The 83,546-nt window shown below is 64.3% G+C and carries 65 protein-coding genes, 2 tRNA genes and 1 pseudogene; 46 read left to right on the top strand and 22 right to left on the bottom strand.

Going from position 1 to position 83,546, the window contains the following annotated elements:
• The first annotated feature begins 432 nt into the window (after positions 1–432).
• The 4 genes and pseudogenes from GGR62_RS16935 (at position 433) to galD (ending at position 9,286) form a co-directional block, all read left to right on the top strand.
• Positions 433–3,147 carry a TonB-dependent receptor gene (locus tag GGR62_RS16935; protein ID WP_184409014.1) on the top strand — a complete coding sequence of 905 codons (2,715 nt, stop codon included), beginning with the start codon at positions 433–435 and terminating at the stop codon, positions 3,145–3,147.
• A 110-nt stretch (positions 3,148–3,257) separates the two neighbouring features.
• Positions 3,258–5,515 (top strand): annotated as a pseudogene (locus GGR62_RS16930) (cellulase).
• A 106-nt stretch (positions 5,516–5,621) separates the two neighbouring features.
• Positions 5,622–7,538 (top strand): sialate O-acetylesterase, encoded by a 1,917-nt coding sequence (locus GGR62_RS16925; RefSeq protein WP_184409013.1) that lies wholly within the window; start codon positions 5,622–5,624, stop codon positions 7,536–7,538.
• Between the two features lie 83 nt (positions 7,539–7,621).
• On the top strand, positions 7,622–9,286 hold the full coding sequence (galD, locus tag GGR62_RS16920; protein ID WP_276568305.1) for a GH35 family beta-galactosidase GalD: 1,665 nt from the start codon (positions 7,622–7,624) through the stop codon (positions 9,284–9,286).
• Here the strand turns inward: galD and GGR62_RS21320 are convergent.
• Positions 9,277–9,411, bottom strand: coding sequence for a hypothetical protein (locus GGR62_RS21320; RefSeq protein WP_260306242.1), 135 nt, complete (start codon positions 9,409–9,411; stop codon positions 9,277–9,279). The genes galD and GGR62_RS21320 overlap by 10 nt on opposite strands.
• Here GGR62_RS21320 and GGR62_RS16915 point away from each other — a divergent pair.
• The 6 genes from GGR62_RS16915 to GGR62_RS16890 all read left to right on the top strand — a co-directional run bounded on the left by GGR62_RS16915 (position 9,410) and on the right by GGR62_RS16890 (position 21,083).
• Positions 9,410–12,313, top strand: a complete 2,904-nt coding sequence (locus GGR62_RS16915; RefSeq protein ID WP_184409011.1) for a TIM-barrel domain-containing protein — start codon at positions 9,410–9,412, stop codon at positions 12,311–12,313. The two genes, GGR62_RS21320 and GGR62_RS16915, sit on opposite strands and share 2 nt — an antisense overlap.
• A 91-nt stretch (positions 12,314–12,404) precedes the next feature.
• Positions 12,405–14,777, top strand: coding sequence for a glycoside hydrolase family 95 protein (locus tag GGR62_RS16910; RefSeq protein WP_184409010.1), 2,373 nt, complete (start codon positions 12,405–12,407; stop codon positions 14,775–14,777).
• Positions 14,774–16,267, top strand: a complete 1,494-nt coding sequence (xylB, locus tag GGR62_RS16905) for a xylulokinase (protein WP_184409009.1) — start codon at positions 14,774–14,776, stop codon at positions 16,265–16,267. The genes GGR62_RS16910 and xylB overlap by 4 nt, the downstream gene beginning before the upstream one ends.
• 36 nt (positions 16,268–16,303) lie before the next feature.
• Positions 16,304–17,641: a xylose isomerase gene (gene xylA, locus GGR62_RS16900; protein ID WP_184406563.1), complete on the top strand. Its 1,338-nt coding sequence runs from the start codon at positions 16,304–16,306 to the stop codon at positions 17,639–17,641.
• A gap of 86 nt (positions 17,642–17,727) precedes the next feature.
• Positions 17,728–19,155 carry a sugar porter family MFS transporter gene (locus GGR62_RS16895; protein ID WP_184409008.1) on the top strand — a complete coding sequence of 476 codons (1,428 nt, stop codon included), beginning with the start codon at positions 17,728–17,730 and terminating at the stop codon, positions 19,153–19,155.
• Positions 19,156–19,532: 377 nt separating this feature from the next.
• Positions 19,533–21,083, top strand: a complete 1,551-nt coding sequence (locus GGR62_RS16890) for an MASE1 domain-containing protein (RefSeq protein ID WP_184409007.1) — start codon at positions 19,533–19,535, stop codon at positions 21,081–21,083.
• On the opposite strand, the gene GGR62_RS21315 is transcribed toward GGR62_RS16890, so the two are convergent.
• Positions 21,022–21,492, bottom strand: a complete 471-nt coding sequence (locus GGR62_RS21315) for a hypothetical protein (protein WP_260288192.1) — start codon at positions 21,490–21,492, stop codon at positions 21,022–21,024. The two genes, GGR62_RS16890 and GGR62_RS21315, sit on opposite strands and share 62 nt — an antisense overlap.
• 391 nt (positions 21,493–21,883) lie before the next feature.
• Complete coding sequence (locus tag GGR62_RS16885; RefSeq protein ID WP_184409018.1) at positions 21,884–22,114, bottom strand: hypothetical protein; 231 nt, start codon at positions 22,112–22,114, stop codon at positions 21,884–21,886.
• 213 nt (positions 22,115–22,327) lie between these two features.
• Between GGR62_RS16885 and GGR62_RS16880 the strand changes: the two genes are divergently transcribed.
• Positions 22,328–23,488 (top strand): N-acetylmuramoyl-L-alanine amidase, encoded by a 1,161-nt coding sequence (locus tag GGR62_RS16880; RefSeq protein ID WP_184409006.1) that lies wholly within the window; start codon positions 22,328–22,330, stop codon positions 23,486–23,488.
• A gap of 37 nt (positions 23,489–23,525) precedes the next feature.
• Entirely contained in the window at positions 23,526–24,449 is a 924-nt protein-coding gene (folE2, locus tag GGR62_RS16875) for a GTP cyclohydrolase FolE2 (RefSeq protein WP_184409005.1), read from the top strand.
• A gap of 120 nt (positions 24,450–24,569) precedes the next feature.
• Here folE2 and GGR62_RS16870 read toward each other — a convergent pair whose 3' ends face one another.
• Complete coding sequence (locus GGR62_RS16870) at positions 24,570–24,950, bottom strand: hypothetical protein (protein WP_184409017.1); 381 nt, start codon at positions 24,948–24,950, stop codon at positions 24,570–24,572.
• A 667-nt stretch (positions 24,951–25,617) separates the two neighbouring features.
• Positions 25,618–25,692 (bottom strand) — tRNA-Glu (locus GGR62_RS16865).
• A 47-nt stretch (positions 25,693–25,739) separates the two neighbouring features.
• Here GGR62_RS16865 and pcnB point away from each other — a divergent pair.
• The 8 genes from pcnB (at position 25,740) to GGR62_RS16825 (ending at position 32,439) form a co-directional block, all read left to right on the top strand.
• Entirely contained in the window at positions 25,740–27,107 is a 1,368-nt protein-coding gene (pcnB, locus tag GGR62_RS16860; protein ID WP_184409016.1) for a polynucleotide adenylyltransferase PcnB, read from the top strand.
• Between the two features lie 3 nt (positions 27,108–27,110).
• On the top strand, positions 27,111–27,596 hold the full coding sequence (gene folK, locus GGR62_RS16855) for a 2-amino-4-hydroxy-6-hydroxymethyldihydropteridine diphosphokinase (RefSeq protein ID WP_184409004.1): 486 nt from the start codon (positions 27,111–27,113) through the stop codon (positions 27,594–27,596).
• 35 nt (positions 27,597–27,631) lie between these two features.
• On the top strand, positions 27,632–28,447 hold the full coding sequence (gene panB / locus GGR62_RS16850; protein ID WP_184409003.1) for a 3-methyl-2-oxobutanoate hydroxymethyltransferase: 816 nt from the start codon (positions 27,632–27,634) through the stop codon (positions 28,445–28,447).
• Positions 28,444–29,286, top strand: a complete 843-nt coding sequence (panC, locus tag GGR62_RS16845) for a pantoate--beta-alanine ligase (RefSeq protein ID WP_184409002.1) — start codon at positions 28,444–28,446, stop codon at positions 29,284–29,286. The genes panB and panC overlap by 4 nt, the downstream gene beginning before the upstream one ends.
• Before the next feature lie 123 nt (positions 29,287–29,409).
• Positions 29,410–29,790, top strand: a complete 381-nt coding sequence (gene panD / locus GGR62_RS16840) for an aspartate 1-decarboxylase (protein WP_184409001.1) — start codon at positions 29,410–29,412, stop codon at positions 29,788–29,790.
• On the top strand, positions 29,787–31,301 hold the full coding sequence (gene pgi, locus GGR62_RS16835) for a glucose-6-phosphate isomerase (protein WP_184409000.1): 1,515 nt from the start codon (positions 29,787–29,789) through the stop codon (positions 31,299–31,301). The genes panD and pgi overlap by 4 nt, the downstream gene beginning before the upstream one ends.
• Positions 31,302–31,464: 163 nt before the next feature.
• The gene (locus GGR62_RS16830; RefSeq protein WP_184408999.1) at positions 31,465–31,809 is read left to right on the top strand and encodes a type II toxin-antitoxin system prevent-host-death family antitoxin; all 345 of its coding nucleotides are present in this window, start codon (positions 31,465–31,467) and stop codon (positions 31,807–31,809) included.
• Between the two features lie 3 nt (positions 31,810–31,812).
• Positions 31,813–32,439, top strand: coding sequence for an AAA family ATPase (locus GGR62_RS16825; RefSeq protein WP_184408998.1), 627 nt, complete (start codon positions 31,813–31,815; stop codon positions 32,437–32,439).
• A gap of 791 nt (positions 32,440–33,230) precedes the next feature.
• Here GGR62_RS16825 and GGR62_RS16820 read toward each other — a convergent pair.
• Positions 33,231–35,186, bottom strand: a complete 1,956-nt coding sequence (locus tag GGR62_RS16820; protein WP_184408997.1) for an alkaline phosphatase PhoX — start codon at positions 35,184–35,186, stop codon at positions 33,231–33,233.
• 436 nt (positions 35,187–35,622) lie between these two features.
• On the opposite strand from GGR62_RS16820, the gene GGR62_RS16815 reads away from it, so the two are divergent.
• Positions 35,623–38,235, top strand: a complete 2,613-nt coding sequence (locus tag GGR62_RS16815; RefSeq protein WP_184408996.1) for an exo 1,3/1,4-beta-D-glucan glucohydrolase — start codon at positions 35,623–35,625, stop codon at positions 38,233–38,235.
• Between the two features lie 257 nt (positions 38,236–38,492).
• Positions 38,493–40,055, top strand: a complete 1,563-nt coding sequence (locus tag GGR62_RS16810; protein ID WP_184408995.1) for a sodium/sugar symporter — start codon at positions 38,493–38,495, stop codon at positions 40,053–40,055.
• A gap of 107 nt (positions 40,056–40,162) precedes the next feature.
• Here GGR62_RS16810 and GGR62_RS16805 read toward each other — a convergent pair whose 3' ends face one another.
• Complete coding sequence (locus tag GGR62_RS16805; RefSeq protein WP_184408994.1) at positions 40,163–42,019, bottom strand: EAL domain-containing protein; 1,857 nt, start codon at positions 42,017–42,019, stop codon at positions 40,163–40,165.
• A 341-nt stretch (positions 42,020–42,360) separates the two neighbouring features.
• Here GGR62_RS16805 and GGR62_RS16800 point away from each other — a divergent pair, with 341 nt between their 5' ends.
• Together GGR62_RS16800 and GGR62_RS16795 are read left to right on the top strand one after the other, a co-directional pair.
• Positions 42,361–43,347, top strand: a complete 987-nt coding sequence (locus GGR62_RS16800; protein ID WP_184408993.1) for a cellulase family glycosylhydrolase — start codon at positions 42,361–42,363, stop codon at positions 43,345–43,347.
• A gap of 223 nt (positions 43,348–43,570) precedes the next feature.
• Positions 43,571–43,750, top strand: coding sequence for a hypothetical protein (locus GGR62_RS16795; RefSeq protein ID WP_184408992.1), 180 nt, complete (start codon positions 43,571–43,573; stop codon positions 43,748–43,750).
• A gap of 244 nt (positions 43,751–43,994) precedes the next feature.
• Here GGR62_RS16795 and GGR62_RS16790 read toward each other — a convergent pair whose 3' ends face one another.
• Positions 43,995–44,573: a response regulator transcription factor gene (locus GGR62_RS16790; protein ID WP_184408991.1), complete on the bottom strand. Its 579-nt coding sequence runs from the start codon at positions 44,571–44,573 to the stop codon at positions 43,995–43,997.
• Positions 44,570–45,796, bottom strand: coding sequence for an ATP-binding protein (locus GGR62_RS16785; RefSeq protein ID WP_184408990.1), 1,227 nt, complete (start codon positions 45,794–45,796; stop codon positions 44,570–44,572). The genes GGR62_RS16790 and GGR62_RS16785 overlap by 4 nt, the downstream gene beginning before the upstream one ends.
• Positions 45,797–45,916: 120 nt before the next feature.
• Here GGR62_RS16785 and ispG point away from each other — a divergent pair, with 120 nt between their 5' ends.
• Complete coding sequence (ispG, locus tag GGR62_RS16780) at positions 45,917–47,182, top strand: flavodoxin-dependent (E)-4-hydroxy-3-methylbut-2-enyl-diphosphate synthase (protein ID WP_184408989.1); 1,266 nt, start codon at positions 45,917–45,919, stop codon at positions 47,180–47,182.
• Positions 47,163–47,894 (top strand): phosphatase PAP2 family protein, encoded by a 732-nt coding sequence (locus GGR62_RS16775; protein WP_184408988.1) that lies wholly within the window; start codon positions 47,163–47,165, stop codon positions 47,892–47,894. The genes ispG and GGR62_RS16775 overlap by 20 nt, the downstream gene beginning before the upstream one ends.
• Before the next feature lie 164 nt (positions 47,895–48,058).
• Here GGR62_RS16775 and GGR62_RS16770 read toward each other — a convergent pair whose 3' ends face one another.
• The 6 genes from GGR62_RS16770 to GGR62_RS16745 form a co-directional block, all read right to left on the bottom strand.
• Complete coding sequence (locus GGR62_RS16770; protein WP_184408987.1) at positions 48,059–48,970, bottom strand: DMT family transporter; 912 nt, start codon at positions 48,968–48,970, stop codon at positions 48,059–48,061.
• The gene (murB, locus tag GGR62_RS16765; protein WP_184408986.1) at positions 48,964–50,016 is read right to left on the bottom strand and encodes a UDP-N-acetylmuramate dehydrogenase; all 1,053 of its coding nucleotides are present in this window, start codon (positions 50,014–50,016) and stop codon (positions 48,964–48,966) included. The genes GGR62_RS16770 and murB overlap by 7 nt, the downstream gene beginning before the upstream one ends.
• Entirely contained in the window at positions 50,013–51,068 is a 1,056-nt protein-coding gene (locus GGR62_RS16760; RefSeq protein ID WP_184408985.1) for a quinone-dependent dihydroorotate dehydrogenase, read from the bottom strand. The genes murB and GGR62_RS16760 overlap by 4 nt, the downstream gene beginning before the upstream one ends.
• A gap of 5 nt (positions 51,069–51,073) precedes the next feature.
• A complete protein-coding gene (locus GGR62_RS16755) occupies positions 51,074–51,841 on the bottom strand; it encodes a class I SAM-dependent methyltransferase (protein WP_184408984.1) in 768 nt (255 codons plus the stop codon).
• Positions 51,842–51,843: 2 nt separating this feature from the next.
• Complete coding sequence (locus GGR62_RS16750) at positions 51,844–52,128, bottom strand: DUF4190 domain-containing protein (RefSeq protein WP_184408983.1); 285 nt, start codon at positions 52,126–52,128, stop codon at positions 51,844–51,846.
• A gap of 340 nt (positions 52,129–52,468) precedes the next feature.
• On the bottom strand, positions 52,469–54,001 hold the full coding sequence (locus GGR62_RS16745) for an aldehyde dehydrogenase family protein (protein ID WP_184408982.1): 1,533 nt from the start codon (positions 53,999–54,001) through the stop codon (positions 52,469–52,471).
• A gap of 137 nt (positions 54,002–54,138) precedes the next feature.
• On the opposite strand from GGR62_RS16745, the gene GGR62_RS16740 reads away from it, so the two are divergent.
• From GGR62_RS16740 to GGR62_RS16730, 3 genes are all read left to right on the top strand, one after another.
• Positions 54,139–54,212: transfer RNA gene (locus GGR62_RS16740), tRNA-Arg, on the top strand.
• A 106-nt stretch (positions 54,213–54,318) separates the two neighbouring features.
• Complete coding sequence (locus GGR62_RS16735; protein WP_326520269.1) at positions 54,319–57,495, top strand: hemagglutinin repeat-containing protein; 3,177 nt, start codon at positions 54,319–54,321, stop codon at positions 57,493–57,495.
• Positions 57,495–57,905 carry a hypothetical protein gene (locus tag GGR62_RS16730; RefSeq protein ID WP_184408981.1) on the top strand — a complete coding sequence of 137 codons (411 nt, stop codon included), beginning with the start codon at positions 57,495–57,497 and terminating at the stop codon, positions 57,903–57,905. Before GGR62_RS16735 ends, GGR62_RS16730 begins: the two co-directional genes overlap by 1 nt.
• Positions 57,906–58,375: 470 nt before the next feature.
• On the opposite strand, the gene GGR62_RS16725 is transcribed toward GGR62_RS16730, so the two are convergent.
• Positions 58,376–59,138, bottom strand: a protein-coding gene (locus GGR62_RS16725) for an IS5 family transposase (protein WP_260306245.1) whose coding sequence is annotated in 2 segments (ribosomal slippage) — positions 58,376–58,820 and positions 58,819–59,138 — 765 coding nt in all. Because the reading frame shifts where the segments join, the coding sequence is not laid out codon by codon here.
• Positions 59,139–59,272: 134 nt separating this feature from the next.
• On the opposite strand from GGR62_RS16725, the gene GGR62_RS16720 reads away from it, so the two are divergent.
• The 3 genes from GGR62_RS16720 to GGR62_RS16710 all read left to right on the top strand — a co-directional run bounded on the left by GGR62_RS16720 (position 59,273) and on the right by GGR62_RS16710 (position 63,942).
• Positions 59,273–59,773, top strand: coding sequence for a TspO/MBR family protein (locus GGR62_RS16720; RefSeq protein ID WP_184408980.1), 501 nt, complete (start codon positions 59,273–59,275; stop codon positions 59,771–59,773).
• Between the two features lie 651 nt (positions 59,774–60,424).
• Positions 60,425–62,932, top strand: coding sequence for a bifunctional aspartate kinase/homoserine dehydrogenase I (gene thrA / locus GGR62_RS16715; protein WP_184408979.1), 2,508 nt, complete (start codon positions 60,425–60,427; stop codon positions 62,930–62,932).
• A gap of 80 nt (positions 62,933–63,012) precedes the next feature.
• Positions 63,013–63,942, top strand: a complete 930-nt coding sequence (locus tag GGR62_RS16710) for a homoserine kinase (RefSeq protein ID WP_184408978.1) — start codon at positions 63,013–63,015, stop codon at positions 63,940–63,942.
• Positions 63,943–64,016: 74 nt separating this feature from the next.
• On the opposite strand, the gene GGR62_RS16705 is transcribed toward GGR62_RS16710, so the two are convergent.
• The gene (locus GGR62_RS16705; protein ID WP_184408977.1) at positions 64,017–64,331 is read right to left on the bottom strand and encodes an EthD family reductase; all 315 of its coding nucleotides are present in this window, start codon (positions 64,329–64,331) and stop codon (positions 64,017–64,019) included.
• 158 nt (positions 64,332–64,489) lie between these two features.
• Between GGR62_RS16705 and thrC the strand changes: the two genes are divergently transcribed.
• Positions 64,490–65,794: a threonine synthase gene (gene thrC / locus GGR62_RS16700; RefSeq protein WP_184408976.1), complete on the top strand. Its 1,305-nt coding sequence runs from the start codon at positions 64,490–64,492 to the stop codon at positions 65,792–65,794.
• Positions 65,795–65,897: 103 nt separating this feature from the next.
• On the top strand, positions 65,898–66,644 hold the full coding sequence (locus GGR62_RS16695) for a murein L,D-transpeptidase catalytic domain family protein (RefSeq protein ID WP_184408975.1): 747 nt from the start codon (positions 65,898–65,900) through the stop codon (positions 66,642–66,644).
• A gap of 311 nt (positions 66,645–66,955) precedes the next feature.
• Here GGR62_RS16695 and GGR62_RS16690 read toward each other — a convergent pair whose 3' ends face one another.
• On the bottom strand, positions 66,956–67,579 hold the full coding sequence (locus tag GGR62_RS16690) for a helix-turn-helix domain-containing protein (protein ID WP_184408974.1): 624 nt from the start codon (positions 67,577–67,579) through the stop codon (positions 66,956–66,958).
• A 245-nt stretch (positions 67,580–67,824) separates the two neighbouring features.
• On the opposite strand from GGR62_RS16690, the gene hisS reads away from it, so the two are divergent.
• The 12 genes from hisS to GGR62_RS16630 all read left to right on the top strand — a co-directional run bounded on the left by hisS (position 67,825) and on the right by GGR62_RS16630 (position 79,131).
• A complete protein-coding gene (gene hisS, locus GGR62_RS16685; protein ID WP_184408973.1) occupies positions 67,825–69,267 on the top strand; it encodes a histidine--tRNA ligase in 1,443 nt (480 codons plus the stop codon).
• The gene (locus GGR62_RS16680) at positions 69,267–69,563 is read left to right on the top strand and encodes a hypothetical protein (protein ID WP_184408972.1); all 297 of its coding nucleotides are present in this window, start codon (positions 69,267–69,269) and stop codon (positions 69,561–69,563) included. Before hisS ends, GGR62_RS16680 begins: the two co-directional genes overlap by 1 nt.
• 195 nt (positions 69,564–69,758) lie before the next feature.
• Positions 69,759–70,085: a YerC/YecD family TrpR-related protein gene (locus GGR62_RS16675; RefSeq protein ID WP_184409015.1), complete on the top strand. Its 327-nt coding sequence runs from the start codon at positions 69,759–69,761 to the stop codon at positions 70,083–70,085.
• Between the two features lie 9 nt (positions 70,086–70,094).
• On the top strand, positions 70,095–71,009 hold the full coding sequence (gene hisG / locus GGR62_RS16670) for an ATP phosphoribosyltransferase (protein ID WP_184408971.1): 915 nt from the start codon (positions 70,095–70,097) through the stop codon (positions 71,007–71,009).
• The gene (gene hisD, locus GGR62_RS16665; protein ID WP_184408970.1) at positions 71,006–72,301 is read left to right on the top strand and encodes a histidinol dehydrogenase; all 1,296 of its coding nucleotides are present in this window, start codon (positions 71,006–71,008) and stop codon (positions 72,299–72,301) included. The genes hisG and hisD overlap by 4 nt, the downstream gene beginning before the upstream one ends.
• Positions 72,298–73,386 carry a histidinol-phosphate transaminase gene (gene hisC / locus GGR62_RS16660; protein ID WP_184408969.1) on the top strand — a complete coding sequence of 363 codons (1,089 nt, stop codon included), beginning with the start codon at positions 72,298–72,300 and terminating at the stop codon, positions 73,384–73,386. The genes hisD and hisC overlap by 4 nt, the downstream gene beginning before the upstream one ends.
• Positions 73,383–74,510: a bifunctional histidinol-phosphatase/imidazoleglycerol-phosphate dehydratase HisB gene (gene hisB / locus GGR62_RS16655; protein WP_184408968.1), complete on the top strand. Its 1,128-nt coding sequence runs from the start codon at positions 73,383–73,385 to the stop codon at positions 74,508–74,510. The genes hisC and hisB overlap by 4 nt, the downstream gene beginning before the upstream one ends.
• Positions 74,507–75,109, top strand: coding sequence for an imidazole glycerol phosphate synthase subunit HisH (gene hisH, locus GGR62_RS16650; RefSeq protein ID WP_184408967.1), 603 nt, complete (start codon positions 74,507–74,509; stop codon positions 75,107–75,109). The genes hisB and hisH overlap by 4 nt, the downstream gene beginning before the upstream one ends.
• A complete protein-coding gene (gene hisA, locus GGR62_RS16645) occupies positions 75,106–75,840 on the top strand; it encodes a 1-(5-phosphoribosyl)-5-[(5-phosphoribosylamino)methylideneamino]imidazole-4-carboxamide isomerase (protein WP_184408966.1) in 735 nt (244 codons plus the stop codon). Before hisH ends, hisA begins: the two co-directional genes overlap by 4 nt.
• Positions 75,834–76,610 (top strand): imidazole glycerol phosphate synthase subunit HisF, encoded by a 777-nt coding sequence (hisF, locus tag GGR62_RS16640; RefSeq protein WP_184408965.1) that lies wholly within the window; start codon positions 75,834–75,836, stop codon positions 76,608–76,610. Before hisA ends, hisF begins: the two co-directional genes overlap by 7 nt.
• Positions 76,600–77,220, top strand: a complete 621-nt coding sequence (hisIE, locus tag GGR62_RS16635; protein WP_184408964.1) for a bifunctional phosphoribosyl-AMP cyclohydrolase/phosphoribosyl-ATP diphosphatase HisIE — start codon at positions 76,600–76,602, stop codon at positions 77,218–77,220. The genes hisF and hisIE overlap by 11 nt, the downstream gene beginning before the upstream one ends.
• Positions 77,221–77,544: 324 nt before the next feature.
• On the top strand, positions 77,545–79,131 hold the full coding sequence (locus GGR62_RS16630) for a calcineurin-like phosphoesterase family protein (RefSeq protein WP_184408963.1): 1,587 nt from the start codon (positions 77,545–77,547) through the stop codon (positions 79,129–79,131).
• Positions 79,132–79,448: 317 nt separating this feature from the next.
• Here the strand turns inward: GGR62_RS16630 and GGR62_RS16625 are convergent, their stop codons facing one another.
• The 4 genes from GGR62_RS16625 to GGR62_RS16610 all read right to left on the bottom strand — a co-directional run bounded on the left by GGR62_RS16625 (position 79,449) and on the right by GGR62_RS16610 (position 82,953).
• The gene (locus GGR62_RS16625; protein ID WP_184408962.1) at positions 79,449–80,480 is read right to left on the bottom strand and encodes a C13 family peptidase; all 1,032 of its coding nucleotides are present in this window, start codon (positions 80,478–80,480) and stop codon (positions 79,449–79,451) included.
• A 516-nt stretch (positions 80,481–80,996) separates the two neighbouring features.
• Complete coding sequence (gene mtnC, locus GGR62_RS16620) at positions 80,997–81,695, bottom strand: acireductone synthase (RefSeq protein WP_184408961.1); 699 nt, start codon at positions 81,693–81,695, stop codon at positions 80,997–80,999.
• A gap of 2 nt (positions 81,696–81,697) precedes the next feature.
• Positions 81,698–82,264 carry an acireductone dioxygenase gene (locus tag GGR62_RS16615; protein ID WP_184408960.1) on the bottom strand — a complete coding sequence of 189 codons (567 nt, stop codon included), beginning with the start codon at positions 82,262–82,264 and terminating at the stop codon, positions 81,698–81,700.
• 35 nt (positions 82,265–82,299) lie between these two features.
• Positions 82,300–82,953 carry a methylthioribulose 1-phosphate dehydratase gene (locus GGR62_RS16610; RefSeq protein WP_184408959.1) on the bottom strand — a complete coding sequence of 218 codons (654 nt, stop codon included), beginning with the start codon at positions 82,951–82,953 and terminating at the stop codon, positions 82,300–82,302.
• Positions 82,954–83,546 lie beyond the last annotated feature (593 nt).

Below are 83,546 nucleotides of genomic sequence, written 5' to 3'. Positions count from 1 at the left end.
TCCAGAAATTGCGAAAAATCCGAAGATCCAAACGCGACTCTCCGGAACGATGCGACATCCCGCACTCTCAGGCCTCATTGTTCAGACCTTCCCTAAGTGCATGCGTGCATCGCTCCGGCGTACGTCACGTCGCAGAGTTGAGCCTGCTTTGCCTCTAACGGCAGTCCGGACGCGCACTGCCAGAGCTGCCGGGTTTTTTGGTGTTGCTATAGGTTTAACGCATAGCATTCCAGGAATATTTCATTGGTCCGGTATCAAGACCGCGCCCTATGCTCCGGCCGCAGCACAACGGTGAGCCGTTCGGGCTTACCGCGCATCCAACCAGTCCCGACCCTTGTCGCGGTCGGATGCAGGCCGCCAGCAGTGTCGGGCAGGGCGTCAGCGCACCGGCCCGCGAAAACTTGAAGTGCATGCGTCCTGGGAGGGAGCAACATGTCAGTGCAACATTGCCACGTTCCGGCAGGCCGGACTGTGGGTCAGCGTTCGATCCGTGATTTTCGCCGCTCCGTGATGGCCATCAGTGTGGCCGCGTTGTTGAGTGCTCAGGCCTATGCGCAGGATGCGACGCCCCCTGCAGCGGCGGCGCAGGACGCCACCACCCGACAGCTCGACACCGTGCAGGTGACCGGCACACGCAGCAGCGTCACCAAGGCGCAGTTGGTCAAGCAGAACGCCGAGCAGATCGTCGATTCCATCGTTGCCGAAGATATCGGCAAGTTGCCCGACAACAACGTTGCCGAGGCGCTGCAGCGCATCTCCGGTATCCAGATCACCCGCAACTATGGCGAAGGCAGCTCGATCGCGATTCGTGGCCTGACCCAGGTGCGCACCGAGCTCAATGGCCGCGACATCTTCACTGCCAACGACGGCCGTGGCTTGAGCTTCGAGGACGTGTCGGCCGAACTGCTGGCCGGCGTCAACGTCTACAAGAATCCGTCCGCCGACATGATCGAAGGCGGCCTGGGTGGTACCGTGGACCTGCGCACGCGCCTGCCGTTCGACTACGACGCTCGCAAGATCGCCGGCAGCGTGCAGTACAGCCACTATGACCTGGCAGACGACAGCAAGCCGGCGTTCTCCGGCATGTACAGCGACCGCTGGCAGACCGGCATCGGCGAGATCGGCCTGCTGGTGAACTATTCGCAGCAGACCAGCCCGTTCCGCCAGGACACCATCTCGATCGAGCCGTGGTACACGCAGACCGATCTGCCCGGCTACGAGGGCCAGGAGATTTCGGTGCCGCATGGCGCAGGCACCAATACCACGGTCGGCGAGCGCAAACGCAAGACCGGCGCGTTCGCGCTGCAGTGGCGCCCGAACGATGCGCTGGAAATCACCGGCCAGGTGCTGCGCTCGGATTACGATTTCCGCTGGCACGACTATTCGTTCTTTGCCTATACCGGGCAGAACGCGATGCAGGGCCTGCGCGGCATCACCGTCAACGACCGCAACGAATTCGTCAGCGGTTCGTTCCAGAACACCCCGGTCGATTCCAACACCAGCCTGACCGAGCGCCAGTCGGTGACCACCGATTATTCGCTGGGTGCCAAGTGGACGGTGTCGTCGAACCTGACCTTGAGCACCGATCTGCAATACATCGATGCCACCACCAAGGGCACGCGCTACATCGTCGGCACGGGCATGACCAGCACGCCGCGTTTTGACATTGATTTCAACGGCGATCTGCCGCGCTTGTCGGTGACCGATGCGGCCGGCAACCAGGGCTATCTGGCCGACCAGGCCAACTACAGCGGCTGGAAGTTCCACCTCGACAACAAGGACGACAACAAGGCCACCGAGTTTGCCTGGCGCAACGACATGGAGCTGGCCTTCGACGATGGTTTCGCGCGCAGCTTCAAGGCCGGCGTGCGCTATACCGACCGCGACTCGCAGAACAAGGGCAATGTCTACCGCTACATGGATCTGAGCACGCCGTTCTCGCAGTACCCGAACGCGCAGCTGATGCAAAATCCGATCACCGACTTCTTCCGCGGCGATTCGCACACTTTCGCCCCGCGCCTGACCCCGTCCGATGCACTGGTCGGCAACTACGAGCAGACGCTGGCGCTGTTCGGCGCCTCGCCGCTGGTGTTCGGGCCGAACAACATCAACAGCCAGGGCGAAAAGACCTATGCCGCCTACGGCGTGCTGCGCTTCGGCGTGGACAGCGGCGCGATCCCGTTCGACGGCAACATCGGCATGCGCATCGTGCGCACCCAGGTCAATTCGCAGGGCGTGCGCACCGGCACCGACAGCGAAGGTGGCGGCCTGCTGCCGGTGGACGTGCGACAGACCTACACCGACGTGCTGCCCAGCCTCAATCTGCGCTGGCTGCTCAGCGACAGCCTGCAGTGGCGCTTTGCCGCCTCGCGCGGAATTTCGCGTCCGGACTTCAACCAGCTTAACCCCAATCTCAGCCTGGGCACCGCCGCCGGCAGCGACGGAACCACCCGTCGCACCGGTTCGGCCGGCAATCCCGGGCTGAATCCGGTCAAGGCCGACCAGTTCGACACGGCGCTGGAGTGGTACTTCGGCAAGGGCTCGATGATGTACGGCACGCTGTTCTACAAGAAGGTCGAGGGCTTCATCGCCGATGCGGTGTTCGACGAGGTCTACGGCGGCCAGAACTGGGAAATCACCCGGCCGGTCAATGGCAAGGACGGCAGGATCAAGGGCGCGGAGTTGGGCTACACCCAGTTCTTCGACTTCCTGCCCAGCTGGTTGAGCGGCTTCGGCCTGCAGACCAACTACACTTACGTCGACAGCCAGGCGCCGAGCCCGACCGCCACCGACACCAACGGCCAGGCCTTGACCGTGCCGTTGGAGGGCTTGTCCAAGAACAGCTACAACGCGATCCTCAGCTATGAAACCACGCGCTTCCAGGGCCGTGTGGCCTACAACTGGCGCAGCGACTGGCTGGTGACCACCGCCGGCAACGGCACCGGTAATCTGCCGGTCTACAACAAGGGCTTCGGCCAGCTGGATGCCTCGCTGCGGTTCAACATCAACGACGTGTGGTCGATCTCGCTCGATGGCGTGAACCTGCTCGATACCCGTCGCGAAAGTTATCTGGGTACCGAGTCGCGCTACCGCGACTTTGTGATCAACGATCGTCGGTATGGCCTGACGTTGCGGGCCAGCCTGTAGAACGCGCCGTAGGAAGTGCGTCTCCGGTCCGGCGACCTGTGCATTCAGGGCGTCGGGCCGGTGTTTTTTCGATCGATGGCGTGCCGTTAATGGCAATGGGAGCCGGAGGAATGATCGCTGTGATCGATCCGCTGACGATGCGCCGCGTGGGCGCAGCGCTGTGGCCGGTCCGCTGGCCGCTGGCACTGCTGTTGCTGTTGTCAGGGCTGATCTTGCCGCTGCATGCCGCCGATTCGGCCGCGCAGCCACCGTACCGCTGGCGCAGCGTCGCCATCGGCGGCGGTGGCTTCGTTACCGGCGTGCTGTTCCATCCGGCCGAGCGCGATCTTGCCTATGCCCGCACCGATGTCGGTGGTGCGTATCGCTGGGATGGGCATGCGCAGCACTGGGTGGCGCTGACCGATTGGTTGGGCGCCGACGACTGGAATCTGATGGGGATCGATGCGTTTGCGGTCGATCCTGCCGACCCGAGGACGCTGTATCTGGCCGCCGGCACATATATGCACGCCGGTGCCGGCAACGCTGCGGTGTTGCGTTCGTTCGATCGCGGGCGTCACTTCGAGCGTGCCGATTTGCCGTTCAAACTCGGCGGAAATCAATTGGGCCGCGCCAATGGCGAACGGTTGGCGGTGGACCCGCACGATGGCCGGGTACTGCTGCTCGGTTCGCGTGATGCAGGTCTGTGGCGCAGTGCCGATCGCGGCGCGCACTGGACGCGCGTAGACAGTTTTCCCGCCGAGGCATTGGCAGGTGCGACGGCGCGCAATCATGTCGGCCGCGAACAGGCAGTGGGGATTGCCTTTGTCGTCTTCGACGCTGCCAGCGGCAACGCTGGCAGCGCCACGCCGCGCATCTATGTCGGCGTCTCCACTGCGCAGAGCAGTCTGTACGTCTCCGACGATGCGGGCCACACATGGTCGGCTGTGGCGGGCCAGCCCGTCGGTATGCGTCCCAGCCATATGGCCGGCGGCAGTGATGGGCAGTGGTATCTGAGTTACGGCGATCAGCCTGGCCCGGACCTGATGGCCGGCGGTGCGTTGTGGAAATACACCCCGGCACAGGCGCGCTGGAGCGAGATCAGCCCGATCGCGCAGCCAGCCGATGGCGATGGCTTCGGTTGGGGCGCGGTGGCGGTGGATCCGCAGCACCCGCAGGTGCTGCTGGCCAGCACCTTCCGTCGGTACACACCGCGCGATGAAGTGTTTCGCAGTCCCGATGGTGGCCGCAGCTGGACACCGTTGCTGGCATCCGCGCAGTTCGATCACAGCACCGCGCCGTGGACCGCGCAGGCAACGCCGCACTGGATAGGCGCACTGGCGATCGATCCGTTCGACGGCAACCACGCGCTGTTCGTCACCGGCTATGGCATCTGGGCCTCGCGCAATCTCCAGGCGTTCTCAGCGCAGCGGCCGTTGCAGTGGTGGTTCCAGGATCGCGGGCTGGAGGAAACCGTGCCGCTGGATCTGCTCAGCCCGATGCAAGGCGCGCATCTGCTCAGCGCGCTCGGCGATATCGATGGCTTCCGGCATGACGATCTGGAACATGCGCAGTTGCAATACGCCGGCCCGCGGCTGACCAATGGCGAAAGCATCGATGCGGCCGGGCAGGCGGCGCAGTGGGTGGTGCGTAGCGGCACGCTGCGTGATCGCCGCAACAACGAGATCCGTGCGCTCTATTCGCGCGATGGCGGCGCGCAGTGGACGGCGTTTGCGAGCGAGCCGCCGGCCGGGCGGGGTGCCGGCCACATCGCCATCGCTGCCGATGCGTCGCACGTGGTCTGGGCACCGGAACAAGGCAGCAACTGGCGCACGGCCGATCTCGGCACGCATTGGCAGCGCGTGCAAGGACTGCCCGACGCCGCCGTGGCCGTGGCCGACCGCGTCGATGCGCAGCGCTGGTATGCAGTGGATACCGCGAGCGGGCGCTTGTTCGAGAGCCGCGATGGCGCAGCGAACTTTCGCGACACCGGTGCGCAGGTGGGCAGCCCGGCGCGCGATGAACGTGCGCGTCCGCAGCTGCGCCCCGATCCGTGGCGGGCGGGGGTGGTGTATCTGGCCAGTCCCACCCAGGGCATGATGCGCTGGCAGGACGAGCGTTTGCAGAGTTTGTCCAAACCGGACCAGGCGCGTTCGTTGGGCATCGGCAAGGCGCTGCACGAGGGCGCCCCGCCGGCGCTGTATCTGGCCGGCCGCGTGGATGGTGTGGATGGCGTGTTCCGCTCCGACGACGAAGGCGCGCAGTGGTGCGCATCGATGACGACGCGCACCGTTTTGGCAAGCCGTACAGCGTCACCGGCGATCCGCGCATTCCGGGGCGTGTGTACTTCGCCACCGGTGGGCGTGGCATCTTCTACGGCGATCCACGATGAGCGCTACGTCGCTGTGTGCGTCATCGCGCGGTCTTACCTTTTACGGCGGCGTGCGCCGCCGCATCGCTGCGCGCCGACTGGCCGCGCCGACCCTGGAGATCATTGCATGACCGCTTCTCTCATCCGTCGTGGCTGCCTGTTGGGCCTGGTCCTGGCCAGCCCCGCTGCATTGGCGCAGCCGAGCTTGCCGTTGTTGTTTGCCGATGGCGCGGTGCTGCAGCGTGACCAGCCGATGCCGGTGTGGGGGTGGGCATCGCCGAATGCCGCGATCACAGTCGGCTTCGATGGCAAGCGCGCCACCGCCAGGGCCGATGCAAGGGGGCGGTGGAAGGTCAGTCTGCCCGCACACAAGGCCGGTGGCCCGTATGTGCTGAATGTGCAGGGCGACGGCGGGCAGTTGCAGGTACGTGATGTGCTGGTCGGCGATGTGTGGCTGGCCAGCGGTCAATCGAATATGGAGTGGCCGTTGGCGCAGGCCAGCGATGGTCCCCAGGCGGTGGCTGCCGCCAACGACGCGCTGTTACGGCACTTCAAGGTGCCCAAGTCGTGGGCGCTGCAGCCGCAGGCGCGCCTGACCGGTGGCAACTGGAAAGCGGCCACGCCGGACAACGCCGGCGAGTTCACGGCAGTGGGTTATTTCTTCGCCAAGGAATTGCGCGCCAGCACCGGCGTGCCGATCGGCATCGTCAACAGTACCTGGGGCGGCAGTGCGATCGAAGCGTGGATGGATGCGGCCTCGCAGGGTTTGACTGCCGAACAGAGTCAGGGCGCGATCGCGGCGATCAAGCAACGTGATGCCACTGTGCTGGCCGCTACCGGCAAGCGCATCGCGCGCTGGCCCAAAGTGGGTGGCGACACGCCGCAGTGGCGCGAGGCGACGTTCGATGACAGCGACTGGGACAGCATCCCGACGACCCAGCAATGGGAGCTCAGCGGCTATGACGGCATGGACGGGATCGCCTGGTATCGCACCACGGTCACCTTGAGCGCTGCCGAGGCCAAGGCCGGTATCGAACTGGGCGTAGGCCAGATCGACGATTCCGATAGCACTTACGTCAACGGCACCGAGGTCGGTCAGACCGTCGAGCAGTGGAACCTGCCGCGCGTCTACCAAGTGCCTGCCTCCGCATTGCATGCAGGCGTCAACCACATCGCAGTGCGGGTGGAAGACCTCAGCGGTGGCGGCGGCATGCACGGCCCGGACGAGCAACGCTTCGTGCAGACCAAGGCCGGTGCCAAACGTGCGCTGGGCGGCTGGAAGTTCCGCCCGGCCGCCGTGCGCGTGGCGCTGGCCGACAACAAGAATCAGCTGCCCACGCTGCTGTACAACCAGATGATCCATCCGCTGCAGCCGTTCCCGGTCAAGGGCGTGATCTGGTACCAGGGCGAAACCAATGCCAGCGACACCGGCGCGGTGAAGTATCGCGAACAGTTCGCTGCAATGATCCAGCAATGGCGCGCCGAACGTGGTGCGAAACAGCTGCCGTTTCTGTGGGTGCAGCTGGCCAATTTCAAAGCCGGTGGTGACAAGGGCGATATGAGCCCCTGGGCGCTGTTGCGCGAGTCGCAATCCAAGACGCTGGCGCTGCCGGCGACCGGGCAGGCGGTGATCATCGATATCGGCAATCCAACCGATATCCATCCCACCAACAAGCGCGATGTCGGCCATCGTCTGGCGCTTGCGGCGCGGCATGTGGCTTATGGCGAAACGCTGGTGTACAGCGCGCCGGTGTTCAAGCAGGCGCGCTTTGCCGAGGGTCAGGCAGTGCTGAGTTTCGATCTGCAGGGCAGTGCCTTGCAGGTGCGCGGTGGGGGCGAAGTGCAAGGCTTCCGTATCGCCGGTGCCGACCGGGACTTTCATCCGGCAACCGCGCGTATCGAGGGCGACCGCGTGGTCGTGCGCAGTACTGCGGTGTCTGCACCGGTCGCGGTGCGCTACGGCTGGAGCGAAAACCCGGACGACGCCAACCTGGTCAATCGCGAACGCCTTCCTGTTTCCCCCTTCCGCACCGATACCTGGTGACACGGAGTCCTATGTCCATGCATTCCCCCGTTGCAGGTGTGATCGCTCCTTCCATCGGGCGCGGTTGTCTGCGTCCGCTGCTGCTGTCCGCGCTGGCGCTGGCCTTGGCTGCGTGCCAATCCGGCGAGCAGGACGCCGCCGCCAAACCGGCTGCCGTCGCATCGGCCTCCCGCAACGCAGCGACAGCACCCGCCACTGCGCCGGCTGCGCAGACACCGATGCCGCAGTTCGTCAGCAAGGACGGCAAGCATGCGTTGCTGGTCGATGGCGCGCCGTTCCTGATCCTGGGCGCGCAAGTCAACAATTCCAGCAACTATCCGGCCGCGCTCGACAAGGTGTGGCCGGCGATGCGGGTGCTGGGCCCCAACACCGTGCAGGTGCCGATCGCCTGGGAACAGGTCGAGCCGGAAGAAGGCACGTTCGATTTCTCCTTCGTCGACACGCTGCTCAACCAGGCGCGCGAACACAAGGTGCGGTTGGTGCTGCTGTGGTTTGCGACCTGGAAGAACAACGGCCCGGCGTACGCGCCGCATTGGGTCAAGACCGACAACCAGCGCTTTCCGCGCGTGGTGACGCGCGAGGGCAAGGCGATCGGCTCGTTGTCGCCGCATGCACAGGCCACGCTGGATGCCGACCGCAAGGCCTTCGTCGCCTTCATGCAGCATCTCAAGCAGGTCGATCCGCAGCACACGGTCATCATGGTTCAGCCCGAGAACGAGCCGGGCACCTACGGCAGCGTGCGCGATTTCTCGCCGATGGCGCAGCAGCTGTTCGACGGCCCGGTGCCGGATCAACTGCTCAAGCGCTTGAACAAACCGCCGGGCAGCTGGGCGCAGGTGTTTGGTGCCGATGCCGACGAGATTTTCCATGCCTGGTCGATCGGTCGCTACATCGATCAGGTGGCCGAAGCCGGCAAGGCGGTCTATCCGTTGCCGATGTACGTCAATGCCGCACTGCGTGGCCCGTTCAATCCGGGTCAACCCGGCCAGTACGCCAGCGGTGGCCCCACCGACAACGTGCTCGACGTGTGGAAGGCGGCCGGCCAACATATCGATCTGCTGGCGCCGGACATCTACATGCCCGAGTACCGCATGTACACCACGGTGCTGGAGCGTTACGCACGCCCGGATAATGCCTTGTTCGTCGCCGAAACCGGCAACCGCCCCGAGTACGCGCGTTACTTGTTCCCCACCCTCGGCCACGACGGCATCGGCTGGTCGGCGTTCGGCATGGATTACACGCCTTATTCCAACTATCCGCTGGGCGCCAAGCACGTCAACGCAGAAACGCTCGCGCCGTTTGCGCTGGGTTTCGACCTGGTCAAGCGCGGCATGCGTCCGTTCGCCAAGGCCGCTTCCGAAGGCAAACTGCACGGCACCGCAGAGGAGCCCGGCCAGGCCGTGCAGGAGCTCAAGCTCAATGACCGCTGGAGCGCCACCATCACCTATGGCGTGCCGCAGTTCTGGTTCAAGGGCGAGCCGCCGGGCAACCCCGAGCCGATCGGCGCGGCGTTGATCGCCGAGCTTGGCCCGGACGAATTCCTGGTCACCGGTTACCACGTGCGCGTGACCCTGCATCCGGCCAGCGAGGCGACTGCCAACATGCTCTACGACCGCGTCGAGGAAGGCGTCTACGAAGGCAGCGACTGGAAGTTCGCGCGCAACTGGAACGGCGACCAGACCGATTACGGCGTCAACTTTTCCAGCGCGCCGCAGCTGCTGAAGATCAAGCTGGCCACCTATAAATAAGCCTGCTCGGCCGCCTGCTGCGCAGCCCGATCGCTGCGCAGCAGGCTGTCTTCCACGTCAAATGCAATGAACCCACGCGTTGCCGCCCCCGCGGTACCGTTTCGCAATTCCAAGGGAGTGAACATGCAAACCACCAACCGTTCCGCCGGCCATGCGCCTGCCACTCGACGTACACCGCTTGCCCAATGTCTGGCGTTGTCGCTGGCCTTGCTGGCCAATGCCGCGCACGCGCAGGAGGTGCGCAAGGCGGCTGATGGCGTCACCGTGGTGCCGAGCGCCAAGGGCGCCGCACCGGTGCGCCTGCAGGTGGTCGATGCCGGCATCATCCGCGTCAGTGCCGATCCGGACGGCGACTTCGCCCGTAGCCCCAGCCTGATGCGCGTGCCGGTGCAGGGCGATAGCGCATTCCAGTTCACCGATCAGGGCGACAGCGTGCAGCTGAAGACCGGCAAGGTCACCGCCACGGTGTCCACTGTCGATGGCCATGTCAGCTTCGCCGATGCCAGCGGCAAGCCGGTGTTGTCGGAAGTGGCCGGCGGGCGCAGCTTTGCGCCGTTGAAAGTGGAAGGCAGGCAGTACCTGAGCGTGGGGCAGCGCTTCCAGTCGCCTGATGACGAAGCCTTGTACGGCTTCGGCCAGCACCAGCAGGGCTGGATGAATCAGAAGGGCCGCAATGTCGAGTTGCAGCAGAACAACATCGACATGGCGGTACCGTACCTGGTGTCCAGCCGCAACTACGGTCTGCTGTGGGACAACAACTCGATCAGCCGCCTGGGCGATCCGCGCGGCCTGCAGCCGCTGCCCAAGACGCTCACGTTGTACGACGCCAAGGGCAAGGCCGGCGCGCTGACCGCACGCTATGCCATCAACGGCAAGCAGGTGCTGGAGCGCCGCGAGAGCGAGGTGAACTACCAGTACCTCAGCGACCTGAGCAAGTTCCCGAAAAAGGCCATCACCAAGGACAAGGACAGTCGCTTGCAGGTCACCTGGGAGGGCGAGATCGAAGCGCTCACCGGCGGCGAGCACACCTTCTCGCTGTATTCGAGCGAATACGCCAAGTTGTACGTAGACGGCAAGCTGGTGATCGATCGCTGGCGCCAGAACTGGAATCCGTGGAATCACGAGTTCAAGCTGGACCTGGCGCCGGGCACGCGCCACACCGTCAAGCTCGAGTGGGATCTCATCGACCCCAGCTACATCGCGCTGCTGCACCGCGACCCGCTGCCCGCCGCTGAAGCGAAGGATCTGTCGCTGTGGTCCGAAGCCGGCCAGATGATCGATTACTACTTCGTCTCGGCCGACTCCTACGATCAGGCCGTGGCCGGCTACCGCGAACTCACCGGCAAGTCGGTGATGCTGCCCAAGTGGGCGTATGGCTTTTGGCAGAGCCGCGAGCGCTACAAGAGCCAGGACGAACTGGTGGGCGCGGTGGCCGAATACCGCAAGCGCAAGCTGTCGCTGGACAACATCGTGCTCGATTGGTCGTACTGGCCCGAGAATGCGTGGGGTTCGCATGATTTCGATCCCAAGCACTTCCCGGATCCGGATGGCATGGTCAAGGCCGTGCACGACATGCACGCGCAGATCATGATTTCGATCTGGCCCAAGTTCTATCCCACCACCGCCAACTACAAGGAACTGGATGCCGCCGGTTTCATGTATAAGCGCAACGTGGAAGTGGGCGAGCTCGACTGGATCGGCAAGGGCTACAAGAACGCGTTCTACGACCCGTATTCGGAGAAGGCGCAGGCGATCTACTGGCGCCAGGTCAACGAAAAGCTCAACAGCAAGGGCTTCGATGCCTGGTGGATGGACGCCGACGAGCCGGACGTGCACTCCAACCTGGACATCGGCGAGCGCAAGGCACGCACCACGCCGACCGCACTGGGCTCGTCCACCGAGTACTTCAATTCCTACCCGCTGCCGCACACCCATGGCGTATACGTGGGCGACCGTGCGGCCGACGACAAGCGCGTGTTCATCCTCTCGCGCAAGGGTTATGCCGGCACCCAGCGCAACGCGGTGGCGGTGTGGAGCGGCGACATCGTCTCGCGTTGGGATGACATGCGAGACCAGATCTCCGCGGGCGTCAACATGGCGCTATCGGGCCTGCCCAACTGGACGTTCGACATCGGCGGCTTTGCGGTGGAGAAGCGCTACAAGACCCAGGACCCGGCGCATCTGCCGGAATGGCGCGAGCTCAATACGCGCTGGTTCCAGTTCGGCGCGTTCGTGCCGATCTTCCGCTCGCATGGGCAGTTCCCGTACCGCGAGATCTGGAACATCGCCCCGGAAGGCACGCCGTTCTACGACAGCATGGCCTACTACAACCGCCTGCGATACGCGCTGCTGCCGTACATCTACAGCCTGGCCGGTGATACCTATCAGCGCGATGGCGTCATCATGCGCGGCATGATGATGGACTTCCCGAACGACCCCAAGGTCCGCGACATCAACGACCAGTACCTGTTCGGCCCGGCTTTCCTGGTCGCACCGGTGACCCGCTTCGGCGCCACCTCGCGTCAGGTCTATCTGCCGGCCGGCAGCACATGGCTGGACTTCGCCACCGGCAAGCGCTACGACGGTGGCCAGAGCATCGAAGCGGCTGCGCCGATCGAGCGCATGCCGTTGTTCGTCCGCGCCGGTTCCATCGTGCCCACCGGCCCGGTGCAGGAATACGTGGACCAGACGCCGGACGCACCGCTCACCGTGGTGGTCTACACCGGCGCCGATGGTCAGTTCTCGCTGTATGAGGACGACGGCAAGGGCTATGGCTACGAGAAGGGCGAGTTCAGCCGCATTCCGCTGAGCTGGAACCAGGCCAAGGGCGAGTTGCGCATCGGCACGCGCGAAGGTAGCTGGACCGGCATGCAGGCCAAGCGCACCGTCAACGTCCGCTTCGTCGATGGCCCGCGCGACGACGCCGGTGCGCTCGAGCCCAGGACCGATGCCAGCATCCAGTACGACGGCAAGCCGGTCAGCGTGTTGCAGCGCAAGATTGCATCCGGCAAAGCGCGTCGTCGATGATTGCAGGCTGTCTTCAGTCGATGAGCGAGCAGATGCCGGAACGCCGCAAGGCAGGCGCGGGCGGTTCCGGTGATGCCGTGCGGCGGCCGCCGTGCTGACCCGCAGAGAGCTGTGCAAGGCCACCGGGGCTGCCGTCGCGGTCCTGGGCACCGCGCCGGTGGCCGCGCAGGCGGCGAAGGCGACCAGGTCGTCATCGCTCCCTGCGGTGGCGCCTGCCGGCGCATTGACGTTGTGGTATCGCCAACCGGCCAACGAATGGGTGCAGGCGCTACCGGTCGGCAATGGCCGGCTGGGCGCGATGGTGTGGGGTGGCATCGCCCACGAGCGCCTGCAACTGAACGAAGACACCCTCTACGCAGGTGGCCCCTACGACGCCACCAGCCCGGAGGCACTGGCGGCGCTGCCGCAGGTGCGCGCGCTGATTTTTGCCGGGCGGTATGCCGAGGCCGAAACACTGGCCAACGCCAAGCTGCTCTCGCGTCCGCGCAAGCAGATGCCGTATCAGCCATTGGGCGATCTGCTGCTGGATTTCGATCGTGCCGACGGCATCAGCGACTATCGCCGCCAGCTCGATCTGGACACCGGCGTGGCCACCACCACCTTCCGGTCCGGCGGTGCGTTGCATCGGCGCGAGGTATTCGTGTCGGCGCAGTCGCAGTGCATCGTGGTACGCCTGTCCTGCGATCGGCCACGCGCGATTTCCTTGCGCGTGGGCATCGGCAGCCCGCAGCGCGGCGAGGTCACGATGGAGCAGGGCGGCCTGCTGTTCAGCGGTCGCAATGGCAGCTTCGCCGGCATCGACGGCAAACTGCGTTTCGCCCTGCGCGTGCTGCCGCAGGTCAAGGGCGGCACGGTCAGTGATCTGCGCGAGCGTCTGCGCATCGACGGCGCCGACGAAGTGGTGCTACTGCTCACCGCGGCCACCAGCTACCAGCGTTACGACACGGTCGATGGCGACCCGCTCGCGCTCACCGCAGCCAGCATGCACAAGGCGGGCACACTGGACTACGCGGCACTGCTGCGTGCGCATCTGGCCGATCACCAGCGGCTGTTCCGGCGCGTGGCGATCGACCTGGGCAGCAGCGAGGCGGCGGCACTGCCCACCGACGAACGCGTGCAGGGGTTCGCCAATGGCAACGATCCGGCATTGGCCGCGCTGTATCACCAGTTCGGCCGCTACTTGCTGATCTGCAGCTCGCGGCCAGGCAGCCAGCCAGCCAACCTGCAGGGCATCTGGAACGACCTGATGCAGCCGCCGTGGGAAAGCAAGTACACCATCAATATCAATACCGAGATGAACTACTGGCCCAGCGAGGCCAATGCGCTGCACGAGTGCGTCGAACCGCTGGAAGCGATGGTGTTCGACCTGGCCGCGACCGGCGCACACACCGCGCGTGCGATGTACGACGCGCCCGGTTGGGTGGTGCACAACAACACCGATCTGTGGCGCCAGGCCGGCCCGATCGATGGCGCCAAGTGGAGCCTGTGGCCGATGGGCGGGGTATGGCTGCTGCAGCAGCTGTGGGACCGCTGGGATTATGGCCGCGACCGTGCCTACCTGGGCAGGATCTATCCCTTGTTCAAGAGCGCGGCAGAGTTCTTCGTCGCCACGCTGGTCAAGGATCCGCAGACCGGCGCGATGGTCACCAATCCCTCGATGTCGCCGGAGAACCAGCATCCGTTCAATGCCGCGCTCTGCGCCGGCCCCACGATGGATGCCCAGCTGCTGCGCGACCTGTTCGCGCAATGCATCGCGATGAGCAAGTTGCTGAAGCGGGATGCGGAGTTCGCGCAACACCTGAGCACGCTACGCGAGCAACTGCCGCCCAACCGGATCGGCAAGGCCGGGCAGTTGCAGGAATGGCAGCAGGACTGGGACATGGACGCACCGGAGATCCATCACCGGCACGTCTCGCATCTGTACGCGCTGCATCCGTCCAGCCAGATCAATCTGCGCGACACGCCCGAGCTCGCCGCCGCCGCCAGGCGCTCGCTGGAGATCCGTGGCGACAACGCCACCGGCTGGGGCATCGGCTGGCGCCTGAATCTATGGGCGCGTCTGGCCGATGGCGAGCATGCCTACCGCATCCTGCAATTGCTGCTCTCGCCCGAACGTACTTATCCGAACCTGTTCGATGCGCATCCGCCGTTCCAGATCGATGGCAATTTCGGCGGCACCGCCGGCATCACCGAGATGCTGCTGCAAAGCTGGGGCGGTAGCGTGTTCCTCCTACCGGCCTTGCCCAAGGCGTGGCCGCGCGGCAGCGTGCGTGGGTTGCGCGTGCGCGGCGGCGCCAGTGTGGAGTTGGACTGGGAGGGCGGTCGCTTGCAGCAGGCACGCCTGAACAGCGATCGCGGCGGGCGCTATCAATTGTCTTATGCAGGGCAGACCCTGGACCTGGAACTGGGTGCCGGTCGCACCCAGCAGGTGGGCCTTAACAACAACCGATTGGTGATGCAATGAGCTTGTATATAGGTCTGGACGTGGGCACGCAGAGCGTCAAGCTGGTGGCCTACGATCCGCAACAGCGCGAGGTGGTCGCCACGATTGCCGCGCCTATGGAACTGATCAGTCGCGACGACGGCACCCGCGAGCAGCAGGCGCAGTGGTGGATCGACGGCATCGTGCATTGCTTCGCGCAGCTCGATGGCGCGCAGCGTGCGCAGGTACGCGGCATCTCGGTCTCCGGCCAGCAGCATGGTTTCGTGCCGGTCGCCGCCGATGGCAGCGTTACCGCACCGGTGAAGCTGTGGTGCGACACCAGTACCGCGCTGGAATGCGACGAAATCATGGACGCGGTCGGCGGCGCGGCGGGCAGCGTGGCCACTGCCGGCAACCCGATCATGGCCGGCTACACCGCCTCCAAGTTGCCATGGACGCGCAAGCATCGCCCCGAGGCCTACGCAGCGATGACCACGGTGATGCTGCCGCACGACTACGTGAACTTCTGGCTCACCGGCGAGCGCTTTGCCGAAGTCGGCGATGCCTCCGGCACCGGCTGGCTGGATGTGCGCACGCGGCAGTGGTCCGAGCGCATGCTCGGCGCGGTGGATGCACAGCGCGACCTGCGCGAGGCATTGCCGCCGCTGGTGGAAACCGGCGCGGTCTATGCGTTATCCGCCGCCGCCGCCGAGGCGCTCGGGTTGCCGGCCGGCGTGCGCGTCACCACCGGTGGCGGCGACAACATGATGGCCGCGATCGGCACCGGCAACGTGGTGCCCGGACGCCTGACCATGAGCCTGGGCACCTCGGGCACCTTGTTCGCCTACGCCGACCACCCGGTAGTGGACGACGACGCACGCTGGGCCGCGTTCTGCTCGTCCAGCGGCGGCTGGTTGCCGCTGATCTGCACCATGAACTGCACCGTCGCCACCGAGGCGGTGATGCGCATGTTTTCCATCACCCGCGAGCAGACCGAGGCGCTGATCGCCGACACCGCACCGGGTGCCGACGGGCTGGTGTTGCTGCCGTTCTTCAATGGCGAGCGCACACCCAATTTGCCGGATGCACGTGGCTGCCTGTTCGGCATGGACCTGCACAACACCACCGCTGCGCATTTCTACCGCGCCGCGATGGAAGGGGCGACCTACAGCCTGCGCAACGGTTTCGATGCCTTCGTGGCCGCCGGCCTGCAGTTCGACACCATCCTGCTCACCGGTGGCGGCAGCAAGAGCGCACAGTGGCGGCAGATGGTGGCCGATATCTTCAATCTGCAGGTCGTTGTGCCGACCCAGCCGGAAGGTGCCGCCTTCGGTGCGGCGCTGCAGGCGCTGTGGGCCTGCGATCGCGACGACGGCGGCACGGACGCGTTGTCGGATGTGGTGCTGGAGCACCTGCAGATCGACGAGGCGTTGTCGGCACGCCCGGATCCGCAGCGCGTGGCCCAGTATCAGCAGCATTACCAGCACTTCCTCAGGCACCTGCAAGTCGTCAGCCCGCTCTACGCCGGCTGATTCATTACTCCCCCAGTACCAAGGACATCTCGCCCCATGAGCAACACCGTCTACATCGGCGCCAAAGAATATTTCCCCGGCATCGGCAAGATCGGCTTCGAAGGCCGCGACTCGGACAACCCGCTGGCCTTCAAGGTCTACGACGCGCATAAAAAGATCGGCGACAAGACCATGGCCGAGCACCTGCGCTTTGCGGTGGCCTATTGGCACAGCTTCTGCGGCAACGGCGCCGATCCGTTCGGCCCGGGCACGCGTGCGTATCCGTGGGATGTAGGCAATACCGCACTCAATCGTGCCGAAGCCAAGGCCGATGCCGCATTCGAGTTCTTCACCAAGCTCGGCGTGCCGTACTACTGCTTCCACGACATCGACCTGTCGCCCGATGCCGACGACATCGGCGAATACGAGCGCAACCTGCAGCACATGGTCGGCATCGCCAAGCAGCGCCAGGCCGATACCGGCGTCAAGCTGTTGTGGGGCACCGCCAACCTGTTCTCGCACCCGCGCTACATGAATGGTGCATCGACCAACCCGGACTTCAACGTGGTGGCGCGGGCGGCGGTGCAGGTCAAGGCCGCGATCGATGCCACCGTCGAACTCGGTGGCGAAAACTACGTGTTCTGGGGCGGCCGCGAAGGCTATGCGTGTTTGCACAACACCCAGATGAAGCGCGAGCAGGACCACATGGCGCGCTTCCTGACCCTGGCGCGCGACTACGGCCGTGCGATCGGCTTCAAAGGCAATTTCCTGATCGAGCCCAAGCCGATGGAGCCGATGAAGCACCAGTACGACTTCGACAGCGCCACGGTGATCGGCTTCCTGCGCCAGCATGGCCTGGACCAGGACTTCAAGCTCAATATCGAAGCCAACCATGCCACGCTGTCGGGCCATAGCTTCGAGCACGACCTGCAGGTGGCATCGGATGCCGGCCTGCTCGGCAGCATCGATGCCAACCGTGGCAACCCGCAGAACGGCTGGGACACCGACCAGTTCCCGACCGACCTGTACGATACCGTCGGCGCGATGCTGGTGGTGCTGCGGCAGGGCGGGCTGGCACCGGGCGGGCTGAATTTCGATGCCAAGGTGCGGCGCGAATCATCCGATCCGCAGGACCTGTTCCTGGCCCATATCGGCGGCATGGACGCGTTCGCACGTGGGCTGGAAGTGGCCGATGCGCTGCTGACCTCCTCGCCGCTGGAAACCTGGCGCAAGGAGCGCTACGCCAGCTTCGACAGCGGTGCCGGTGCGGCGTTCGCCGATGGCACCAGCACGTTGGTGGATGTGGCCCAGCACGCAGCCGGTAACGAGCCCAAGCAACTCAGCGGCCGTCAGGAAGCCTACGAGAACCTCATCAATCAGTATCTGACGCGTTGATGTCCCGTGGTCGGCGGCGCACTGCGCGTCGCCGGCCGATGTCGGCCACCCCGTGGCCGCTCCTTTGCATGCTTCCAGGTGAATCCATGTCCAGTGTCTCCGTAAACGGCGCCCCCGATGCCGGTGAGAACACCCGTTTTATCGTCCTGATCAGTTGCGTGGCCACGATCGGCGGTTTTTTGTTCGGTTTCGATAGCGGCGTGATCAACGGCACCGTCGATGGCCTGAAGCAGACCTTCCATTCCAATGCCGCCAAGACCGGATTCGAGGTTGCCTCGATGCTGCTGGGTTGCGCCATCGGCGCCTTCTTTGCCGGCCGTCTGGCCGACCGCTGGGGCCGCCGTGCGGTCCTGATCATTTCTGCGGCGCTGTTCCTGCTCTCGGCCATCGGTGCCGGTGCCTCGCACAGCTCCGGCTTCTTCATCTTCGCGCGCATCATGGGCGGCTTTGCCGTCGGCGCGGCCAGCGTCATCTCGCCGGCGTACATCGCCGAGGTCGCCTCTGCGCGCTATCGCGGCCGGCTTGCCACGATGCAGCAGATCGCCATCATCAGCGGGCTGTTCTGCGCGTTCCTGAGCAACTACCTGCTGGCCAACGCCGCCGGTGCCTCCACCGAGCCGTTATGGGCCGGGCAGGCCGCATGGCGCTGGATGTTCTGGATGCAGGCGATTCCGTCGCTGGCATTCCTGCTGTTGCTGCTGGTCATCCCGGAGAGCCCGCGCTACCTGGTTGTCAAGGGCCGTCGCGAGCAGGCGCTAGTGGTGCTCAAGCGGCTGTACGGCAACGCCGCCGCGCAGACCAAGCTGACCGAAATTTCCGCTTCCATGTCGGCCGACCAACACAAGCCCAAGTTCTCCGACCTCATCAACAAGGCAACCGGCAAGGTCCGTCCGATCGTCTGGATCGGCGTCGGCCTGGCGGTGTTCCAGCAACTGGTCGGCATCAACGTGGTGTTCTATTACGGTGCGGTGCTGTGGCAGGCGGTGGGCTTCTCCGAGCAGGACGCATTGCTGATCAACGTGCTCTCCGGCGGCCTCAGCATCGGCGCCTGTCTGGTCACGGTGATGCTGGTCGACAAGATCGGCCGCAAGCCGCTGCTGTGGATCGGCTCGGCCGGCATGGCGGTGTCGTTGGCCCTGGTCACCTACGCGTTTGCCACCGCGTCGCTGGATCCCAACGGCAAGCTCGCCATGTCCGACGCCATGGGCATGCTGGCGCTGGTCGCCGCCAACGTCTACGTGGTGTTCTTCAACGCCTCGTGGGGCCCGGTGATGTGGGTGATGCTGGGCGAGATGTTCCCCAACCAGATCCGCGGCTCGGGCCTGGCGATCGCCGGCGCAGCGCAGTGGACCTCCAACTTCGCCATCACCGTCAGCTTCCCGATCCTGCTCGGCAGCATCGGCCTGGCCGGCGCCTACGGCATCTATACCGTCGCCGCCTTCATTTCGGTGTTCTTCGTGCTCAAGTACGTCTACGAAACCAAGGGCAAGGAGCTGGAGCAGATGGAGGGCTGATTCTGTCTGTTATGCCTATATAGGCATGGAAAACGAACAAGGCCGCGCAATGCGCGGCCTTGTTCGTTGATGATCTCGCCAGGGATCTCGCCGATGTCTCGCATGCCTGCAAGCGCCTCAATCGAGTTGGCTGTCATCGTGGAGGTGGATTGGGTGCGTGCGCCTCCTCGCGACTGCCAGCAGCTCTGCCCTGCGCTGTGTCGAGCGGCCTGATTCGCGCGTGGCCCAACGCACCAGCAAAGTGCAATGCATGTCTTCAATGACGATAACCGCCTGGAAGCACATGGGCTCTTTTTGCAAATTGTGCGCCACCGCTATACTCCGACAAGCAGTTTCCCTCCAGACTAGGGCGAATCGTGGAACCAAGGAGTGGTGGTATGGTGGTAGTAAGGGAAATCTTTAGGGGCGCGCTGGTTAGCGCTTGCTATTGCCTGGCATTCCTGTCGCTTTGGTATTGCTCCATCGACCAGTGGTACCTACCTGTCGGCTTGCGTGTTGTAACCCTGCTATTCAGACCTTATCGTGAGTGGCCATTCCTGTTGGTAGGAGATGCGGCTGCAATGCTTTGGCTGCGTGTTCCGCTTTCGCAGCGTCAGGGATACGACTTGACATGGGCGTACATAAGTCCACTTTTTCATGCCCCCATGATCGCGTTCGTCATTTGGTTGGCACGCCATTACGCCCGTAAGCTGCTTCAGCAGACTCCTTTCTTAATTCCATTTGCGATTGCCATTGGATTTTTTAATTCATTGTGGAGCATTGCCCTCAATGCCAGCCTCGGTGGGCCGAGTACGGCCAAGGTCCTGGAATCTCTTGTTCGCTACTGGTTGGGGAGTTATCTGGGGATATTGATTTTCTTGCTTCCGGCCATGCTGTGGTCGCCTCGAAAACGAGAGCCGGCACGCATAGACCTGCCCCGAGACCTTGGGCTTTCGGTTGTCGTCATTCTTGTGCTTTTCTATATGCTCGGCTACACGCAGGAGCCATTACTTCGAAAGATGCTGATGGCCGCGCTGATAGGGCCGGCGATTGTCTTGACGCATCGTCACGGTTGGACAGGGACCGCTCTCGGCACGCTGCTTGCCAACTTCGCTTTGGCAATAACCTTGCCTAAGACATATGAAATTGGTTATTACAATGCGAGCCTATTTGAAGTTCAAATTTTCCATGTAATCGTCAGTACCTTTTTATTCGTCTTTGGCGTACGGTTCGTCAGGCCGTTAAAGCGATTTGACACTATCGGGCGAATTAAAGCCGATGCTCAAAAGGCCATTCAGGCTAGTTATCTCGCGGCTGAGCGAACACTGCGGGATCGGGTTGTGGAATACTCCGATATCAACGTCCAGATGAATAGGATGCGTAAATCGGTCGTGGCAGATCTTCGGGAGCGCGGTCACCATGCGGCAGCAATGGAGATAACACGCTTGGCCGTTCTGGAGTCGCAACTTCTGCATGAATATGTTGCGGCTTTATATCCATTAGAGATTGAAACGCATGGCCTGTTTCGAACGCTGCGTTCGGCTGCGTTTGAGAGGTTGAATTCCACCAAGCTCGAGTGTCTATTGCAGGGGGATTGTCAGCAGCTGTCGCTTGGACTGCAGCTTGCGGTTTATCGCTGCACACTCAACGCATTGGAGCTTCTGCCTGCGTCCAATAAGCATTTCATCCATGCGCGTGTCTGGCGCGGTCGGGGGGGGCAGGGGATCGTCATGAGAGTTTTTGCCGATACTTCTTTGGTGGATTCCGTGCGGCGTGAATCCCCTGAGGATGAACATGAATTCCGGGCCCGGCTTAAGTCGCATGGCGGCTTGTTTCGTCGCCGCCATGCGTTGGTACTTACCTTCCTCGTGGCCGAGACATCTGCTGTCACCGCGTCGGAGAGACCTTCCAGCGTTCCACGTTGGCTTGCCGCTCGACATGCACGGTAAAGTGTGCGGTCTGGTATACCATTTTCGCGTCAGGTCCTAGCTCAGTCGCAGACGTTGCCGACGAATTTGCCCAAATTGTATTAGCTGCCGGTACCGTGACGCGATCAGCATCCTTGCCCATTGGCAGTACCCAAAGCGCATTGTCAACGCGTGCGACCACTGCTCTAACTCCCCCGGCGACGTCATTGATTTGCAGATATGTCACGCCGTCACGTTGGAACTCGTAGATCGACCAAGCGGGATCTAAGGTGAGGTTGGCAGCTGCAGGGCTACGTTCCCCCAATCCCGTTGTTGCTTGGGCGCCTACACCGCCTGCGCAGCATCCGCCAGTTTGAGCCGAGACTTGGCCTGCGATCAAGGCGCAGGCCAGTACGCACATAACTTTCAACGTATTTGCTTTAACTTCCATGGGTTTCGCCTTCCCCTGCTAGGGTCGATTTTGCCTGCAATTCAGGCTCGCCTACGTTACGTCGATAAAGCGGATGGGTGTTGGTGTTCGCGCAGAAATTGCTGACAGCCACTCTGTCGGGCACGCGTTCGATATGCGGACCGGGCTACTTTAGCCTTTAACGTTTCTCTCAGTTCGTGTCGGCTGCAGTGCGCCCTTAAGAATATGCAATGTCAGTTATTTGACAATCCTGCCTATTGCCCAGGCTTTGTCTTACCGAAAAAGCCTTATTGATCTCCACGCAGGAGATAGTGTTTCGCTGAATGTTGTAAGCCCCGCCATTGCAGATATGGCCCAGGCCGCTACGAGCACCACTCCCTGACTACTTCTTAGAGGACCAGGCCCTGGCCACCTAACCCTTTGATTCCAAATCCTGGAGCGCTCGATCGAACCACCCAATCACCCGCTGAAGATGCGCTTGACCCCAGCGGCGCAGGAACTGCTGGGTGTGGTGGCCGTTCTGGTCGCGCAGGCTTGTCAGGCGCTCCGCAATGAAAGGCGCAGTCAGTGGCTGGGCGCAGTCGACTTCGATGCAGTGGCGCCAGGCGGTATAGCTGTCGGGGATGACGGGGGACATCGTGATGCTCTTCGGCAAGAGTGAACGTGAGGACGTTGGCGGAGCGCGGCGGGCTTGCTTTTGCGCGATAAGTGTTACTTTATAACACTTCATTCGTCGTTCGTCTGGTCCCGTCGTGCCGCGTCCCTTGTCGCTGAGTGTTGTTTGCCTGGTCACCATGCCGAACCTTCCATGTTCGAAGAAGCGCGGCGGCAGTATCGATCCTCCGGGATTGGCCCGATGAGGCGGCGGCAGCTATTGCGCACCGCTGGCGCGGCATTGGTGCTGTCGCCTAGCTTGGTCCATGCGCAGCCGCTGCCGATGCTGCGCAGCTGCAGTCTGCAGCGCCAGGATGGGGAGTTGCGACTTCGACTCGAATTGAGTGCGCAGGCCGCCTACCGCAGCTTCAACCTGTCCGATCCAGCGCGCCTGGTCATCGATCTGTCCGGCATTTCGACGCAACCACCGCGTATCGATCCATTGCCCGGTGATCCCGCCGTCGTCGCCATCCGTAGCGGCCCGCATGACGATGGGCTGCGTGTGGTGCTCGATCTGTCGCAGCCGCTGACCGCCTCGGTGCGCTGGGAGGGCAGTGCGCTGGTGCTGGATCTGGCTGGTACCTCCGGCACAGCGCCGTTGTCCACTGCCGATGCGACCGATCCCGCCGTCGCCGCAGTCGTGCCTACGCGCTCGCGCCTGCATCCCTATGTGGTCGCCATCGACGCCGGCCACGGCGGCAAGGATCCCGGCGCGGTCAGTGCCGATGCGCGCTACGAGAAGCATGTGGCCATGGCGGTCGCGGGGCGGCTACACCAGCGTCTGGCCGCCGATCCGCGTTACCGGCCGACCATGATCCGCAGCGACGACCGCTTCGTGCCGCTGCACGAGCGGGTGCTGATCGCCCATCGCCGCAACGCCGATCTGTTCGTGTCCATCCACGCCGATGCTGCGCCCAACAGCGAGGCGCGCGGTGCCTCGGTGTTTGCCTTGTCGCAGAACGGCGCCAGCTCGGCATTGGCGCGCTGGATCGCCGACAGCGAAAACGCCGCCGACGACATGGGCGACAGCGCGCGCCGTTTGCGGGTGCCAAGCAATCCGGTGTTGTCGCAGGTGCTGGCCGACCTGTCGTTGAGCGGCACCATCGCCAGCAGCGTGGAGTTCGGCAAGTTGATGCTCGGCCGTTTGCAACAGGTGACGCGCCTGCATCAGGGCCAGGTGGGGCAGGCCGGCTTTGCCGTGCTGAAGTCGCCGGATATTCCATCGTTGTTGGTGGAAACCGGCTTCATGAGCAATCGCGACGACTGCAACAGGCTCTGCGGCGACACCCATCAGGACGAGCTGGCGCAGACGCTGCACGCTGGTATCGACGACTACTTCCAGGCGTTTCCCGGTCGCGCCTGAGGCGCGCCCATCACTATTATTCTTCAACGAGCATTCGATGTCCGCCACGCTTCCCGATGTTGCCGTCACCGAACCTTCCGCACTCAGTGCGCCTTTGCGCTGGGTGGGAATGCAGAACATTGCCGTGCCGGTGCGCCTGGACGAAGCCGAGCCGAGCGGAACCGTGTCCGCGCGCGCCAGTGTGCAGGTCGATCTGCCGCGCCCGGAGCTCAAGGGCATCCATATGTCGCGGTTGTATCGCCTGCTGGATCGGCATCTGGAGCAACCCTTGTCGCCGGCGATGCTGTCGCAGCTGCTGCAGGCGCTGATCGACAGTCATGCCGATTGCGGCAGCCGTGCGGCGCGTCTGACGTTGACCTTCGAACTGATGCTGCGGATGCCGGCATTGCGCAGCGAAGGATTGAGCGGCTGGCGTGCCTATCCGGTGCGGATCGATGCGCAATGCAGGGCAGGGCGCAGCGAGATCCGGTTGCAGATCGACGTGCTGTATGCGTCCACCTGCCCCTGTTCGGCGGCGTTGTCGCGTCAGTTGCTCAGCGATGCGTTCTTGCAGCAACACGCCGGGCGCGATGCCTTGCCGCTCGAAGAGGTTGCGCAGTGGCTGCAGCACAACGGCTCATATGCCACCCCGCATAGCCAGCGCAGCGTGGCGCAGGTGCGCGTTGATCTCATCGCGTGCGTGCAGCGGTTCGATATCCGCGAGTTGGTCGGCCTGTGCGAACAGGCGCTGGCAACCCCGGTCCAGGCAGCGGTGCGGCGGATCGATGAGCAGGCGTTCGCTCGCTTGAATGGCGCCAACCTGATGTATGTGGAAGATGCCGCGCGCCGTCTGCGCAAGGTGCTGGCCGAGCGCTATGCGTCGTTCGATGTGGCAGTCCGCCATTTCGAAAGCCTGCACGCCCACGATGCGGTTGCCGAGGCCGGTAACCAGGCCACTGGCATGCAGCCGTTTGCCGAGTAATCGAGCCAAGCGCATCTTCGCTTTTGGGTCACTGTGGCTTCCTGCGCCGGTTCACCAATGCGGCCGCACTGGACGTCGATTCCACTGCGCCGCATCCGCATCGAGTGAAGGCCGTGCCCCCTAACTCGCGTATTGAAAGGCCTCGATCAATCTGGCGCTCAGGTCGTCATCGTCTAGGCGGCAATGGATCGTCTGTTCGTCGCTCGCGTGGCCGCCATGCTCGCGGAAATTGATTGCCGGAATAAACGCCACTTTGCCGTCCGCATATTCGATGCTCACCGCTTTTGCCTGCTTCCCCAGCGCGGTCCAGGTTCTGACGCCTGCCGCTTGCAGAAGGGGGCGCTGGAGATGCTTCCACTCCGACGGAGGCGGGTGCGCGATATCGACGGTCGATTGTGCAAGCGATTTCTTTATCCCGCTGACAAGGCCTGAGCGATCGTCTGAGCGAATGGACAGGACGTCGCCATGTGCAATCCATAAGCCACTGTCGGTGAGTGACATGGCTTGAAGGATGATGTTCTCGTCGATCATGTAGGCAGCCGTCGTTTTCACTTCTGACCTCCGAGTCATCATGGCATTCACGCGTATGGCCTTGAGCCGATTGGGTCTGCTGCCCAGGCGCTCAATCTGACGCCCTGCCGCTGGCCGAACACCGGCCCGCAATCAAACGACATGCAGTAGCTCTTGGTCAAACGTCTGAGGCGGGATCATCTCCTCGACTTTCAGCGTCGGATGCTGGAGCTGCGCTGCGGCTCATCAAATGGATGGGTCGGACCCCGAGGCGATGACACGTACCGCATGCACCGCCGCTGCGCGGCACGTGCGCGGCATTCGCGTGGTGGTCGATCGTGCGGCAGTGCCTGTGGACGCAATGGAGGGTAGGGCTGCCTCGCGCCGCTGCGCATCCGTCAATGCACGTCGGGCCGCGCGTGATCGAAGCGGTCGTGTCACGACTGCGCAGCGCCGCACGTTGTCGGCACAAGCGATCTCGGCCATCGCTATCGCCATCGCCGCGCAGTTGCCGCGCATGTGACGAAGACCGCAGGCCCTGACTGCACAGCGCTCGCGCAGCCTTTCTGCGCTGCAGGAGACGTGCGCAGAGCCAGACGTCCGTAACGCAAAAACCCCGCAATGCGGGGTCTTGGCGTGGTCTGCAGCGCGAGGCACGTGGTGCTCCCTAGGGGACTCGAACCCCTGTTTTAGCCTTGAGAGGGCCACGTCCTAACCATTAGACGAAGGGAGCGTTTGGTGCGTCTTGTGCAGCGGGCTAGTATAGTGCGCCCAAAGCCGTTGGGCAATCCTGCAACACAAGACGGAAGCGCCATCATCGAATCCTCAGTTCCATCTCCGTTCACGCTGCGCGTCATCCCTCGCGATCAGCACACCATTTCGCGCAAGGACATCAGCCCCAACGCGTTGCGTGTGCTGTACCGCCTTCGCGAATCGGGCTTTGGTGCCTACCTGGTTGGCGGTGCAGTTCGCGACCTGCTGGTTGGCGGCCATCCCAAGGATTTCGACGTGGCCACCAGCGCCACGCCGGAAGAAGTCAAGACGCTGTTTCGCAACTGTCGCCTGATCGGCCGCCGCTTTCGGCTGGCGCATGTGGTGTTCGGCCGCGAGATCATCGAAGTGGCCACCTTCCGCGCCAACATCGACGATGGCAGCGGCGACCGTGAGCTGGATAACGGCCGGTTGGTGCGCGACAACGTCTACGGCACCATCGAAGACGATGCGATCCGTCGCGACTTCACCTGCAACGCGCTGTACTACGCGATCGAGGATTTCTCGGTGCGCGATTACTGCGGCGGCTTCGAAGACGTGCAGGCGCGCCTGATGAAGCTGATCGGCGACCCGGAGCTGCGCTACCAGGAAGATCCGGTGCGCATGCTGCGCGCGGTGCGTCTGGCGGCCAAGTTGAACTTCGATATCGAAGCCGGCAGCGCAGAGCCCATCCCGCGTCTGGCCGGTCTGTTGTCCGAAGCCGCGCCGGCGCGCTTGTTCGAAGAAATTCTCAAGCTGTTCCTGTCCGGGCACGGTGTGGCCAGTTTCGAGGGCCTGGAGCGTTACGGCCTGCTCGGCGCGCTGTTCCCCGAAAGTGCGGCGGCGCTCAAGTCCAACCGTAGCGGCGCATTGCGCGCGATGGTGCTGGAAGGCCTGCGCAACACCGACGCGCGCGTGGCCAACGACGAGCCGGTCTCGCCGGCGTTCCTGTTCGCCTTGCTGCTGTGGCCGGCATTCTGCCGCACCTTGATGGGCTTGCAGGCGCAAGGCGTGCAGCCGGAAGACGCGCAGCGTCGCGCCGCCGATCGGGTCACCTTGCACCAGCTCGAACGGGTCGCGCTGCCGCGCCGTTTCTCGCTGCCGATGCAGGAAATCTGGCTGCTGCAGACGCGGTTCTCCTCGCGTCAGCGCAAGCGCGTGTTCCGCACCTTGTCGCATCCGCGTTTCCGCGCCGCGTTCGATTTCCTGGTGCTGCGCCAGTTCGCCTCGGCCGATCACGCCGCCGATGTGGAGTTCTGGCGTGAGGCACAGAAGTCCTCCGGCCAGGAACTGGTCGATGCGATCGAAACCGCGCAGGCCGATCACGAGGGCGAGGAGGGTGCACCGCGCAAGCGTCGCCGTCGTCGCCGTCGCACCGGCGCGCCCGCAGGCGAATAGGGCGTGCAGACCGCCTTCGTCGGCCTGGGCGCCAACCTGGGCCCGGCCGAGGCCAGCGTGCGCGCGGCCATCGCCGCGCTGGGCGAGGTGCCGCAGTCCACGTTGATTGCGGCCTCGCGCCTGTACCGCACGCCGGCCTGGGGCCGCGAAGACCAGCCCGATTTCATCAATGCGGTGGCGCAGCTGCGCACCGCGTTGGCACCGCTGGCACTGCTGGAGGCTCTGCTCGGCATCGAGCAGGCCTTCGGTCGGCAGCGTGAGGCCGGCGAGCGCTGGGGCCCGCGCACGTTGGATCTGGATCTGCTGCTGTACGCCGACCAGGTGATCGATCTGCCGCGCCTGCAGGTGCCGCACCCGCATCTGCAGGCGCGTGCCTTTGCGCTGCTGCCACTGAGCGAACTTGCGCCAGAGGCGATCATTCCGGGCCATGGAACAGTGCGGCACGCCTTGCAGGCCATCGATGTCTGCGGGCTGGAGCCGATTGGGTAGATAATGGCCGGCTTATCACCCCACGTAATGACTACATGAGCAGCCAGACCGACAGCAAGCCCTGGACCGTGCCCGCCTTGGCGCAGGCCAAGCGCGAGGGTCGAAAACTGGTCATGTTGACCGCCTACGACGCCGGCTTTGCGCGCACCTTCGATGCCAACGGCGTGGACCTGATCCTGGTCGGCGATTCGCTGGGCATGGTGGTGCAGGGACATGCGTCCACGCTGCCGGTGACCACCGCCGACATGGTCTACCACACCGCCTCGGTGGCGCGTGTGCTGGAGCGCGCGTTGCTGGTGGCCGACTTGTCGTTCCAGGCCGATGCCACGCCGGAGCGTGCGCTGGATGCCGCCACGCAGCTGCTGCAGGCCGGCGCGGAGATGGTCAAGCTCGAAGGTGCCGGGCACAAGCTCGAGGTGATCCGCTATCTGGTCGAGCGCGAGATTCCGGTCTGCTCGCACCTGGGGCTGACCCCGCAATCGGTGCTGCGTTTCGGCGGCTACACGGTGCAGGGACGCGGCGAAGCCGGCGCGCAGTTGCGTCGCGATGCGCAGGCGGTGGTCGATGCCGGCGCCAGCCTTGTGGTGCTGGAATGCGTGCCCACGCCGATCGCCGCACAGATCAGCGCCGAGCTCAGCGTGCCCACCATCGGCATTGGCGCGGGCCCCGGCTGCGATGGCCAGGTGCTGGTGATGCACGACATGCTGGGCCTGGACAGCGGCCATCGCCGTCCCAAGTTCGTCAAGGATTTCCTCGCCGAAGGCGGCTCGGTGGCGGGCGCAGTGCGCGCCTACGCGCAGGCCGTGCGCGACGGCAGCTTCCCCGATGCAGCCCACGCGTACGCCGCATGATCCAGACCCTGACCGATCTTTCCACCCTGCGCGCGCTGGTCACCGGCTGGAAGCGCGAAGGCCTGCGCGTGGCGTTGGTGCCGACCATGGGCAACCTGCACGCCGGCCACTATTCGCTGGTGATGCTGGCGCGCCAGTACGCCGACCGTGTGGTGTCGAGCGTGTTCGTCAACCCGACCCAGTTCGGTCCGAACGAAGACTTCGCGCGCTACCCGCGCACGCCGGAAGCCGACCTGCGCGGTCTGGAAGATGCCGGCTGCGATGCACTGTGGTTGCCGGACGTGGACACCATGTATCCGCTCGGTACCGCGCTGGCCACGCCGATCCATGCGCCGGGCGTCAGCGACGTGCTGGAAGGGGTGTGCCGGCCGGGGCATTTCGATGGCGTGTGCACGGTGGTGGCGCGGCTGTTCAATCAAGTGCAGCCGGACGTGGCCGCCTTCGGCAAGAAGGACTATCAGCAGCTGGCGGTGATCCGCCAGATGGTGGCCGACCTGGCGTTTCCGATCGAGATCCTGGGCGGCAGCATCGTGCGCGAGGCCGACGGCTTGGCGATGAGCTCGCGTAACCAATATCTGTCGGCCGACGAGCGTCCGCGTTCGACCCAGATCCGCCAGGTACTGCTGCAGATGCGCGACGGCTACGCCGCCGGCACGCCGCGTGCGCAGGTCGAAGCCACTGCCACCCAGGCGCTGGAACAGGCCGGTTTCCGGGTCGATTACGCGGTGGTGCGGCTGCCCGATCTGAGCGAGCCGGGCGACAGCCATGCCGGTGCGCGCGTGGCCTTGATCGCCGCACGCCTGGGCGCGACGCGCCTGATCGACAACCTGGAATTCTGAAGGCCGCCGCACGGCCGGGCTGAAGCCCTCATCTCTGAAGCCCTCATCACCGGTGGGGGCGCAGGCCGGTGGGAGCGTGCGCTTTCGGCTAAAATGCCGGCTTTCCTTTGCCGTTGCCCGTCCATGCACCTGTCCCTGCTGAAAGCCAAGATCCACCGCGCCACCGTCACCCATTCCGAGCTCAATTACGAAGGCTCGATCGCCATCGACGGCCTGCTGCTGGAAGCCACCGGCATCCGCGAATTCGAGCAGGTGCATATCTGGGACGTCACCAACGGTGCGCGTTTCAGCACCTACGCCATCCGTGCCGATGCAGGCAGCGGCATCATCTCGCTCAATGGCGGCGCCGCGCGTCACGTGCAGGTGGGCGATCTGATCATCGTGGCCGCATTTGCGAACATGAGCGAAGACGAAGCCAAGACCTTTCAACCCAATCTGGTATATGTGGACGCGCACAACGCGATCTCCCATACCAACCACAGCATCCCCACGCAGGCCGCATGACACACACCAACGGATTCGACGCGCTCCACGCCCACGCCCAGCGCCTGCGCGGCGCTGCCATCCCGGCATTGCTTGCCGCCGAGCCGCAACGGCCGACGCAGTACGCCAGGCAGGTCGGTCCGTTGTATTTCAACTTTGCGCGGCAGAAGTACGACCGCGCCGCGCTCAATGCACTGTTCGCCATTGCGCGCGAGCGCGATCTGGCCGGTGCGTTCCAGCGCCTGTTTCGCGGCGAGCAGGTCAATGTCACCGAACAGCGCGCTGCATTGCACACCGCATTACGCGGTGACTTGACCGACGCGCCGGTGGCCTCTGAGGCCTATGCCACCGCGGCGGAAGTGCGCCAGCGCATGGGTGCGTTGATCGAGCAGCTGGAAGCCACCGATGTCACCGATATCGTCAGTGTCGGCATCGGTGGCTCGGACCTGGGCCCGCGTCTGGTGGCCGATGCCTTGCGTGCGCCGTCGGGTGCGCGGTTCCGCGTGCATTTCGTGTCCAATGTCGATGGCGCCGCCATGCAACGCACGTTGGCCACGCTGGATCCGGCGCGCACCGCCGGCATCCTGATTTCCAAGACCTTCGGCACCCAGGAAACGCTGCTCAACGGCGGCATCCTGCATGCCTGGCTCGGTGGCAGCGAGCGGCTGTATGCGGTGAGCGCCAATCCCGAGCGCGCCGCCAAGGCCTTCGACATCGCACCGGGCCGCGTGCTGCCGATGTGGGACTGGGTCGGGGGGCGTTATTCGCTGTGGTCGGCGGTCGGTTTCCCGATTGCGCTGGCGATCGGCTTCGAAGGTTTCGAACAATTGCTCGAAGGCGCCGCGCAGTTCGACGCGCATGCGCTCAACACGCCGCTGGAAGAAAACGTTGCCGTGCTGCATGGCCTGACGGCGGTGTGGAACCGCAACCTGCTCGGCAGCGCCACCCATGCGGTGATGACCTACGACCAGCGTCTGGCACTGCTGCCTGCCTACCTGCAGCAGCTGGTGATGGAAAGCCTGGGCAAGCGGGTCAAGCTCGATGGCTCGGCGGTGGACAGCGACACCGTGGCGGTGTGGTGGGGCGGTGCGGGCACCGATGTGCAGCACAGCTTCTTCCAGGCGCTGCATCAGGGCACCAGCGTGGTGCCGGCCGATTTCATCGGCACCGTGCACAACGATGATCCGTACGCGGACAACCACGTCGCGCTGATGGCCAACGTGCTGGCGCAGACCGAGGCGCTGGCCAACGGCCAGGACAGCAGCGACCCGCATCGCAGCTATCCCGGCGGCCGCCCAAGCACGGTGATCCTGCTGGATGCGCTGACTCCGCAAGCGCTGGGGGCATTGATCTCGATGTACGAGCACAGCGTCTACGTGCAGTCGGTGATGTGGGGCATCAACGCGTTCGACCAGTTCGGTGTGGAGCTGGGCAAGCAGCTGGCCAGCCAGCTGTTGCCGGCGCTGAAAGGCGAGTCGGCCGAGGTGGCCGATCCGGTGACGCGCGAGTTGCTGTCCAAGTTACGCGGCTGAGCGCAGGCGCCTGGCCAGGTGTGGCGGACAACGGGGCCTTCGGGCCTCGTTGTGTTTACAGCGCACGACAGCAAACAGGGCTAATGGCATAAAATGGCCAAATTTCCCAAAATGCGCGGTTGGGAGTAGTGTGGCGGTTGTCGCCTCTCCGCAGGACCGTCTCATGTCTCGCCTCCACGATCTGCCCGAGCTCGAAAAATCTCCCGCCGCCGACATCAAGGTGAAGGGCTGGCCCAGCCTGATGCGCAAGGTGCGCTCGCACGGGGCGGTGGTCATCACCAACCACAATCACCCCGAGGCGGTGGTGGTGGATGCGGAGGAATACCGGCGGTTGGTGAGTGAAGCCAGCGCGGCGGCCACCGCTTCGACGCGGGCGCAGTCGTTGCAGGCATTGCAGGTGAAGTTCGATGCGCATCTTGCTGCGGTGACCACTGGCGCAGGCCTGGCGACGGTGATCGGCAAGCCGGCACGCCGGGGCAGGAAGGTCGCGCTGGGTCCGTCGCTCTAAACCATGGGCAATCTCCTGGTGCTTGCCGGCGTCAACGGCGCCGGCAAGAGTTCGCTGTTGGGCAGCTTGCTGCAGGAAGATGGTGCGACCTGGTTCAACCCGGACGCGTTCACCCTGCAACTGGTGGAGCAGGGCTGGACGCTGGAGGACGCCAATGCACAAGCCTGGCAGGAAGGGGTGCGGCGGCTGCGCCAGGCAATGGCCGATGGCAGCGACTACGCATTCGAAACCACGCTGGGCGCCACGACCATCCCACGCTTGCTGCAGGAGGCCTGCGCGCAGCACGCGGTGGCGGTGTGGTTCTGCGGGTTGTCGAGCGTGGAGTTGCACCTGGAGCGCGTCGCGGCGCGTGTTGCAGCCGGCGGCCATGCAATCCCGGAGCACAAGATCCGCGAGCGCTTCGATGCTTCGCGCGCCAACCTGATCGCGTTGCTGCCGCATCTGGCCGTGCTGCACGTCTACGACAACAGCGCGCCCGCCGATGCGGCAGGACAGACCAAGCCGCTGCTGGTGCTGGAACTGGATCGCGCCGGCTTGCATTACCCGACGACGTTAGAAGCGTTGGCGCAGGTGCCGGACTGGGCAAAACCCATCGTGATGGCGGCATTGGAGACGCGTCGCGCGTCTTGAGCCGCGCATCCGGGCTTGCCTGCGCGAGTCGTCTACCTGATTGAAGATAGGAGTGGCTAGTGAAACTACTTCACACCGGTCTACTGCAGGGCGGCTGATCTGCCGCCTGGCTGCAGGGCCCTTGCCCGCCCAGCGCCGCGGCACACGCTGCAAGTACGTCCTTGTAAGCTCTTACGCGGCATCCATGCCGCGTAAGGTCCCGCGACGCTGGGCGGGCAAGGACCAGTCCAGATGGTCGGTGCGCATGGTTGCAAGCAAGGCAAGCAAGGCATGGTGTGTTATTCGGACAACGCTGCGGCCGATCAGCTTCGCAACGCAAAACGCAACGCGATCAACAGGTAGGCTTTCATCAAACTACCGACCAACTCTCTGGTGCGGTGTCCTCACCGATTGCGGGACCGTGTGGAGACATGGATGCCGCCACCGAGCCCCCAGGGATGGGTTTACGGCGTGTCCCGCGAGCGGTGAGTGCACCGCGCCCTCGACCCACGCCGCGTTTGATCTGAATCTCTGACTGCATCCACCAAGATGCGGCCGACAAAACCACTGCACTCACCGCCAGGCGAGCGCTCGCTACGTTTTGTTGGCCGCTCTGAGTCTGTGCCGCACGCACGTCGCGATCGCACAGACGCGACTGCCGATAGATCGCACAACGCATCGCGTTGTCCGCATGAGATGGCCATACACCAGCGCGCTCTCAAACAAGCGCCCGTCGCGCAGCTGATACAACGGACGAAAGACAATGCCGCTCGCAGCGCGTTGTGGGCGCTGCGAGCGGCGATGTCATGCGTTTACGCCTTGCCCAGCTTCACCGCCACCGGATCGCCGGTGAGATACCCCACCGCCGCGCCGAAACGATCCTTGTAGTTGGCGCGGATCAGCGGATCCAGGGTGGCCTTGACGGTGTCGTGCAATGGGGTTTCCCAATCGCCGGGATGCTGGAAATTGCTCATCACGTAGGTCCAGCCGTGGATTTCGTCGACCGCGTGCAGGCCGGTCGATTCGGCACCGGCTGGCACCGACAGCACGCGTGTCAGCGTGCCGTGATCGACGTTGTAGGCCCACAGGAAGTTGTTGACGTGCAGGCTGCTGTCTTCGCCGATGAACAAGGTACGCAGCGATTCGGAGAACTTGAGGTTGTCCGGGTTGGCCAGGCGCTCCGGGTCGGCCAGGTTGCCCAGCGCATCGGCCTTGGCCAGGTCGTGGCCGGTGAGCGCGGCCGGGGCGGCCATGTCGATCGGCACCCAGTCGCTGTGGATCGCCGCGCCGCTGCTGTCTTTGCGGCCGCCGCGCAGATTCAACGCGTACACCGCACCGGAATTGGGGCCTTGCACCTTCACATCGCCCGAGCCGTTGAGCATGCTGGTGACGATGTAGGACATCGCCATGTAGGCGACCTTGTCCTTGGCGTTGACGGTGGTGCCTTCCAGCTTGGTGAAGCCCAGGCTGCCGCCGGCCAGGGCCGCATAGCGGTGGGTTTCCAGATACGTCGCCGCCTTTTCCATGCCCGGCTTGATGCGGATCCAGTTGAAGGTGCCGTTGAACGGGATCTTGGTGAAGGACGCATCGCCGGGGTCGCTCAGATGCACGTCGAGGATGTCGGCGGCGGTGAGGCGGTCGGCCATGGCCTGGATCTCGGCGCTGGTGGCGTGGCCAAGTTTGATCCAGCTCAGCGTGGCCGCGCCGGGGCCGGTGCCGGAGGTCTGGTGCCACTTGCCGACATACAAGGTGCCGGCCGATAGATCCGCCTTGCGGTCGGCGATGAACATGAACAACCCGCCATTGGTGGCGTCGTCGCCCATCAGCACGGTGCGTTGGTCGGGCATGACCTGCACCAGTTCGTGCGAGATGCGGCCCAGGCAGTAGTGCTTGCGCACGCTGCCGGTTCCGTCCGGGTGCACGGTGATTTCGGGCAGATGGCCGTAGTGATACGGATTGGCTTTTTCCGGGTCGCCGTACAGATGCGTGCTGTAGCTGCGGAACTGCGTGTTGCCGGCCAGCGCGGTGGCGTCGGGTTCGTACTCTTCGCTGGACAGGTGGGTATTCCACGGCGACAGGCTGGCCCCGCAGGTGGTCCACAGCCCGTGCACCGGCGCGGTGTCGACGTTGTGGTACTTCACCAGCGACAGCTTGCCGGTGGCCGGGTCCTGGTCCAGCGTGAGCACTGCGATCGGTGCGGGCAGGTGGCGGTTGGTGTCGTTGCCGGCCTGGTCGCGGGTGGTGTATTCGAACTGCACCACGGCGAACACGTGGTTGCCCTTGACTCCGGGCACCTTGGCATCGGGCAGGGTCAGCAGCGAGGAGCCGTCCGGGCAGTCGGAAAAGAACGGGCGTTCGGCACCGGGCTTGGAGCGGTCGATGATCGGCCGGTGCTGGATGTCGTAATAGCCGCCAGCCAGCACGGTGCCGCCCTTGCCGTCGGGCACCTGGTCGCCGGTGACGAAGAACGGGTGGTAGGCCAGTGCATAGCGCTGCGTGCTGCCGTCGCTACGTGCCACGGTCAGTGCCGAGCCCACCGTGGTGGTGGCCATGGCGGCCGGGTTGGCCAGGCTGGGCGCCGGCATGCCATGGAAGGTGGCCGACACCAGTTGAGCGGAGCTTTCCGATGGACGTAGCGGCCGCGCGGCCAATGCCGCACCGCTGAGTTGCTGCAGGGCGGCGGCGCTGGCGCTGCCCAGCGGCAACAGGGGAACGGACGCCAGTACCTGCATGAGGCGGCGGCGGGACGGATCGGGGGAGGCAGACATCGAAACTCCAGGCAAAGGCAACGATCAACGAGGGCCGATGGCACATCGGCACGCCGGTCACGCTAGGCCGGTCGTATGACAGTTGTTTGACGGCGAGCGTGGCGGTTGGCGCACGTTGCGATGCGAATGGCCAAGCGAACCCGGCCACAGCGCGTGGCGGCACGCCGCCTGCGCACTGCATCCCGAGCGCGGTGGTGCGTTGCAACAAAGTGTGCGACTGCCCGGGATCAGGCGCTGCCGTCGATTCGCCGATTTCTGCGTGCGTTTGTCAGCGGCTGCCGGTATTCCAAGGCTATAGCCCCGGCCAATAAGTTGGCCGTCATTTGGCATATGGGCGAGGCTGGTTGACAGGGTAGGGGAATCACGCAAGCGTACGCCGCCTAATGGCCTGCGGCGCAACGCATCGGCCGTGGGGAACCATCTGGAGATCTGGATCTTGGACAAGTTGCTTCGTCGTACCGCTACGCCCAGCGCGCGCCGTGCCCTCTCGCTGGCGACCGCTGCTGCGGTGCTGATGCTGGCGGCCTGTCAGGGCAAGGACACTGCTGCCGAGGCGAGCAAGGCAGCGCCTGCCGCTGCGCCTGCCGAGTCGTCCACCACGATTCATCCCGACCAGTGGCCGTCGCCGAAGTGGCCGTTCGCCCAGGACCCGGCCCTGGAGCAGCGCATCACCGATGTGATGGCCAAGATGAGCGTGGAAGAGAAGGTCGCCCAGACCATCCAGGGCGACATCGCCAGCATGACCCCGGACGATGTACGCAAGTACCGCATCGGTTCGGTGCTGGCCGGCGGCAATTCCGATCCGGGCGGTAAGTACAACGCCAGCCCGGCCGAGTGGCTGAAGCTGGCTGACGCGTTCTATGAGGCGTCGATGGACACGGCCAAGGGCGGCAACGCGATTCCCATCATCTTCGGCATCGATGCGGTGCACGGCCAGAGCAATATCGTCGGTGCCACGCTGTTTCCGCACAATATCGGCCTGGGCGCCACGCGCAACCCGGCGCTGATCAAGCAGATCGGCGAAGTCACCGCCGCCGAAACCCGCGTCACCGGCATGGAGTGGACCTTCGCGCCCACCGTGGCGGTGCCGCAGGACGACCGCTGGGGCCGCAGCTACGAAGGCTATTCCGAGTCGCCGGAGGTGGTGGCCAGCTTCGCCGGCAAGATGGTCGAAGGCGTGCAGGGCGTGCCGGGCACGCCGCAGTTCCTCGACGGCAGCCACGTGATTTCCTCGGTGAAGCATTTCGTCGGCGACGGCGGCACCACCGACGGCAAGGACCAGGGCGACACCAAGGTGTCCGAAGCCACCATGCGCGATATCCACGCGGCCGGTTACCCGCCGGCGATCGCGGCCGGTGCGCAGACGGTGATGGCCTCGTTCAACAGCTTCAACGGCGAGAAGATGCACGGCAACAAGGTCATGCTGACCGACGTGCTCAAGGGCCGCATGAACTTCGGCGGCTTCGTGGTTGGCGACTGGAATGGCCACGGCCAGGTCAAGGGCTGCAGCAACGACAACTGCCCGGCCTCGTTCATTGCCGGCGTCGACATGGCGATGGCCTCCGACAGCTGGAAGGGCATCTACGACACCGAACTGGCGGCAGTGAAGTCGGGCCAGATTTCGGCGCAGCGCCTGGACGATGCGGTGCGTCGCATCCTGCGCGTCAAGCTGCGTCTGGGTCTGTTCGAAGCCGGCAAGCCGTCCAAGCGCCCGCTTGGCGGCAAGTACGAATTGCTGGGCGCGCCGGCACATCGCGTGATCGCCCGTCAGGCGGTGCGCGAGTCGCTGGTGCTGCTGAAGAACCAGGCCGGCATCCTGCCGCTGGATCCGAAAAAACGCGTGCTGGTGCTGGGCGACGGCGCCAACGACATGGGCAAGCAGTCCGGCGGTTGGACGCTGAACTGGCAGGGCACCGGCACCAAGCGCAGCGACTATCCCAATGGCAACACCATCTGGGAAGGCCTGGACAAGCAGATCAAGGCCGCCGGCGGCAAGGCCGAGCTGGCCGTCGATGGTGCTTACAAGACCAGGCCGGACGTGGCGGTGGTGGTGTTCGGCGAAAACCCGTATGCCGAGTTCCAGGGCGACATCGCCACCCTGCTGTACAAGCCGGGCGACGACAGCGAACTTGCACTGATCAAGAAGCTCAAGGCCGAGGGCATCCCGGTGGTGGCGGTGTTCCTGAGCGGACGTCCGTTGTGGATGAACCCGTACATCAACGCGGCCGATGCGTTCGTCGCCGCGTGGCTGCCGGGTTCGGAAGGCGAAGGCATTGCCGACGTGCTGCTGCGCAAGGCCGATGGCACGGTACAGAACGACTTCAAGGGCAAGCTGAGCTTCTCCTGGCCCAAGACCGCGGTGCAGTTCGCCAATAACGTCGGCCAGAAGGATTACGACCCGCAGTTCAAGTTCGGCTACGGCCTGACTTACGCCGACAAGGGCGACCTGGCTGCGTTGCCGGAGGAATCGGGGGTGTCCGGCGAGCAGTCCGTCGGTGGGGTGTATTTCGTGCGCGGCAAGCCGGCGCTGGGCATTGCGATGCAGCTGTCCAATGCCGGCCAGGCCAACATGCCGGCGACCACGCTGCCGGTGGGCCTGTCCGATGGCAGCCTGCAGATGACCGCGGTCGATCACAAGGCGCAGGAAGACGCGCGGCGTCTGGTGTGGTCCGGTACCAAGGCCTCCAGCGTGTTGCTGGTGTCCGGCAAGCCGGTCGATGTCTCGCGTGAGAGCAACGGCGATGTGCAGTTGCAGCTGACCGTGCGCCGTGACAGCGCGGTGACCGCGCCGGTGTGGCTGGGCGTGGGCTGTGGCGACGGATGCAGCGGCCGCGTCGATGCGCAGAAGACCCTGTCCGCGCTGCCGCAAGGCCAATGGAAGGTGGTCGGCGTGCCATTGAAGTGCTTCGCGGTGGCCGGTGCCGACGTGACCAAACTTGCCCAGGTCGCCGGCATCGAAAGCGCTGCGGCGCTGGAGTTGTCGATCTCCAAGATCGCGCTGGGCGCGCTCAACGAAGCCGACGTCACGCTCGACTGCCCGATCAAGTAAGCAGCAAACCCGCAGGCGCGCTTGCGGGTTTGCCCAGGTAAGAACCACATACATGCGTCGCCGGCCCCGGCGACGTGTTACAGCGGCCACCCTCAGCGGTGGTGTCATCAGCCGCCGCGGGACGCGCGCGTCGATCGGCCGGGACGGCCTGCAGCTGCGGTTCGCCGCGCTGCCGCCACGCACGCGGTGCGGGCGGCGGCAGTCTGCAGGCTTGTCCGGTCCACGACGCACGACCCAGAGCCAGACAGGAGAGTGCAGTGGGTTTGGCGACGTTGGATATCGTGATTGTGCTGGTCTACCTGACCGGCATCTTCGTGCTCGCGCAGTGGGTCTCGCGCGAGAAGGCAGGCCATAGCAAGAGCGCCGAGGATTACTTCCTGGCCAGCAAGTCGTTGCCGTGGTGGGCGATCGGCGCCTCGCTGATTGCCGCAAACATTTCGGCCGAACAGATCATCGGCATGGCCGGCTCCGGCTATGCGATCGGGCTGGCGATCGCGTCCTACGAATGGATGGCAGCGCTGACGCTGCTGATCGTCGGCAAGTTCTTCCTGCCGATCTTCCTGCGCAACGGCATCTACACCATGCCGCAGTTCCTGGAGCAGCGTTACGGCAAATGGATCCGCACGCTGATGGCGGTGTTCTGGCTGTTGCTGTACGTGTTCGTCAATCTCACCTCGATCCTGTGGCTGGGCTCGATCGCGGTCAGCCAGGTCACCGGCATGGACCAGACCCTGGCGCTGGCGTTGATCGGCGTGTTCGCGCTGGTCTATCAGTTGTACGGCGGTCTGAAGGCAGTCGCCTTGACCGACATCGTGCAGGTCACGCTGCTGGTGCTGGGCGGCCTGCTGGTGGCCGGGCTGACCCTGGCGCGCATCGGCGATGGCGCCGGCGTGCTGGCCGGTTTCAAGCACCTGTGGAGTGCGCACCCGGAGCACTTCCACATGATCCTGAGCAAGGACAACCCGTTCTACAAGGATCTGCCCGGCCTGAGCGTGCTGCTGGGTGGGCTGTGGGTGATGAACATCAGCTACTGGGGCTTCAACCAGTACATCATCCAGCGCGCGCTGGCGGCCAAGAACATCGGCGAGGCGCAGAAGGGCATGGTGTTCGCCGCGTTCCTGAAGCTGCTGATGCCGTTGGTGATCGTGGTGCCAGGGATTGCCGCAGTGGTGCTGGCGCCGGATCTGGCCAAGCCCGACCAGGCCTATCCGACCATGATGCAGTTGCTGCCGACCGGCATCCTGGGCCTGGTATTCGCCGCGCTGGTGGCGGCGATCGTGGCCTCGCTGGCCTCCAAGATCAACTCGGTGGCGACGATCTTCACCCTGGATTTCTACGCCAAGTTCCGCCCGCAGACCGAGCAGAAGCAACTGGTGCGCGTGGGTCGGATCGTGGCGGCGGTGTCGGTGCTGATCGGCATCCTCACCGCGCGGCCGTTGCTGGGCAACTTCGATCAGGGCTTCCAGTTCATCCAGGAATTCACCGGCTTCTTTACGCCCGGCGTGGTGGTGATCTTCATGCTCGGCCTGTTCTGGAAGCGCGCCAACGAGGCCGGTGCGCTCACCGCAGCGATCGGCTCGGTGGTGCTGTCGTTCGCGCTCAAGTTCGCCTGGCCGGAATTGCCATTCATGGACCGCATCGGCGTGGTGTTCGTGGCGGCGCTGGTGCTGGCGGTGCTGGTGTCGTTGATGACGGCGCCGACGCAGGCACGCGATCTGATCCGTACCGACGATGTGGCCTACGGCACAACGTTGGGCTTCAAGCTCGGCGCCGCCGGTGTGGTGGCGATCCTGATCGTGCTCTACACGGTGTTCTGGTAATCGCGCTCGCACCAGGCTGACAGACTGTCTGCGCACGCGGCGCGGCACGCAGGTGTCGCGCCGCGTTGCGTTTCAGGGCCAGCCAGCCAAGCGAGGCAGCTGACCGACTACACCCGCGTTGCGGCCAGGCTCGCGGCGAGCAGGTTGACCGGCGCTTCGAAGTGCGTGTGCCACGGCGTCTGCAACCAGGTTTCCAATGCGGCTGCCGGCATGGGCTTGGCGATCCAGTAGCCCTGACCTTCGTCGCAGCCCCAGGCGCGCAGCTGCGTGTACGCCTCTGCCGATTCGATGCCTTCGGCGACCACGCGCTGGCCCAGGCTGTGGCCGAGCTGGATCATTGCCGGCACCAGGGTACGGTCGGTGCGGCTGTCCGGCAGCGAACGGACGAAAGACTGATCGATCTTCAACGAGCTGGCCGGCAGCTGCTTGAGATAGCTGAAATTGCTGTAGCCGGTACCGAAGTCGTCGATGGCGATATGCACGCCCAACGCAGCGATGGCCGCCAATTGCTCGGCCAGGTGCTCGGGGTGGCGGATCATCGCGCTTTCGGTGAACTCGATCTCCAGCCGGCGCGGGTCCAGTTTGTGCCGCTCCAGTCCGCGCCGCAGCAGGCCGGCAAAGCCGGGGCGGTCCAGGTCGGCAGCCGACACATTCAATGCCAGGTTGAAATCCAGACCCTGTTGCTGCCAGCGCGCTGCCTGGGCGATGCCGTTGTCGATGACCCAGGCGGTGATGCGGTTGATCAGCGCGGTTTTCTCGGCCATCGGAATGAAGTCCGAGGGCATCACCGGGCCGATCATCGGGTGCTGCCAGCGCAGCAGTGCTTCCACCGCCACGCAGCGGTGGTCGTGCAGGTCGACGCGCGGTTGGTAGTGCAGGCGCAGTTGGCTGGTGCTGTCCAGCGCAGCGGGCAGGGCGGCCAGCAGGCGGAAGGTATTGCGCTGGGCGACGTCGTGTTTGCGCTCGTACATGCTCCACGGCAGGCTGCGCTCGCGTGACACATCCACCGAGGTCGTCAGCGAGCGGATGGTGTCGGCCGCGCCATAGCTAGTCTGCAGCGAAACCGCACCGATCGAGGCAACCGCAGTATGCGGGATGCCTTGATGTTCCAGCGGCTCGGCGAAGGCCTTCGAAATCTTGGTGCACAGTGTGGCCAGGCGCTGCGTTTCGGCCTGGGCCAGGAACCCGAACGTGGTGGGTTCCAGCCGATATAGCGCGGTCCCGCCCGGCAGATACGCGGCCAGGCGACGTTGGGCCAGCGCCACATAGCCGTCGGCATAATCCCAGCCCAGCGCCTTGACCATGTCGCGGAAATAATCGCTGCCGCAGATGTCCACGGCCACTGCGGTGGTGGCCGGTGCGGTGTCGCGTTGCGGCAGCCAGGCATCCAGATCCTCGGCGAAGCGCGAGCGGTTGGGTAAGCCGGTCGGGCCATCGCGGTAGGTGGTGCTGCGCAGGTTTTCCACCCGCAGCACGGCCAGGTCGCGCAGGCCTTCCAGGTGCGTCATTGCGTCGGCGTCCAGCCCGGGACGCGGGCTGGTGCCGATCACGCACAGGGTGCCGATGCTCTGACCATCGCGCAGCGTCAGCGGCGCGCCGGCGTAGAAGCGGATGAACGGCGGGCCCAGCACCAGCGGGTTGTCGCAAAAACGTGGGTCCAGCCGCGCATCCGGCACCACCATCACCTTGTCGGAGCGGATGGCGTGCGCGCAGAACGCCTGGTCGCGCGGGGTCTCCTGCGCCTCCAGGCCGACACGCGCCTTGAACCACTGGCGATGCTCGTCCACCAGCGACACCAACGCGATTTCCGCCCCCAGGGTACGGGCGGCCATGGCGGCGATGGTCTCGAAGACCGGGTCCGGTGGCGAGTCCAGCAGGCACAAGCCACGCAGGACGGCCAGCCGGGTGGACTCATCGACCACGGGCGGAAGAAGGGATTCGGCAACTGCGGGCAGGGATTGCATGAGTCCGTATCGGCCTGAAGCGTCATCGCTTGATCGACGGCCACCGGTTTGTTCAGTTGATGGTGGGCTGTGGCGGCGCGACCGCGCGCGGCGGCTAACGGCGCGTTTTTCTGCCGGTACGCCGCTCTCAATATTGCCGGCCCGCTGCCGATGACAGGGTGTAGCCGAGGCATCTAGCTGAGCCATATCGACCCGCAGCGCATGCGTGGTGTCGATCTGCCCGAGGTGCGTTCGCCTGTGTGATCTGCGTCGTCAGCAATGACGCGCTGAGTCGACACAGGGTCGGTGGTGATGCGGTTTGCCGTCGCGGCTGCGACGTTCCCCTGTCCGGAAGATCGATCGTGAAAACAGTGATGTCCTACGTGCAGCGCATGCTGCTGGTCATGGCCGGTCTGCTGCTCTCCTCCGCCGCACAGGCGGGCTTGTCGGTCTCCGGCACGCAACTGCGTGAGGCCAATGGCAGTGCCCTGGTGCTGCGCGGGGTCAATCTGCCGCACGCCTGGTATGCAGGCCGTACCGACGCGGCCCTGGCCGCCATCGCAGCGACCGGCGCCAATAGCGTGCGTGTGGTGCTCAGTTCCGGCCACCGCTGGAGCCGCACGCCGGAGGCCGAGGTGGCGCGCATCATCGCGCGCTGCAAGAACCTTGGTCTGATCGCGGTGCTGGAAGTGCATGACACCACCGGCTACGGCGAAGAAGGCGCTGCCGGCAATCTGGCCAATGCCGCCGCCTATTGGACCAGCATTCGCAAGGCGCTGATCGGCAACGAGAACCACGTCATCATCAATATCGGCAACGAACCGTTCGGCAACCAGTTGAGCGCCAGCGAATGGGTCAACGGCCATGCGACCGCAATCGCCGCCTTGCGCGATAGCGGGTTGACCCACGCACTGATGGTGGATGCGCCGAACTGGGGTCAGGACTGGAAGTTCTACATGCGCGACAACGCCGCCGCGCTGCTGGCCCGCGACAGCCGCCGCAATCTGATTTTCAGCGTGCACATGTACGAGGTGTTCAATAGCGATGCCAAGGTCAACAGCTACCTGCGCGCCTTCCGCGACAAGAAGCTCGCCCTGGTGATCGGCGAATTTGGCGGCGATCATCGTGGCGCACACGTGGACGAAGCGGCGATCATGCGGCGTGCCCGCGAATACGGTGTCGGTTATATGGGTTGGTCGTGGTCGGGCAACGACAACAGCACCCAATCGCTGGACATTGCCATCGGCTGGAATGCCATGCGCCTCAGCACCTGGGGGCGCAACTTGATCCTGGGCACCGACGGAATCACCGAGACCTCGCGCAGAGCGAGCGTGTTCGGCCCGCGTTGAAATTGAAGCCCTTCGGTCAGCGTCTTTGGTTTTTCGGGACGCGTGGATGGTTTACTGCAGAGTTGCAGAGCGGTCGATCTGCCGTTTGGCTGCAGGGCCCTTGCCCACCCACCCTCGCAGGACATGCCGCAAGTACGTCTGTGTAGGCTCTTACGCGGCATCCATGCCGCGTAAGAGCCCGCGACGGTGGGCGGGCAAGGACCAGTCGAGATGGTCGGTGTGCATGGTTTTCAACAAAACAGCCGGCAACTGGTGCGGTGTCCTCGCCGCGCTCTCGACACCTAAACTGCCAGAATCCGAACAGATAAGGCTCTGGGACGGCATTCATGCCGCTCAAGGTCCCGCGATGGTGCGCAGACAAGGACTTGTCGGGATGATCGGTGTGCACAGTGAAGAGCAGTAAGCGCAGTGCGTGATGCGCGTTGTTCGATCTGGTGCGCCGGCTCAAGGTCAGACACGCGTGCGCCAAACGGCTTTTCATGCGGCCACCGACCAACTTCCTGGTGCGGTGAGGGCACCGCGCCTCCGACTCACCGAGCGTTTGACTCAAGCATCGGATCGAGCCAAAAAACAACGCCATGGTTGAACGGATCAAGCCTCGAATAGCACCTGAAAAACGCCACGGTTCAACGATTCGTTGCCAGGCCTCAACGCCCTGGTTCGCGTAACGGTCCCGGGCTCGGCCGCTTGGTCAGCTTGCGCTGCAGCGAGCGGCGGTGCATGCCGAGCAGGCGCGCGGCAGCCGAGACATTGCCGCCGGTTTCATGCAGCGCCTGCTGGATGTGCTCCCACTGCAGACGGCTGAGCGGGGTCATCATTTCCTGCGCGGTTTCTTCTTCGTCCGGTTCGGGCAGGTCATCGTCCTCTTCGCCCAGCGCACGCATGATGGTGGGGATGTTGGCCGGCTTGGGCAGATAGTCGTCGGCGCCGAGCTTGATCGCCTCCACCGCCGTAGCGATGCTCGCGTACCCGGTGACCAGCAGGATGCGCATGTCCGCGCGAATTTCGCGCAATGGCTGGATCAGGTTCAAGCCAGAATCGTTGCCCAGCTTGAGATCGACCAGGGCAAAATCCGGCAAGGTGCTGCGCGCGGTCGAGAGTGCGCTGGCCGCATCGGTGGCGGTCAGCGTCTCCACGCCGCGGCGGGCGAGGCTGCGTTGCAGTGTGCGCAGATACAAGGTGTCGTCATCGACCAGCAGGCCGGTGCGGATAGGAGTGCTTGTCATGCGAGTGCCTCGTGTTCGGAGAGCGGCAGACGGAAACCGACGCGGGCGCCGCTGCCTTCGGCGGGCAGCATCCACAATTCGCCCTGCAGCCGCTCGACGGTGGCATGCGACAACGCCAGCCCGACACCCATGCCGTCGTGCTTGCCGCTGTTGAACAAGGTACCCGGCAACATGGCCTGCGAGGTGTCGAAGCCGACCCCATAGTCGCGGACTTCGCCGCTGAGATGGTCCTGCTCCACACGCAGGGTCAGGTCGATCTGCGGGCGCCCGGCACGCTCGCCGGCATCGGCCGCGTTGTTGAGCAACACCATCAACAGATGGCTGACGCCGGGCTGCAGCAGCAGACGCATCGGTGCGTCGTCGTTGCGGCGCAACTCGATGGTCGGGCGCACCAGTCGCCATTGTTCGAGCACGTCCTTGACCGCCACTTCGCGGCTCAGGTGTCCGTTGTCGGCGGGTGCGGCCAATGCCAGGACGCGTTCGTGGCACTGCACCAGCAGTTCGCGCAAGGTCTCCAGATCCTCGCGCAGTTCGGCCTGGTCGCATTGGTCGGCAATGTCGTCGACCAGCAAGGTCATCGTCGCCAGTGGGGTATTCAACTCGTGCGCGACCGAGGCCGCATGCGTGGCCAGCGCCACGATGCCTTCGTTGCGCGCAAAGCGCTCGCGCAGGGTGGAGATCTCGCGCTCGCGTTCGCGCATCGACAAGGCCAGCCGGGTGGCGAACGCCAGCACCACCACCGTGGACAGCAGGAAGTTTGCCGCCATGCCCCACATGTGCAGGCTGAGCGGGTCGAAGCTGCCGTACGGCAGCGGCAGGCCGAACGCGGCGCTGATGACATAGCCGGCCACGCACGACGCCGCCACCGCCATCGCCCAGGTCAGCGGTAGCGCCAGCGCAGCCAGGGCAATCAACACCAGGAACAGCGAGCCGAACGGGTTGGCGATGCCGCCGCTCCAGCCCACCATCCAGGTCAGCACGGTGACATCGACCAGGATATGGCCGAACTCGGTCGCCGGGCTCACCGCGCCGCGATGGGCCACGCGCAGCTGCGCATACAGGTTGAACACCGCCAGCGCGGCGACGCCGGCCCACAGCGGTTGTTGCGGCAGGTGCAAACCCATCAGCCCTGTGGCCACCAGGATGGTGGCCGCCTGGCCGGCGGTGGCCAGCCAGCGCAGGCTGCACAGGGTGCGCAGGAAGGAAGCGTCAGAGCTGTTCATCACGGCAATGCTATGCGCTCAGGGAGGTGGTGGCCTGCGACAAAGCGTCGCATCGGCGCAGGGATCGGCCCACGCGCGGCTTCAGCTGTAAGCGGCCTGCGGACAGGCTAAAATAGCGCGATGTATGACGCCGTGACCCGCCCAACCCCTCCCGCCGACGCGACCGCCTGGCCGCGCCGAATCACCCAGGCCGTCAAGATCGGCAGCGTGACCGTCGGTGGCGGCCATCCGGTGGTCGTCCAGTCGATGACCAATACCGACACTGCTGACATCGCCGGCAGCGTCAAGCAGGTGGCCGAACTCTGGCGCGCAGGCTCGGAAATGGTGCGCCTGACCGTCAACAACGCCGAGTCCGCTGCGGCCATTCCGCGCATCGTCGACAAGCTGCGGATGATGGGGATCGAGGTGCCGTTGATCGGCGACTTCCATTACAACGGCCACCAGCTGCTCGCCGCCGAACCGGCCTGCGCCGAAGCGTTGGCCAAGTACCGCATCAACCCGGGCAATGTGGGCTTCGGCAAGAAGAAGGATCTGCAGTTCGCGCAGCTGATCGAGTTCGCGATCAAGTACGACAAGCCGGTGCGTATTGGTGCCAACTGGGGCTCGCTGGACCAGTCGCTGGCGGCGCAGTTGATGGACGAAAACTCCAGGCGCGACACGCCGTGGGACGCCGGCCGTGTGCTGCGCGAGGCATTGATCCGCTCGGCAGTGGATTCGGCCGAGCGCGCGGTGGAGCTGGGTCTGGCGCGCGAGCGCATCATCCTGTCTGCCAAGGTGTCCGGGGTGCAGGAGTTGATCGCGGTGTATCGCGACATGGCGAGCCGCTGCGATTTCGCGCTGCATCTGGGCCTGACCGAGGCCGGTATCGGCAGCAAGGGCATCGTGGCGTCGGCTGCGGCGCTGAGCGTGCTGTTGCAGGAAGGCATCGGCGACACCATCCGCATTTCGCTGACACCGGAGCCGGGCCAGTCGCGCACCCAGGAAGTGATCGTCGCGCAGGAACTGCTGCAGACCACCGGCCAACGCGCCTTTACGCCGATGGTCACTGCGTGCCCCGGTTGCGGCCGCACCACCTCCGAGTTCTTCCAGGAGCTGGCAGGGGTAGTGCAGAACCATGTGCGCGCCAAGATGCCGGAGTGGAAGGTGACCAACCCCGGCGCGGAGAACATGACGCTGGCGGTGATGGGATGCGTGGTCAACGGGCCGGGCGAATCGCGCCACGCCAATATCGGCATTTCGTTGCCGGGCACTGGCGAGGCGCCGTCGGCACCGGTGTTCATCGATGGCGAAAAAAGCGTCACCTTGCGTGGCGAGAACATCGCCTACGAGTTCATCGATCTGATCGATCAGTACGTCGAACGTACCTATGTTCGCCGCGCCGGCTGAATCGCCGGCTGGATTCAGGGGGTGGCTGCGCAGCAATGCCTGGCGCATGGCGTTGCTGTTTGCCGGCGTGCTGTTGCCGCTGGGGTTGTTCGTCGACCTGGCCGACGAAGTCCACGAACTGGAAAATGTCTACTTCGACGAGCCCTTGCTGTGGAGCATGCGCAGCATCGCCACCCCAGGGCTGGATGCGTTTTTCGGGGTGATCTCCAAGATTGGTTATCAGTACGGGGTGATTCCTGCCGATATCGCCATCGTGCTGGTGCTGCTGGCGTTGCGCCGTTGGCGCGAAGGCACCTTTGCCGCGCTGGGCTTTGCCGGCTCGGCGTTGCTGAACATGGGCGCCAAGCAGTTCTTTCAGCGCGATCGCCCGAGCTTATGGGAATCGATCGCTCCGGAAAGCACGTTCAGTTTTCCCAGTGGCCACGCGATGGGTTCGATGACGCTTGCTGCAGTGGTCATCGCACTGGCCTGGAACACACGCTGGCGCTGGCCGGTGACGCTCGCTGCCAGCGCGTTCGCGCTGTTGGTGGGCGTGTCGCGGATCTATCTGGGCGTGCATTATCCCTCCGACATTCTGGGTGGATGGTCGGCGGCGCTGGTATGGGTGGTCGGGCTGTATCTGGTCATGTTCCACGGTACGCGGCGTCCGCAGTGGCGCAAGCAGGCAGTTGCGGGTGCGCAGCAGCCCGGGCGCGTGCCGTTTGCCGATTAGCGGTGACCGCGGCGGCCAGGGCGGTTCAGCGCATCGCGTTTCGCGCGCTGTACTGACGCAGGGATGGATCCGCCCCGGAGCTGTGTCGATGGCCAACCTTGCCGCTCACTCGCCCAGGCTGCCCCGCTTGGCGGTGAACGCAGTGGTGTGATGGCCGCGCGCACTCACTCGCCCGGCTTTGCACCTTCCACCGGTGCATGCGTGGCCGCGCGACGCGCCAGTACGCTTTCGCGGTGCGCGATATAGACGTTGGCGCAGAGGATGATGGCGGCACCGGTCAAGGTATGACGTTCGATCGCTTCGCCGAACAGCCACCAGCCCAATAGCGCCACCAGCGGCAGCTGCATGAAGCTGATCGGCTGCAATGCGGAGACTTCGCCCAGCTTGAGCGCACGCGTCCAGAACAACTGCCCGGCAGTGCCGAAGATGCCGATCGCCACCAGCCAGAGCCAGTCGATGCCCTGCGGCCAGGCCCACTGGAACAGCGCCGGAATCAGCGACATCGGCACCCAAAACACATAGGTGTAGAACACCACCGTGTCCGAGTCGTCGCTGCGCGAGAGTTGCTTGATCTGGATCGCCACCACCGCGCTGATCATTGCCGCCAACAGCGCAACCAGCAGGCCCGGCGTAAAGGTGGACGAGCCTGGCCGCAGGATCACCAGCACACCGACAAACCCGGCCGCCACCGCCAGCCAGCGGCGCATGCGTACCTGTTCGTGCAGCCATACCACCGCCAGCACGGTGACGAACAACGGGGTGGAATACGATAGCGAGATCGCCTGCGACAACGGCAGGTGGCCGATCGCCCAGAACCCGCACAGCATCGAGGCCAGGCCGATCAGCGTGCGCGCCAGATACTGCGGCAACTGCCGGGTGCGCGGCAGCGGCTTACCCGGTCGCACGATCAACGGCAGCAGCGCCAGCAACCCGAACGCGTTACGAAAGAACGCGATCTCGGTGGTGGCGATATTGCTCGACGCCAGCCGGATGCAGATGGCCATCAGGCCAAAGGCGAAGGTACTGGTGAGCATCCACAGCGCAGCACGTCGTGATGCCTGCTGCGCTGTCACCAATGCGCTCCGATGACACGCGGTTCCGGTTCCAGAATCACCGAGTAACGCTCGCGTACCGATTCGGCGATGCGCCGTGCAAACTCCAGCAACTGCGCGCCGCTTGCGGTGCCGTAGTTGACCAGCACCAAGGCGTGATCCGGCGATACGCCGGCATCGCCCTCGCGCTTGCCTTTCCAGCCGCACTGCTCGATCAGCCAGGCCGCCGACAACTTGCCTTGGCCGGGCTGCTCGCCGGGGTACACCGGCATGTCGGCAAACGTGGCGTGCAATGCGGCGATCTGTTCGCTCGGCAGCAGCGGGTTCTTGAAGAAGCTGCCGGCATTGCCGAGCACATCGGGGTCCGGCAATTTGCGTCGGCGGATATTGATCACCGCCTGCGCCACGTCGGCCGCACCTGCCAATTCGGCACCCATGCTGGCGAGTTCTTCGCGGATGCCGGCGTAATCCAGTCGCAGTTCGTGCAGCAGCGGTAGATGGAATTCCACCGCGACGATCAGATAGCGGTCCGGTTGCTGCTTGAACACGCTGTCGCGGTAACCGAAGGCGCATGCATCTGTCGTCAATCGCACGAACTGCTGGGCATGCCGATCGAAAGCCTCCACCACCTGGATGAAATCGCTCACCTGCGCGCCATATGCGCCGATGTTCTGAATCGGGCAGGCACCGACGGTGCCGGGAATCAAGGCCAGATTTTCCAGCCCGGAGAAACCTTGCTGCAGCGAATACAGCACCAACGCATGCCAGTTGACCGCGGCACCGGCACGCACGATGGCATGGTCGGCATGGTGGGCAAGGATGGCGATGTCCTGGTTGTCGAAACACAGCACGCAGCCCGGCGGGTCGCCGGCCAGCAACACGTTGCTGCCGCTGCCCAGCACCAGCAGCGGTTGCCCGGCAATCTCCGGGGTGGCCAGTGCGTCCGGCAATGCATCGGGGGCCTGGATGCTCAGCAACCAGCGCGCCGTGGCATCGACGTGGAAGGTATTGAGCGCCCGCAGCGGGGCGTGCTCGCGCAATTGCCAGCCAGCCTGCACGCTGACGCTCATAGCGGCGACACCGCACCGCCGCTGGGTGCTTCGCGGCGGCGGCGGATCGCGTCCACGCATTCGCCAATCAATGGCGGACCGCGATACACCAGACCGCTGTAGCACTGCACCAGCGTCGCACCGGCCGCCATCTTGGCCACCGCGTCCGCACCGGAGTTGATGCCGCCCACGCCGATCAGCGGGATCGATTCGGGCAGGCGCGCGCGTAGGCGGCGCAGCACCAGCGTGGATTGCCCAAGCAGCGGCGCGCCCGACAAGCCGCCGGCTTCGCCAGCCAGCGGATGGTTGGCGATCAAGGTGCGCGTCACCGTGGTGTTGGTGGCGATCACCCCATCCACCGCCAGGTCGGCCAGTACGCGCGCGGCAGCATCGATGTCGCGGTCGTTGAGGTCCGGCGCCACCTTCACCAGCATCGGCACGCGTTTGCCGTGTTGCGCGGCCAGCGCTTCCTGGGTTTCGCGCAGGTCGGCGATCAGCCGACGCAGCGCCTGTTCTTCCTGCAGTTCGCGCAGACCGGCGGTGTTGGGCGAGGAAATATTGACGGTGATGTAGTCGGCCAGCGGATACACCCGCTCCATGCAATAGCGATAGTCGCTGGTCGCGTCCTCGTTGGGCGTGTCCTTGTTCTTGCCGATGTTGATGCCGAGCAGGCCGCCGCGACGGCGCGCACGCTGCACGTTGGCCACCAGCACGTCCACGCCCAGGTTGTTGAAGCCCATGCGGTTGATCACTGCCTGGTATTCGGGCAGGCGGAACATGCGCGGCTTCGGATTGCCTTCCTGCGCGCGCGGCGTCACCGTGCCGATTTCGACAAAGCCGAAACCCAGCGCCAGCAGCGCGTCGATATGCTCGCCGTTCTTGTCCAGGCCGGCACCAAGACCGACCGGATTGGGAAACATCAGGCCGAACGCGGGCGTGGGCAGCGGCACCGGGCGCCTGGCCAGCAGCGGCGTGGTGCCGGTACGGTATGCGGTGTCGATGGAGCGCAGCGCCAGCGCGTGGGCGCGCTCGGCATCGAGGGTAAACAGGAAAGGGCGGGCAAGCGAATACATGCAGGTCAGTTCAATCTCCCGGCGAAAACGCGGGTCTGGTATTGGAAGTCGATCAGCCCATCGCGGGCGTGCGCATCGAACAGCGTGCGCAGCGCAGCCAGCATCGGAGCATGACGTGGATCGTGGGCCAGCGGTGCATACGAGGACGACAGCAACCGGCCACGCAAGGCGTCGAAGTCCAGGCGCTGCACATTCGGAAAGCGTGCCATCGCGCGGAAGCCTTCGCCGAACCACGCTTGCATGGTGGCATCGTCCTGATAGCGTTCGGCCACCGCCGAATAGTCGGTGCCGTAGTCCAGCAGCAATTGCTCATAGCCGCGCAGGAACGCGGTGGTGTCCAGCTCGCGGCTGTTCCAGTAGATAACGGCCAGCCCGTCGGGCTGCAGGATGCGCGCCCACTCTGCGCGCACCGCCTGCGTGTCGAACCAGTGGAAGGCTTGCGCCGCAGACACCAGCCCCACGCTGGCATCGGCCAGCCCGGTGGCTTCGGCGGTGCCGTCGATGGCCTGGAAGTTGGGGAACTCCGCCAGCCACTGCAGCGCGGCCTCACGCATGGCCGGATTCGGCTCCACCGCCGTCACCGGGTAGCCAGCTTCCAGGAACAGGCGGCTGGAGATGCCGGTCCCGGCCCCGATATCGGCAACGGCTGTCGCCGGTGTCACGCCCAGCTCTTCGTGCAACCAGCGCAGCAATTGGGGCGGATAACTCGGCCGGTAGCGCACATAGGCCGCGACGCGGTCATTGAAACGTTGCGCGGAGGAGGGCGCGGCCATGCTCAACTGTTGGCCGCCGCGAGCCAGGCCATGCCACCGAAGAACAGGATGAAGATCCCGATCGCCGCGAGCCAGGTCGCCACCGCCAGCCAGCCGAGAATCAACCCGCCGATCGCCAGCCCGTCGCCGTCCAGCCCCTGTGGGTTGCGGCGGATTTCCGCGCGCGCCAGATGGCCGGTGATGATGGCGCACACGCTGCCGAGGAACGGGATCAGCGTCCAGCCGAGAATGCCTGCGACCAGGCTGACCACCGCCATGGCACTAGTCTGTCGAACGACAGCGTTCATCATTGACTCCTGAGAAAGAGGGCAGCCGACGGCTGGCGTGGCCTGATTATCCCAGAGCCGCCGCTCGAATGGCGCGCCGTCTGTGGTCAAACGCAGCGGCGTGATCGGATTTGGCCGGGCTGAAGCGGCCGAAAGGGCCGGGAGCGCTGCTTATGCGGCGCTCGGTCGCGCCGCTTTGGGGTCTGTTGTCGCACACGAGGCTGGTGCTTGACTGCCCGTCCGGTGCCATGCACGGAGGGATGCCGGTTGGCTGTGCATCACGTCATGCGGGCACATCGGGGTGCGGCGTCGCGGGAAAACGGCGCGCCGGCGATTGCCAGACGCGCCTTGTCGCCTTCGATCAGAGATCGAACTTGATGCCCTGCGCCAGCGGCAGCGAGTCGGAATAGTTGATCGTGTTGGTTTGGCGACGCATGTAGACCTTCCACGCATCCGAGCCGGATTCGCGGCCGCCGCCGGTCTCCTTCTCGCCACCGAACGCGCCGCCGATCTCCGCACCGGAGGTGCCGATGTTGACGTTGGCGATGCCGCAATCGCTGCCCGCAGCGGACAGGAACTTCTCGGCCGCCTTGAGGTTCTGGGTGAAGATCGACGACGACAGGCCCTGCGGCACGCCGTTCTGCAGGTCGATCGCTTCATCGAGCGTGCTGTACTTCATCACGTACAGGATCGGCGCGAAGGTCTCGTGCTGCACCACCGCGTCGGTGTTCTGCAGCCCGGTGACAATGGCCGGCAACACGAAATTGCCCGGGCGATCGATCGCGGTGCCGCCCACTTCGACCGTGCCGCCGGCCGCCTTGGCCTTGGCGATCGAGGCCAGGAACTGCTCTACCGCGCCCTGGCTGTTGAGCGGGCCCATCAGGTTGGCCGGGTCGGTCGGGTCGCCGATCTTGCTGTCGAGCTGCTTGTACGCCTTGACCAGCGTGGCCAGCACGTTGTCATGGATGGATTCGTGCACGATCAGGCGGCGCGTGGTGGTGCAGCGCTGCCCGGCGGTGCCAACCGCACCGAACACGATGCCCGGGATGGCCAGCTTCAGGTCGGCGGTTTCGTCCAGGATGATGGCGTTGTTGCCGCCCAGCTCCAGCAGGCAACGGCCCAGGCGATGCGCGACCTTCTCGGCCACCACGCGGCCGATCTGGGTCGAACCGGTGAAGCTGATCAGCGGGATGCGGGTGTCTTCGACCAGCTGCTCCGACAGGGAGGTGCCGGCATCGTTGATCAGGAAGAAGATGTCCGGGAAACCGGCCTCCTTGAGCGCCGCATTGCAGATCTTCATCGTGGCGATCGCGGTCAGCGGGGTCTTGTTGGACGGCTTCCATATGCAGATATCGCCGCAGATCGCCGCCAAAAACGCATTCCACGCCCACACCGCCACCGGAAAGTTGAACGCACTGATGATGCCGACCAGGCCCAGCGGCTGGTACTGCTCGTACATGCGGTGGCCCGGGCGCTCCGAATGCATGGTGTAGCCGTAGAGCATGCGGCTCTGGCCGACCGCGAAGTCGGCGATGTCGATCATCTCCTGCACCTCGCCATCGCCCTCGGGCTTGCTCTTGCCCATTTCCAGCGCCACCAGCGATCCCAGCGCATCCTTGTGCGCGCGCAGCGCTTCGCCACACAGGCGAACCGCTTCGCCACGGCGCGGCGCAGGCGTGGTCCGCCATACCTTGAAGGCGGCCTGTGCGCGCTGCACGATCAGCTCGTAGTCCTCCGGCGTGGTCGCCTGCACATCGGCGATCACTGCATTGGTGGTCGGATTGAGCGGCTGCAGCACCCCGGCACCGGTGGCCTGCGACCAGGTCGCCTCGCCAAGATAGGTACCGGAATTGGACGCGGCGAGGTCGAGCGCCTTGAGCAGGTCAGCGGACATGGGATCTCCAAGAAAGTCGGGGCGGTCGCGGGGCGGCCAAAGCCAACCGGCGACACGGGTAGCCGTCGATTTTAGCAGGCTCCGCCAACCGCCCACCGGCTTGGCAATCGCAACGATCGTGCGACAATGCCGCCCTTGGCCCCGTAGCTCAGCTGGATAGAGCGTCCCCCTCCTAAGGGGAAGGTCGCCCGTTCGAATCGGGCCGGGGTCACAAGAATTCAATCGCTTGGCATTCCTGGGAAGTCTTGTTTTCGACTTGCCTGGGCCTCGCATTACTGCTGCAATGGCGCGACCGCTGCACAGGGGGCGGGACAGATGTGGATGCGATCCGCGCCATTGGCGCTGGCGGCTGCACAACAGTCGGCACCGACAACACTGGATCGGCAGGAGCAGTTGCGCCAGGCCGAAGAAATTCAACGTCGTCAGGAACAAGAACGTCAAGCGCCCTTCGCCGGCCCGCGCGAGGATGCGACCAGCAGGCGCTCACTGCCGGCGGCAACCTGGTCCTAAGCGCCGGCAACGACGTCAACCTGGTCGCCGCAAAGCTGGACGCCGGCAAGGGCTTGGGTATCAGTGCCGGCAACGACATCAATGCCAGCACGTTAACCACGGTGGACACCAGCAACACCCTGGAAACGCGCAAGCGCTTCAAGCAGACCACCGCGACCCGCGACGAAACCGTCTACGGCACCGAGTTCAGTGCCGGCGGAGATCTGGCGATGCAGGCCGGCAACGACATCACCCTGACCGCCGCATCTGCCGCCAGCAAGGAAGGCGGCATCACCCTGGCCGCCGGCAACGACGTCAACCTGCTCGCCGCCAGCGAGCAGCACGATGCCGTGCAGGACATGACCAAGAAGAAGAAGGGCACGTTCTCCAGCAAGACCACGACCACACATGACGAGTGGCACGACAACGTGGCGGTCACCACCACGCTCAGTGGCGACACGGTGCAGATCGCGGCGGGTAACGATCTGCTGTCGCAAGGCGCGCAGATTGCCAGCACCGGCGATGTGGTGTTGGCCGCAGGCAACAACATCACGCTGGACACGGTGCAGAACACGCACAGCGAGGAACACGAAAAGACCGTCAAGAAGTCCGGTCTCTACGGCGGCGGCGGATTCAGCGTCGCATTGGGCGTCACCAAGAAGACCGACGCGCTTGACGTCACCGAAGTCACCAACAGCGGCAGCCTGGTCGGCAGCACCGAGGGCTCGGTGACCATGACTGCCGGCAACAAGGTGGCCATCACCGGTAGCGATGTGCTGAGCGCGACCAGTACCACCATCGTCGGCAAGGAAGTCACGATCGCTGCAGCGGAAAACACCGTGGATACGGTGCAGACGTCCAAGCAGCAGAGTGCGGGCATCACGTTGGGATTGACCGGCGGGGTGGTGGCTGCCGCGGAAGCGGCCTATAGCGCGACCAAACGTGGTTCGGATGTGGAGGACGATCGTCTAAAGGCCCTCTATGCCGTCAAGGCGGGTTACGCGGTCAGCGATGGCGTGGCCGAGTATCAGGCAGCTGCGGCCGCTGGCAGCAGTATGGGTGGCGTGAGTTTACGTATCGGTATTGGCGCTAGTAGTGCGTCGAGCAAGACGACCACGCATGAGGAAACCACTGGCGGTAGCCGCATCCTGAGTGATGGAAATGTCACCATCGCAGCTACCGGCGGCGACCTGAATGTCATCGGTAGCAAGATCAATGGTGCAAACGTCGCGCTCTCTGCAGCGAACGATCTGAACTTGCTGAGCAATTTGGAGTCCAACACCAACAAGTCGGAGAACAAAAACGCCGGTGGCGAGATTGGTGTCAGCGTTGGCACAACGACGGGTGTGTATCTCACTGCCTATGCTGGTAAAGGCAGTGCCAAGGGCAATAGTGACGTACACGCTGAGAGCGTGGTGACCGCCAACGACAGGTTGACGTTGATCAGTGGCAACGACACCACGATCAAGGGCGCACAAGCAATTGGCGACAAAGTGCTGGCCGATGTTGGCGGTGACCTGCTGATCCAAAGTGAGCAAGACACCAGCGACTACAAGAGCAAGCAGCAACAGGCGGGCATGACGTTGGTGTGGGGCTTTAGCGGCAGTAGCGCGAACTACAGTCAGCAGAAGGTCAATAACAGCTACACGAGTGTTAATGAGCAAAGTGGAATTCAAGCCGGGAATGGCGGATTTGATATTAAGGTGGGCGCAGATACAAAACTGATTGGTGGCACTATTGCAAGCAAAGGTGATGAGGCGCTTAATCGGTTGTCAACCAATGGCCTGGTCGTTGAGAATATTGATAATATTTCAAGGGGGGGTGCTTCTGGATTGGCATTGTCCGCGGATTCAGAAATTTTAAGTGGCAGTAAATATGCTGCAGCCAAAGGGATTGTGAGTAACATGCTGGGTGATGGGAGCGCGAAAGAAAATCACTCAAGCAGTACGCATAGTAGTGTCGCTGCAGGCTTTATTGATGTGCGTGATGGTGACTACTCAGGATTGCATGCTTTGGATATGAGTTCTTTAGGTCTGAGTGATGTCGGCCTGGAGAAGGTAGACACCGCTGATCTGCAAGAGCGAGTTGAATTTAAGCAGCAAGCAAAAAATCTGGTCTATGATCAAGCAGTTAAATATACAGACGAAGCTTATAAGACTATGTTTTTAAAAGAGGCAAAAGTCTATGTGGTTGAAAAAGACGAAAATGGAAAGCTGCTCGATCCGCGAGAATTAAGTGTTGATGAAAAATATAATTTAGAGCCATCTGCTGATGGGATGGTGCACATAGCGGATAATGGAATAAATAATGTCCTTAGTGGCGCTAACAAATATGCGAATCAACATTCTTCAGCTGATGGTCCTCAATATTTTGTGCACTTTCCAAAGGCAAGTGATGCCTTCTCTGAAATCTTAATTGCTGGCTACCAGAAATATATGGAAAGTGATTTTCTTGGATTGGCTAATGCTACTGAAGTGACTCGCGGCTATATGCTGCAGTACGGTCAAGAGGGCTTGGTTCTTGATGCCCATAGTCGTGGTTCACTAACGGTTGGGAATGCAATGGAATCCCTTGATAATTTACCTGGTTCTTCTGGGTTGCTTCGGGAGACAAAAATTAACTTCATCGGGCCTGCTTATAATGCGGGGGCGGCAGATCATTTGTTGGGTTATTTGCAGAATCGTGATTCATTGCCAAATCCCCAAGATGCTGTTATTACACTTCAAAATCATTCCAATGATTTTGTTGGAATATTCAGTGGGCTAAATCCTGTTACCGGAGGTGTAACTCCTCAAGGTGGAAACTCACTCTGGGAACTCCTTAGAGTCATGGGTGGTAAAAATACTCCACATAATTGTTATGGTGCAGCTCCGGCGGAATGTTCGCCACTCTGGGTTGGATCGCCGGAAAATCGTTCCGTGCCCATTCCTATTAACAAAGTTCCAACTACCAGCATCGATAATTTTATACAGAAAATTGAGATTTTAAGAGGATCTCTGAAATGATGAGGGTATTTATTTTATTGAATTTAATTTTTATTTTGGTCGGCTGCATTCCGTTGGCTGATCGTTCGCCTCCTCCTGATGATTACGAGACATGGAAAAAGGCTGGATCTAATAATTTGGCTGTTTGGAAGGTTATGCTGGAGTGTGGTTACGCTAGCCCTTTTAGGCCGCGAGAGAAATTCGCTGATGGATATCGTACTGAAGAGCAAGTCACCGAATCTATGCTCTGCATTCAGAAGATGGGCTATGTGAAATATGTGAATGGAAAGGTTTCGCTTGTTTGTGATGGATTTAGAAGGGGGCTGCTTCCTTGTGAATATGGATTTAAAGTTCGCGAGCCAAGTGTTGAGGTGAGAATTAATAGTGGATACTGTAGAAAATACCCGAAGTCGATTGCTTGTTCACGTTAATATTATTAAAATAATCTGAATCATGGCGAATGCAGAAGATCAGGCGATATTTTCTGGGTAGGGCCCTGTTCGGGAGTTGGGTTGTCTGACTCGCAGCGTAGGGAATAGTGCTCTTGATTTTTGCCGCATTATTTGCGAGGACCGGTGTCGATGTGACTGCGGATTTTGTAAAAATTACCTGGAACGGACTGTTAAACGCGGGCGGCGCACTGAGAAACTATTTGCAAGTGCCGCTACTCGGATTGTATGTGCGGTACGGAATCAGTGGGTCATTGACAATGACGACGGAAGAGTGTGCCTATCTACTCGTCGCCACTGCTGCAAGCCTAGTCGACGAAGTTGCGCTATTAAAAGTAACTCGTTTGCCTGCGACGTGCCCCCAAATTTGAGTAGCACATCAGTTTGTAGTCCAAGTCCCTACCCCAGGAAATTGGACATGACGGCAGGAGTCGATACGGCACTAGGGCCTGTTAACACATCCGAAGCCCATCAACGACTAGGACGAAGCTGAGGAATCCAAGGAACATGATATCCAGCTTCTCGAAGCGCGAGAAAATCCGGCGGTAGCCTTTCAAGCGACGGAACAGTCTCTCCACTTCGTTGCGCCGCTTGTACATCTCCCGGTTGTATTCCCAAGGCTCGACCCGATTGGATTTCGGCGGGACCACCGGCACGAAGCCAAGATCGAGCGCCAACTGGCGGGTTTCGTTGCCCTCGTAAGCACGGTCCATCAACAAATGAATCGGCCGCTCCACTGGCCCCAGGTGTTCAAGCAACGCGCGGCCTGCAGGTGCGTCATGCACGTTGCCAGGCGTCAATCCAAAGGTGATGGCTGTTCGAGCATCTGCGGCAACCATATGAATCTTGGTGTTCCATCCACCGCGGGACTTGCCGACGGCCTGCGGGCCGTTTTTTTAATGCACCGGTGCCATCGGGATGGACCTTGACGCTGGTGGAGTCCAGCGAGACTGCTTCGATTTTGATGCGCACGATCTGGGACTTCTGCAATTGGGCGAACATCCGGTCCAGCACACCCGCCTTGGCCCAACGGTTCATGCGTGTGTAGACCGTATGCCAGTTGCCAAAGCGCTTGGGTAGGCCGCGCCATTTGCAGCCATGCTCGGCAACGTAAAGGATGGCGTTGACCACTTGCAGGTTGGTCATGCTGACATTGCCGCGCTGCGCCGGCAGGCAGTGTTCGATCAGAGAAAATTGTGCTGGCGTGATCTCCATGCCCAATAGTTTAATCGCTCGGGCCATTAGTGTTAACAGGCCCTAGCTGACCGCAAGCTCGCTTGTTTGCGTAGTCACGGCTTGCACAGATGCTCTGGCAAGCTGGCGAGCGTTGATAACTCGCCACAACTCTCATGACGCACCGTCTGTCAAAAAAATCGCAATGGTTCGGCCTTCTCGGCTGGCTGGCGCTGTGCTATGCAATCGCCGGGCTGGGCGCGGTGGCATCGATCCAAGCGGCCAGCTTTTACGCGGAGCTAAAGCGTCCCGTCTGGGCACCACCGGGATGGTTGTTCGGGCCAGTGTGGACTGCGTTGTACGGGATGATGGCGGTATCGGTGTGGTTGGTGTGGCGGCGCGGCGGCTGGACTGAGGCGCGGGTGGCATTAGCTCTGTTCGTGGTGCAGCTGGCGCTCAATGGTTTGTGGAGCTGGTTGTTCTTCGCATGGCACATGGGAGCCTGGGCGTTTGCCGACATCGTGGCGCTGTGGCTGGTGCTGGCGGCCACGATCGCGGCGTTCGCGAAGAGGCAAGCTCTGGCGGCATGGTTGCTGGTGCCGTATCTGGCTTGGGTGAGCTTTGCGGCGACGCTTAATTTCTCGGTCTGGCAACTCAATCCTCAGGTACTCGGCTGATCCTGGGTTGTTACGTAGACGCTTGTCTGATCTGGCTTGTCTGCTGGCTCGGAACGCAGGACGACGATCACCTGTGTGGTGCGATGAGAATCCGTTATGGGAAGCGGCATGTCGGCAGCGCCAAGGGGGCAGGGTCGCCTCTGAGCCGCCTCGCGTGTCCGCGCTGACCTGACAGATGCACACGCGTGGATGGGCGCTAACGGTGCGAGTTGAACCTTCCCGTCGCGCGGCGCTGGCAGATGTTCCAAAGCTGCGCACGGCGGTCCGCCCAGGTTGCGATAAAAGTTTCCATAGCAATCAATTACTTGTGAGCGCGGCGCCTAAATCCCTGAGCGACAAGGTTTTCTGTTGCCGGTGTCGCGCGCGTGCGCCTGCCCATTCACGCAATGCTTGACAGGCCTCGCCCCGCTGATGTCTTTTGCATACATGCCTAACGCCTCCGCCATCTCCTCGCTTACCTGTCAGCCGCAGCTGCGGCCTGGTGCGGACGTGGCCGGCATTACCACCACCATTACCACCGTCACCATTCGCCCGGTGCGGCCCGTCGTCTTCGCGTAACTTCCGAAAACAACGGCCCCGCACCCGGATCAGGATGCGGGGGCTTTCCTCCCTCATCTGATGCGGACGGGGCCTCCCTAACGAGGTCTGTCGATGTCATCGCCTGTTGTTTTGCTCGAACCCGCCGCTGTTGCCGCATCTTCCGCACGCACCGTCGTGCATAAATTCGGCGGCACGTCGGTGGCCGATGCCGAGCGCTACCGGCATGTAGCGCAGTTGTTGCTCGCCCGCGACGAGACGGTGCAGGTCACCGTGGTGTCTGCGATGAAGGGGGTTACCGATGCCTTGATCGAATTGGCCGAGCTGGCCGCACAGAACCGCCCCGAATGGCGCGAGCGCTGGCATGAAACGCGGGCGCGCCATCGCGGTGCGGCGGTGGCCTTGCTTGGCGAACACTCGGGGCCGACGGTGGAGTGGCTGGACGAGCGCTTCGAGCACCTGTCGCAGATCCTCGGTGCATTGGCGGTGATCGGCGAGCTGCCGCGCGAGGTGCTCGACCGCGTGCAGGGCCTGGGCGAGGTGTATTCGGCACAATTGCTCGGCGATCACTTCCGCGCGCTTGGCGAGGATTGCGCGGTGCTGGATGCGCGCGATGTGCTGGTAGTCAACCGCGGCGAACTCGGCGTTGATGTGGATTGGGACGTCAGCGCGCAGCGGCTTGCAACCTGGCGCCAGGCGCATCCGCAAACGCGCGTGGTGGTCACCGGCTTCGTAGCGCGCGATCGCGCCGACCGCATCACCACGCTGGGGCGCAACGGCAGCGATTATTCCGGTGCGATCTTCGCCGCCTTGTTCGATGCCGATGAGCTGCATATCTGGACCGACGTGGATGGCGTGCTTTCGGCGGACCCGCGCGTGGTGCCCGAAGCGGTGCAGCTGGAAACCTTGAGTTACGACGAGGCCTGCGAGCTGGCGTATTTCGGCGCGAAGGTGGTGCATCCGCAGACGATGTCGCCAGCGATCGAGCGCGGCCTGCCCATCATCATCCGCAACACCTTCCAGCCGGAACATCCGGGTACGCGCATCACCGCCAGCAGCAAGGTGAGCGGGCCGATCAAGGGGCTGACGCTGAGCCCGGATCTGGCGGTGCTCAACCTGGAAGGCACCGGGCTGATCGGCGTGCCGGGCACGGCCGAGCGCGTGTTTGCGGCGCTGCGCGTGGCGCAGGTGTCGGTGGTGATGATCTCGCAGGGCTCGTCGGAGCATTCGATCTGCTGCGTGGTCAAACAGCACGAGTCCGAGCGTGCGCGCAATGCGCTGTTGCAGGCGTTTGCGCACGAACTCACGGTCGGCCAGGTGCAACGCGTGCAACTGACCACGGGCATCAGCGTGCTGGCGGCAGTGGGCGATGGCATGGCCGGGCAGCCGGGTGTGGCGGCGCGGTTGTTCGAGTCCTTGGGGCGTGCGCAGGTCAATATCCTGGCGATCGCGCAGGGCTCGTCGGAGCGCAATATCTCGGTGGCCATCGACGCGGCGCACGCGACCAAGGCCTTGCGTGCAGCCCATGCAGGCTTCTGGTTGTCGCCGCAGACGTTCTCGGTGGGCGTGATCGGCCCGGGGAACGTCGGCGCAGCGCTACTGGATCAGTTGCGCATTGCGCAGCCGCAGTTGCTGGGCAAGGCCAACATCGACCTGCGCTTGCGCGCAGTGGTGTCGCGTGGCCGCATGCTGCTCGACGAGCGCGGTCTGGTGGGCAACTGGCGCGATGCCTTCGCGTCTGCAGCCACCGCGACCGATCTGGAGCGGTTCACCACGCATCTGCTGTCCGCGCATCTGCCGCATACGGTGATCATCGATTGCAGCGGCAGCGCTGAAGTGGCCGATCGCTATGCGGATTGGTTGGCCGCCGGCATCCATGTGGTGACGCCGAACAAACAGGCCGGCTCCGGCCCGTTGCAGCGGTATCAGGCGATCCGTGCGGCGGCCGATGCCAGCGGCGCACGCTTCCGTTACGAGGCCACGGTTGGCGCAGGGCTGCCGGTGATCACCACGCTGCGCGATCTGGTCGATACCGGCGATGCGGTGACTTCGATCGAAGGCATCTTTTCCGGCACGCTGGCATGGTTGTTCAACAAGTACGACGGTAGCGTGCCGTTCGCCGAACTGGTGACCCAGGCGCGCGGGATGGGCTATACCGAGCCGGACCCGCGCGACGATCTGTCCGGTGTGGATGTGGCGCGCAAGCTGGTGATCCTGGCGCGTGAAGCGGGGCGCGCGATCAGCCTGGAAGATGTGCAGGTCGAGAGCCTGGTGCCCGAGGCGCTGCGTCAGGCCAGCGTTGAGGATTTCATGGCGCGCCTGCATGAGGTGGATGCCACGTTCGCGCAGCGCCTGGCCGATGCACGTGCACGTGGCAATGTGCTGCGGTATGTCGCGCAGCTGCCGCCCGACAGCGCACCCAGCGTGGGCCTGGTCGAGTTGCCGGCCGATCATGCGTTCGCCAATCTGCGTTTGACCGACAACGTGGTGCAGTTCACCACGCGGCGTTACTGCGAAAACCCGCTGGTGGTGCAGGGGCCGGGAGCCGGGCCGGAAGTCACCGCGGCCGGTGTCTTTGCCGATCTGCTGCGGGTGGCGGCGGGCGAGGGGGCGCGATTGTGAATCAGGCGGTTGCAAACCAGGCGGCTGTAAATCAAACGGCGCCAGATCAAACAAGCGAAGCGGACCACGTGGCGACCGCAATGCAGGGCCTGCACGAAGCACGCGCATTCGCACCGGCTTCGGTGGCGAATGTGGCAGTAGGATTCGATCTGCTCGGTTATCCCATCGACGGCGTGGGCGATACGGTCACGGTGCGTCGCATCGATGCGCCGGTGGTCCGCATCGCCGCCATTCGCGGCACCACCGTGGCCTTGCCGCTGGATGCCGAGCGCAACACCGCCGGCGCAGCCTTGATGTCGCTGCGCGCAGCACTGAAGCTGCCTTACGGCTTTGAAGTGGAGATCGACAAGGGCATCGCGTTGAGCTCAGGCATGGGGGGCTCGGCAGCCTCATGTGTGGCCGCATTGGTGGCGGCAAACGCGCTGCTAGACACGCCGCTAAGCACGACGCAGCTGTATCAGCATGCGCTCGACGGCGAAGCCGTCGCCAGCGGTAGCCGACATGGCGACAATCTGGGGCCGCTGTTTTTAGGCGGGCTGGTGCTGTGCACGCTGGAGCGGCTGGTGCCGATCAGTGTGCCGGCCGCTTGGCACAGCCTGCTGGTGCATCCGGACGCGGTGCTGGAAACCCGCCGCGCGCGCGAAGCCCTGGCCGGCGATTATCAATTGCGCGAGTTTGTCGCGCAGAGCACCAATCTTGCGTTGGTGCTGGCGGGCTGCCATGCCAGCGATGCCGGGCTGGTGCGTGCCGGCTTGCGCGATGTGCTGGTCGAGCCACGCCGTGCGCCGCTGATCACCGGCTTCGCCGCCGCCAAACAGGCTGCGCTGGAGCATGACGCGATGGGTGCGAGCATTTCCGGTGCCGGCCCAAGCGTGTTCGCATGGTTCGAAACGCGCGCCGCTGCGCAAGCCGCTGTGCCTGCAGTGCAGGCTGCCTTTGCCGCTGCCGGGTTCGATAGCCAGTGCTGGGTGTCGCCGATCGCCAGCCCGGCCGCACGGCTGATCGAATGAGCTGGCATCTGCATGTCCCAGTTCGGCAGGATGCCACGTGCGGCGTGTGGACCACGCAACACGCGGCAAGTCCCTCACTCGACGACGACCTCGCTGATCTGCATCACCGGGCTCAGGTCGGTGTAGTTGGCGATGTCGCCCAGGATCTCCGTCGCGTGCGGGCCGAAGCTGCCGTTGAAGGCTTCCACCGAATCGCAAAAGAGATGGCACATGCCGATGAAGGCCGGCGTGCTGCCGGGCTCGCCGCCGCTGAGTCCCTTGTCCACGGTGTAACGCAGGCAGGCCGCACCCATGCGCGCGGCCACCAGCGGCATGTGCTGGTCGCGGTAGTAGCTGTGGTCGAAACGGGCGCCTTCGCGGTAGGGATACATCACGCTCACCTTGATCATCTGCCGACTCCACGGAAAGGTGCGCGCAGCATAGCGCCGCGCCAGCGCATGCAGGGGACCATTCGGCGGAACGCAGCGACCGCGCCAACCATGCCCATTCCCTCGACCATTTCATTGCCGGGTAATGCCCGGTCCTGTTCTTGCCTGGAGTCACGCTGATGTTTATCTCCACCCGCGGTGGCGCACCTGCCGCAAGCCTGAGCCAGGCGATTGCCGCCGGCCTGGCCCCCGATGGCGGACTGTACGTGCCGCAGACCCTGCCACCGGCACGGACGTTGACTGCCGGCACCACGCTGGCCGACACCGCCGTCGCATTGTTGCAGCCGTTCTTCGATGGCGATGCACTGGCGGACGAACTGCCGGCGATCTCTGCCGATGCGTTCGATTTCCCTGCGCCGTTGGTGCCATTGGGTACGCCCGGCGATTATGCGCTGGAGCTGTTCCACGGGCCCACTGCCGCGTTCAAGGATTTCGGTGCGCGCTTTCTCGCGGCGTGCCTGACCCGCCTGCGCCGTGCCGAAGACCGGCCGCTGACCATCCTGGTCGCCACCTCCGGCGATACCGGCGCGGCCGTGGCTGCGGCATTCCATCGCCAGCCCGGCTTGCGCGTGGTGGTGCTGTATCCGGACGGCCGCGTGTCGCCGCGCCAGGCGCATCAGCTGGGCTGTTTCGGCGACAACATCCAGGCCTTGCGCGTGGCCGGCTCGTTCGACGATTGCCAGGCGATGGTCAAGCAGGCCTTGAACGATGCCGACCTGCAGGCGCAGGTACCGCTGAGTTCGGCCAACAGCATCAGCCTGGGCCGCCTGCTGCCGCAAATGAGCTATTACGCGCATGCCGCCCTGCAGCACCATGCCGGCGCGGGCGCCGCGCTGAATCTGGTGGTGCCCACCGGCAATCTGGGCAACGGGCTGGCGGCGATCCTGGCGCGTGCGCTCGGCGTACCGCTGGGCCGCATCGCGCTGGCGTCCAATGCCAACCACGTGCTGCCGGATTATTTTGCCGGCGACGATTACGCGCCGCAGCCCAGCGTGGCCACCGTGGCCAATGCGATGGACGTGGGGGCGCCGAGCAATTTCGAACGGCTGCGCTGGCTCTACCAGGGCGACGATGCCGTGCTGCGTGAGGCATTCCGTGCGTTGTCGGTGGACGATGCGGCCATCAGCCACACCATCCAGCAGCGCTATGCGCGCTACGGCGAGGTGCATTGTCCGCACACCGCCACCGCAGTGCATGTGCTGGAGCAGCTGCGCGCCGAAGGGGCCGATGGCGGCACCGGCGACTGGGCGGTGGCGGCCACCGCGCATCCGGCCAAGTTCGAGGGGGTGGTGGAGCCGTTGATCGGGCGCGATGTCGAGGTTCCGCCGGCGCTGGCCGCGCTATTGCAGCGGCCAGCACATGCCGAAACGTTGCCACCGGACTATGCCGCCTTCCGGCAGCGTCTGCTGGTGGATGCGGGCTAAACCCAACGCGTTCAGCGACTCGGGGTTGGAATGTGCTGCCCATGGGGCTATTTCTAAGGGGTGCGGTTCCCGCCGTGGCGCCGCTTCCGATGTGGGTTGTTGCATGTCTTATCGAGTGATTGCCGTTGCCGCCGCGTTGTTCGGGTGGGCAGCGGCTGGAACGGCCAGTGCGGCCGACGCCCTATCTACTTCCCGCGTGTCGCCATGGAGCGCGACGCGCGTGGGTCTGGTCGATGCCTTGGCGCGGCAGGCGCCGTCGCTGGATCGTCGCGTGCTGGCGTTGGCGACCGAGGCGCTGCAATGCGCGCGACAGCGTCAGCAGGTTGGCGCCGAGCGCGTGCTCAGCGTGATCGACTACAGCCGGCCGTCGACCGAGCGCCGCCTGTGGGTGTTCGACCTGGCACGCCAGCGCTTGCTGTTTCGGGAATGGGTGGCGCACGGGCGCAACACCGGCACCAACCTGGCGGCGAAGTTTTCCAACGACGATGGCAGTTTCCAGTCCAGCCTGGGCGCATTCACCGCGCAGGAGTCCTACATCGGGCAGAACGGGTATTCGCTGCGGCTGAAGGGCCTGGAACCGGGTTTCAACGACCATGCGCGCGACCGCGCAATCGTGATCCACGGTGCGCCCTACGTCAGCGAGGCAGTGATCCGCAGCCAGGGCCGGCTTGGCCGCAGTCTGGGCTGCCCGGCGGTGCGTCCGGCGGTGGCCAGGCAGTTGATCGATACCTTGCGCGACGGCGCGTTCGTGTTTGCCTATTACCCGGACCGCGCCTGGCTGCGTCAATCGCGGCTGCTGGGCGGTGGCTGCGGGGCGTCGATGGCGGGGGCGAATGTGGGCGGGCACTGATCGGCAGGGCGTCAGCAGCCTGCGACTCACTTGCAGTGGATACGCTCGCCGGCCCGCGCACATGGTGGTGGCTGAATGTTGCAGCGCCGTTTGGCGGCGTGCGGTGGGGTGCGCCGTAGGTGTCGCTGTCGGTGCGCAAATGCCGATCGACCTCCGGCTGCGGCAGCGGCTCGTAATGGCTTGCAAAGCGTCGCAAGCGTCCTGCGTGTCAGCACATACGCAGCGCATGAAAATTTCAGGCAGTAGCCAGGCCTGTCTGGCAGATCATCGCGCGCTTTCGTTGGTCTGTGTTGCGACTTCACCGCGACACTTCAGACGGTATCGCCGGCAAGGCGACGCACTGCCGCGTAATCCAGGACCTGCACCAGATGCAGCTGCGGCAACGCAATCAGTCGCTGCTGTTTGAGTTTGGTGAAGGTGCGGCTCACCGTTTCCACGGTCAGCCCGAGATGGTCGGCGATATCGCTGCGGCTCATCGGTAGCGCCACGGTGTCGCCGGTCGCGCCGGGCTGGGTGGAGCGGGCGGCCAGGCGCAGCAGGAAATGCGCCAGTCGTTCGCTCGGTTGCAGGCGCGCCAACAGCAGGCCGGTGTCCTGCGCGGCGGCCAGTTCCATGCTGGCGCGCTGGAACAGCTTGCGTTCCAGCTGGGGGTAGCGCTCGCGTAACTGGCGCATCTGCGCCATCGGTGTGCGACACACCCGGCTGGCGACGATGGCTTCGATATCGTGGCGGTGCTGCGGCGTTTCGGTCAGCCCGACGTAGTCGCCAGGCAGCACGAAGCCGGTGATCTGGCGGCGCCCGTCGGGCAGCGTGCGCACCATGCGCAGGGCGCCGGAGGTGACGGTGTAGACGTGATGGCGGGTCTCGCCCGTGCGCACCAGGGTGCTGCCTGGGGCGTAGGTCTGGGCGTGGATGGCCTGATCCAGCGCGTCCATTTCCTGCGCCGACAACGCCGCGCAGATGGCCCGGCCGCGTACCGCGCATTGCGCACAGTCGGAATTGCGCCTGTCGTTGCCCGACACGGCGCTTGGCGCCGCGCAGGTCGCGCTGGGATCTGGAAGCTGCCGATACATGGGCCACGCACTGCTAGGACGCGTGTGAATGATACGCCATGCGGTCAGCGCGGCCGGCAGCCGGTAGAATTGCGCGTTCGCCACATTGCCCTGCAGGAGTTTCGCTCGTGATCAAGCCCCGTACGCCGCCCGGCATCATGGAATTGCTGCCGCGCGAGCAGATCGCGTTCCAGCGCATGCTGGACGTCATCCGCCGCAATTACGAGCGGTTCGGGTTCCTGCCGGTCGAAACCCCTGTGTTCGAGCTGTCCGACGTGCTGTTGACCAAATCCGGCGGCGAAACCGAGCGCCAGGTGTACTTCGTGCAGTCCACCGGCGCGCTGGCCAATGCGGCCGCCGCCGCCGCCGCCGACGAGGGCGCCGAGAGCGGCGGCCTGCCGGAACTGGCGTTGCGCTTCGACCTCACCGTGCCGCTGGCGCGCTATGTGGCCGAGCACGAGCACGAGTTGAGCTTCCCGTTCCGCCGCTACCAGATGCAGCGCGTGTACCGCGGCGAGCGTGCGCAGCGTGGGCGTTTCCGCGAGTTCTATCAGTGCGACATCGACGTGATCGGCAAGGATGCGCTGAGCATCCGCTACGACGCCGAAGTGCTGGCGGTGATCCACGCGGTGTTTGCCGAGCTGGGCATCGGCGCGTTCAAGGTGCAGTTGAACAACCGCAAGCTGCTGCGCGGGTTCTTCGAAAGCCTGGGCGTGGCCGAGGGCGAACTGCAGCTGGCGGTGCTGCGCGAGGTCGACAAGATCGACAAGCGCGGTGCCGATTACGTGCGCGATACGCTGGTGGGCGAGGGCTTCGGCATTGCCGCCGAGCAGGTCGACAAGATCCTGGCCTTCGTGGCGGTGCGTTCGGACGGCCATGCCGATGCGCTGGCGCAATTGCAGGCGCTGGAAGCCTCGGTCGGTGCCAGTGCGACGCTGGGCGAGGGCATTGCCGAACTGCGCGAAGTGCTGGAACTGGTCAAGGCGCTGGGCGTGCCGGAAAGCGCGTACTGCCTGAATTTCTCCATCGCGCGCGGTTTGGATTACTACACCGGCACCGTCTACGAGACCACGCTCACCGATCACCCGCAGATCGGCTCGATCTGTTCGGGCGGCCGCTACGAAAGCCTGGCCAGCCACTACACCAAGTCCAAATTGCCGGGCGTCGGCATCTCGATCGGCCTGACCCGGCTGTTCTGGCAGCTGCGCGAGGCTGGCCTGATCCAGGGCATCGCCGAGAGCAGCGTGCACGCGATGGTTGCGCTGATGGACGAATCGCGCCTGGACGACGCGCTGGATATCGCGCGCCGGCTCCGCATCGGTGGCATCAACACCGAGGTGCAGATGGAGCCGAAGAAGGTCGGCAAGCAGTTCCAGTACGCCGCGCGTGCGGGCATCCGCTTCGTGGTGCTGGCCGGCGACGACGAGCTGGCGCGCGGCGTGGTGGCGGTGAAGGATCTTGTGCGTGAGCAGCAGTTCGATGTGCCGCGCGAAGAGTTGGCGAGCACGCTGCAGGTTGAGCTGGAGCAGGCCAAGGCGATGCTGGTGCCGGGTGCCGTTCGCTCCAGCTGATGCGTGACTCGATCGAAATCGTGCTGGACGGGCCGGTGTTCTTCGCGCAGCAAGACGAGGAGCAATTTTTCAGCTGGCTCGCAGCCTTGCCGGCCTACGCCGGTGTCAGGGGCAGGGGGTGCCAGTTGCATCTGGAATTGACCTGGCCGGTTGATCCCGCGACGGTCGAATCCTTGTTGGTGATCTGTCATCGATGGGAGATCGACAAGGCGCCGCTAGCCCCCCTGAAAAGTGAGGCAGTGTCCTGGCATGTATTGTGGGCTCCCGCAGCCCCTAAGCAGCATGGCGCTTCGTAAGACAGCGCAGCGGCTGAGTTGCTGCTCGAAGTCCGGCTGAGTCACTCATCATTTGTGATCGTCATACCGGCAGCTTCGGTTTCGCAGAAGTCGCTGCATCGCATCAGCCTTAACGCCCTCGATTCCCGAGATCCCAAGCGGGTGACAATTCAGCCCGCTTGCGTTAATGTACTAACACGCTATTACATTAACGCAATGAAACAACGACCTGCCCCCCGCGAAACCACCGATGTCGCCGCCTCCCTCAAGATGCTCGCCGATGCCCTGGCGTGCCTGAAAGAGCCTGGCGCGGTCGAGGCTTTTCTGCGCGATCTGTGCACGCCTGCCGAGCTGGAGGCCATGTCCGACCGCTGGCGAGTGGTGCCGTTGCTGATCAAGGGCGTGCCATACCGCGAGATCCATGAGCTGACCCAGGTCAGCGTCACCACCATCGGGCGCGTCGCGCGCACGCTGGAACACGGCGCCGGCGGCTATGCCGCGGCCCTGCGCGAGCAAGCCGCGCGCCCTGTCGATTCCCACTGAGAGAACAAGATGAGTGCTTCCACGGCAGCGCCGGCACGTGACCGGTTGCGTATTGCCATCCAGAAAAACGGCCGCCTGGCCGAACCGGCGCGTAGCTTGCTGGCTGCCTGCGGGCTGAGCTGGCGGCAGAGCCGCGACAAATTGTTCTGCTATGGCGAATCGCTGCCGGTGGACCTGCTGCTGGTGCGCGACGACGACATCCCCGGCCTGATCGCCGATGGCGTCTGCGACCTGGGCATCGTGGGCCAGAACGAGCTGGACGAGCAGGCATCGGCGCGGCGTCGCGCTGGCTTGCCGGCCGCGTACCACGCCGTGCGCGGGGTCGGTTTCGGCCAGTGCCGGCTGATGCTGGCAGTGCCGGAAGAATGGGACTGGCAGGGCGTGGCGCAGTTGGCGGGCAAGCGCATCGCCACCAGCTATCCGGCGATCCTGGCCGACTGGCTGGAACGGCAGGGCGTCGACGCGGCGGTGGTGGAGCTCTCCGGTTCGGTGGAAATCGCACCGCGCCTGGGCACCGCCGATCTGATCTGCGACCTGGTCTCCAGCGGCGCCACGTTGGCGGCCAACCAGCTCAAGCCGGTGGAACTGGTGATGGAAAGCGAAGCCGTGCTGGCCGGCGCGGTGCGCGAGCCGGCCGATGCGCGCGCCGGCCTGCTGGCGATGCTGCTGCGGCGCATGGACGGGGTGCTCAAGCTGCGCGACAGCAAACTGCTGATGTTCCGCGCCGAACACGGCAACGTGGATGCGCTGCGCCGCCTGCTGCCCGATGCCGACCCGCTGGTGCAGCTGCCCGACGATGGCAACGGCGCGCTGCGATTGCAGACCATGTGCCACGGCGCGGTGACCTGGCAACGGCTGGAAGAACTCGAACGCGCAGGTGCGCAAGGCTTGATGGTGTTGACGGTGGAGCGCTCGCTGGCATGAATATTCTCGATTGGTCGCAACTGGACGCCGCTGCGCGCAGCCAGGCGTTGACCCGCCCGGCGCAGACCGTGGCCACGCAGACGCGCGAGGCGGTCGCCAGCTTGATCGCCGATGTGCGCGCCAGTGGCGATGCGGCGTTGCGCGAAATCACCGCACGTTTCGATGGCGTGTCGCTGGAGACTTTTGCAGTGAGCGAGGCCGAATTCGCCGCCGCCGAAGCGGCCGTGGCCCCGGAACTGCGCCAGGCGATGCAGGACGCCGTCGCGCGCATCGACACCTTCCACCGCGCCGGCATGAGCGAGGGCTATGCGGTGGAAACCGCGCCCGGTGTGGTCTGCGAAAAGATCGTGCGGCCGATCGGCCGGGTGGGGCTGTACGTACCGGCCGGCAGCGCGCCGTTGCCGTCGACTGCGTTGATGCTCGGCGTTCCCGCGCGTTTGGCCGGCTGCCGCGAGGTCGTGCTGTGCACGCCGCCGCGCAAGGATGGCAGCGTGGATCCAGCGGTGCTGGTGGCCGCGCAGCTCACCGGCGTGCGCCGCGTGTTCAAGCTTGGTGGTGCGCAGGCGATCGCCGCGATGGCCTATGGCACCGAATCGGTGCCGAGCTGCGACAAGTTGTTCGGGCCGGGCAATAGCTACGTCACCGAAGCCAAGCAGCAGGTGGCGCAATCGGGGGCGGCAGCGATCGATATGCCGGCCGGTCCGTCCGAAGTGTTGGTCATTGCCGATGCCGGCGCGCAGCCGGCTTTCGTGGCTGCCGATCTTTTATCGCAAGCAGAGCACGGCCCGGATTCGCAGGTATTGCTGTTGTCCGACAGCGATGCGCTGATCGCGGCAGTGCAGGTGGAACTGAATGCCCAGCTGGCGCAACTCTCGCGCGCCGACATCGCGCGCCAGGCGCTGGCGCAGTCGCGGCTGATCAAGGTGCAATCGCTGGACGAGGCATTTGCGATCAGCAACCGTTATGCCCCCGAGCATTTGATTCTGGCGCTGCGCGAACCGCGCGCATGGTTGAACCAGGTGGAAGCGGCCGGCTCGGTCTTTCTCGGCGACTACACGCCCGAGGCACTGGGCGATTACTGCAGCGGCACCAACCACGTGTTACCGACCAGTGGCGCGGCGCGCGCGTATAGCGGCGTGAGCGTGACCAGCTTCCAGAACATGGTAAGCGTGCAGGCGGCGAGCAAGGCCGGTATCGCCGGCATCGGCGAGTGCGCGTTGATCCTTGCGCGCGCCGAAGGCCTGGATGCGCATGCCAATGCGGTGGCGCTGCGCATGGGAGTGGCGGCATGAGTACCGCATCGATTCTGGATCTTGTGCGTGAGGACCTGCGCGCCTTCGCCGGCTATTCGTCTGCGCGCACCAGCGCCTTGCAGGGCGATGTGTGGCTCAACGCCAACGAGTCGGCCTGGGGCAACCCGGCCGATCCCAATGGCAGCACGCGACGCTACCCCGATCCGCAACCCAAAGGGCTGCGCGTGGCGCTGGCCGAGTTGTATGGCTGCGCGCCCGAGCAACTGCTGATCGGGCGCGGCAGCGACGAGGCGATCGACCTGCTGGTGCGCGGCCTGTGCGTGCCCGAGCGCGATGCGGTGGTGGTGACGCCGCCGGTGTTCGGGATGTATGCGGTGTGCGCGCGCTTGCAGAATGCGCCGCTGGTCGAGGTGCCCTTGGTCGATGGCAGTGATGGATTCCATGCAGACATCGCCGCCATCGTCGAGGCGGCACTGACCTCGAAGGCGAAGCTGGTGTTCCTGTGCTCGCCGTCCAACCCGGCGGGGTCGGCGATTTCGTTGCAGGACATCGAAGTTGCATTGCAGGCATTGCAGGGCAAGGCGCTGGTGGTTGTCGACGAAGCCTATGGCGAATTTTCGGATGTGCCGTCTGCCGTTGCGCTGCTGGGCCGCTACGACAATCTTGCCGTGCTGCGCACCTTGTCGAAAGCGCATGCGCTTGCCGCAGCACGCATCGGCAGCCTGATCGCGCATGCAGAATTGATCGCGTTGTTGCGGCGCTGCCAGGCCCCGTATCCGGTGCCCACGCCGTGCGCGGCGATGGCCGAGCAGGCCTTGTCGGCGCCGGCACTGGACGTCACGCGCCGGCGGATTGCCGAGGTGCGCAGCGAGCGTGAGCGCCTACACACCGCGCTCGAACAACTGGCCGGTGTGCGTCAGGCGTATCCCTCGCAAGGCAACTTCCTGCTGGTGCGTTTCGACGACGCCGAGGCTGCATTTCAGGCGCTGCTGGAAGCCGGCGTGGTGGTGCGCGATCAACGCGCGGTGCCGCGCCTGTCCGATGCATTGCGCATCACCCTGGGCACGATCGAACAGAACCGACGCGTGCTCGGCGCGCTGCAGCGCAAGCAGGAGGCCGCATGACCCCGATTCTTTTCGTCGATCGCGACGGCACGCTGATCACCGAGCCGGCCGATTACCAGATCGACGCCTACGAAAAGCTGCGCTTTGTCGACAACGTGATTCCGGCGATGCTCAAGCTGCGCGATGCCGGCTATCAGTTCGTCATCGTCACCAATCAGGACGGTCTGGGCAGCGAGCGCTATCCGCGGGCCGCCTTCGATGGCCCCAACAACCTGATGCTGCAGATCTTCGCAAGCCAGGGCATCGAGTTCCGCGAAGTGCTGATCGACTGCAGCTGGCCGGCCGACAATGCGCCCACGCGTAAGCCGGGTGTTGGCCTGATGGTGCCTTACCTGCAGGATCGCAACATCGACTGGGCGCGCTCGGCAATGGTGGGCGACCGCCTGACCGACATCCAGTTTGCGCAGAACCTCAACATCCGCGGCTTCCAGCTACGCACCGATGAATTTGGCGGCGAATGGGATTGGCCGGGCATCGCGCACGAACTGGCCGATGCGCCGCGGCGTGCGGTGGTTCAGCGCAATACCAAGGAAACCAAGATCCGCGTCGAGCTGGACCTGGATCGCGTCGCCGAGCCGCAGACCGCTACCGGCCTGCCGTTCTTCGATCACATGCTGGAGCAGATTGGTAAGCATGGCGGCTTTGCGCTGGATATCCGCGCCGACGGCGACCTGCATATCGATGAGCACCACACCATCGAAGACACCGGCCTGGCGCTGGGCCAGGCACTGCGCGAAGCCCTGGGCAACAAGCGTGGCATCGGCCGCTACGGGTTCGATCCGGTCGAAAGCCCGTGGTTGGCGGCGGGCGAGGGCGCGCAACACGGGTTTACCCTGCCGATGGATGAAACCATCGCCAGCGCGGCGCTGGATTTCAGTGGCCGGCCCTATTTTGTGTTCGATGGCGAGTTCAAGCGCGAACGCGTGGGCGATATGCCGACCGAGCTGGTACCGCATTTCTTCCGCTCCATCTGCGATGCCTCCGGTTTGAACCTGCATTTGAGCGTGCGTGGCGAGAACGATCACCACAAGGTCGAGGCGTGCTTCAAGGCGCTTGCACGCGCCTTGCGGCAGGCGATCCGTCGCGAAGGCACGGCGCTGCCGTCGACCAAGGGCGCGCTATGACCGACCTTGCGCTGATCGACGCCGGTGGCGCCAACCTGGGCTCGGTGCGCTACGCCTTGGAGCGGCTCGGCATCGAGGCACGGCTGGTGCGCGATGCGGCCGGTTTGCAGGGCGCCGATCGGGTGATCCTGCCCGGCGTGGGCGCCGCACCGGAAGCGATGAAGCGACTGCGCGCTCAGGGGTTGATCGAGCCGCTGCGCCAGTTGCAGGTGCCGTTGATCGGCATCTGCCTGGGTATGCAGCTGCTGTTCGAGCGCTCCGAAGAAGGCGATGTGGACTGTCTTGGCCTGTTGCCGGGCGTGGTGCGCCACATGACGCCGGCGCTGGGCATCCGCGTGCCGCATATGGGCTGGAACCAATTGGTGCCGATGCGTGAATCGGCATTGCTGGCTGGCCTGCCCGAGCGCGCCAGTGCCTATTTCGTCCATGGGTACGCCGCGCCCGTCACGCCGGACACGGTGGCCGCCTGCGATCACGGCGGCTTGTTCACTGCAGTGGTGCAGCAAGGCCTGCGTTGCGGTGCACAGTTCCACCCCGAGCGTTCTGCCGAGACCGGTGCCCGCATCCTGCGCAATTTTCTTGAGATGAGCTTCCCATGAGTTTTACTGTCTACCCGGCGCTGGATCTCCGCAACGGCCGCGTGGTGCGCTTGCTGCAGGGCGATTACGCGCGCGAAACCCAGTATGGCGACGATGTGCTGCCGCGTGCGCAGGCGTTTGCCGATGCGGGCGCGCGGTGGATGCATCTGGTGGATCTGGATGCGGCCAAGGCCGGTGGCTATACCCTGGCCAGCACGCTGGGCGCGATCGCGCGCGCCACCGGCTTGCAGGTGCAGACCGGCGGCGGCGTGCGTTCGCGCGAAGATGTGGCACGTCTCCTCGACGCAGGTGCGGCGCGCGTGGTGATCGGCTCGCTGGCGGTGCGTGAGAGCGACACCGTCGTGGCATGGTTGCAGGAATTCGGTGCGGATCGCCTGACCATTGCGCTGGACACGCGCCAAGACGCCGACGGCGTATGGCAATTGCCGGTGCATGGCTGGACCGAAGCGGCCGAAGCCACCCTGGACCAATTGGCGGTGCGCTATGCGCAGGCCGGTCTGCAACATCTGCTGTGCACCGACATCGCACGCGATGGCATGCTGTCCGGGCCGAATATGGACCTGTACGCGCATTTGCGCGCACTCACGCCGCAGTTGCAGGTACAGGTCTCCGGCGGTGCACGCAATCTTGCCGACGTTGCCGCGGCCAAGGCATCGGGCTGCGCCGGCATCGTGCTGGGCAAGGCCTTGCTCGAAGGTCATCTGGATCTCAAGGACGCATTGGCATGTTGAGCCGTCGCATCATTCCGTGCCTGGACGTGCGCGATGGGCGCGTGGTCAAGGGCGTCAAGTTCCGCGACCACATCGACATGGGCGATATCGTCGAACTGGCGCTGCGTTATCGCGCGCAAGGTGCCGATGAGCTGGTGTTCTACGACATCGGCGCCAGCCCGGAAGGGCGCTCGGTGGATTACACCTGGGTCGAGCGCGTGGCGCGGTTGATCGACATTCCGTTCTGCGTGGCCGGTGGCATTCGCGATGTCGAAACGGCGCGTGCGGTGCTGCACGCCGGTGCCGACAAGATTTCGATCAACTCGCCGGCGCTCGGCCGCCCGCAGTTGATTTCCGAACTGGCCGACGCATTCGGTGTGCAATGCGTGGTGGTCGGCATCGATTCCATTCGCGAAGAAGACGGCCAGTGGCGGGTGCGGCGCTACACCGGCGACCCCAGCAAGACCCAGGCGTTGCCGATGCGCACGCTGGATTGGGTGGCCGACGCGCAGCGCCTGGGCGCCGGTGAGATCGTACTCAATTGCATGGACAACGACGGCGTACGGCGTGGCTACGATATCGCGCAGTTGCGCCAGGTGCGTGCGCTGTGTCGCGTGCCGTTGATCGCTTCCGGCGGTGCAGGCGAGATGCAGCACTTCGCCGATGTGTTCGACCAGGCCGATGTGGATGGCGCCTTGGCTGCCAGCGTGTTTCACAGTGGCGCGATTCCGATTCCTGAACTCAAGCAATTTTTGCGTGCGCAACAGATCGAGGTGCGTGATGGGCAGTGACACCGTGGCAACCGACGACGCGCTGACAGCGCTGGACTGGAGCAAGGGCGACGGCTTGTTGCCGGTCATCGTGCAGGACGCCGACAACCTGCGCGTGCTGATGCTGGGGTACATGAACGCCGAAGCCCTGGCCGTTACGCAGCAGCGCGGCGACGTCACCTTCTTCAGCCGTAGCAAGCAGCGCCTGTGGACCAAGGGCGAGAGTTCGGGCAACGTGCTGCGCGTGGTGTCGATCGAAGCCGACTGCGATGCCGACACGTTGTTGGTGCAGGCACGCCCGCACGGGCCGACCTGTCATCTTGGTCGCACCAGTTGTTTTCCGACCGCGCCTGGCCAGTTTCTCGGCAGCCTGGATGCCCTGATCGCCACACGCGAACAAGAGCGGCCGCATGGCAGTTACACCACCAAACTGTTCGAACAAGGCATCCGCCGCATCGCGCAGAAAGTGGGCGAAGAGGGCGTGGAAACCGCATTGGCCGGCGTGGTGCAGGGCGATGCCGAGTTGCTCGGCGAATCGGCCGATCTGCTGTATCACCTGATCGTGCTGCTGCGCGCACGCGGTCTGGGCCTGACTGATGCGGTGGCGTTGCTGGAGTCGCGGCACACGTAGCGCGCTTTGCTGGGCGCGCTGTTGAGCGCGACGACGCGTTATCGACAACGCGCCGTCGCGCTAGCGGGCGCTTTTGAGAGCGACCAATAAAGCAGTGCGTACGTGTCAGGTGGAGGCGGGCGGCGCGTAAGCAGCGGGATGCACGGGCGGGACAGATCAATTCCTAAGATCTGCCGCGTCCGCCTGTCGATGCGCGCAGCAAGTGTCAGCCGTGCTCGGATGATTTGCCGGTGCGCTGTGTCTGTCGCGTCCGGTGTCCAGTCCTGCAGCGTGTGCATGGCGTCGGCAGGTACAATTTCCGCTGATCTTCGTGCCGGAAACTACATGCAGCTCCGCTTCGTTTTGTTGACTCTGGGCTTTGTCGCAGGCACGGCGCACGCGCGCGACGCCATCGTCGATGGCATCGTTTACGAAGAGCGCGACGGACGCGCCGGGCGCGGCGTCGATGAGCCAGGCATTGGCGAGGTGACCGTCTCCAACGGCGAGCAGCTGGTGCGCACCGACGCGCAAGGCCGCTACCGCTTGCCGATACGCGACGGGCAGACGGTGTTCGTGATCAAACCAGGCGACCGCAGCTTTGTGCCAACCGCCGACGGACTGCCGGGGTTCTGGCGTCACTACGCGCCCAACGGCTCGGCCAAGCGCAAGTACCCCGGCATCGCCGCCACCGGACGCAATACGCACAACTGGGATTTCGCACTGACCCCGCGCGCAGGTGCTGCCGCCGACGGCTTCCAGATGCTGGTGTTCGCCGACAGCCAGACTGCCAGCCTCGTCGACGTGGGTTACTACCAGCGCGACATTGTCGCGCCGATCGTCGGCAAGACCTCGGCAACGCTGGGCACCACGCTGGGCGATATCGTCAGCGACGACCTGAGCCTGTATCCGGCCTTGAACAAGGTCACTACGCAGCTGGGCGTGCCGTGGTTCCATGTGCCCGGCAACCACGATCTGAATTTCGATGCCGGCGACGATGCGCATTCGCTCGACAGCTGGCGCGCGGTCTACGGCCCGGACACCTATGCGGTGGAAGAAGCCAACGCCAGCTTCGTGTTTCTGGACGATGTGATCTACACGCCAGGCGGCAAGCCGGCCTATGTCGGCGGCCTGCGTGAGGATCAGTTCGTGTTTCTGCAAGCGTATCTGGCGCAGTTGCCGCGCGAACGCCTGCTGGTGCTGGGCATGCATATCCCGTTGTTCGATGCGGCCCCGGGGCAGGAGACCTTCCGGCATGCCGATCGCAGCCGCTTGTTTGCACTGCTGAAGGATTTTCCGCATGTGCTGGTGCTCAGCGGGCACAGTCACACCCAGCGACAGGTGTATCACGGCGCCGACGAAGGCTGGCACGGCGCACGTCCGTTGCACGAATACAACGTGGGCGCGGCTTGCGGCGCGTTCTGGTCGGGTGCCAAGGACGCCGACGGCATTCCCACCGCCACGATGAGCGACGGCACCCCCAACGGTTACGCGGTGCTGCAGGCCGCGCCCAGTGGCGACTACAGGCTGGCGTACCACGCCGCACGCGCGGCCGACGACGCGCAATTGCTGCTGCAGGCGCCCAAGGTGCTGCGCCAGGGCGCCTATGCGGCGTGGGGCATCTACGCCAATGTCTTCATGGGCCAGGACGACACCGTTGTCGAGCTGCGTATCGACAATGGCGACTGGCAGCCGATGAAGCGGGTGGAGCGTGCCGACCCGCGTGTGTTGGCTGAAAACATGCGCGACGATGCGGCAGAGCAACTGCGCGGTTACGACCGCTCGCCCGAGGCCACGCCGTCCACGCATCTGTGGCGTAGCGCGTTGCCGACCAACCTGGCGGTGGGCGAGCACAGCCTGGAAGTGCGCGCGACCCTGCCGACCGGGCAATACAGCGCACGCACCGCGTATCGCCTGCAGCGTGCAGATCCTTGATGCAGACGCGCGCGGTTGGCGCTTGGTTCCACTGAAACAACCACTGCACCGCATGGGGTGGCCACGTGGCGTGTCCAAGCGGCCTTGCGTGTCGGGCCGCCGGCTTGGCTGCCGGGTCGGCCTCGGATGCGATACAGAAGACGATTGACGCAAACACAAACGCCTCCACGAGGGAGGCGTTTTGGGATCCGGGCTGGCAGGCGATGGCGCGCTGGCGGGGATCGATGCTGGCTGGCGTGAGCTGGCTGGCCGGACGAGTGTAGCGAGGCCGCACAAGCGTTGACGAAATGAGAATTAGTCTCAGCGCGTTACAGCGATCATCGTGTCGATGGTGCAGGGGCCGGTGACGATTTGCGCAGCGTGGTGGGAGCGGCCGGCACCTTGGAGTTGGCTGGGCTATCCAGTGACTTCGGATCAGGATCGGCGTCTTGATCGAGCTCCTGCCCGGCTTGCGGAGCAACCTCCAGCGGCGGATACGGATAGGCAACCGCCGGCCCTGCGCGCAGCCCGGCACGCCAGCGCGCCAGCACCGGCGCGATGCGTTTGCCCAGCGATTGCTGCGGTAACGACGGTAATTCGCCGTCCTGCTTTTCGCGCGCGGTGATCGCGGTCTTTGCGATGTCGAACGCGGCCAACGGGTCATCGCTCTGGTTCATCGCATCGATCAGCCAGGCCTGGCCGAAGTAGGTCGCGTTGGAGGTGTTGCCGCAGCCGAACGATGGCCGATCGGCACGTGCTGCAGTCAGGATCAGCGTGTCCGGCGAGCGCAGCGCCGGAATGAAGCCGCCCGAATAGCAGGCCGACAGCACGATGATGCGGTTGTCGATGCCGGCATCGTCCAGCGCCTTGCGCAGATCCTGCGGGCTGATGAAATCCTCTTCGTTCTGATCCACCTGCACGTACAGCGTGTGGTCTTCGGTGCCGTGGGTGGTGACGAACAGCAGCAGCGCATCTTCCTTGCGATCCATGCGCTTGCCGATCGCAGCGAGCGTGTCGTAGAGATTGTCGTAAGTCGCCAGCGGTGCGTACGGTTGCTCGCCCAGATTGTCCGGGTTGTTGACCAGTGTGACCACGCGGCCGCGCGCATCGAAGCGCTGTTCGAACAATTGCTTGAGGTACAGCGTTTCGTTGCGAAACACGTCGTCGCTGGCATCGCCGGCAAAGCCGACCACATACAAATCGGTGACGCCGGGGCGCTGCGGCTGCAGGGCGGCCAGCGCGTTCTTCAGTGCGGCTTGGTCGACCGGGTCCACCTGCGCTGCGTCATCGGCGTTCTGCGCCGGCAACGCCGCGCCCGCATCGGGATGACAGCCGGCAACCAGCAAGACCATGGCGAGCAGCACCAGCATCCGGCGTATCAACGCATGCGACGCAAAGCGTGAGTGGAGCGATGGGGACAACGCCGGTGCCTCGATGATGCGTGGAATGGGAAGGTGTGGAGCGGCCGATCAAGGTTTGCCATCACGCGACTGCAGTTGCCCTCAGGCAGATAAGCCGACTGCTCACGCCGGCAGGGACGGTGCGTAGACCAGTACGCACGGTCCAGACCTGCAGGACGCTGCGCATCGTCTTCCAACCCGCTGGCAGATGCATGAACTGGCGATCCAGTTAGCCCACTGATTCATGCATACGCTGGCAAACCGTGTGCGCCAGGCGAGCTCGCTTCAGTGGCGTGGACACCGCTGCGCTGCTTGCAGGATGTGCCCTCATGCGACGGCAATCGGTCGTCGCATAAGGGCCATCCGCTACATGAAGCGTCGGTCCAAGGGCCTGCAGGTCTTACGTCCAACACATGACACACGTGGTTCTTGCAACCTCACCGGCCGCCGCACCGCGGCAGCCGATGTCTCACCGCAACTGCCGGCTCAAAACACCAGCTGCGAAAAACTTTCCACGCGCTGGTGGTTGCCCACGTCCTCGGCCGAGCGCGGCGTTGGATAGTCTTCGCGGCGATCCAGCAGTGCGGTGCGCATGCCTGTGCGTTTGGCGGCATCGAGTTCTTCGATCACGTCCGACAAGAACAGGATCTCCGTTGCAGCCACGCCGATGCGTTCGATAATGCGGCGATAACTGGCGCTCTCGCGCTTGGGGCCGACCTCGGTATCGAACCAGTCGGTGATCAAGCCGCTCAGATCGCCCGCATCGCTATGCGCGAAGAACAGCTTCTGTGCCGGCACCGAGCCGGACGAATACACGTACAGCGGAATGCCCTGCGCGTGCCAGGCCTGCAGCTGGATCGCCGCATCGGCATAGATGTGCGCGGTGAAGTCGGCGGTCTTGTAGCCGTCGCCCCAGATCAGCCCTTGCAAGGCCTTGAGTGCGGTGTGCTTGCGGTCCTCGTCGATCCAGGTCTGCAGCGTGCTGATCAGCACCTCGTCCGGCACGTCCTCGCCGATCTCGTCGGCCACCTGGTTGAGCCAGTGACGCACCTGCGGGTGGTTGCCATGCTCGCGCACGTAGGCGGGCATGGCACGGCGTGCATACGGAAACAGCACGTCCTTGACGAATGAGATGCTGCTGGTCGTACCTTCGATATCGGTGAGGATCGCTTGCGGTCGTGTCATCGTCAGCTGGCCTTGTGAGGTGTCTCGGGGGCGTAGCGGGGGAATTGTTTGGCGATTTCGGTGCCGGTGAAATGTCCGACCCAGCCGTCCGGCTCGGTGAAGAAACGGATCGCCACAAAATGCGGCTCCGGCCCCATGTCGAACCAGTGCAAGGTGCCGTCGGGCACCGCGATCAGGTCGTCCTTGACGCACTCGATCTCATAGACCTTGGCGTCCACGTGCAGCGTGAACAGGCCTGAGCCGGCGACGAAGAAGCGTACTTCGTCTTCCTTGTGGAAATGCTCGTCCAGGAACTTGGCGCGCATTTCTTCGCGCTTGGGGTTATCCGGGGCGATGCTCACCACGTCCACGGTCTTGAAGCCGCGTTCGCTACTGATGCGGTCGATATCGGCGCGGTAGGCGGCCATCACCTGTTCGGGCGTGGCGCCGGGTTCGACCGGCTGGCTGGCATGCCAGCGCTCGAAGGTGACGCCGATCTTGACCAACTCGGCGGCGATCGCATCGCCGTCGCGGCTGTCGAATTCCGGGGTGGTCGGGTTGGTGTCGGCAAAGATACGCAGTCGGCTCATGGCGGTCTGGCTCACGAATGGGGGACGGACGACACTCAGCGCTGGCCGCGCAGTTTCAGCAGCTCGAGTTCGCAATGCAGCAGGAATTCGAAGGCCTCCAGGTGGCGGCGTGCCTCGGCCATGTTGCGGCCCCAGGCATACAGGCCGTGTCCTTCGATGAGATACCCCCACATGCTCTGTTTGTCCAGCAAGGCGTCGACCTGCGCGGCCAGCACCTGCATGTCCTGGGTGTTGGCGAACACCGGCACGTCCACTGCGGTTTCGTGGGTGGTATTGCCTTCGAAGGCCTTGAGCAGTTCGTAGCCTTCCAGACGGATCACGCCGCTGCCTGCATACAGACGGGAAGCAATCGTCTGCACCGGCGAATGCGTATGCAGCACGCAGCCGATCTCCGGAAAGCGGCGATACAGCTGGGTGTGCAGGAGGGTTTCGGCGGACGGGCGCAGCGGGCGGCCGACGGCCTGGCCATCGAAGTCCACCACCATGATGTCTTCTTCGACCAGGCGGCCCTTGTCGCGTCCGGAGACGGTGATCGCGGCGTGCTGTTCGTCCAGGCGATGGGAGAAATTGCTGCTGGTGGCGGGCGTCCAGCCGGCCTGGGCCAGCTCGCGGATATTGCCGATCAGCAACTGCGCCAGCTCGTGCAGACGGTCGGCGCTATAGGGCAGGGGGGCGGTGGTCGCATTCATGCACCTATTCTACTGCCCCAACGGATCATGGTCAGGTGCAGCGTAGCAGGGTGTGTTGCTGCCACGCCCGGGTGGCGAATGGCTGACAGAATATAAAGAGCGCGCGTCAGGCAGTGAACGCAATATGTTTTGTTAGCCGGCTCTTGTCGGATGCAGTCAGAGGCCCAGGTGAAACGCTTCGTCGGTCGGGGGCGCGGTGCCCTCACCGCTTGCGGGACACGCCGTGAACCCCTCCCTGGGGGCTCGGTGGCGGCATCCATGCCGCCACACGGTCCCGCAAGCGGCGAGGGCACCGCGCCTGACAGTTGATCAGCTGCTTTCTTGAAGGCCTATTGCTCGGCTTACGGCGGGCAGACGAGCGTTTGCAGGTTGCAAGCCTGCCTGTTGCTCGGCCAGCGCCGGGAATTGATCGGACGCAGCGTTATTTGAACAACGCACGCCATGCCCTGCTTGTAACTGCGCATACCGACCATTTTGACTGGTCCTTGTCCGCTCACAGTCGCGGGACCTTACGCGGCATGGATGCCGCGTAAGAGCCTTATCTGTTCGGATTCTGGCAGTTTAGGTGTCGAGAGCCGACGTGGGCCACCGTG

The sequence above is a fragment of the Xanthomonas sp. 3075 genome (assembly GCF_014197275.1).
GTDB lineage: Bacteria > Pseudomonadota > Gammaproteobacteria > Xanthomonadales > Xanthomonadaceae > Xanthomonas > Xanthomonas campestris_B.
This window is presented reverse-complemented; position numbering and strand designations above follow the sequence as displayed.

What these genes read in the sequence shown, in the direction of transcription:
- GGR62_RS16710 (WP_184408978.1), top strand. Translation starts at nt 63,013, where the DNA reads ATGCAGGGCCTGCACGAAGCACGCGCATTCGCACCGGCTTCGGTGGCG.
- GGR62_RS16720 (WP_184408980.1), top strand. Translation starts at nt 59,273, where the DNA reads ATGACGCACCGTCTGTCAAAAAAATCGCAATGGTTCGGCCTTCTCGGC.
- panD (WP_184409001.1), top strand. Translation starts at nt 29,410, where the DNA reads ATGCACCTGTCCCTGCTGAAAGCCAAGATCCACCGCGCCACCGTCACC.
- GGR62_RS16825 (WP_184408998.1), top strand. Translation starts at nt 31,813, where the DNA reads ATGGGCAATCTCCTGGTGCTTGCCGGCGTCAACGGCGCCGGCAAGAGT.
- hisB (WP_184408968.1), top strand. Translation starts at nt 73,383, where the DNA reads ATGACCCCGATTCTTTTCGTCGATCGCGACGGCACGCTGATCACCGAG.
- GGR62_RS16730 (WP_184408981.1), top strand. Translation starts at nt 57,495, where the DNA reads ATGAGGGTATTTATTTTATTGAATTTAATTTTTATTTTGGTCGGCTGC.
- hisC (WP_184408969.1), top strand. Translation starts at nt 72,298, where the DNA reads ATGAGTACCGCATCGATTCTGGATCTTGTGCGTGAGGACCTGCGCGCC.
- GGR62_RS16880 (WP_184409006.1), top strand. Translation starts at nt 22,328, where the DNA reads ATGAGGCGGCGGCAGCTATTGCGCACCGCTGGCGCGGCATTGGTGCTG.
- thrA (WP_184408979.1), top strand. Translation starts at nt 60,425, where the DNA reads ATGTCATCGCCTGTTGTTTTGCTCGAACCCGCCGCTGTTGCCGCATCT.
- GGR62_RS16870 (WP_184409017.1), bottom strand. Translation starts at nt 24,950, where the DNA reads ATGTCACTCACCGACAGTGGCTTATGGATTGCACATGGCGACGTCCTG.
- pgi (WP_184409000.1), top strand. Translation starts at nt 29,787, where the DNA reads ATGACACACACCAACGGATTCGACGCGCTCCACGCCCACGCCCAGCGC.
- mtnC (WP_184408961.1), bottom strand. Translation starts at nt 81,695, where the DNA reads ATGACACGACCGCAAGCGATCCTCACCGATATCGAAGGTACGACCAGC.
- hisH (WP_184408967.1), top strand. Translation starts at nt 74,507, where the DNA reads ATGACCGACCTTGCGCTGATCGACGCCGGTGGCGCCAACCTGGGCTCG.
- thrC (WP_184408976.1), top strand. Translation starts at nt 64,490, where the DNA reads ATGTTTATCTCCACCCGCGGTGGCGCACCTGCCGCAAGCCTGAGCCAG.
- xylB (WP_184409009.1), top strand. Translation starts at nt 14,774, where the DNA reads ATGAGCTTGTATATAGGTCTGGACGTGGGCACGCAGAGCGTCAAGCTG.
- xylA (WP_184406563.1), top strand. Translation starts at nt 16,304, where the DNA reads ATGAGCAACACCGTCTACATCGGCGCCAAAGAATATTTCCCCGGCATC.
- GGR62_RS16625 (WP_184408962.1), bottom strand. Translation starts at nt 80,480, where the DNA reads ATGCTGGTGCTGCTCGCCATGGTCTTGCTGGTTGCCGGCTGTCATCCC.
- hisA (WP_184408966.1), top strand. Translation starts at nt 75,106, where the DNA reads ATGAGTTTTACTGTCTACCCGGCGCTGGATCTCCGCAACGGCCGCGTG.
- GGR62_RS16705 (WP_184408977.1), bottom strand. Translation starts at nt 64,331, where the DNA reads ATGATCAAGGTGAGCGTGATGTATCCCTACCGCGAAGGCGCCCGTTTC.
- hisG (WP_184408971.1), top strand. Translation starts at nt 70,095, where the DNA reads ATGAGTGCTTCCACGGCAGCGCCGGCACGTGACCGGTTGCGTATTGCC.
- GGR62_RS16915 (WP_184409011.1), top strand. Translation starts at nt 9,410, where the DNA reads ATGCAAACCACCAACCGTTCCGCCGGCCATGCGCCTGCCACTCGACGT.
- GGR62_RS16795 (WP_184408992.1), top strand. Translation starts at nt 43,571, where the DNA reads ATGGTTTTCAACAAAACAGCCGGCAACTGGTGCGGTGTCCTCGCCGCG.
- GGR62_RS16820 (WP_184408997.1), bottom strand. Translation starts at nt 35,186, where the DNA reads ATGTCTGCCTCCCCCGATCCGTCCCGCCGCCGCCTCATGCAGGTACTG.
- GGR62_RS16935 (WP_184409014.1), top strand. Translation starts at nt 433, where the DNA reads ATGTCAGTGCAACATTGCCACGTTCCGGCAGGCCGGACTGTGGGTCAG.
- GGR62_RS16895 (WP_184409008.1), top strand. Translation starts at nt 17,728, where the DNA reads ATGTCCAGTGTCTCCGTAAACGGCGCCCCCGATGCCGGTGAGAACACC.
- GGR62_RS16680 (WP_184408972.1), top strand. Translation starts at nt 69,267, where the DNA reads ATGCGTGACTCGATCGAAATCGTGCTGGACGGGCCGGTGTTCTTCGCG.
- GGR62_RS16790 (WP_184408991.1), bottom strand. Translation starts at nt 44,573, where the DNA reads ATGACAAGCACTCCTATCCGCACCGGCCTGCTGGTCGATGACGACACC.
- hisD (WP_184408970.1), top strand. Translation starts at nt 71,006, where the DNA reads ATGAATATTCTCGATTGGTCGCAACTGGACGCCGCTGCGCGCAGCCAG.
- hisIE (WP_184408964.1), top strand. Translation starts at nt 76,600, where the DNA reads ATGGGCAGTGACACCGTGGCAACCGACGACGCGCTGACAGCGCTGGAC.
- GGR62_RS16805 (WP_184408994.1), bottom strand. Translation starts at nt 42,019, where the DNA reads ATGCAATCCCTGCCCGCAGTTGCCGAATCCCTTCTTCCGCCCGTGGTC.
- GGR62_RS16830 (WP_184408999.1), top strand. Translation starts at nt 31,465, where the DNA reads ATGTCTCGCCTCCACGATCTGCCCGAGCTCGAAAAATCTCCCGCCGCC.
- GGR62_RS16610 (WP_184408959.1), bottom strand. Translation starts at nt 82,953, where the DNA reads ATGAATGCGACCACCGCCCCCCTGCCCTATAGCGCCGACCGTCTGCAC.
- GGR62_RS16755 (WP_184408984.1), bottom strand. Translation starts at nt 51,841, where the DNA reads ATGGCCGCGCCCTCCTCCGCGCAACGTTTCAATGACCGCGTCGCGGCC.
- panC (WP_184409002.1), top strand. Translation starts at nt 28,444, where the DNA reads ATGATCCAGACCCTGACCGATCTTTCCACCCTGCGCGCGCTGGTCACC.
- murB (WP_184408986.1), bottom strand. Translation starts at nt 50,016, where the DNA reads ATGAGCGTCAGCGTGCAGGCTGGCTGGCAATTGCGCGAGCACGCCCCG.
- GGR62_RS16890 (WP_184409007.1), top strand. Translation starts at nt 19,533, where the DNA reads ATGGTGGTAGTAAGGGAAATCTTTAGGGGCGCGCTGGTTAGCGCTTGC.
- GGR62_RS21320 (WP_260306242.1), bottom strand. Translation starts at nt 9,411, where the DNA reads ATGTTCACTCCCTTGGAATTGCGAAACGGTACCGCGGGGGCGGCAACG.
- GGR62_RS21315 (WP_260288192.1), bottom strand. Translation starts at nt 21,492, where the DNA reads ATGGAAGTTAAAGCAAATACGTTGAAAGTTATGTGCGTACTGGCCTGC.
- GGR62_RS16695 (WP_184408975.1), top strand. Translation starts at nt 65,898, where the DNA reads ATGTCTTATCGAGTGATTGCCGTTGCCGCCGCGTTGTTCGGGTGGGCA.
- hisF (WP_184408965.1), top strand. Translation starts at nt 75,834, where the DNA reads ATGTTGAGCCGTCGCATCATTCCGTGCCTGGACGTGCGCGATGGGCGC.
- GGR62_RS16775 (WP_184408988.1), top strand. Translation starts at nt 47,163, where the DNA reads ATGTTCGCCGCGCCGGCTGAATCGCCGGCTGGATTCAGGGGGTGGCTG.
- GGR62_RS16785 (WP_184408990.1), bottom strand. Translation starts at nt 45,796, where the DNA reads ATGAACAGCTCTGACGCTTCCTTCCTGCGCACCCTGTGCAGCCTGCGC.
- ispG (WP_184408989.1), top strand. Translation starts at nt 45,917, where the DNA reads ATGTATGACGCCGTGACCCGCCCAACCCCTCCCGCCGACGCGACCGCC.
- GGR62_RS16925 (WP_184409013.1), top strand. Translation starts at nt 5,622, where the DNA reads ATGACCGCTTCTCTCATCCGTCGTGGCTGCCTGTTGGGCCTGGTCCTG.
- folE2 (WP_184409005.1), top strand. Translation starts at nt 23,526, where the DNA reads ATGTCCGCCACGCTTCCCGATGTTGCCGTCACCGAACCTTCCGCACTC.
- panB (WP_184409003.1), top strand. Translation starts at nt 27,632, where the DNA reads ATGAGCAGCCAGACCGACAGCAAGCCCTGGACCGTGCCCGCCTTGGCG.
- GGR62_RS16630 (WP_184408963.1), top strand. Translation starts at nt 77,545, where the DNA reads ATGCAGCTCCGCTTCGTTTTGTTGACTCTGGGCTTTGTCGCAGGCACG.
- GGR62_RS16745 (WP_184408982.1), bottom strand. Translation starts at nt 54,001, where the DNA reads ATGTCCGCTGACCTGCTCAAGGCGCTCGACCTCGCCGCGTCCAATTCC.
- GGR62_RS16675 (WP_184409015.1), top strand. Translation starts at nt 69,759, where the DNA reads ATGAAACAACGACCTGCCCCCCGCGAAACCACCGATGTCGCCGCCTCC.
- GGR62_RS16750 (WP_184408983.1), bottom strand. Translation starts at nt 52,128, where the DNA reads ATGAACGCTGTCGTTCGACAGACTAGTGCCATGGCGGTGGTCAGCCTG.
- GGR62_RS16615 (WP_184408960.1), bottom strand. Translation starts at nt 82,264, where the DNA reads ATGAGCCGACTGCGTATCTTTGCCGACACCAACCCGACCACCCCGGAA.
- GGR62_RS16760 (WP_184408985.1), bottom strand. Translation starts at nt 51,068, where the DNA reads ATGTATTCGCTTGCCCGCCCTTTCCTGTTTACCCTCGATGCCGAGCGC.
- GGR62_RS16690 (WP_184408974.1), bottom strand. Translation starts at nt 67,579, where the DNA reads ATGGACGCGCTGGATCAGGCCATCCACGCCCAGACCTACGCCCCAGGC.